This is a genomic window from Paenibacillus turicensis (genome assembly GCF_017873435.1).
In the GTDB taxonomy this organism is placed as follows: domain Bacteria; phylum Bacillota; class Bacilli; order Paenibacillales; family Paenibacillaceae; genus Fontibacillus; species Fontibacillus turicensis.
On sequence record NZ_JAGGKG010000018.1, the window covers coordinates 1 to 113781 of the forward strand.

129 protein-coding genes and 1 tRNA gene are annotated in these 113781 nt (G+C 38.3%); 27 read left to right on the forward strand and 103 right to left on the reverse strand.

Translation table 11 applies throughout. The annotated features are described in order from the left end of the window. Positions 1-143 precede the first annotated feature (143 nt). A complete protein-coding gene (gene nrdR, locus J2Z32_RS16565; RefSeq protein ID WP_210090299.1) occupies positions 144-614 on the reverse strand; it encodes a transcriptional regulator NrdR in 471 nt (156 codons plus the stop codon). A gap of 156 nt (positions 615-770) precedes the next feature. On the opposite strand from nrdR, the gene J2Z32_RS16570 reads away from it, so the two are divergent. Next, entirely contained in the window at positions 771-995 is a 225-nt protein-coding gene (locus J2Z32_RS16570; protein ID WP_210090300.1) for an alpha/beta-type small acid-soluble spore protein, read from the forward strand. 61 nt (positions 996-1056) lie between these two features. Here J2Z32_RS16570 and J2Z32_RS16575 read toward each other — a convergent pair whose 3' ends face one another. From J2Z32_RS16575 to J2Z32_RS16620, 10 genes are all read right to left on the reverse strand, one after another. Next, positions 1057-1620, reverse strand: a complete 564-nt coding sequence (locus J2Z32_RS16575) for a lytic transglycosylase domain-containing protein (RefSeq protein ID WP_210090301.1) — start codon at positions 1618-1620, stop codon at positions 1057-1059. Next, on the reverse strand, positions 1617-2225 hold the full coding sequence (coaE, locus tag J2Z32_RS16580; protein ID WP_210090302.1) for a dephospho-CoA kinase: 609 nt from the start codon (positions 2223-2225) through the stop codon (positions 1617-1619). The genes J2Z32_RS16575 and coaE overlap by 4 nt, the downstream gene beginning before the upstream one ends. After that, positions 2222-3076: a DNA-formamidopyrimidine glycosylase gene (mutM, locus tag J2Z32_RS16585; protein ID WP_210090303.1), complete on the reverse strand. Its 855-nt coding sequence runs from the start codon at positions 3074-3076 to the stop codon at positions 2222-2224. Before mutM ends, coaE begins: the two co-directional genes overlap by 4 nt. A 257-nt stretch (positions 3077-3333) precedes the next feature. Beyond that, positions 3334-5997, reverse strand: coding sequence for a DNA polymerase I (gene polA, locus J2Z32_RS16590; RefSeq protein ID WP_210090304.1), 2664 nt, complete (start codon positions 5995-5997; stop codon positions 3334-3336). A gap of 296 nt (positions 5998-6293) precedes the next feature. Beyond that, on the reverse strand, positions 6294-6953 hold the full coding sequence (gene phoU / locus J2Z32_RS16595) for a phosphate signaling complex protein PhoU (protein ID WP_210090305.1): 660 nt from the start codon (positions 6951-6953) through the stop codon (positions 6294-6296). Between the two features lie 20 nt (positions 6954-6973). Next, on the reverse strand, positions 6974-7735 hold the full coding sequence (gene pstB, locus J2Z32_RS16600; protein ID WP_210090306.1) for a phosphate ABC transporter ATP-binding protein PstB: 762 nt from the start codon (positions 7733-7735) through the stop codon (positions 6974-6976). A 388-nt stretch (positions 7736-8123) separates the two neighbouring features. Continuing rightward, positions 8124-8855 carry a response regulator transcription factor gene (locus tag J2Z32_RS16605; RefSeq protein WP_210090307.1) on the reverse strand — a complete coding sequence of 244 codons (732 nt, stop codon included), beginning with the start codon at positions 8853-8855 and terminating at the stop codon, positions 8124-8126. Between the two features lie 139 nt (positions 8856-8994). Then, positions 8995-10809, reverse strand: a complete 1815-nt coding sequence (gene pnpS, locus J2Z32_RS16610; RefSeq protein ID WP_210090308.1) for a two-component system histidine kinase PnpS — start codon at positions 10807-10809, stop codon at positions 8995-8997. A 380-nt stretch (positions 10810-11189) separates the two neighbouring features. Next, positions 11190-12071 (reverse strand): SDR family oxidoreductase, encoded by an 882-nt coding sequence (locus J2Z32_RS16615; RefSeq protein ID WP_210090309.1) that lies wholly within the window; start codon positions 12069-12071, stop codon positions 11190-11192. A 115-nt stretch (positions 12072-12186) separates the two neighbouring features. After that, positions 12187-13233, reverse strand: coding sequence for a glycosyltransferase family 2 protein (locus J2Z32_RS16620; RefSeq protein WP_210090310.1), 1047 nt, complete (start codon positions 13231-13233; stop codon positions 12187-12189). Between the two features lie 36 nt (positions 13234-13269). Here J2Z32_RS16620 and J2Z32_RS16625 point away from each other — a divergent pair, with 36 nt between their 5' ends. Continuing rightward, a complete protein-coding gene (locus J2Z32_RS16625) occupies positions 13270-13605 on the forward strand; it encodes a helix-turn-helix domain-containing protein (protein ID WP_210090311.1) in 336 nt (111 codons plus the stop codon). A gap of 122 nt (positions 13606-13727) precedes the next feature. Here J2Z32_RS16625 and J2Z32_RS16630 read toward each other — a convergent pair whose 3' ends face one another. From J2Z32_RS16630 to J2Z32_RS16655, 6 genes are all read right to left on the reverse strand, one after another. Beyond that, the gene (locus J2Z32_RS16630) at positions 13728-14153 is read right to left on the reverse strand and encodes a hypothetical protein (protein WP_210090312.1); all 426 of its coding nucleotides are present in this window, start codon (positions 14151-14153) and stop codon (positions 13728-13730) included. Positions 14154-14310: 157 nt separating this feature from the next. After that, the gene (gene icd, locus J2Z32_RS16635) at positions 14311-15606 is read right to left on the reverse strand and encodes an NADP-dependent isocitrate dehydrogenase (protein ID WP_210090313.1); all 1296 of its coding nucleotides are present in this window, start codon (positions 15604-15606) and stop codon (positions 14311-14313) included. A 144-nt stretch (positions 15607-15750) separates the two neighbouring features. Continuing rightward, positions 15751-16863 (reverse strand): citrate synthase, encoded by a 1113-nt coding sequence (locus J2Z32_RS16640; RefSeq protein WP_210090314.1) that lies wholly within the window; start codon positions 16861-16863, stop codon positions 15751-15753. Positions 16864-17151: 288 nt separating this feature from the next. Then, positions 17152-18900 carry a methyl-accepting chemotaxis protein gene (locus J2Z32_RS16645; protein ID WP_210090315.1) on the reverse strand — a complete coding sequence of 583 codons (1749 nt, stop codon included), beginning with the start codon at positions 18898-18900 and terminating at the stop codon, positions 17152-17154. Between the two features lie 199 nt (positions 18901-19099). Continuing rightward, entirely contained in the window at positions 19100-19510 is a 411-nt protein-coding gene (locus J2Z32_RS16650; RefSeq protein ID WP_210090316.1) for a hypothetical protein, read from the reverse strand. A gap of 214 nt (positions 19511-19724) precedes the next feature. Beyond that, positions 19725-21008: a helix-turn-helix domain-containing protein gene (locus J2Z32_RS16655; protein WP_210090317.1), complete on the reverse strand. Its 1284-nt coding sequence runs from the start codon at positions 21006-21008 to the stop codon at positions 19725-19727. A 169-nt stretch (positions 21009-21177) separates the two neighbouring features. On the opposite strand from J2Z32_RS16655, the gene ytvI reads away from it, so the two are divergent. After that, positions 21178-22296 carry a sporulation integral membrane protein YtvI gene (gene ytvI / locus J2Z32_RS16660; protein WP_210090318.1) on the forward strand — a complete coding sequence of 373 codons (1119 nt, stop codon included), beginning with the start codon at positions 21178-21180 and terminating at the stop codon, positions 22294-22296. Positions 22297-22320: 24 nt separating this feature from the next. Here ytvI and J2Z32_RS16665 read toward each other — a convergent pair whose 3' ends face one another. The 7 genes from J2Z32_RS16665 to J2Z32_RS16695 all read right to left on the reverse strand — a co-directional run bounded on the left by J2Z32_RS16665 (position 22321) and on the right by J2Z32_RS16695 (position 30910). After that, positions 22321-22713: an FxsA family protein gene (locus tag J2Z32_RS16665; protein WP_210090319.1), complete on the reverse strand. Its 393-nt coding sequence runs from the start codon at positions 22711-22713 to the stop codon at positions 22321-22323. A gap of 12 nt (positions 22714-22725) precedes the next feature. Beyond that, a complete protein-coding gene (locus tag J2Z32_RS16670) occupies positions 22726-23154 on the reverse strand; it encodes an acyl-CoA thioesterase (RefSeq protein WP_210090320.1) in 429 nt (142 codons plus the stop codon). Positions 23155-23305: 151 nt separating this feature from the next. Beyond that, positions 23306-24727: a pyruvate kinase gene (gene pyk, locus J2Z32_RS16675; RefSeq protein WP_210090321.1), complete on the reverse strand. Its 1422-nt coding sequence runs from the start codon at positions 24725-24727 to the stop codon at positions 23306-23308. 110 nt (positions 24728-24837) lie between these two features. Next, positions 24838-25875 (reverse strand): acetyl-CoA carboxylase carboxyltransferase subunit alpha, encoded by a 1038-nt coding sequence (locus tag J2Z32_RS16680; protein WP_210090322.1) that lies wholly within the window; start codon positions 25873-25875, stop codon positions 24838-24840. A gap of 5 nt (positions 25876-25880) precedes the next feature. Beyond that, positions 25881-26771, reverse strand: a complete 891-nt coding sequence (accD, locus tag J2Z32_RS16685) for an acetyl-CoA carboxylase, carboxyltransferase subunit beta (protein ID WP_210090323.1) — start codon at positions 26769-26771, stop codon at positions 25881-25883. A 44-nt stretch (positions 26772-26815) separates the two neighbouring features. Next, positions 26816-27013: a glutamate decarboxylase gene (locus J2Z32_RS16690; RefSeq protein WP_210090324.1), complete on the reverse strand. Its 198-nt coding sequence runs from the start codon at positions 27011-27013 to the stop codon at positions 26816-26818. 255 nt (positions 27014-27268) lie between these two features. Continuing rightward, positions 27269-30910, reverse strand: a complete 3642-nt coding sequence (locus tag J2Z32_RS16695) for a DNA polymerase III subunit alpha (RefSeq protein WP_210090325.1) — start codon at positions 30908-30910, stop codon at positions 27269-27271. Positions 30911-32097: 1187 nt separating this feature from the next. Between J2Z32_RS16695 and J2Z32_RS16700 the strand changes: the two genes are divergently transcribed. Next, positions 32098-32427 carry a YtrH family sporulation protein gene (locus tag J2Z32_RS16700; RefSeq protein WP_210090326.1) on the forward strand — a complete coding sequence of 110 codons (330 nt, stop codon included), beginning with the start codon at positions 32098-32100 and terminating at the stop codon, positions 32425-32427. Next, positions 32424-32921, forward strand: coding sequence for a sporulation membrane protein YtrI (locus J2Z32_RS16705; protein WP_210090327.1), 498 nt, complete (start codon positions 32424-32426; stop codon positions 32919-32921). The genes J2Z32_RS16700 and J2Z32_RS16705 overlap by 4 nt, the downstream gene beginning before the upstream one ends. Positions 32922-32972: 51 nt before the next feature. Here the strand turns inward: J2Z32_RS16705 and J2Z32_RS16710 are convergent, their stop codons facing one another. The 3 genes from J2Z32_RS16710 to J2Z32_RS16720 form a co-directional block, all read right to left on the reverse strand. Then, complete coding sequence (locus tag J2Z32_RS16710) at positions 32973-34307, reverse strand: DRTGG domain-containing protein (RefSeq protein ID WP_210090328.1); 1335 nt, start codon at positions 34305-34307, stop codon at positions 32973-32975. Positions 34308-34482: 175 nt separating this feature from the next. After that, the gene (locus J2Z32_RS16715) at positions 34483-34761 is read right to left on the reverse strand and encodes a hypothetical protein (RefSeq protein ID WP_210090329.1); all 279 of its coding nucleotides are present in this window, start codon (positions 34759-34761) and stop codon (positions 34483-34485) included. Between the two features lie 381 nt (positions 34762-35142). Further along, positions 35143-35490: a YlbF/YmcA family competence regulator gene (locus J2Z32_RS16720; protein ID WP_210090330.1), complete on the reverse strand. Its 348-nt coding sequence runs from the start codon at positions 35488-35490 to the stop codon at positions 35143-35145. A 150-nt stretch (positions 35491-35640) separates the two neighbouring features. Between J2Z32_RS16720 and J2Z32_RS16725 the strand changes: the two genes are divergently transcribed. The 6 genes from J2Z32_RS16725 (at position 35641) to J2Z32_RS16750 (ending at position 42319) form a co-directional block, all read left to right on the forward strand. Next, a complete protein-coding gene (locus J2Z32_RS16725) occupies positions 35641-37005 on the forward strand; it encodes a YheC/YheD family endospore coat-associated protein (protein WP_210090331.1) in 1365 nt (454 codons plus the stop codon). 15 nt (positions 37006-37020) lie between these two features. Then, a complete protein-coding gene (locus J2Z32_RS16730) occupies positions 37021-38145 on the forward strand; it encodes a YheC/YheD family endospore coat-associated protein (RefSeq protein WP_210090332.1) in 1125 nt (374 codons plus the stop codon). Beyond that, entirely contained in the window at positions 38142-39515 is a 1374-nt protein-coding gene (locus J2Z32_RS16735) for a YheC/YheD family endospore coat-associated protein (RefSeq protein WP_210090333.1), read from the forward strand. Before J2Z32_RS16730 ends, J2Z32_RS16735 begins: the two co-directional genes overlap by 4 nt. Then, complete coding sequence (locus tag J2Z32_RS16740; RefSeq protein ID WP_210090334.1) at positions 39515-40639, forward strand: YheC/YheD family endospore coat-associated protein; 1125 nt, start codon at positions 39515-39517, stop codon at positions 40637-40639. The genes J2Z32_RS16735 and J2Z32_RS16740 overlap by 1 nt, the downstream gene beginning before the upstream one ends. Before the next feature lie 73 nt (positions 40640-40712). Then, positions 40713-41174: a GNAT family N-acetyltransferase gene (locus J2Z32_RS16745; protein ID WP_210090335.1), complete on the forward strand. Its 462-nt coding sequence runs from the start codon at positions 40713-40715 to the stop codon at positions 41172-41174. Between the two features lie 38 nt (positions 41175-41212). Continuing rightward, complete coding sequence (locus J2Z32_RS16750) at positions 41213-42319, forward strand: YheC/YheD family endospore coat-associated protein (RefSeq protein WP_210090336.1); 1107 nt, start codon at positions 41213-41215, stop codon at positions 42317-42319. A 44-nt stretch (positions 42320-42363) separates the two neighbouring features. On the opposite strand, the gene thiD is transcribed toward J2Z32_RS16750, so the two are convergent. The 9 genes from thiD to J2Z32_RS16795 all read right to left on the reverse strand — a co-directional run bounded on the left by thiD (position 42364) and on the right by J2Z32_RS16795 (position 52638). Next, on the reverse strand, positions 42364-43191 hold the full coding sequence (gene thiD, locus J2Z32_RS16755; RefSeq protein ID WP_210090337.1) for a bifunctional hydroxymethylpyrimidine kinase/phosphomethylpyrimidine kinase: 828 nt from the start codon (positions 43189-43191) through the stop codon (positions 42364-42366). A gap of 107 nt (positions 43192-43298) precedes the next feature. Then, positions 43299-44321, reverse strand: a complete 1023-nt coding sequence (locus J2Z32_RS16760; RefSeq protein WP_210090338.1) for a FecCD family ABC transporter permease — start codon at positions 44319-44321, stop codon at positions 43299-43301. Further along, entirely contained in the window at positions 44318-45340 is a 1023-nt protein-coding gene (locus J2Z32_RS16765; RefSeq protein WP_210090339.1) for a FecCD family ABC transporter permease, read from the reverse strand. Before J2Z32_RS16765 ends, J2Z32_RS16760 begins: the two co-directional genes overlap by 4 nt. Next, positions 45337-46299: an ABC transporter substrate-binding protein gene (locus tag J2Z32_RS16770; protein ID WP_210090340.1), complete on the reverse strand. Its 963-nt coding sequence runs from the start codon at positions 46297-46299 to the stop codon at positions 45337-45339. The genes J2Z32_RS16765 and J2Z32_RS16770 overlap by 4 nt, the downstream gene beginning before the upstream one ends. Positions 46300-46483: 184 nt before the next feature. Beyond that, positions 46484-48136: an AraC family transcriptional regulator gene (locus J2Z32_RS16775; protein WP_210090341.1), complete on the reverse strand. Its 1653-nt coding sequence runs from the start codon at positions 48134-48136 to the stop codon at positions 46484-46486. 29 nt (positions 48137-48165) lie between these two features. Beyond that, entirely contained in the window at positions 48166-49584 is a 1419-nt protein-coding gene (locus J2Z32_RS16780) for an RtcB family protein (protein WP_210090342.1), read from the reverse strand. A gap of 434 nt (positions 49585-50018) precedes the next feature. After that, on the reverse strand, positions 50019-50783 hold the full coding sequence (gene murI / locus J2Z32_RS16785) for a glutamate racemase (RefSeq protein ID WP_210090422.1): 765 nt from the start codon (positions 50781-50783) through the stop codon (positions 50019-50021). Positions 50784-50890: 107 nt separating this feature from the next. Beyond that, positions 50891-51568, reverse strand: coding sequence for a succinylglutamate desuccinylase/aspartoacylase family protein (locus tag J2Z32_RS16790; protein WP_210090343.1), 678 nt, complete (start codon positions 51566-51568; stop codon positions 50891-50893). A gap of 134 nt (positions 51569-51702) precedes the next feature. Continuing rightward, positions 51703-52638 carry an aldo/keto reductase gene (locus J2Z32_RS16795; protein ID WP_210090344.1) on the reverse strand — a complete coding sequence of 312 codons (936 nt, stop codon included), beginning with the start codon at positions 52636-52638 and terminating at the stop codon, positions 51703-51705. A gap of 275 nt (positions 52639-52913) precedes the next feature. Between J2Z32_RS16795 and J2Z32_RS16800 the strand changes: the two genes are divergently transcribed. Next, on the forward strand, positions 52914-53651 hold the full coding sequence (locus tag J2Z32_RS16800) for an alpha/beta hydrolase (RefSeq protein WP_210090345.1): 738 nt from the start codon (positions 52914-52916) through the stop codon (positions 53649-53651). 164 nt (positions 53652-53815) lie between these two features. On the opposite strand, the gene J2Z32_RS16805 is transcribed toward J2Z32_RS16800, so the two are convergent. Beyond that, positions 53816-55591: an acid phosphatase gene (locus J2Z32_RS16805; RefSeq protein ID WP_210090423.1), complete on the reverse strand. Its 1776-nt coding sequence runs from the start codon at positions 55589-55591 to the stop codon at positions 53816-53818. 166 nt (positions 55592-55757) lie between these two features. Beyond that, entirely contained in the window at positions 55758-56222 is a 465-nt protein-coding gene (locus J2Z32_RS16810; protein WP_210090346.1) for a GAF domain-containing protein, read from the reverse strand. Positions 56223-56531: 309 nt separating this feature from the next. Between J2Z32_RS16810 and J2Z32_RS16815 the strand changes: the two genes are divergently transcribed. Then, on the forward strand, positions 56532-57032 hold the full coding sequence (locus J2Z32_RS16815) for a DUF2569 domain-containing protein (protein WP_210090347.1): 501 nt from the start codon (positions 56532-56534) through the stop codon (positions 57030-57032). 122 nt (positions 57033-57154) lie between these two features. Here J2Z32_RS16815 and J2Z32_RS16820 read toward each other — a convergent pair whose 3' ends face one another. Continuing rightward, positions 57155-58945 carry a S9 family peptidase gene (locus tag J2Z32_RS16820; protein ID WP_210090348.1) on the reverse strand — a complete coding sequence of 597 codons (1791 nt, stop codon included), beginning with the start codon at positions 58943-58945 and terminating at the stop codon, positions 57155-57157. Positions 58946-59300: 355 nt separating this feature from the next. Here J2Z32_RS16820 and J2Z32_RS16825 point away from each other — a divergent pair, with 355 nt between their 5' ends. The 4 genes from J2Z32_RS16825 to J2Z32_RS16840 all read left to right on the forward strand — a co-directional run bounded on the left by J2Z32_RS16825 (position 59301) and on the right by J2Z32_RS16840 (position 62198). Further along, on the forward strand, positions 59301-59786 hold the full coding sequence (locus J2Z32_RS16825; RefSeq protein ID WP_210090349.1) for a DUF2569 domain-containing protein: 486 nt from the start codon (positions 59301-59303) through the stop codon (positions 59784-59786). A gap of 210 nt (positions 59787-59996) precedes the next feature. Beyond that, positions 59997-60323, forward strand: coding sequence for a PadR family transcriptional regulator (locus J2Z32_RS16830; protein WP_210090350.1), 327 nt, complete (start codon positions 59997-59999; stop codon positions 60321-60323). A 14-nt stretch (positions 60324-60337) separates the two neighbouring features. Beyond that, positions 60338-60967, forward strand: a complete 630-nt coding sequence (locus tag J2Z32_RS16835) for a DUF2812 domain-containing protein (RefSeq protein WP_210090351.1) — start codon at positions 60338-60340, stop codon at positions 60965-60967. Between the two features lie 110 nt (positions 60968-61077). Beyond that, a protein-coding gene (locus J2Z32_RS16840; protein WP_210090352.1) for an IS3 family transposase occupies positions 61078-62198 on the forward strand; the annotation gives its coding sequence in 2 pieces (ribosomal slippage) (positions 61078-61327 and positions 61327-62198; 1122 coding nt in all). A gap of 33 nt (positions 62199-62231) precedes the next feature. Here the strand turns inward: J2Z32_RS16840 and J2Z32_RS22730 are convergent. The 9 genes from J2Z32_RS22730 to J2Z32_RS16885 form a co-directional block, all read right to left on the reverse strand. Next, complete coding sequence (locus tag J2Z32_RS22730; protein WP_425343016.1) at positions 62232-62648, reverse strand: prepilin peptidase; 417 nt, start codon at positions 62646-62648, stop codon at positions 62232-62234. Further along, positions 62645-62950, reverse strand: coding sequence for a hypothetical protein (locus tag J2Z32_RS16850; RefSeq protein WP_210090354.1), 306 nt, complete (start codon positions 62948-62950; stop codon positions 62645-62647). Before J2Z32_RS16850 ends, J2Z32_RS22730 begins: the two co-directional genes overlap by 4 nt. A gap of 47 nt (positions 62951-62997) precedes the next feature. Then, complete coding sequence (locus J2Z32_RS16855; RefSeq protein ID WP_210090355.1) at positions 62998-63333, reverse strand: hypothetical protein; 336 nt, start codon at positions 63331-63333, stop codon at positions 62998-63000. 200 nt (positions 63334-63533) lie between these two features. Continuing rightward, complete coding sequence (locus tag J2Z32_RS16860; RefSeq protein WP_210090356.1) at positions 63534-63824, reverse strand: hypothetical protein; 291 nt, start codon at positions 63822-63824, stop codon at positions 63534-63536. 122 nt (positions 63825-63946) lie between these two features. Then, positions 63947-65233, reverse strand: a complete 1287-nt coding sequence (locus J2Z32_RS16865) for a hypothetical protein (protein ID WP_210090357.1) — start codon at positions 65231-65233, stop codon at positions 63947-63949. A gap of 609 nt (positions 65234-65842) precedes the next feature. Next, positions 65843-66412 carry a manganese catalase family protein gene (locus J2Z32_RS16870; protein WP_210090358.1) on the reverse strand — a complete coding sequence of 190 codons (570 nt, stop codon included), beginning with the start codon at positions 66410-66412 and terminating at the stop codon, positions 65843-65845. Positions 66413-66513: 101 nt separating this feature from the next. Further along, positions 66514-66783 (reverse strand): spore coat protein CotJB, encoded by a 270-nt coding sequence (locus tag J2Z32_RS16875; RefSeq protein WP_280921157.1) that lies wholly within the window; start codon positions 66781-66783, stop codon positions 66514-66516. After that, positions 66773-67012: a spore coat associated protein CotJA gene (locus J2Z32_RS16880; RefSeq protein ID WP_210090360.1), complete on the reverse strand. Its 240-nt coding sequence runs from the start codon at positions 67010-67012 to the stop codon at positions 66773-66775. The genes J2Z32_RS16875 and J2Z32_RS16880 overlap by 11 nt, the downstream gene beginning before the upstream one ends. 210 nt (positions 67013-67222) lie before the next feature. Further along, complete coding sequence (locus J2Z32_RS16885) at positions 67223-67501, reverse strand: hypothetical protein (RefSeq protein ID WP_210090361.1); 279 nt, start codon at positions 67499-67501, stop codon at positions 67223-67225. A 296-nt stretch (positions 67502-67797) separates the two neighbouring features. Here J2Z32_RS16885 and J2Z32_RS16890 point away from each other — a divergent pair, with 296 nt between their 5' ends. After that, on the forward strand, positions 67798-68322 hold the full coding sequence (locus tag J2Z32_RS16890) for a GNAT family N-acetyltransferase (protein ID WP_210090362.1): 525 nt from the start codon (positions 67798-67800) through the stop codon (positions 68320-68322). Positions 68323-68456: 134 nt separating this feature from the next. Here the strand turns inward: J2Z32_RS16890 and J2Z32_RS16895 are convergent, their stop codons facing one another. The 3 genes from J2Z32_RS16895 to J2Z32_RS16905 are packed head-to-tail and all read right to left on the reverse strand — an operon-like array spanning position 68457 to position 71206. Then, positions 68457-69452, reverse strand: coding sequence for a DUF5643 domain-containing protein (locus J2Z32_RS16895; RefSeq protein ID WP_210090363.1), 996 nt, complete (start codon positions 69450-69452; stop codon positions 68457-68459). 19 nt (positions 69453-69471) lie between these two features. Continuing rightward, positions 69472-70668, reverse strand: a complete 1197-nt coding sequence (locus tag J2Z32_RS16900) for a DUF4179 domain-containing protein (RefSeq protein ID WP_210090364.1) — start codon at positions 70666-70668, stop codon at positions 69472-69474. After that, complete coding sequence (locus J2Z32_RS16905; RefSeq protein WP_210090365.1) at positions 70655-71206, reverse strand: RNA polymerase sigma factor; 552 nt, start codon at positions 71204-71206, stop codon at positions 70655-70657. Before J2Z32_RS16905 ends, J2Z32_RS16900 begins: the two co-directional genes overlap by 14 nt. Before the next feature lie 215 nt (positions 71207-71421). On the opposite strand from J2Z32_RS16905, the gene J2Z32_RS16910 reads away from it, so the two are divergent. Genes J2Z32_RS16910 through J2Z32_RS16920 form a run of 3 tightly spaced genes read left to right on the forward strand, consistent with a single transcriptional unit; the run spans position 71422 to position 73168 of the window. Beyond that, positions 71422-72012: a TetR/AcrR family transcriptional regulator gene (locus J2Z32_RS16910; protein ID WP_210090366.1), complete on the forward strand. Its 591-nt coding sequence runs from the start codon at positions 71422-71424 to the stop codon at positions 72010-72012. Then, positions 72009-72515, forward strand: coding sequence for a flavodoxin family protein (locus J2Z32_RS16915; RefSeq protein WP_210090367.1), 507 nt, complete (start codon positions 72009-72011; stop codon positions 72513-72515). The genes J2Z32_RS16910 and J2Z32_RS16915 overlap by 4 nt, the downstream gene beginning before the upstream one ends. Continuing rightward, positions 72512-73168, forward strand: a complete 657-nt coding sequence (locus J2Z32_RS16920; protein ID WP_210090368.1) for an NAD(P)H-dependent oxidoreductase — start codon at positions 72512-72514, stop codon at positions 73166-73168. The genes J2Z32_RS16915 and J2Z32_RS16920 overlap by 4 nt, the downstream gene beginning before the upstream one ends. A gap of 77 nt (positions 73169-73245) precedes the next feature. On the opposite strand, the gene J2Z32_RS16925 is transcribed toward J2Z32_RS16920, so the two are convergent. From J2Z32_RS16925 to J2Z32_RS16945, 5 genes are read right to left on the reverse strand one after another with little or no spacing between them, the layout of a single operon-like run. After that, positions 73246-74592, reverse strand: a complete 1347-nt coding sequence (locus J2Z32_RS16925; RefSeq protein WP_210090369.1) for a hemolysin family protein — start codon at positions 74590-74592, stop codon at positions 73246-73248. 21 nt (positions 74593-74613) lie between these two features. After that, entirely contained in the window at positions 74614-75750 is a 1137-nt protein-coding gene (gene yfkAB, locus J2Z32_RS16930; RefSeq protein ID WP_210090370.1) for a radical SAM/CxCxxxxC motif protein YfkAB, read from the reverse strand. Positions 75751-75794: 44 nt separating this feature from the next. Next, positions 75795-76910 carry an HD-GYP domain-containing protein gene (locus tag J2Z32_RS16935; protein ID WP_210090424.1) on the reverse strand — a complete coding sequence of 372 codons (1116 nt, stop codon included), beginning with the start codon at positions 76908-76910 and terminating at the stop codon, positions 75795-75797. 51 nt (positions 76911-76961) lie between these two features. Then, positions 76962-77789 carry an undecaprenyl-diphosphate phosphatase gene (locus J2Z32_RS16940; protein WP_210090371.1) on the reverse strand — a complete coding sequence of 276 codons (828 nt, stop codon included), beginning with the start codon at positions 77787-77789 and terminating at the stop codon, positions 76962-76964. A 23-nt stretch (positions 77790-77812) separates the two neighbouring features. Then, complete coding sequence (locus tag J2Z32_RS16945) at positions 77813-79261, reverse strand: bifunctional metallophosphatase/5'-nucleotidase (RefSeq protein ID WP_342453973.1); 1449 nt, start codon at positions 79259-79261, stop codon at positions 77813-77815. A 242-nt stretch (positions 79262-79503) separates the two neighbouring features. On the opposite strand from J2Z32_RS16945, the gene J2Z32_RS16950 reads away from it, so the two are divergent. The 3 genes from J2Z32_RS16950 (at position 79504) to J2Z32_RS16960 (ending at position 82960) form a co-directional block, all read left to right on the forward strand. Next, positions 79504-80559, forward strand: a complete 1056-nt coding sequence (locus J2Z32_RS16950) for an HD-GYP domain-containing protein (RefSeq protein WP_210090373.1) — start codon at positions 79504-79506, stop codon at positions 80557-80559. Between the two features lie 356 nt (positions 80560-80915). Beyond that, the gene (locus tag J2Z32_RS16955; RefSeq protein ID WP_245251561.1) at positions 80916-81071 is read left to right on the forward strand and encodes an aspartyl-phosphate phosphatase Spo0E family protein; all 156 of its coding nucleotides are present in this window, start codon (positions 80916-80918) and stop codon (positions 81069-81071) included. 299 nt (positions 81072-81370) lie between these two features. Then, complete coding sequence (locus J2Z32_RS16960) at positions 81371-82960, forward strand: oleate hydratase (protein ID WP_210090374.1); 1590 nt, start codon at positions 81371-81373, stop codon at positions 82958-82960. Positions 82961-83290: 330 nt separating this feature from the next. Here the strand turns inward: J2Z32_RS16960 and J2Z32_RS16965 are convergent, their stop codons facing one another. Further along, positions 83291-83848 carry a hypothetical protein gene (locus tag J2Z32_RS16965; protein ID WP_210090375.1) on the reverse strand — a complete coding sequence of 186 codons (558 nt, stop codon included), beginning with the start codon at positions 83846-83848 and terminating at the stop codon, positions 83291-83293. A gap of 49 nt (positions 83849-83897) precedes the next feature. Then, positions 83898-84572 (reverse strand): hypothetical protein, encoded by a 675-nt coding sequence (locus tag J2Z32_RS16970; RefSeq protein WP_210090376.1) that lies wholly within the window; start codon positions 84570-84572, stop codon positions 83898-83900. Between the two features lie 951 nt (positions 84573-85523). Between J2Z32_RS16970 and J2Z32_RS16975 the strand changes: the two genes are divergently transcribed. The 3 genes from J2Z32_RS16975 (at position 85524) to J2Z32_RS16985 (ending at position 86899) form a co-directional block, all read left to right on the forward strand. Beyond that, positions 85524-85745: a helix-turn-helix transcriptional regulator gene (locus J2Z32_RS16975; RefSeq protein WP_210090377.1), complete on the forward strand. Its 222-nt coding sequence runs from the start codon at positions 85524-85526 to the stop codon at positions 85743-85745. 260 nt (positions 85746-86005) lie between these two features. After that, on the forward strand, positions 86006-86368 hold the full coding sequence (locus tag J2Z32_RS16980) for an aspartyl-phosphate phosphatase Spo0E family protein (RefSeq protein ID WP_210090378.1): 363 nt from the start codon (positions 86006-86008) through the stop codon (positions 86366-86368). 129 nt (positions 86369-86497) lie between these two features. Next, a complete protein-coding gene (locus J2Z32_RS16985) occupies positions 86498-86899 on the forward strand; it encodes a YhjD family protein (protein ID WP_210090379.1) in 402 nt (133 codons plus the stop codon). 39 nt (positions 86900-86938) lie between these two features. On the opposite strand, the gene J2Z32_RS16990 is transcribed toward J2Z32_RS16985, so the two are convergent. From J2Z32_RS16990 to J2Z32_RS17210, 45 genes are all read right to left on the reverse strand, one after another. Next, a complete protein-coding gene (locus J2Z32_RS16990; RefSeq protein ID WP_210090380.1) occupies positions 86939-87133 on the reverse strand; it encodes a hypothetical protein in 195 nt (64 codons plus the stop codon). 3 nt (positions 87134-87136) lie between these two features. Then, positions 87137-87964 (reverse strand): Ntn hydrolase family protein, encoded by an 828-nt coding sequence (locus tag J2Z32_RS16995; protein WP_210090381.1) that lies wholly within the window; start codon positions 87962-87964, stop codon positions 87137-87139. A gap of 295 nt (positions 87965-88259) precedes the next feature. After that, complete coding sequence (locus tag J2Z32_RS17000) at positions 88260-88568, reverse strand: zinc ribbon domain-containing protein (protein WP_210090382.1); 309 nt, start codon at positions 88566-88568, stop codon at positions 88260-88262. A 117-nt stretch (positions 88569-88685) separates the two neighbouring features. Beyond that, positions 88686-89405, reverse strand: a complete 720-nt coding sequence (locus J2Z32_RS17005; protein ID WP_210090383.1) for an N-acetylmuramoyl-L-alanine amidase — start codon at positions 89403-89405, stop codon at positions 88686-88688. Position 89406: 1 nt separating this feature from the next. Continuing rightward, positions 89407-89691, reverse strand: coding sequence for a holin (locus J2Z32_RS17010; protein WP_210090384.1), 285 nt, complete (start codon positions 89689-89691; stop codon positions 89407-89409). 294 nt (positions 89692-89985) lie between these two features. Beyond that, on the reverse strand, positions 89986-90219 hold the full coding sequence (locus J2Z32_RS17015) for a BhlA/UviB family holin-like peptide (protein WP_210090385.1): 234 nt from the start codon (positions 90217-90219) through the stop codon (positions 89986-89988). Between the two features lie 68 nt (positions 90220-90287). Continuing rightward, entirely contained in the window at positions 90288-91223 is a 936-nt protein-coding gene (locus J2Z32_RS17020; protein ID WP_210090386.1) for a hypothetical protein, read from the reverse strand. Beyond that, positions 91223-91507, reverse strand: a complete 285-nt coding sequence (locus J2Z32_RS17025) for a ketopantoate hydroxymethyltransferase (RefSeq protein WP_210090387.1) — start codon at positions 91505-91507, stop codon at positions 91223-91225. Before J2Z32_RS17025 ends, J2Z32_RS17020 begins: the two co-directional genes overlap by 1 nt. Beyond that, positions 91504-92085, reverse strand: coding sequence for a putative phage tail protein (locus J2Z32_RS17030; RefSeq protein ID WP_210090388.1), 582 nt, complete (start codon positions 92083-92085; stop codon positions 91504-91506). Before J2Z32_RS17030 ends, J2Z32_RS17025 begins: the two co-directional genes overlap by 4 nt. After that, positions 92078-93157 (reverse strand): baseplate J/gp47 family protein, encoded by a 1080-nt coding sequence (locus J2Z32_RS17035; protein WP_210090389.1) that lies wholly within the window; start codon positions 93155-93157, stop codon positions 92078-92080. The genes J2Z32_RS17030 and J2Z32_RS17035 overlap by 8 nt, the downstream gene beginning before the upstream one ends. Beyond that, the gene (locus tag J2Z32_RS17040) at positions 93150-93545 is read right to left on the reverse strand and encodes a DUF2634 domain-containing protein (RefSeq protein WP_210090390.1); all 396 of its coding nucleotides are present in this window, start codon (positions 93543-93545) and stop codon (positions 93150-93152) included. Before J2Z32_RS17040 ends, J2Z32_RS17035 begins: the two co-directional genes overlap by 8 nt. Next, the gene (locus J2Z32_RS17045) at positions 93542-93889 is read right to left on the reverse strand and encodes a DUF2577 domain-containing protein (RefSeq protein WP_210090391.1); all 348 of its coding nucleotides are present in this window, start codon (positions 93887-93889) and stop codon (positions 93542-93544) included. The genes J2Z32_RS17040 and J2Z32_RS17045 overlap by 4 nt, the downstream gene beginning before the upstream one ends. Further along, positions 93889-94842: an XkdQ/YqbQ family protein gene (locus tag J2Z32_RS17050; RefSeq protein ID WP_210090392.1), complete on the reverse strand. Its 954-nt coding sequence runs from the start codon at positions 94840-94842 to the stop codon at positions 93889-93891. Before J2Z32_RS17050 ends, J2Z32_RS17045 begins: the two co-directional genes overlap by 1 nt. Before the next feature lie 12 nt (positions 94843-94854). Continuing rightward, positions 94855-95535 carry a LysM peptidoglycan-binding domain-containing protein gene (locus J2Z32_RS17055; RefSeq protein WP_210090393.1) on the reverse strand — a complete coding sequence of 227 codons (681 nt, stop codon included), beginning with the start codon at positions 95533-95535 and terminating at the stop codon, positions 94855-94857. A 14-nt stretch (positions 95536-95549) separates the two neighbouring features. Continuing rightward, positions 95550-97349, reverse strand: a complete 1800-nt coding sequence (locus J2Z32_RS17060; protein WP_210090394.1) for a tape measure protein — start codon at positions 97347-97349, stop codon at positions 95550-95552. A 316-nt stretch (positions 97350-97665) separates the two neighbouring features. After that, entirely contained in the window at positions 97666-98307 is a 642-nt protein-coding gene (locus J2Z32_RS17065) for a hypothetical protein (protein ID WP_210090395.1), read from the reverse strand. Between the two features lie 234 nt (positions 98308-98541). Continuing rightward, complete coding sequence (locus J2Z32_RS17070; protein WP_210090396.1) at positions 98542-98952, reverse strand: phage tail assembly chaperone; 411 nt, start codon at positions 98950-98952, stop codon at positions 98542-98544. A 14-nt stretch (positions 98953-98966) separates the two neighbouring features. Continuing rightward, entirely contained in the window at positions 98967-99431 is a 465-nt protein-coding gene (locus tag J2Z32_RS17075) for a phage tail tube protein (protein WP_210090397.1), read from the reverse strand. A gap of 1 nt (position 99432) precedes the next feature. Continuing rightward, positions 99433-100758, reverse strand: coding sequence for a phage tail sheath family protein (locus tag J2Z32_RS17080; protein WP_210090398.1), 1326 nt, complete (start codon positions 100756-100758; stop codon positions 99433-99435). Between the two features lies 1 nt (position 100759). Further along, positions 100760-100939, reverse strand: coding sequence for a hypothetical protein (locus J2Z32_RS17085; protein WP_210090399.1), 180 nt, complete (start codon positions 100937-100939; stop codon positions 100760-100762). Continuing rightward, entirely contained in the window at positions 100932-101366 is a 435-nt protein-coding gene (locus tag J2Z32_RS17090; RefSeq protein ID WP_210090400.1) for a phage tail terminator family protein, read from the reverse strand. Before J2Z32_RS17090 ends, J2Z32_RS17085 begins: the two co-directional genes overlap by 8 nt. A gap of 3 nt (positions 101367-101369) precedes the next feature. Next, positions 101370-101792, reverse strand: coding sequence for an HK97 gp10 family phage protein (locus tag J2Z32_RS17095; RefSeq protein WP_210090401.1), 423 nt, complete (start codon positions 101790-101792; stop codon positions 101370-101372). 2 nt (positions 101793-101794) lie between these two features. Further along, positions 101795-102154 (reverse strand): ABC transporter ATP-binding protein, encoded by a 360-nt coding sequence (locus tag J2Z32_RS17100; protein ID WP_245251554.1) that lies wholly within the window; start codon positions 102152-102154, stop codon positions 101795-101797. Between the two features lies 1 nt (position 102155). Continuing rightward, complete coding sequence (locus tag J2Z32_RS17105) at positions 102156-102548, reverse strand: phage head-tail connector protein (protein ID WP_210090402.1); 393 nt, start codon at positions 102546-102548, stop codon at positions 102156-102158. 4 nt (positions 102549-102552) lie between these two features. Beyond that, positions 102553-103620: a phage coat protein gene (locus J2Z32_RS17110; RefSeq protein WP_210090403.1), complete on the reverse strand. Its 1068-nt coding sequence runs from the start codon at positions 103618-103620 to the stop codon at positions 102553-102555. 25 nt (positions 103621-103645) lie between these two features. After that, a complete protein-coding gene (locus J2Z32_RS17115; protein WP_210090404.1) occupies positions 103646-104248 on the reverse strand; it encodes a phage scaffolding protein in 603 nt (200 codons plus the stop codon). A 125-nt stretch (positions 104249-104373) separates the two neighbouring features. Further along, a complete protein-coding gene (locus J2Z32_RS17120) occupies positions 104374-104646 on the reverse strand; it encodes a hypothetical protein (protein WP_210090405.1) in 273 nt (90 codons plus the stop codon). Positions 104647-104658: 12 nt separating this feature from the next. After that, on the reverse strand, positions 104659-105684 hold the full coding sequence (locus J2Z32_RS17125) for a minor capsid protein (RefSeq protein WP_245251555.1): 1026 nt from the start codon (positions 105682-105684) through the stop codon (positions 104659-104661). Then, positions 105668-107146 (reverse strand): phage portal protein, encoded by a 1479-nt coding sequence (locus J2Z32_RS17130; protein ID WP_210090406.1) that lies wholly within the window; start codon positions 107144-107146, stop codon positions 105668-105670. Before J2Z32_RS17130 ends, J2Z32_RS17125 begins: the two co-directional genes overlap by 17 nt. 14 nt (positions 107147-107160) lie before the next feature. Then, positions 107161-108414 carry a PBSX family phage terminase large subunit gene (locus J2Z32_RS17135; protein ID WP_210090407.1) on the reverse strand — a complete coding sequence of 418 codons (1254 nt, stop codon included), beginning with the start codon at positions 108412-108414 and terminating at the stop codon, positions 107161-107163. Continuing rightward, positions 108398-108805, reverse strand: coding sequence for a terminase small subunit (locus J2Z32_RS17140; RefSeq protein WP_210090408.1), 408 nt, complete (start codon positions 108803-108805; stop codon positions 108398-108400). The genes J2Z32_RS17135 and J2Z32_RS17140 overlap by 17 nt, the downstream gene beginning before the upstream one ends. Next, positions 108789-109049, reverse strand: a complete 261-nt coding sequence (locus J2Z32_RS17145; RefSeq protein WP_210090409.1) for a hypothetical protein — start codon at positions 109047-109049, stop codon at positions 108789-108791. The genes J2Z32_RS17140 and J2Z32_RS17145 overlap by 17 nt, the downstream gene beginning before the upstream one ends. A gap of 263 nt (positions 109050-109312) precedes the next feature. Further along, entirely contained in the window at positions 109313-109510 is a 198-nt protein-coding gene (locus tag J2Z32_RS17150) for a hypothetical protein (RefSeq protein WP_210090410.1), read from the reverse strand. A 279-nt stretch (positions 109511-109789) separates the two neighbouring features. Next, the gene (locus J2Z32_RS17155) at positions 109790-110002 is read right to left on the reverse strand and encodes a Thoeris anti-defense Tad2 family protein (protein WP_210090411.1); all 213 of its coding nucleotides are present in this window, start codon (positions 110000-110002) and stop codon (positions 109790-109792) included. A 327-nt stretch (positions 110003-110329) separates the two neighbouring features. Continuing rightward, a tRNA-OTHER gene (locus J2Z32_RS17160) sits at positions 110330-110447 on the reverse strand. 215 nt (positions 110448-110662) lie between these two features. Further along, on the reverse strand, positions 110663-111100 hold the full coding sequence (locus J2Z32_RS17165) for an ArpU family phage packaging/lysis transcriptional regulator (protein WP_210090412.1): 438 nt from the start codon (positions 111098-111100) through the stop codon (positions 110663-110665). A 63-nt stretch (positions 111101-111163) separates the two neighbouring features. Then, positions 111164-111307 carry a hypothetical protein gene (locus J2Z32_RS17170; protein WP_210090413.1) on the reverse strand — a complete coding sequence of 48 codons (144 nt, stop codon included), beginning with the start codon at positions 111305-111307 and terminating at the stop codon, positions 111164-111166. Between the two features lie 239 nt (positions 111308-111546). Next, a complete protein-coding gene (locus J2Z32_RS17175; RefSeq protein WP_210090414.1) occupies positions 111547-111750 on the reverse strand; it encodes a hypothetical protein in 204 nt (67 codons plus the stop codon). Then, positions 111743-111982: a hypothetical protein gene (locus tag J2Z32_RS17180; RefSeq protein ID WP_210090415.1), complete on the reverse strand. Its 240-nt coding sequence runs from the start codon at positions 111980-111982 to the stop codon at positions 111743-111745. The genes J2Z32_RS17175 and J2Z32_RS17180 overlap by 8 nt, the downstream gene beginning before the upstream one ends. 30 nt (positions 111983-112012) lie before the next feature. Further along, positions 112013-112183, reverse strand: coding sequence for a DUF7167 family protein (locus J2Z32_RS17185; RefSeq protein ID WP_210090416.1), 171 nt, complete (start codon positions 112181-112183; stop codon positions 112013-112015). A 4-nt stretch (positions 112184-112187) separates the two neighbouring features. Then, entirely contained in the window at positions 112188-112484 is a 297-nt protein-coding gene (locus tag J2Z32_RS17190; protein ID WP_210090417.1) for a hypothetical protein, read from the reverse strand. A gap of 16 nt (positions 112485-112500) precedes the next feature. Continuing rightward, positions 112501-112893: a beta-sandwich lipoprotein gene (locus tag J2Z32_RS17195; protein ID WP_210090418.1), complete on the reverse strand. Its 393-nt coding sequence runs from the start codon at positions 112891-112893 to the stop codon at positions 112501-112503. A gap of 41 nt (positions 112894-112934) precedes the next feature. After that, positions 112935-113114, reverse strand: coding sequence for a hypothetical protein (locus tag J2Z32_RS17200; protein ID WP_210090419.1), 180 nt, complete (start codon positions 113112-113114; stop codon positions 112935-112937). A 34-nt stretch (positions 113115-113148) separates the two neighbouring features. Further along, positions 113149-113499: a hypothetical protein gene (locus J2Z32_RS17205; RefSeq protein WP_210090420.1), complete on the reverse strand. Its 351-nt coding sequence runs from the start codon at positions 113497-113499 to the stop codon at positions 113149-113151. Beyond that, on the reverse strand, positions 113496-113781 hold a 286-nt coding region (locus tag J2Z32_RS17210), incomplete at its 5' end, for a hypothetical protein (protein WP_210090421.1). The genes J2Z32_RS17205 and J2Z32_RS17210, both read right to left, overlap by 4 nt.

Sequence of the window (113781 nt, forward strand, 5' to 3'; positions counted from 1 at the left end):
TAAAAAATTATCCCCTCAGAGTTTAGAAACAGAGGGGATACAATCATAACGTTTTTTTGTTTTTTAGACTGTCTACTTGACAGGGTGCAGTTCAGAATGTGTCTTAAATACTGCTTTTTTAGTTTTAAGCTTATGACTTAACCTTAGTTTTTGGCGTTTGAATTTTTGGAAGCTAACCGCTCAAGCTCCTGCATAAACATGTTGATATCCGTAAATCTACGATAAACAGAAGCAAATCGTACAAAAGCAATTTCATCAACAGGGTATAGTTGCTCCATTACTAACTCACCAATATCTTTACTTTCAACCTCAGTACTTCCGTTTTGCCTCAGTGAAAGCTCTGTCTGAGAAGAGATTTCCTCAAGCTGCTCCATTGATACAGGACGCTTCTCACAAGCTCGAATTAATCCACGCAACAACTTTTCACGACTAAATTCTTGTCGACTTCCATCCTTCTTTACAACGATCAGCGGAATTTCTTCTACCATCTCAAAGGTTGTGAATCTTCGACTACATTGCTCACACTCTCGTCTGCGACGAATCGATCGATTATCATTAGAGGGTCTAGAATCTAAAACCTTCGTACCGAAATAATCACAATAGGGACATTTCATATGCACACTCCTCTCTATATCGTCCACGAAATCACTGGCGAATTTCCCAAAAAATATTCATCCTTTTATTTACCAATAAATAACTCTAAAAAAACGTAATGAAGTTTGCATTCTTGGCACATAATACTTTTACCAACCGCAAGGAGGTGAACATACATGAGCCAAAATAATTCTTCTAACAACTTAGTAGTTAAACAAGCTTCTGGAGCATTGGAGCAAATGAAATACGAAGTTGCTCAAGAGCTAGGCATTAATTTCCCTAAAGACGGATATGCTGGTAACTTGACTTCTTACGAAAACGGTTCTATTGGTGGTTACATCACTAAAAGATTAGTAACCCTAGCTGAACAACACTTAGCAGGACAAGCTGGTCAATTCTAAAATGATTATCTAGAAAGCACTGGAGAATTTTCTCAAGTGCTTTCTTCTTATTATACACAGATTACAGCTCCTTATAAATATCACAATATTGCTTGTAATAATGAGATACACGTTGAACATAATGTCTTGTTTCTCCAAAGGGGATATTTTTACTTGATTCCAGCGTCCCATCCCATGTTCCTTTTTTAATCCAATTCATCACATTAGTAGGTCCTGCATTATATGCTGCAATGATTGCAATTTCATTACCATCAAATTTTTGAGATAAAAATTCAAGATACCAGGTTCCCATTTTTATGTTTTCATCAATTTCATTTTTAACTTTGTTGAGGGGGACGTTTTTAAACTCCGCTTTTTCCATAATCCATTTTGCTGTTTCCGGCATAATTTGCATGACCCCTAACGCACCTTTATGCGATTCAGAGCCTGGTTTAAAATCTGATTCGACTTTAATAATAGCGGCTACCAATAATGGATTAATTCCATGAGTTTGAGCATGTTGACGTATTTCGTCTTTATAATAAATTGGATAAAATAAAGTTAACCATTTTGAACTAAAAAAAAGAAGAACTAAAAAAGATAAAAAAAGCAGTAAGAAAGTTCTTTTCCTTTGAAACCATCTCATAATAAAACCTGTTCCTGCCAAAAACGGTCTATTTGAGTCTCTAAGTGTGCTACACCTAAGCTATTATCAATCAAAATATCCGCCCTCTCTTTTTTAATCTCAATATCCATCTGAGCTGCTAAACGCTTCTCAGCTTCATTTCGTGAAAGTCCATCTCGATCCATCAATCTTTGAGCTTGAATTTGTTTTGGTACATAAACAACCATCACGGCATCAAACATTTTCTCCATTTGAAGCTCATACAATAATGGAATGTCGCTTACAATAAGCCGATCTGGATGTTGTACTAGATATAAAGCTTGTCTATCCTTTATTTCATTGCGGATCGCAGGATGAGTAATTTGATTTAGCTTCTCCCTTGCCTCCGCTTTACCAAAAACAACACTTCCTAATTTCTTACGATCCAATTCGCCATTATTAAGTAGGATGTCTTGACCAAAAGCTTCGACAACCTGCTGTAGCACAGCATGTCCTGGTTGCATCAATTCTCTCGCAATGAGATCTGCATCAATAATAATCGCACCACGATCTGACAATATCTTAGATACCGTACTTTTCCCTGTAGCAATCCCGCCCGTTAATCCAATATTTCTGAGGTTCCTCATTGAGCTTCCCCTAATCCAACCATCGGGGCAGCTTGACACTGAGCACAATAATGTGTACCACGTCCCCCAACCACTGTTTTTTGTACTGGAGCTCCACAGTGGATACAAGGCTCGTCCTTTCGCCCATAAATCTTAAGAAGATGCTGGAACATGCCCATCTCTCCTTGTCCATTGACATAAGATTTTATCGAGGAACCGCCCGCATTCACTGCCTCATTTAGTGTACTCACAATTGCTTCAAACAATCGTTGTAACTGGTCATTTTCTAGCTTGCCTGTGATTTGCTCAGGATGTATGCCTGCGCGAAACAAGGCTTCATCCACATAAATATTGCCAAGCCCCACGATATATGACTGATTCAGCAAAAATGGCTTGATTTTGGTCTGCTTGCCTGTAGTTAATTGCTTGAAAACGTCTAAAGTAAATGTAGGGTCAAGTGGTTCAACACCAAGCTTTTTAAGAGGATTTATTGTAAATTCTTCACCTGGAGCAAATAAATGCATCGTACCAAACTGTCGTACATCCTTATATCTTAACTCTGTCCCATCATCGAAATGGAAAATGACATGAGTATGCTTCTCCACAGGCTCATCGCTGTGATACAAACCATATCTGCCTTCCATTCGTAAATGAGAAACTAACACTAAATCATTCATCACAATGCGCAAAAACTTTCCGCGACGGCCAATTTCCACAATATGCCGATCCATCAATTCAAGCTCAAATTGTTTATAATCTGTAGGTTTTTGTATTATACGTGGGAGCGATACAGTCACTGACTTGATGCGCTTTCCTACGATAAGCTCGCTTAACGTTCTGCGAACCGTTTCTACCTCTGGCAATTCCGGCATCTCTCTCACCTCATTTTTTAATTTAATTTTTTGCTTTAGGCTCGATTTTACAATCAATACTTGTCAAGATGCCAGCTTAGCGAAGAGACAGAGAGATTCTGGAGAAGCGATAGCGCTCGTATTTAAAACCATATTGTTACTATAATTCAATCAAAAGAATCTGGTTTTAACAACGATCGTAAGAACTCTCTGTATCGTAGCTACTATCCTACAGTCGTTGACAAGTATTGATTTTTTATAGATCCTAATAACTGGCATTACTTTGCCTCATACCAGTTGGAACCACTACTCACTTCTGCTTTTAAAGGTACCGATAACTCAATCGCCTTTTCCATCGTTTCAGGTACTAGGCTCTTCATTAGCTCTAACTCCTCTGGCGGAACTTCAAATACAAGCTCATCGTGTACCTGAAGTAACATAACACTTTGAAGTTTACGTTCCTTTAATTCTTTATCCATTAAAACCATCGCTAATTTAATAATATCAGCAGCGGTTCCTTGAATCGGCGTGTTCATCGCAGTTCGTTCTGCAAAAGAACGTAAATTAAAGTTAGAAGCATTAATATCCGGTAAATAACGACGACGCTCTAGCAACGTCTTAACGTAACCGTTTTGCTTCGCTTCACGTACGATATCATCCATATACTTACGTACCCCTTCAAAAGCATCAAAATACTGGTCTATAAACCTTGCCGCTTCCTTACGGGTAATATTTAAATTTTGAGACAATCCATAATCACTAATGCCATATACGATCCCAAAGTTAACCGCCTTAGCAGAACGGCGCATATTGCTATCGACTTGCTCAGCGGTAACGCCAAACACATCCATTGCTGTTTTTGTATGAATGTCCATATCGTGCAAAAAGGCTTCCTGTAAGCCAGCATCACCAGAAATATGTGCCAACACACGTAACTCAATCTGAGAATAGTCAGCAGCAACAATGCTCCACTCTTTTTTAGAAGGAACAAAAACTTTACGAATTTTCCGTCCTTCCTCCATCCGAATTGGAATGTTTTGCAAATTAGGGAATTGGCTACTCAAACGTCCCGTAGCAGCAATCGTCTGACGATAATAAGTGTGTACCTTACCTGTAATTGGAGATATTTCCTTCATTAAACCTTCAACATAAGTGGATTGTAGCTTTGCAAGCTGTCGATAATCCAAAATATATTTCATAATCTCATGATAAGGCGCCAGCTTCTCTAAAACCTCGGCATCTGTGGAATAACCTGTTTTTGTTTTTTTAATGACTGGTAACCCTAACTTATCAAACAATACCTCTCCTAATTGCTTTGGTGAGTTTAAATTAAACTCCATTCCAGCAATTTCATATATTTTAAAGATCACATGTTTAATTTGAGCTTCGAATTCTTGACCTAATGTCTGTAAATCCTGCTGATTAACCGCAATCCCTTGCTTCTCCATATTTGCTAAAATGATCGATAACGGCATTTCCATTTCCTCAAATAAAGCCGTCATTTCATTTTTTTCAAGCTCTTCACGCTGTAGAGGAACCATATTAAGCAAGGTGACTGCTTTACGCGCCAAATGCTGACTTAACACAGCTTCATCTGGCACTTTAAATTTTGCACCTTTTCCATATACATCGTCATCTGATGCAACATATGGCAAATTATATTTCACTGCGAGCGCACCTGGACTCTGATAATTAGATTCAGTTGGATCAAGCAGGTATGCAGCTAATTGCACATCATGTTTTTCTCCAGCGAGCTTAATTCCTTCCCAATGAAGGACTAAATTTGCCCGATGTAAATCAAATCCATATTTCGGAATATCCTCATCACCGAGCCATTCAAGTACTGGTTTGCTAACCTCATTTTTTAACATTGCCCGAGAAATATAATAGTTTACCTCATTTGTCGCAAGCACAAGTCCAATTAAATCGGCACGATGAGGGTTATCCCCATGTGATTCAACATACATCATCTTAATTTGGGATAAGCTTGTCAATAGCTGATCGATGGTGTCTTCATTTACGATAACTACCTCTACATCCATATCTACATTTTCAATTTCATGGGCTCCACCGTCGTCTTTAAACAACGGAGCCATTCTTTCCAAAATAGATTTAAATTCTAACTTCTGGAGCATCGGTACAGCTGTACTTTTATTGACACCCTCATAAACTAAGTTGTCCCATTTTTGCTCAACAGGTACTTCACGATAAATTGTTGCAAGCTGCTTGCTCATGACAGCATCATCCGCATGCGTTTCAATCTTCTCTTTCATTTTACCTTTTAATTCTTCTATGTTAGCTAACACACCTTCAACTGATCCAAATTGATGTAGTAGCTTTAATGCTGTTTTTTCTCCCACACCTGGAATTCCGGGGATATTATCTGAGGCGTCGCCCATCAGCCCTTTTAAATCAATGATTTGTAATGGCTTAAGTCCATATTTTTCATTTAACTGTTCAGGATCATATTTATCAACCTCACTAATCCCTTTACGCGTAAGCGCAACACTAACACGATCCGATACAACCTGCAATAAGTCCTTGTCCCCTGTAACTACAAGCACTTCAAAACCTTCCTCTTCACCTTGCTTACTTAATGTGCCGATAATATCATCTGCTTCATATCCTGCTAGCTCAAACCATGATACACCAAAGCTTTCAAGTAATTGTTTTAGCAAAGGGAATTGCTCTGACAGCTCACTCGGAGTTTTATCGCGTCCACCTTTATATTCTTGGTAAGTCTCGTGACGGAACGTTTGCTTCCCAGCATCAAATGCAACGAGGATATGACTAGGTTTTTCTTCCTGTATTAAGCGTAAAAACATATTTGTAAATCCATAAACCGCATTGGTGTGTAGTCCACTACTATTATTTAAAGGCGGCATGGCAAAAAAAGCGCGATAAATAATGCTATTTCCATCTATAAGAATTAATTTACTCATATTGCACCTACTCTCCATAAAACTACAAATTCACTTCTTCCATTCTAACACAAGCCTTCCCTATAACAAAAAGGTTAAACACCGTTAATTCAGGCTCAATTTAACAATCTATCCTGTTAAAGAAGTGTGAAGGTGATGAAATTACTGCTCAGAAGGTGTAAACTGAATATATAAAATAATAAGCGCAAATAAAAACACAGGGGATAATAAATTCCTCTGTGCTTTTTATCTCTTTATCACAAGCCAAGTAAGCCTAGCGTTTTAGCGTTAATTCCTTACTGTACCTGTTTATTTTGTTATTGATTCAAGTCCGGTCGATGTCCTGTCACTAAATAGACTGCGCTCTCACCAATATTAGTGGCATGATCCGCGATTCGCTCAATATATCTACCTACCAGTGTCAGTGACATCGATTGCTGCAATGTTGTTGGATTATCGATCATAAACGTATATAATTCACGAATCATCTGGCTATACAGACGATCTACCTCATCATCATCTTGCGCCATTTTATAAGCTAAATCTGTATTTTCATCTAAATAGGATTGAAGGGATTCACGAATCATTAAATTGACATATTGCTGCATTTTTGGAATATCGATCAAAGGTTTTATTAGCTTTTGTCCTTCCAGACGCATTGTTACCTTTGCAATGTCTACAGCTAAATCACCCATCCGCTCTAGATCACTAGAAATTTTAAAGGCAACGATGATTCTGCGCAAATCTTTGGCTACTGGCTGCTGTGTAACAATGAGCTTAGAGCCCATTTCCATAATTTGCTCTTCCATTTTATTTAGCATAATATCATTTACAACGACATTTTTAGCCTTTTCAATATCCATACTTTGCAAAGCAGAAACAGCATCCTCTACAGCACGCTCAACATGTTCTCCCATTTGCCGAAGCAGCTGTCGTAATTCCTCTAAGCTGTGGTCAAAATCTCTTCTTTGAATCATGAATCATAATCCTCCTGTCATTAACCGAAACGTCCGGAAATATAGTCTTCTGTACGAGAATCAAAAGGTGTTGCAAATAATACCTCAGTGTCGTTAGCTTCCACAATTTCACCATTTAAAAAGAAAACCGTTTTCCCAGATACACGTGCTGCTTGATGCATATTATGCGTCACCATCACGATCGTATAACTTGCTTTTAATTCTTGCACCAACTCTTCAATACGAAGGGTTGAGATAGGGTCAAGCGCAGAGGTGGCTTCATCCATTAATAAAATTTGAGGTTCAACTGCAATCGCTCTAGCGATACAAAGTCGCTGCTGTTGTCCTCCTGACAAGCCAAGTGCCGATTTTTTCAGGAAGTCCTTCACTTCATCCCACAATGCGGCTTGACGTAAGCTACGCTCTACAATTTGATCAAGCTCCTCCTTACGTTTAATGCCATGAAGTCTTGGTCCATAAGCGACATTATCATAAATCGTTTTCGGAAAAGGATTAGGCTGCTGAAATACCATCCCTACTTGCTTACGGAGCTGTTCTACATCTACATCCTCACTATATATTTCTTTGCCTTGGATCTGAACCGAGCCTACAATCCGAGTGCCTGCGATCATGTCATTCATTCGATTCAGAGAACGGAGTAAGGTTGATTTACCACATCCAGATGGACCAATGAACGCCGTGATCGTTTTCTCGGGGATTTCTAGGCTTATATTTTTTAGCGCATGAAATTGATCATAATATAAGTTTAAGTCTTTCACATGAATTAAGGGTTGAGTCTGCATATGATTCCCCTTCTATAATTTATCTGTTATTTAGTTTGCATTAGTAATTGACAATGAATGAAGTAAGAAGCTACGGTGCAGAGAGTGGCTTCAACCGCTGTTAAGGTCCCATTTTCTTTTATAATATGTGTTAAATTGTTGAAATTGTAACCTTAAAGTGATTACGCTTCCGAAGCATCTTTCTTGCAGAAAGATTGTAACGCTATCGCTTTTCCACCATCTCCCTGCCGCTTCGCTGAGTATGTTTATTGTCAAATACTATTGGTTAACCCATTTATATAAATTCTAGATTTATAAATTAGTCATCACTTCTTATCTAGTGTAGCTAACGTATGTTAATGCAAGTGATGATGAATGTAAAAACTATGTAAAAAAACATCCATCATTGCTAGACCTGAATGGTGGATGTTTTCTTTTTATTTATGACTAACTTATAACCTACGCCACGAATGGAATCGATATGCACAGACCCAGGATCAAGCTCTAGTTTTTTACGTAGGGAGCTGACATGGACATCCACTGTTCGTTGACCACCAATGTAATCAAACCCCCAAACAGCATTCATCAAATCATCTCGTGTCATCACTACCCCTGGCTTGCGGGCAAGATATAGCAATACCTCAAACTCTTTAGGGCGAAGCGTGATCTGTTCCCCACTTAGCGTTACCTCATATTTTTCAGGGTAAATTTTTAGCTCACCTAACGTAATGTTAGAAGCATTCTCTTCTTGCATTACGGGTTCTTCTATTGGAGCACCCGATACTCTACGTAAAACTGCACTTACTCTTGCTAACAGCTCAGCAACTCCAAATGGCTTCGTAATATAATCATCTGCACCAGACTTTAAGCCTTGAACAACTTCCTCTTCCGCCGTTTTGGCTGTCAGAATAATGATAGGTGTTTTTACACCTTCCTGCCGTATTTTAGACATCACCTCAAACCCATTCATACTGGGAAGCATCAAATCTAATAGAATGAGATCAAATTGCTCCTTAATCGCTGTATCACAACCCGCTTGTCCATCCTCTTCAACCGTAACATCATAACCTTCTGTCTTTAAGTTGTATGATAATAACCGAGATAATGTTGGTTCATCTTCAATCACTAACAGTCGTTGCATGAATGCGCCTCCTTCACAATAGTAGCTACTTATAGTAGCTAACAAAAAGCTTTCTTTGCACAGCATATCATGAAAATGTTAACGCCATGTAAAATGTGAATAACATTTTGAAATGAAATTACAGCTAGATTACATCTCTTTAATCCAAATTATGCATCACAGGTAAATCTAAAATAAAGGAGGAGCCTTCTCCAACCTTGCTCTCTACTGTAATTGTTCCATGATGTAATTCAACTAGATGCTTCACGATGGACAACCCTAGCCCCGTTCCACCTGAGCTTCTTGATCTTGCCTTATCCACACGATAAAACCGCTCAAATATGCGAGGGAGATCTTTTTTAGGAATACCAATACCTGTATCACTTACAGTAATAATAATCCGTTCATTTTCCTCATTTTCATGATTAATTTTAGCTTCAACACGTACCCGTCCACCTTCTGGCGTATAACTAATTGCATTGGAGAGCACGTTCATAAATATTTGCCTTAAACGATCTTCATCCCCCTCAATGAAAATATAATCCGCAATGCTATGCTGCATGCTAATCGATTTTTTAGAAGCAGAGGAATGTAAAACCTCAAAAATACGATCAAATAAATCCTTAACATGGACAGGCTCATATTCTAACATTACACGTCTAGATTCAATTTTGGATAAATCAAGAATATCTCCAATAAGACGGTTTAAGCGATCCCCTTCATCATAAATAATTTTAAGGAAGGAGCGTGCGGTCTCCTCGTCCTGAACACCACCTGTAAGTAATGTTTCTGCAAAACCTTTAACCGCAGCAATTGGCGTCTTAAGCTCATGAGATACATTTGCAACGAATTCACTACGCATGACTTCCAATCGACGTATATCAGTGACATCCTGCAGCAAAAATAACATGCCCTTAAACATACGGACATCCCCATTACTTTCATTTCCTTCATACATCGGTACACCATCAAAATGTAATATACGATCCTCTGGATCATATACATGGCGCTCCTCCTGTAATCGTTCCTTGCTTTCTAGCCCTGCCTCTATAAATTTCGTAAACTCATAATTTCGCTTAATCGCTTGATAAGGCTTACCTAACAATTGATGCTCCTTCATCTTTAAAATTTGTTGCGCCTCAGCATTAATTAAGACGACGCGATTTTGCGGGTCAATCATTAAAATGCCACCTGTCATGTTAGCAAGGACACTTTGTAATAAATGCTCATTTTCACGGATCCGCTTTAACTGCTGCTGCAAGCTATCTGCCATTCCGTTAATGGCAAGCCCAAGCTGTCCAATTTCATCAGTTCTTGTAAGCTTTACACGTGCGTCATAATCTAATTTAGAAATATCATTCGCTACTTTTGTAATGTGCTCTAACGGTTTCGTTAGGCTTGAGGCAATCCGATAGCTGACGATAGCTGCTGCAAGAAATAACACTATCAATCCACCTATCATAAGCATCCAGCCTTTATTTAGGCCTTCACTTACATTAGATAAGCTCATCGACAGCCGAATGTATCCCTCAAATCCATTGCTAGATTTCACGTAATCGGCGACATACAACATATCTTCACCAATCGTATCGCTAAAGCGAATCGCACTGCCGATTTTTCCATTTTTGGCTGAAATGATTTCCTTCCGGCTTAAATGATTATCCATACGTGCCGCATCCATTTCTGAATCACCAATGACTACACCATTTAATCCAATAAAGGTGACTCTAGAATCAATTAATTTTTCTAGCTCCTTTGCTTTAGACGTATAGTATTCAGTAACCTGAGGGGAGCCATCAGCAGGACGAAAATCAAAGGTAGTTTCGAGTAGCTTTATTTCACGACCCATGTTCAGTTCTAACGCTTCAATGTGAGAATTTTTAAAGATTTGTGCCAAAATGAGTCCAGAAGCCAGCATTGACAAGCCAATCAACGCCATAATAATTAACGTTAAATTCGTTCGGAACGTTCTCATGATTCACATTTACACCTTTCTATCGTGAATAGACATGCCAAAAACATGTGCATATAAACATCTACAATAATGTAAATAGTATCATAGCTATATTAACGTAGTGTCAAGTGTGTCAACTTAACTTTTTTAGGCTCAACATTAAATAATCAGTGCTTGACAATCTTTGGAGTGGGGGGCTACGTAGCAGAGAGTGGTTTCAACCGCTATTAAAGTTGAGCCACCATTCCTTAAACACTCTAATTATGTAAATATACTAAAACATGTTTATACAAAAAAGATGAGCTTGATCATTGTGAAGGTTATGGACTCTATGTTCAATTTTATAGTGCTTGATTGGAGAGAGCTAAAAATGTCTCTTGTGATCAAGCACTATTTTTTTATTACCCGTTTACAACTTCTCCACCATTCACATGCAGCACTTGTCCACTCATATAGGAGGAGTCGTCAGACGCTAAAAAGACATAAGCAGGTGCAACCTCCTCTGGTTGCCCTGGACGTTTCATTGGGGTATCCCCACCAAATGTACTGACTTGCTGTGCGTCAAAGGAAGCAGGAATTAGTGGCGTCCAAATCGGACCTGGGGCAACTGCATTCACACGAATACCTGTATTGCCAACAATATTCATCGACAACGCTCTAGTGAAGCTAACAATCGCTCCTTTGGTAGCGGAGTAATCAATCAGTAATGGATTACCACGATAAGCTGTAACCGAAGCTGTGTTAATAATAGAGCTACCCTTTTTCAAATGTGGGATAGCAGCTTTCACTAAATAAAACATTGAAAAAACGTTAGTTTTAAATGTTTTTTCTAGCTGCTGGGCTGTAATACCCGTTATATCCTGCTGTGGATGTTGTTCAGCCGCATTGTTTACCAATATATCAAGCCCGCCTAGCTCTTGTACCGTGCGAGAAACAGCTTGTCCTGCAAATGCTTCATCCCCAATATCACCTGCAATTAAGATACATTTGCGTCCTTCCTGCTCTACCTGTTCCTTTGTCTTGTTTGCGTCTTCATGTTCATTTAAATATACAATCGCCACATCTGCACCTTCCTTAGCATAAGCCACAGATACCGCACGACCAATACCGCTATCACCACCTGTAATTAGAGCTACTTTGCCTGCTAATCTCCCCTGTGGGTTAGGAAAACGCTCAAATTGAGGTGCAGGATTCATTTGTTCCTCACTACCAGGTTGTTTACTTTGTTGCTGTGGAGGCAAGGTTTGTTTATTTTGTGATGAAGATTGTCCTTGTGATGGCATGGATGATACTCCTTTCTTGAATGCGTACACACAATGCAATGGTGTACCGAATATAGGAATTTGTTGTAATACTTAGCTTTAACTTTTCCTATTTATTCAAGAATATGCCTATCACCTAATTTAGCCCAATTCGCTTGGCATGCAATAAAACCTTATCAATCTCAAATTTATGACAAAACCAATCGTCATCATAACATCGTCTAGCCTCATAATATTGTCGTCTTTTTATCACTTTTTCAGTGACTTCCTGCGGCTTACTGTACTGTATGAAATAAGATTGCACAATAGTTTGACAGTATTGATCACGCGCTTCATTAAAATGAAGCTTCGCCATCAGCAATAAATCTTCGCCCCATTTTTTCTCTAATGAATCTTCAGGAAAATTAACCCGAAATACAGAGGTGAGCACCGCACTAGGCTCATAATAGCAGCTTCCACCAAATAACCATATTCTGATCGAAAATTCGTAAATTTCAATTTGTTTATTATTAAAATGAAAATCAAACCCACCCACATCTAAATAGGCTTCTGCTGAAATCGCAAAGCATTCCTGCGATAACATAGGCACAACCTGTCCAGATGGGCCATTCAAAAACTGATCTATGTACTTCGTGAAGCCGTAGGGAAGCCAGCTTGTTATATCCCTTTCATTTCGTCCCATTGCTTTAAGTAAAGGGGAAACTGCCCATGCCTTCCCTTTAACTAACGGTTTAATTAGCTTCGTCATCCATCCATCATCAAAATACAGCCTTGGACTACAAAATATATAATAATCACCACGTGCTTGACTAGCACCTAAGTGACGTGCGTTGACTCCTTTTGCTGCCTTCACCTTTTTTATTGGATATGCAAAGTTATAATCTAACAAAAAATCGCAGCAACCATCTACTGAACCTTCATCCACGATAATAACTTCGTAGTCATAACCACTTTGACATACCTTCATTGTTTCCAAAGCCATGTACAAATCAATTCCTGCATTACGGACTGTAAAAATTACCGACACGATGAAATCTTGTTGAAAAAACATCACGTTATTTCGCTCCTTATCATTGGTCATAATATAATGATGGATTTCATGTTGTCTTGTCATAAATACAATATTAGACCAAACAAAGCTATTAGTAAACGTAAATAAAACTATTAGTTTATTAAATTTCATTCTTAATGTAACTAAGGTAAATATAGGAGGGGTATTATGGATTATGATGCATTAGGGAACAGGCTGCGTCAAGAACGACACAAGATGCACTGGACCCAAGAAAAGCTCGCTGAAAAGATTGACGTTTCAGATGCCTACATAGGTCAGATTGAACGTGGTGAACGTAGCTTATCTCTTGAAACATTGGTTAAATTAGCTAACCAGCTAGGCGTAACCGTAGACTACCTTCTACATGATTCAATCGAGATTAACGATGATCACTTCATGCAACAGATTCATCAGATTATGGCAGAACGAACACCAAAGGAAAAACAGCTTGTACTAGACCTCATTAAGTTAATGGTAACTCATTTAGATGATATGAAGGAATAACAATTTTATTAGTTGATCGTAAACATACAACACCCGAACTCTATTGTAGGGGCATATCAATGCTTTCCCTTACTAGAATTCGGGTGTTTATGTTGTGGAGCTTCTTAATTTAGTAATTTTAATTAAATAATTTTGCTATACACCATAAAAAATGAAATAACAATCACGGTGATGGATAGACCTGTGCTTAACATTTTTAGTTTCCCTAAGTGGGCTTGTACATTACTTTTTTGCTTAATATTTTGAAGAGCCAAACGAAGTGGTTTACCCATCATACCACTAAGTGCGCCAATAATGAGGAATAAGACAACAACTACAACCATCCATGCAATCGAAAACTTTCCTTTGCCAACCATATACCCACCAGTCAATAATTGAATAACAAGTCCAATCTGTGCATAGCGGTTTAAGGAGGATATTAGTGAAACTGTTCCTTCCTGAGCAGGAATGGAGAGCTTATTTACTTTAGCAAATATAAAAGGTAAAACTAAATAAAAACCTAAAGCCAACGCTCCAATAATGTGTACAAATAACATCGCTTTAAACATGAAAAAATACTCCCTTCATTAAAACAATTTTTTATTAATATTCATTATTACTTTATATAATATATTATAACGATGAAACCAAATAATGAAAAGAAGCCCTCTAATTTTCGTTAGAGAACTTCTTGTTGTTTGGTTGATTTTTAGTTCATCGATTAAATTACATATTTTCAATGACATGATCCGCAAACTGGGAGCATTTCACTTCTGTTGCACCTTCCATTAGACGTGCAAAATCATAGGTTACTGTCTTATTGTTAATGGATGTCTCTAGCCCTTTATAAATTAAGTTAGCCGCTTCATGCCAACCAAGATGCTCAAGCAGCATCACACCAGACAAAATAACTGAACCTGGATTTACAACGTCCAAATCTGCATATTTTGGTGCAGTTCCATGCGTTGCTTCAAAAATAGCGTGACCTGTTACATAGTTAATGTTAGCACCTGGTGCAATACCAATGCCACCAACCTGTGCAGCTAACGCATCGGATAAATAATCTCCGTTTAAGTTCAATGTTGCAATCACATCAAAATCAGTTGGGCGAGTCAAAACTTGCTGCAACGCAATATCTGCAATCGCATCTTTAATTAAAATTTTACCGCTGTCTAATGCTTCTTGCTGCGCTTTATTAGCAGCGTCTACACCTGATTGCTCTTTAATTTCATCATATTTGTTCCAAGTAAACACTTTATCACCAAACTCAGCTTCAGCCACTTCATAACCCCAGTTTTTGAATGCTCCTTCAGTGAATTTCATAATGTTGCCTTTATGAACTAAAGTTACACTCTTACGGCCATGATCGATTGCATATTGCACTGCGGCACGAACAAGACGTTTAGAGCCCTCTTCAGATACGGGTTTAATCCCAATACCAGAAGTTTCAGGAAAACGAATTTTGTTTACACCCATTTGCTCCTGTAAGAAGGACAATACCTTCTTCACTTCTTCAGTGCCTTCTTGATACTCAATCCCTGCATAAATATCTTCTGTATTTTCGCGGAAAATGACCATATCTACTAATTCAGGACGTTTTACAGGAGAAGGTACGCCGTCGAAGTAACGAACAGGTCGCAAACATACGTATAAGTCTAATTCTTGACGAAGAGCAACGTTTAAAGAACGAATTCCACCACCAATAGGTGTGGTTAAAGGACCTTTAATCGCTACGATATAATTACGGATGGCAGTTAATGTATCGGCAGGCAACCATTCTCCGTATGTATTAAATGCTTTTTCACCTGCAAACACTTCATACCAAGCTATTTTCTTTTCACCTGCATACGCTTTGTCTACTGCGGCATCCAATACTCGCTTGGAAGCCTTCCAGATGTCTCTGCCTGTACCATCGCCTTCAATAAATGGAATAATAGGATGATTAGGCACATCAAGCTTACCATTCACGATTTGAATTTGTTCACCTTCAGCAGGCAATGCAAACTTCTCTAACTTTAACATATATTCAGACATCCTCCCGGCAATATTTATTTGGATTTATGCATATCTCGTGTATATATCCTGATCTATATTCTAACACAATTCATGTCCTTATATCATAATTACATTGCGATTTGCATGATCTATGTTTATAAGCAATAGTAATTACCGTAACTCTAGCGGTACATATTTCTGCCCATCTACACCTATATATTCAGCACGCGGGCGAATAATTCGGTTATCATCCAATTGCTCAATAATGTGCGCAGTCCATCCTGAAAGACGACTAATTACAAATAAAGGTGTAAAAAGATCACGTGGAATGCCAAGCATAGAATATACTGAAGCTGAATAAAAATCCACATTTGGCTTAAGGCCTTTATGTTTAGTCACTAGCTCTTCAACACGAACTGAAATATCATACAAGGTTGTATCTCCTTGTAGCATTCCTAATTGATAGGACATTTTTTGCAAATGTTTTGCTCTAGGATCACCATTTTTGTATACGCGGTGACCAAAGCCCATAATTTTTTGACGATTTCTTAGCTTTTGTTCAATATAAGAATCTACATGATCAATTACTTCGATTTCATCTAACATTTTCATAACCGCTTCATTGGCACCACCATGTAAAGGACCTTTCAACGTACCGATTGCAGAAGTCACTGCAGAATAAATATCAGTTAAGGTCGCTACAGTCACTCGTGCAGAAAAGGTAGAAGCATTAAATTCATGATCCGCATGCAAAACAAATGCTTTATCTAATGCAGAAATCGCAATTTCTGAAGGCTGTTCTCCTGAAAGCATATACAAAAAGTTGTGTGCAATTGACACATTAGGTAGCGGTGCTACTGGTTCCTTCCCATCACGAATACGAGCATAGGCAGCTATAATCGTAGGAATTTGAGCCTGTAATTTGATTGCCTTAGCTTGATTGCTTTCTTTTGACGTGTGATCCGCATCCTCATCATAAAAGGCAAGAGCAGACACCGCAGTCCGCAACACAGCCATTGGATTAGCATCCTTTGGAACCATTTTTAATTGCTGTATGATTTGTTCTGGCAATGCCGAATGATGGCTTAAACGAGCCCGTAATTCAGTAAGCTCCTCTTCATTTGGCAAATGTCCATACCATAATAAATAAGCTGTCTCTTCATAACTTGCATGCTCTGCCAATTCATCAATATTAATACCTCGGTAAGTAAGTATACCGGCATGAATTGAGCTAATGGAGGAAGTTGCGGCTACAATACCTTCCAAACCCTTCATAGCTGTCATAATACATCGCTCCCTCATTGTTTATTATGAGCAAATAGTTAAAATATAAAAGTCTTAATGTATAATTAACCGAATTCCCTTTTAAAATATCATACTGGATTTTTTTTAGCATGTGAACAAAATTGCATATCAAATTATTTTTTCACTCTGAACTAAAAACATAATAACGTAAGTAAAATAAGGAAAAAAGCGCCCTCCTATCAGTAAATATGACGAGAGAGACGCTTAATAAACTTATTCAATATTCAAATTATACAAATTCTAAATAATAATGCAGAAGCTATACATTTATACTTTAAATTTGTTTACATGCTCTTGTAGCTGTTCTGCCATCTGGGACAAGGAGCTTGAAGATGCAGCAATTTCTTCCATAGAAGCAAGCTGCTCTTCGGTAGCCGCAGATACGTTATGTGCTCCTTCAGAAGCACCCATCGCGATGCTAGAAATTTGCTCCATATATTTAACAACCTCATCTGAACTCGCCGCCATCTGTTCTGCGCCAGCTGATACCTCTTGAATTTCTCCTGCTACCTTATTTACTGCATTTAAAATTTGTTCAAATGCATGACCTGCTTTAGTAACAACTTCCATTCCATTTTCAGTCTCAACACTGTTTTCCTTTACGGCAGCTACCGCTTGGGAAGTATCCTGCTGCATGAGGTGTACTAAATCTGTAATTTTCTGCGCGGATGTTGATGATTCTTCAGCTAATTTCCGTACTTCATCTGCAACAACGGCAAAACCTCGACCATGCTCTCCTGCACGAGCGGCTTCAATCGCAGCATTTAACGCCAGTAAATTAGTTTGACGCGCAATTCCGTTAATGACCTCTGTTATTGTCCCAATTTCAGCGGAACGCTCACCTAGACCCATCATAAGCTTAGACAACGAAGTAATTGATGCCTGTACTGATCCCATTTGCTCCACTGCTTCTTGAATAATAACATTACCTTCTGCAGATTGATTAGCGGCGTCAATTGCTGATTCAGACACACTTTGTGCCAATTCTGCGATTTGTCCTGATCCTGTTGCCATTTCATTCATCGCTTGAGAAGAACGAGATACGATATCAACTTGTCCAGAAGTGCCTGTAGCCAACTCCTCTACAATCTCAGAAATTTGCTCAGACGCCTTCGTATTTTGCTCCGCACTAGCCTGTAGCTCTTCTGAGGAAGCCGCCACCTGTTCTGAGGTTGTCCCCACCGCTTCGATCATGCTCCGGAGATTGGTTGTCATGATATTAAAGGAAATAGCCAGGTCATTGAGCTCATCCCGATTACGTAATGTAATAGCTTCACCTGTTAAATCTCCATTGGCAATCTGATTGGCAGCCTCACTAATTTTTTTAACGGGTTTTGAAATCATAATTGAAATTAAAAAGGCAATAACAAGTGCAATCACAACCGCCGCAATGGTTAAAGTGATAATCGCAATAAATGCTTGCTGCGCTAATTCAAGTGCACTATTGCTTGCAAGAGAGGCTTCCTCATTTACAAGCTCGATCAGCTTAGTTATATTATCATTTGCAGTATTCCATAATGGATAAGCTTCTCCATGTAATTGGCTAGCTGTATCATAATTGTTTTGAACACCTTGCTCCACAAATTCGGGCACTTTTATTATATATTCTTCAAAATTATTATTAAACTCAGTTAATACACTTCTAATTTCATTATTGTCTTTGTTAATTTGAGGTGCGAGTTCTTTTAACTGCTCTCTTTCCTTATTAAACTTTTCAAGTAGTTTTTCAAGAGACTCTTTTGCTTTCTCAATTTCTTGAGGATTCTTTTCTACAATTATATTTAGGGCATAACGTTCAACGTCTGAAATGTCTCCATTCATTATGCCAAGTAGCGTTACGGTGGGCATCAAAACATTGTTTATTTTTTCTGATTTTGAAGTCATCCCCTGAATTTGATTCACGGAATACGCGCTCACAGCCGCTAACAATACTACAATCGATAAAAAGCCTAATAGCATTTTAGTGCGAATTGTCATCTTAAAATTTCTCTGCTTGGTTTCTTTTTTATTTTCCATGTTGACCACTCCTACGCTGGATATAAAACTAATTTAAGTAAAGTAACTAATAATATATCGACATTTTTTTCATGAAATTTAGAGTGGTATTAAAATATTTAATAATCTTTATTAATGATATTGATAGACATGGTACAGCATCCTCTATATGTAAAAAAACAGCCCTCCCTTTACCTAATTTGGGAGAACCATCCTCATTTTATATTAACCCCATATAAATCCATTCACCTTGTTTTGTGGGATGTAATCCCAATCCTACCCGATCACCAATACGCGGAATTTGTAGCTTAGAAACAAGCGTTTCTAACGTTATTTCATGACTTCTATCATTTCCATCTGTAACCTTTAATTTTAATACAACAATCGGATCAAAATTTATTAATTTTCCGGTGTCCATAACTTCTTCAACGATCGCGGTAGCTTGAACCGGAATACCACTTGAGCCAAGCTGAGCATTCCTCGCTGAGTTTAATCCTTCATTAATACGATCTCGATGCTCCTTAGGCACAAAACCTTTCATCAATAAACCACTTAAGCCTTTATTCATTACTTTATCTGCATGATCAATCGGATTTTCATCTTTTTTCTTTTTACCAAATAAATTAAACATATACAACACCTCTTTACTCATATTGGGGAATCTTGAACCCTGTAACATAAGTATAAGGTGCCTACGAGGGAGCAAACAATGGGTTTGCCACGATCCAAAACTTTTCAAAAAAAATCAAAATGAGATCTATTTTAACCAAAAAAATGATGAAAAAGCAACGTTTTTCACAATAAAATTTAACTTTACGATAACTCATTTAAAAAATAAGGTCTTTTTATTTATTTTTAAGCAAGTAAACTAATTTACGATAATACAATGCAACTTCCTTGTAACGTCTTTTTTCCTCACAGGCAACGGCCAATTCCTCATAAAGCTGCTCTAATCTCATTTTGTGACTAATTTGCTCAAAGTAAGGTAAACACTCAAGTGCTAAAGTCATAAAAGCATCCATATCACTTTGTCCAAATGCAAATTGGCTCTCGTAAAATAATAACGCCATACTTTGATCTGTGGTTAAGGACGAATAGGTTTTTAATTGTTTAATTCCGTGAGCTAAAAGACCCCACTTTTTCTCCATACATGCAATTTCACAATAATATATGATGATGACCGGCATCAGCTTAAGCTGTGTTTCCGCTGGTTCCTGCTGTACAAGCTGCTCAAAGCGCTCAATTTCTAATTTGGCCTGATCCAATTTTTCTACTAATGTGAGCATTACAATTCGATTGTTCAAAATGGTCGTCATTAAGTCCCCTTGATTTGGTGAATACACAAGGTTCGCCTCTGCCATCGATAGCGTAAGTAATGCTTCCTCGTACAATCCAATAGCAAAGCAGCTGCCACTATAAGCAATATACAGCCCAGATAAGCGGTGGAACCAACGATTTTGATACAAGAGATTTAAGGTAAATTCAAAACGCTGCTTCGCCTTTTCAAATTGTCTTGTAGATACATAAGCTTCAATTAAAATATGCTGCAAGGTAACCCATGCCTCACTACCTTCTAGCATAAGTCCCTCAAGCTTCTCAGCATAAACTACAACCTCATAAAAACGGCTTTGTAAACGGCCCTGCTGTATGTAGTAGTACAGTAGTGCTCTACGTAATGAAGCCGGAAGTGTTAAATCATTGGGATCCTCATATTTACTTAAGTAAAATTGAAGATAAGACTGATGTATGTAGTTAAATGCATCTACCTCATTGATTTGCTGATAATATATAGCCTTCATTAAAGCAACTGTTAATTCAATCAATAGCGGATCATGCCGATCTGCGATACTTTCGATCATACTTTCATCCATCAGAGTTGCAGGCTGAAATAGAGACTCAAAAATGGCGTTTGCTTCAGCCTCTGTTTCATCATCCACCTTATCTGCCTGTAGTAAATATGTGGGTGTAACATCCAATCGCTTAGCGATTTGTTCTGCAATATCCTCAGCAAGAGGGTAGCGCTGAGCCAAAATATTAGCAAAATGAGCCTGAGTCACTAACCCCTCTACCAGGTCCTTTCGACTAATCCCCTTTTTTCGGCACAGATAATCAATTCGCTCCTTTAACACAATAGCTTCACTCCTTACAATCTATCATCTAATCAACAACAATATTAATTATTAGTTATCCAATGATCCCAGTCTTTTAACTGTATTATAAAGGATTGGAAGTATATCGAGCCAATTTCCTTAATATGATAACTAATAAGGAGCTTGTACGGGTAGGAGGTGACATAAGGTGCAACACCAAATAACGAAGCGTTTATTACGGTTTGCATGGATAAGTATTGTTGTGGTTGCAGGTGCTTGCACTTTTTTTTATTCGCTACCTTATATTTATCCATTTATCATTGCGTGGGTCATTGCTTATGCTATTCAACCGTTTGTTGGCTGGCTTAATCAATCTGTTAGGTTACCTAGGTGGTTAGCAATTATGGTTGCACTCCTTGTCTACTTTGGCGCGGCGATCATTATTTTGGCAGCAGCCATTACAAAGCTGATTAGAGAGCTAGTTCACCTTACAAGTACAATTGAGATTCAGCTATACCATTGGAAAAATGCGTTTATACATTGGAGTCAGCAAGAGTATATTCAAAATTTAATCGCAGAAATCAACTTATTTTCTACCAATAAATCAGGATATGGTTATACGGTAACCAAAAATATAGACAACACCACTGCAAAAATCAGTGAATTTATCACTTCTATGATTTCCACCTTACTTGGGAGCATTGTAAATATCATTACATCCTTACCTAATCTTCTCTTTATTGTCAGTATTGTTTTATTAGCCGCATTTTTTATAAGTCAACATTGGGAGCAATACCGGGATGGGATTAAAAGCTATATTCCACTTGATTATCGTGTAACTTCGGGGATGGTAAGAGGTGATTTACAAAAGGCATTTTTTGGCTACTTACGTGCACAGGTAATTTTTATTTTTATTACAGCCTCCTTAGTTTTTATTGGACTGTTGATACTTCAGGTAGATTCTCCTTTTATATATGCTTTATTTATTGGTTTAGTTGACTTTCTCCCCTATCTTGGGGCGGGAACCATTATGTTGCCTTGGAGTATTTATCTCATCATTACAGGGAGCTTGCAGCTCGGATTAGGGCTAGCGGTTTTGTACGCTGTCATTCTTGTCGTTAGACAAATTATCGAACCCAAAATACTAGCAACTAATGTTGGTCTGAAGCCCCTGCCTACACTTATTTCATTATTTGTTGGGCTTAAAATGTTTGGTATTTTAGGCTTTGTTGTTGGACCTGTGTTTCTTGTAGTGACGGGTGCAATTTATCGGGCTGGTATTTTTGAAAATATACGAAACTATATTTTACATGGCAAGTTACGCTGACTAATAACTAACCCTAACTAACCCCTAGCGACGATAATATGTAATAGAACCATCTTTCATTTTTTTGGCTAGCCATTTTAACAGGAAAAAACGATAAATCGGACGGGTTAATGGAAATACAAGTGTAAATCCAATCACATCCGTAACAAAACCAGGGATAAGCAATAAAATACCGCCACCAAATATACAAAGTCCATCTAGCATCGTGCGTCCGGGAATTTGTTTGTCGCGTATTTGATGCTGAGCATCTGCAACTACTTTACGTCCTTCAAATTGCATCATTACACCACCAATAATAGAAGTGGCTAAGGTTAAAAATAGTGTTTTACCGATCCCAATTCGTTCACTTACCTCCACATATCCCCAAAACTCTAAGATTGGTAATAATACAACTATTGCAATCATCCATTTACGCATATAAGAACTCCTTTATAATGTCTTTATTGTCTTTGCTTTCTCAAATGCAGCATACCAGTCAGGGAATACCTTTTTAAACTGAACGGGCTTAAAATCCTCTCGTCTCACAATATAATGAGAAGACATACCTTCTACCCGCAGCTGTCCTTCTCCATCCAGAACCTCATAGGCATATGTAGTTTTAACGCCACCATTTTCATGAATACGTGTACGAAGCACTACCTTATCGCCATATGTAATCCCACGCTTATAAATGACATTCATCTCATGGACTGGGGAAATATAACCTGCTTGCTCCATATCAAAATATAGAAAACCTAAATCAGCACATAATTTCGTGCGTCCCATTTCAAACCAATTTAAATAATTAGCATGATAAATTATACCCATCATATCAAATTCTGAATACTTAGGTTCAATACTTAATTCGCTGACAAACACTTGATCTTCACTCCTATCTAACGCTTCTTTCCTTCATATCATAACCTATTAGCCCCCATTTTGCCAAAAAAGCAAAAAACAACAGCACTCATTTAAGAGTACTGTTGCTTCTTAGAAACCGATCACTTTTTCAAAAAGGATAGGTTTATATTTATTTTCTAATTTGTCCAATTTTAATTAAGTTTGTTGAACCTGAACGACCTAACGGCACACCTGCTGTAATAACAACAAGGTCTCCTTCTTTAACTAGGCCAGACTCAAGTCCACCCTTCATTGCATAATCAAACATTTCGTCAGTTGAAGAAGCAAAGTTTCCTTTAACCGGAGTTACACCCCATGTTAAAGCAAGACGACGCAAAGTTTGATCTTCTGTAGTCACTGCGATAATTGGAGACTTAGGACGATATTTAGAAATCATACGGGCAGTATAACCAGTTTCTGTTGAAGTCACAATTGCTTTAGCATTAAGCTCCAATGCAGAATTCGCTACCGCTTGACTAATTGCTTCGGTTACTGTTGTTTGTTGCGCATTTGCTTGCTTCATAAAAATTTCATGATATTCTAATGCAGATTCAGCTTTTTCAGCAATACGAGACATAGTTAATACAGATTCAATTGGGTACTTCCCTGCTGCTGTTTCACCAGACAACATAATTGCATCTGTACCATCAAAAATAGCGTTTGCCACGTCACTTGCCTCTGCGCGTGTAGGTCTTGGGTTACGTTGCATAGAATCCAACATTTGAGTTGCTGTAATAACAGGTTTACCTGCAATATTACATTTCTCAATCATCATTTTTTGTGCTAAAGGAACATCTTCTGCTGGAATTTCTACACCAAGGTCACCACGAGCAACCATCAAACCATCTGAAACTTCAAGAATTTCATCCAAGTTGTCAACACCTTGTTGGTTTTCAATTTTGGAGATGATTTGAATGTGGGATGCATTATGTTTTTCAAGCAATTGGCGAATTTCCAAAACATCACTTGCTTTACGAACGAAGGATGCAGCAATAAAATCAATGCCTTGTTCAATCCCAAATTTGATATCGTTAGCATCTTTTTCTGTAATGCCCGGAAGTGAAATAGCAACGCCTGGAACGTTAACACCTTTTTTGCTTTTGATTGTTCCACCATTGACAATACGGCATTTAATTTCTGTGCCTTGGATATCAACAACAGTAAGACCAATTAATCCATCGTCGATTAAAATAGTAGAGCCTACTTCTACATCATTAGGAAGATTTTCATAAGTAATAGAGATACGATCCTTATCACCTTTAATTTCTTCTGTAGTTAGAGTGATAAATTCATCCTGCACAAGCTCTAATGAATCTTCTTTTAATACGCCGGTGCGGATTTCAGGGCCTTTTGTATCAAGCAGTATGGCTACAGATTTCCCTAATTCTTCACTCGCCTTGCGGATTGTATTAATCCGATTGCCATGCTCCTCAAAATCTCCATGGGAGAAGTTTAGACGAGAAACATTCATTCCGGCCATAATCAGCTTTTTGATGTTTTCTAACGATTCGCTGGAAGGACCGATCGTACATACGATTTTTGTTTTGCGCATTTGTGTTTCCTCCGTTTTTTTGTTCTCTCTATATGTTCTGTTCCAACAATTAAATTTACTATAGTTTTTAAGATTTGTATAGGAAATTCATCATAGTTCTATAATTATTCCTAAGTTTCTTCACTTTCTGCATTGAGAGCATCATCTTTACCATTATTTGTGTGAATTAATGGTGCTTCTTGACTAGGTTGATTTGCATGTGCAAATTTACCTATCTTACGGAATTTAAGATAACGATCCTCCAATAACTCATCACTATTCATAACAGATAACTCTTTCAAATGGGTCAACAGCGCTTTCTTTATTTCATCAGCGGTAAATTGGTAATCGTTATGTGCACCACCACGAGGTTCTGTAATAATTTCCTCAATGACTTCCATCTCGAGTAAATCGTCCGCCGTAATTTTCATCGCTGTAGCAGCCTCATCAGCTCTAGAAGCGTCCTTCCACAAGATAGAAGCGGCCCCGTTAGGTGAAATCGCGGAATAAATAGCATGCTCTAGCATCAGCACCCGATTGCCCACTGCCAACGCAAGCGCACCTCCGCTACCTCCCTCGCCAATAACTACACAGATAACAGGAACACGCAACAAAGACATCTCTCGCAAGTTACGAGCGATTGCCTCAGCTTGTCCTCTCTCCTCTGCTGCACTACCTGGATAAGCACCTTTAGTATCGATAAAAGTAATAATCGGTCGCTTAAACTTATCAGCCTGCTGCATCAATCTAAGCCCTTTACGGAACCCTTCAGGGTGTGCGCTACCAAAGAAACGAGCAATGTTATCTTTCGTATCCTTCCCTCTCTGCTGTCCAATCACTGTGACAGGGATGCCGTCTAGCTTCGCTAAACCACCAACAATAGCAAGGTCATCTCCATATAAACGATCACCATGCAACTCGATAAAGTCGTCAAAAATTAATGAAATTAAGTCAAGCGAGGTTGGACGTTGGTGTAAGCGAGATAAATACATTTTCTCTGATGGAGAAATATTACTATATATTTCTTCCTCTAGCTGCTTATAACGCTCTTCCAATCGTGCAATTTCATCGCTAAAATCAATTCCCTTTTCATTGCCAAACTGCTCCAACTCCTGAATTTTTTCCCGAAGCTTCACAAGGGGGCTTTCAAAAGGTAAATCTCCTGCCATATATACTATTCTCCCTTCCCGCCATGCAAATCAAGCAATTTAGACAACATGGATTTCAATTCTTTGCGATGAACAACTAAATCAATTTGTCCATGCTGTAGGTTAAACTCTGCCGTCTGGAAATCCTCAGGCAGCTTCTGACGAATCGTTTGCTCGATAACAATTCTTCCCGCAAAGCCTAACACAGCACCTGGCTCTGCAATAATAATATCACCAAGCATAGCAAAGCTGGCCGAAACGCCCCCTGTAGTTGGGTCGGTAATGACCGAAAGATACAAGCCTCCTGCCTCACTTAGTCGAGCTAAAGCACTGCTAGTTTTTGCCATTTGCATTAAACTTAAAATACTCTCTTGCATTCTTGCACCACCTGAGGTGGAGAAAATAATCATAGGTAATGATTTTTCGATAGCTGCCTCAATGGCACGCGTAATTTTCTCACCTACAACAGAACCCATGCTCCCTGTGAAAAAATCAAAGCTCATGACAGCAACAACGGTTTCAAAGCCACCTATTTTGCCTTGACCTGTCACTACGGCTTCTCGTAATCCAGATTTGAGTGTTTGCTGCTCAAGCTTGGTTGCATATCCCGGAAAATTAAGCGGGTCAACCGATATTAAATCGTCATCATATTCAATAAAGGTGCCTTCATCTATCGTATATTTAATCCGATCCATTGCATTTAGTCGCATGTGATAGCCGCAGGATGGACATACCTTTAGATTTTTTTCCAATTCTTTACTATATTGAATACTCCCACATTTATCGCATTTGCTCATTAAGCCTTCTGGTATTTCACGCTTTGGTCGATCAGATAACTGTGACTGATCGTCGCCACCCATACGCTCTGAAGGAATGGTCGCATACTTTCTTTTTTTCTGGAATAAGTCTTTAAACACAACTACACCTCTTCAGCCGTAAATTTATTGCCTACTTACTACAGTTAGAAATGATTAGGATGCAAAATTGAATTCAACACCTCTTGAATTTCATCCAATTCTCCTGAAGGGACTAAAATCTCAAACTGTTGCTTAGATAAACCTGCAGGACGTGTCTGGACGAGGAACCCTTCTTCCGATAATTTATGTTTAATAATTTCCGCAGCTTTTGCGGTTGGCGCGATATATATAACAGTCCACATGTCCTTGACAATGCCCCCTAACCTTTACTTCCTGTGCCCGTTTAATAGAGTAATGATAACATAATTTTCAAATTCACCGCAACAGAAGGAGACTAGCTAGAAGCTAACAACTAAGCAGTAAAGGCACTCTTTTCATTCTAAGGCTTGTCTTGACATCATACCATATTTCTAGAAACATAGGTGTTTAAGTCTATGCAAGTCCAATCCTAAATTTGCTTACTTTTTATATATTCCTTGATTACAATATCCTTTATTCTACTTCACTCTCACCGTTCCTTCTCCCAACATGCCTTCAATTTGACTAAATAATATGGGGGAAGGTTTAATACTGTACTCACTATTTAATGCTAACAATTTCCCCGTGCTTTCGTAAAATAGCACCGTTGCCATTGTACCTTGATGTTGTTGCAATAACCCTTTTAAGCTGGAGAGCATCTCAGGATTTTCAGCTTCAATCTTGATTTTGATAAATACACGCTGATTGGCTTGATCTTTTGTTGCCTGCTGTGTTCCTGTCCCTTGAGTTGTTGTATTTTGACTTGTTGTCTTTTGAGTTGGCGTATGAGCTGTAGTTTTCTGAAATGTTGGCTTCGAGACTTTAACGGGTTGCTTTTGCTTATAATTACGCCGCTCGATTAATTGCTGTAAATTGGAGGGCTCAAGTGGCAATACTTCATCCGCTAACAGCTTAAAGCCTTCATCCTGCTGTTGAACATTTGCTAACAATATAAGCAATTCACCTTTAGCCACGTATTTAGCCCCACGCTTCCACACCTCAGGAAATAAAACAACCTCTACCCGCTCAATCTGGTCTTCAATTTCGATAAATGCCATCGCTTTGCCTTGCTTTGTCGTAATTTCCTTCAAAGACACGACCATACCTGCCACAATCACTGAGCTATGATCACTTGCATCTCCTAACTCCATCAAACGATCAATTGAAGAAGCTTCTAGCCACTGTGCATGATCATCCAATGGATGCCCTGATAAATACAAACCTAGCAACTCACGCTCAAGCTCCAATTGCTGACCCATGGTATAAGGTGAGATTTCAGGATATTTAATTTCCCAATTGAGATTTTCCGCAACATCAAAATCAAATAATTGCAGTTGTAAATCATCACGATCCTTGCGCCATTTTAGTGCCGCCTCGACAGTTTCATCCACCATTGCAAGCAATTGTGCACGGTGACCACGTAAGGACTCAAATGCTCCCGCCTGAATAAGGGATTCAATAACCCGTTTATTACATACACGTAAATCAACACGACGACAGAAGTCAAGCAAGCTATCGAACGGTCGCTCCGCTCTTTCACGTAAAATGCTTTCCATCGCTTGTGTACCGACATTTTTTATGGCAGCTAAGCCAAAACGAATCGTACCATGACCGCCATCTTCCTCTTGCGACTGACCATAATCAGCAGCATGTGATGCATGACCTAGTTCAGGAGTAAAATACACACCACTGACATTCACGTCTGGTGGCATCACTTCTATTCCCATACGGCGACACTCTACAATATATTCTGCAACTTTACGGTGACTCCCCATAACAGCAGTCAACATTGCCGCCATAAAATAGACAGGATAATGCGCTTTTAAATAGGCGGTCTGGAACGCAAGAACACCATAGGCAGCCGCATGGGCACGCGGGAATCCATAATCCGCAAACCGAACGATCATATCATATACTAAATTTGCTTCCTGCTCACTATAACCTTGGGCTAAGCTACCCGACACAAAATGCCCACGTTGCTCATCAAGGACTTCCCTTTTCTTCTTTGACACTGCTCTTCTTAATAAGTCTGCTTCACCTAAAGAGAAGCCCGCCATCTTAGAAGCAATCTGCATGATTTGCTCCTGGTACACAATAATACCATACGTATCACTTAAAATGGGTTCTAGGTCATTATGAGGATATTTAACCTTTGTTTCCCCATGCTTTGCTGAAATGTAATTAGGGATAAATTCCATTGGTCCTGGGCGATATAATGCTAAAACTGAAATAATATCTTCAAATTCTGTTGGCTTTAAATCCCGCAGAACACGCCTCATCCCCGCAGATTCCAACTGAAAAACACCTGTCGTTTCTCCGCGCCCAAGCATCTCATAGGTTATTTGGTCATTGTCTGGAATGACCTTGAAATCAGGGATAAGCTGATGCTCTTCCTTTATCCATCTCATACAACGCTCAATGATAGAAAGCGTTCGTAGCCCTAAAAAGTCCATTTTAAGTAGCCCAATCGCTTCTAGATGCTCCATGGAATATTGCGTAAGTGCAGCTTCTTCACTACCCGCCTGTAGTGGCACCGCATTTGTAAGTGGATCACGTGAAATAACTACCCCTGCGGCATGCGTAGAAGCATGTCTAGGCATTCCTTCTACCTTCATTGCCATCGTTAGCAACGTTTTTATGCGATCATTTGAAGTATATAGGCTATTTAACTCTTGACTGCGCTCCAGCGCTTTGGTAATGGTCATTCCCGGATTTCCTGGAATTAGCTTTGCAGCCTTGTCCACTTCCCCAAAAGGAATCCCTAAGACCCGCCCTACATCTCGAACAGCCGCCCGTGCAGCCATCGTACCAAACGTAATAATCTGGGCAACATGCTCTGCACCATATTTTTGCGAGACATAAGTAATGACCTCATCCCGGCGTTCATCACTAAAGTCAATATCGATATCAGGCATTGTAATCCGTTCTGGGTTCAAAAATCGCTCAAACAATAGCTGATACTTAATTGGATCCACATCTGTAATATGAAGCACATAAGCGACTAAGCTCCCTGCTGAGGAGCCACGTCCTGGTCCTGTTGCGATTCCTTGACTATGTGCATAGCTAATAAAATCCCAAACAATTAAAAAGTAATCACTAAATCCCATATCTGTAATGACAGATAACTCATACTCTAGTCGTGCTACTAGCTCCTGACGCTGCCCATCATTTTGCCAAATCGTTAATTGCTCATACCTTTCCTGTAGCCCTTTAAAGCATAATTCCTTTAAATAACTTTCTGCGCTATGGTTGTCAGGAATAGGTCCGTATTGCGGCAAAATATGTTGGTCAAACTGTAATTCGAGCTGACATTTATTTGCAATCTCTATTGTATTTTGAATCGCCTGAGGTACATGCGGAAATATTTTCTGCATTTCCTCGCCAGTTTTCAAATAGAGCTGATTATTTTCAATTTTGAATCGATTTTCATCGTCAACAGACTTTCCTGTACCAATACAAATGAGTACATCCTGCACCTCAGCGTCGTCTGTCTCTAAATAATGCACATCATTAGTTACCACAAGAGGAATGGAGAGCTCCTCCGCCAGCTTCATAAGCAAAGGATTCACTTGCTTTTGCTCTCTGATCCCATGATCCTGAAGCTCTAAGTAATAATCATCTCCAAAAATTGTTTTATACCATAATGCTGATTTCTTCGCTTCCTCATATCTTCCTTGCAGCAAATGTTGGGGAACCTCTCCACCTAAGCACGCACTGAGGCAAATAATCCCCTCATGATACTTCTCTAGTACCTCCCGATCGATTCTAGGCTTGTAATGAAAACCCTCTAGATGACCTATCGAGCATAATTTCATTAAATTACGGTATCCTGTTTCATTTTTGGCAAGTAAAATCAAATGATAAATTGGCTGATCCTTTCGGCTCCCCCGTTCCTTACGAGAATTTGCAGTAAAATAAACCTCACAGCCAAGAATCGGCTTAATGCCGTGCGACCTACATAATTTATAAAAAGGGATTGCCCCATACATAACACCATGATCGGTTAATGCTAAAGAAGTCATCCCAGAAGCAGCAGCTTTAGCCACTAATTCTTCCAATCTGGCGGCGCCATCTAATAGGCTATATTCACTATGCACATGTAAATGAACAAAACTGCTCATGGTTTAACCTTCCTTCAAAATGAATTTACAAAAAAAATCAAGGTACTACATAAAGCTCAATATTTAATAATCATAGAGGTGGAAGCTACGGTACAGAGGGTTGTTTCGATCGTTGTTAAAATCAGATTCCTTTCCTTACACAATAATCATAGTTGAAATCCGATTTTAAATACGAACGCTCCGCTTCTCCACAATCCCTCTGTCCCTTCGCTAGGCGGGTGTTGATTATTAAGTATTGATTGAAAGTGAAGGCTTTATTTTTTAAAGTTAAGTCACTCTTTAAAGGGGAGTCCCCTAGATTTCTACTACCTTCTGTCCTAGTCTTAATCCGCTCGGACATAAGTATGGCTTTTCTAAATAGAAGCCAAAATTGAGAAAGTGCCCGATTGTCTATATTGTATCATTAAGTTTTAGAAACTAAATGAATGAAAATGGATCAGTACTTTTAGTCACATTGGAGTTAGAAGCTACGGTACAGAGGGTTGTTTCAATCGTTGTTAAAATCAGATTTCTTTCCTTACAACATACTCATAGTTGGAATCCGATTTTAAATACGAACGCTTTCGCTTCTCCACAATCCCTCTGTCCCTACGTTAGGTTAGTGTTGTTTATTAAGTATTGATTGAAAGTAGAGGCTTTATTTTTTAAAGTTAACACTCTTTATGGGGGAGTGACCTAGATTCCTACTACCTTCTGTCCTAGCCTTACTCCGCTCAGACTTAGCTATGGCTTATCTAATTGAAAGCCTAAAATGAGAAAGTGCTCGATTGTCTATATTGTATCATTAAGCGTTATAAAGCAAAGGAGTAAAATTTAAAATTAAAATATGTAACCTCTAGATTTAAGTTTAAGGCTTAAATCAATCTTAAATTTCATTTCCCCATGAAATTAATAAAACTTGGTTCATGATTTTAAATTAGAGGTTGACAAGCAGCCCAAACTAGCGAAGAAACAGGGGGATTCTGGAGAAGTGAAGCGTTCGTATTTAAAAGTAGATTTCAACAACTAGGTTGCAAGAATACAAAGAAATCTAGTTTTAACAACGATCGTAAGAACCCTCTGTTTTGTAGCCTACAATTCCCACCATTGTCAACCACTAATTTCATGCTATTGTTTTATAAAATTTTATCATATAACACCAACCTCCACCCATACAATAATAGTAAGGGAAAGGGGGACAAGCAACAATGAGTACATTTATTTCTAAAGCAATTATGGATTTTTTTGTTGCGTTTGGCATTGTGTTGGGTGGTGCTTTAATTGGAGGCATAGGGGCTATTGTATCGTTACAACCCCCTACACAATCGATGCTTGATATTGCGGATCGCATTAAGATTTGGGCACTTGCTACGGCGGTTGGCGGTACGATTGATCCGATGAGAGTAATTGAAAGTAACTTTTTTGATGGTAATCTATCTCCTGCTATTAAGCAGATTTTATATTTGTTGTTTGCTTTTGCGGGAGCTCACTTAGGTTCATTACTTGTAAGATGGGCATGTGGGGGAGGCCGGGGATGAACTATAATAAGTCGTCCTGGAAAATAAAAATCCAGCGGTTTATGCATCTCTCTGCGATATTTATATTAGGAATGATTGCTGGGACCCTAGTTTATAATCTTATCTATCAAGCTAGCTACAACACGTTGTGGATTCAAAATAAAGATCTACAAATTCAGCTTCATCAAGCAGAAGAGGATAATAAAACGCTTAAAAAATATAATAAAAGTGCTACCATTATTAAGGAAATTAAAGTACGGATTGAAGAAAGTGACCCACCTCTAGATGAACTAGCGATGAAAGAAGTGACGAAGCAACTTCAAGAGGAGCTTGAGGTTTTACGTGGACGAAGTATTTTTGAAATTGATGAGGATGCTAAAATGGCACGCACGTTGTTAAATCGCAAGATTTATGATGTACGGGATAAAGAATATGCGATTCAAATTAAAACGATGCTTGTGAGCGAAGGTGTCTTGCAGGTATGGGTGTCCATGCGCCCTTATATAAGAAACTAAGGCAAAAAGCACCTTAGTTCCTCGTTAGAATTAAATTTTATACTTACTTCATTAAGAATGATCTATAGATTGTAATGTAATCATCGCTTTGGAGACCACATGCTCCTGATAAGTCATTGCGATTTCTAGTTTACACGCTCTTCGACTCATTTCTAGTACGACAGGGGCAATGATCACTGGATTTTCAATTTGCAATGGTCTTACAAAAAAGGTAGTTAAGTTATCAACGACATAATCGCCACCCGTAACATCCTTTGCGGCACGAATCGCTGCTTGAGTTAACAAAGAGGTGATTACGCCATGAGAGATTGTGCCTAATTCACTGGACATTTGTGGTGTGATCATCCCATGGAAAATGAGCTTACCGCTATCGTCACGTTCCTCAGCAAAGCCATTCCACATTAAATGCTCAAACGTTTCACCAAGCTGCGGCTGATTACGCGCATCTCGCATAGCTTGTAATACCTCGCGTCTTGTAACAGAGGAAACGAGCTTACGATTACGATCAACTACAGGTAAAAAATCAATACCTTCCCATACCATAATTTGCGCGGCAGATGCTAAAGAAGTCTGCAATCCAACTGTAATGGGATGCCTTGTTACATATTTTTCTATACATTGATCCCCATGAAGCTGTTCAATATCTTTACGGCTAATAATACCAATTACACGATTCCATTCATCTACTACAGGAAAATGATATAGACCCGTTTCAATGGATAATTCATCAAAATCTGAAATATTACTCGTCATTTTAAGCAAATTCACGCGTGGCTTTAAAGAAACGATATCTTCAATTAACATAATTTTTTTCTTAATCAACCGGTCAAATAAAGCCCGATTAATCATGGATGCGACTGTAAACGTATCATGGCGAGAGGAAATAATCGGTAAAGCGAGTCGATCAGCTAATGCTTTTACCTCACGGCTTGTACCAAATCCCCCTGTAATCAACACGCCTGCCTGCTGCTGCAAAGCAAGTGAATGAGCATTTTCTCTATTCCCGATAATTAGCATACTTCCAGCATCAATATATCTTGCCATTGCATCAATTTTCATCGCACCAATTACGTATTTATGCAATGTTTTATCCAGACCTTCAGCACCGCCAAGAACATGTCCCTCTACAATTTCTACTACATCGGCAAAGGAAAGCTGATCGGAAATATTGCGAGGTTTCTTCTCGATTCTAATTGTACCAATTCTTTCTTTGGTGACAACAATACCAAGGTTTTCAGCTTCCTTAAGTGCACGATATGCAGTTCCTTCACTGACGGAAAGAGATTTTGCTAGCTTTCTCACAGAAATTTTTGTTCCAATTTGAAGACCTTCTATATATTGAAGCAACTGCTCATGCTTGGTGACAGTCTCTTCATACCCTTCCAACTGTTATACCTCCTAGTCGAATCTGTACTATTCTGTACCTATTATACACCAACCCTTACTCTATTTTATACCCATGATTTATAGTTAGAAATCCTATATAAGCACTTTGTAAAATAAAAAAAGGAATACACCCCATATATTAATGACGGCGTATTCCAAACCTGTAGCAATTCTATTATTCAGCATCATCTGCTAGCTTATGTTGCCATTGTCTTGCCTTTTCGCGTCGAATTGCATCCAAGGCACGCTCTTTTTCCTCGTTTACACCTAATAAATAATATAAGTGTGCACCAATAACAAGAAATGCAAAGGCAGCCCAGACAATACCAAATATAGAAACAAAGGTAGCTCCAGAATTAAATGTAATCATAGGAAGGGCATAAACTAACATAGCAAGCGCTAAAATTAAATATACAGCATGCTTAAATTTACTTGGTTTTTTGACCGTTTTCATTGCAATACAGCTCCTTCTTCTCTTAAACTATATTTCTATTCTATGAAGTAAATCCTGAAATATGAGCCAAGCTTCTCTATATTCAAGAAATTATTCACAGACTATGAGATAAGTTTTAAAAATGAAGGAGTGAATGATTTTAAATCACTACTCTTTTTAAGGCTCAATCTTGAAATCAGTGCTTGACCGTTAACCCAAACTAGCGAAGAGACAGAGCGATTCTGAAGATTGTCTCTTAAAATCTAATTCCATCCATCAATAAACTTTAATAAAAGGAATATGATTTTAACAACAATCGTAAGAACGCTCTGGAGCGTAGCTACCACCCTCTAGTCACTGTCAAGTACTGATTTATAAATAGAGCCCATCTTAAACCATAAATTATTGCATTTCCGCGCCGTAAAGGTGCGCTAAGCTATCTGTAATGATTTTGTTTACATCTTGAATAATAACGCTAAGTCTACGTTCTGCATCAAATAGTTTATGAATATGTGGATTCTGACTGATTAGCTCGAATTGCTTCTCCATCTTTTCCATTTCCTCTGGAGCTGGCATTTCGCCTGTCATCATTTTTTGCTGTACTTCATTTTGGCGCATTCGGAAATTATCTAGCATTTCTTTACTTTGAACGTCTGCCTCAATCAATTTCATCGCTTCACTAATTTGTGTAACCTCTTCGCTTTCCTTCAAAGCACGAGCAAGCTCATGTGCGTGATCATAAATTTTCATATTAAACTTCCTCCTCAAAATATTAAATATAACATCCCTAGGTTAATCACCAAGGTTTCTACGCCCTCATATGATGCATTACATGCAATTAAGCAGAGTAAACCATAGCCCAAGACGAAATGCCTTGATAATTGGAAGGAGTCCCTCTTCATGTCCTCCAAAAAAATGATATTACAGATCATGAATTCAGGATTACTGGAAGATGACTGCCTTGTGCTCGGAGATTCACACATCAAGCAATGGAGAATTCCGATCCATCGTCCATTGATGCTGAGCTTTGGCGCATCTCGCCACAGAGTTAAAGTTATTCCCTTAAGCAAGTCTCAAGAAGCCAAAATCAGTCCAAGACTTGCAAGCAAGCTAGGTATATTATCAAAAACCACGTTGAGACTTCACTATCAACCACAATCTTCGACGCTTAAACTCGGACCCGTTATCGGTGTACTCATCAGCAAAGATTATCCCGCGACACCTGAAAGACCATTTGGTCAAATCACGATGTTTTGTCAAGAGCTTGTTAACGCCTGTAAGCAACAAGGCCTATATGTTTACTTTTTTACCCCAGATCATATCGGCACAAACGCAAGTCAATTATCAGGCTGGGTGTATGACAATGGGTGGAGGAAAATGACAGTACCTGCAGCAGATGTTTTTTACAATCGATTAACCTCACGTAAATTAGAGAACAAACCTAGCGTACAGCATTTTTTAAAAGAAGTAAAATCTAGCTTCGGGAGTCAATTCTTTAATGAAAAGTTTCTAGATAAAACCGAGGTGTTTGATGCATTAGCACATGACCCTTCATTAAGCCGTTACTTGCCAGAATCACATCTATTTAAAAACTATGCCATGCTCAAAACGATGTGCGCGAGGCACCCTGTTGTATTCCTTAAACCTATCCGTGGCAGCTTAGGTAAGGGCATTATCCGCATTTCTAGAACTGAAGGTGGATATCAGTCCTTAACTGCTCAGGTTGGAGGAACACGTAAGCAAAGCTATACGAGCTTAGCCAAGTTATTTGCTTCCCTGTCTGGCAAAATGAAAACAACACGTTATCAAATTCAGCAAGGCTTAAATCTCATTGAAATTGAGCATCGTCCAGTTGATTTTAGAGCCCTTGTGCAAAAAAACTTGACGGGAAAATGGAATATTACTTCTATTGTAGGTCGGACAGCAGGCAGTCAGCATTTTGTATCTAATTTGGCGAGAGGCGGCACGTTAAGCACCGTTAAAGAAGCAGTTGCTCGCGCTACGCTTCCTACTCAAGTCAAGAGTAAAATTGCCGGACGCCTACAAAAAACTGCACTAGATATCGCTCAAGGGATTGATAAATATATTCCTGCTCATTTTGGGGAATTAGGGATTGATCTCGCAGTCGACAACACAGGTAAAATATGGCTCTTAGAGGTAAATTCTAAACCATCAAAAAATGATAATACACCGATTGGAGCAAGTAAAATTCGCCCCTCAGTGAAACAAGTCATTGAATATGCTCGATTCTTATCTGGCTTCTAGGGGGGACTTAGTACAATGAGCAAATTACAGCTAGGTACGTTAGGCATCTTAGTTACAGAAAGCAGCGGTTCTCTTCCCTTTAATGAAGGCCAGCTATGCCGAAGATTATGCTTGCTAGGGCACAAGCAGGAAATACAGGTATTTGTGTTTTGTCCAGAATGGTTTAAACCAGGAGAACAGTCCATCAAAGGTTACAGTTATGGTGAGCAAGGCTGGCGCAAAGGTATTTTCCCTTTGCCAGATGTTTTATATGATCGATATTTTTCCCGTAACACTAAACAACATCAGTCCAAAGTGATGTGCCTTACTCAGTTAAAGGAAGCTCACGAGTTTATGTATTTAACACGAGGATTAGCAGGGAAATGGATTGTACATCAAGCTTTGTTACAAAACAAAGAGTTAACCCCCTATTTACCTGAAACGCTATTATTCGAGGGAAAAAATCAGTTGGGAGACTGGTTAACGATTCATCAGGGGGAAGCTTTTTTAAAGCCACAATGTGGCACACATGGCAAACGAACACTATATATTAAAGCCATAGGGCATAAAGACCAATTATTTATAAGAGGACGCAGTGGGGCAAATACCGTTTTTACACGTTATTTAAATACGAGTGCAGGTTACAGCTGGATCGAACGATTTACACAACACAAAAATTACTTATTACAGCCTTATTTACATTTAACTAACATGCAAGAGGAGCCATTTGATATCCGCGTCTTGATGCAAAAGGAGCAGACTGGAACTTGGAATCTCACTGGTGCCGCTGCCCGAATCGGCAGAAAAAACTCACTCACCTCCAACCTACATGGCGGAGGGAAAGCCCATAAAGCACGCTCTTATCTTATTCATGAATTTGGTAAAGTCAAGGCGACAGAAATTATGGATACCATAACACAATTATCAACCATTATCCCTAGTACCTTAGAAGAAAATTTTGGACGCCTTGCAGAGCTTGGTATTGATTATGGTGTAGATAAGCAAGGCAAGGTATGGGTGCTTGAGGTCAACTCTAAGCCAGGGAGATCTGCCTTTTTCCAGATTGGAGAAGCCGATAGTGCTAGAAAATCAGTAGAAAATCTGATTGATTATACTCATTACCTGCTTACACACAGAATGTTTAGGAGGATAAATTCATGAGCTTGACTTTTGGCAACGTTCATTTCACACAGCAGCCCCAGAAGGTCGTATATGTGTCTGGTGCTTTAATGAAAAACTTGAATTTGTCAGGAAAAAAATCAGTTCAGCTTCGCCTAGGTGGCGAGCGGATGCCTGCAATGCTTAAGCCCATCAACAAATCAGGGAAACACTTATATTTACCAACTAGTGTTAGAAAAAAAATGAAGGTGCCTAGCTCTGGTAGTGTATTTTTACGAAGCCTACAAGAAGGAGAAGTGCAGATAGGACCTCTAATTGGAGTTTTATCAGATGGCCCAACTTCTTCTGCCCAAAATCCTTTTGGCTCTAGAACTGACTTTATTAAGCAACTCCTTCGAGCTGGAAATAAAAAATCTTATATTTTTGCCTTTACACCTAGAGATATTCATTTTGAAAATGATACCGTAAACGGATATTTCCTTAACGAAGCAGGTAGGTTTATACGTAAGACCGTCCCTCTTCCCGATGTCGTTTACAATCGTCTTCCTAGTCGTAGAGCGGAAACCTCTAACTCCATTAACCAATTACGTGAAAAGCTAGCTCGTCGGAGAATTCCTTTTTTCAACTGGAGCTTCTTTAATAAGTCAGATATTTATCGTTTGCTTGAACATGATAACACTGTAAATCGCTATGTTCCAGAATCGATTATGAATCCAGCCCCAGAGCAAATAAAGGAAATGCTAGAACGACATTCAATCGTTTATTACAAACCAAATAGCGGTAGTCTCGGTAAAGGGATTTATCGGCTCTCCTATATTCCAAAAAGCGGATATTACGCTCGTTATCGCAACAAAGATCGGAATGCACTGCTGAGATTTAAATCGTTTCAAAGTCTGATGCGTACATTGCAGACACGTCACGGTGGGCAATTGCGTGGATATGTAGCTCAGCAAGGAATTCGTCTAATTGAAATTGATAGTTGCCCTATTGATTTTAGATTTCACATGCATAAAAACGGTAAAAATCAATGGGTTGTTGTAGGCATTGGCGCTAAAAAGTCTGGTAAAGGTAGCGTGACAACACACCTTAAAAACGGTGGTTCCCTTTTGACTCCTGAACAGGCACTAAGCCGCACATTTGGCGCTCGAAGTGACGAGGTATTACGAAATGCAAAAGCAGTAGCCATCCGACTTGCGGAAGCCATTGAACTCCATCATCAACATTTAATTGGTGAAATTGGCTTCGACTTAGGGATTGATCAAGATGAAAAAGTGTGGATGTTTGAAGCTAATGCAAAGCCAGGGCGATCTATCTTCAAGCACCCTTCTCTTCGAGCCGAAGGAAAAGCATCTGTTGAGCATATCCTTGAACATTGCTTGTTCCTTAGCAAATTTCGGAGGAGGGAGGTATAATGAACTACCCTTTTGATGAGCAAAGACCTGTCATTGCAATTTTGACTGTGTCCGATAAAGTAAAGCTATTTAGGGGTAACCATGCTAATTTTCGGGATATCGTTAAAACAGGTCGTGAAATGAATACTTTGGTATATGTAGTCACCGTAAAGGATTTAAAGCTACATGCACCAAAGGTTCAAGGTTATGGTTATGATCCAAATGAAAAAACATGGATTAGAAACTGGTTTCCATTACCTGATGTTATCTATAATCGGATCCCATTACGCGAAGATGAAAATAAACCTAAAGTTAAGCAAAAAATTGAGGAGTGCTTAGAGCACCCTTCAATCCAACTGTATAACCCATACTTTTTTAATAAATGGCGACTATTTGACTGGCTTAAAAAAAGCCAAGGGACTAAGGCTCTTGTACCTGATACGAAACGTCTCCTTTCCTCCAAGTCACTTGCAGGTATGCTTAAGCAATATGGTTCGTTATATTTAAAGCCTGAAAGTGGTAAGGCAGGAAAAGGGATTATGCTTTTGCAGTGGGATGAAGCCAGTCCTCGTCCCCTATGCCTAATCATTCAAGGTCATCACCATAAAAATATCGTATATCGCACTGCTTCGCTACCAAAGCTATGGAAAAGAATACGTAAGGAAAGTGGAGCTTGTGCCTATATTATGCAGGAGGCGATTGAATTATCCTCCTATCGTAATCGTCATTTTGACCTTCGAGTACTTGTACAAAAAACAGGAAAAGGGAATTGGATGATTACAGGCATTGGCGCAAGACTGGCAGGACTAAAAAGAATTACGACACATGTCCCTCAAGGGGGAAGTATTGAAGAGCCTGAAAAGCTACTACTCTCCTCCTTTGGTCAGGAAATGACCAGTTTATTAATGAATAAGCTGAAATCTAGTGCCATTCTTATCGCAAAACATTTAGAGAAATCCTGTGGTTACATGCTAGGGGAAATGTCGATGGATCTAGGGATCGATCGAAATGGGAAGCTATGGTTTTTTGAGGCTAACGCCAAGCCGATGAAGTTTGATGAAACACATATTCGTAAAAAGTCACTTGAGAGAGTGATTCAGTACAGTCATTATTTATATCGGAATGCCAAGCAAATTCAAAATTAAAATAAGCTCATTTAAAGTTTAAGGTGCATTGACACAAAGACTTGATTTTAATGGAATGGGAGGGGAACTCTACATGAACATAAGAGCGATGAATATAAATCAAGATGGTCCTTGGGAGCAAATTCATCAGCATATTTTATCCTTATATAGTAAATACGCAAAATGTAATGAACTACATTCACACTCTATATTCCCTTCCCTTTACAAATTATCATCTGGCAAACTACTTGAAAAAGACTCTTCCTTCTTACTAGCGACGGTTAGAACCGAAGAGGGAGAACGAATTGCAGGCTTCGCCATTACAACAAATTACGGTCGAGATATCGGTCTAATTATTGTCCACCCCCTATATCGCAATATGGGCATAGGTACACAGTTATTATCTAGACAACTTATAGAACTAGGAACTGTATGTTACCAGGTACCCATGTGGAATAAAGCAGCTGTAAAAATGTGCTTTAATAGTGGGCTTATAGCTACGCAAATCATTACTTATTCTAAACATTATTCTTTTCTTATTATGGAAGTAGTCTGATTACTTAAGCTTGAATGAACTTGAAGAGGTGATCGTGTGTGCCACAGCCTTCATTAGGTATACTAACGTTATACCTGAACGATAAAAAGCAGCTTGAAGAGAGGCAAATTTATCAAAAAATGATCGTAGAGGGTCAAAAGCTGGGCTTAGATATTTTTGTATTTACCCCTATGGATGTTCATAAGAATAAAGATATGATTTGGGCACTTATTTACAATCCCAGCACAAAAAAGTGGTCTAGGAAGTGGCAAAAGTTTCCTCAACTTATTTTTGACCGCTGTCGTATACAAAAAAGTAAACGCTTTGAGCAACTGAAAGTATTTCGGGCTCGTTATCGCGATAAACTATTTCTAAACCGTCCCCTACGAGATAAATGGACCATACATCAAACGTTATCTCAAAAGAGTAAATTCCGCCCCTTTCTTCCTCAAACAAAACTATTTCTAAATATAAATAACGTTTTAGAAATGCTACAGGAGCATCAAGTTGTGTATGTTAAGCCCATAAATGGAACCGGGGGCAGAGGCATTTTAAGAATTGAAAAATTGTCTCCAAATCAATACCGTATTCAAGGTAGAAAACCATCAAGACAAATTATTCCTGAACGAAAAGTAAGCCTAGTGCAGCTTAAATCATATTTGCTTCATTGGCGAGGCGATAAACGTTTTCTAGTACAGCAAGGCATACAGATCAAGTTACCTAATGGAAGAGTACATGATTACCGCATGCTAGTTCAAAAAAACGGAAACGGAAAATGGCAGGTCACAGGTTGTGCAGGTCGTATGGGCCCTGAGCGAAGTGTAACCTCGAATCTTCATGGCGGGGGTAAAGCCATTCCGATGGACACCTTGTTAAAGGAATGGAAATTTAGTGAGCTGAAGCGCGAGCAAATTAGAACAACGGCAGAACAGCTTAGTCTTGAAATTGCTGCTTATTTAGAAGATACGTATGAGGCATTATGTGAGCTTGCTTTGGATTTAGGGATAGATCGCCAAGGTCGAATTTATCTAATTGAGGTCAATCCTAAACCAGCACGACAAGTGTTCCTGCAATCTGGGGATACGGAGGCTTATCAGCAGGCGATTCGCAGACCGCTGGAATATGCATTATGGGTGTATAAACAAAATAATACCGCCTCGTCTTAAATTAGATCGAGGCGGTATTTTAATGCTGTATTACAGCTTCTTTATTACAAAATATTCGCTTTATGCTTCAAACGATAACCTGCGTGGAAAACAGGTCCTACGTATTCGTTAAATTGATAACCACTAGCAATCGCTTCAGTAACGAAATCTTTTGCTTTGGCTACAGCTTCTTTGACGTTTAAGCCATTTGCTAAACCACCTGTAATTGCAGCTGCAAATGTACAACCTGCGCCATGATTATGTGCTGGTTCTATTTTTTGTGTCTCAAACACAGTAAACTCTTGCCCATCATAATATAAATCGATCGCATGGTCACCGTCTAATGCTTTACCGCCCTTAATGACTACATTTTGGGCACCAATTTCATGAATTTTAATCGCAGCTTGCTTCATATCGTCAAGCGTTGATAATTTGCCTAAACCTGATAAGACGCCTGCTTCAAACAAGTTTGGTGTTACAACCGTAGCTAGCGGCAGCAACAAATCACGAATGGCATCCGCACTGTCTGGATTTAATACCTCATCTTCCCCTTTACATACCATAACAGGGTCTATGACAACATTTTGTTGATCATTAGCCTTAATCATCGATTCTACAACCTGTATAATTTCTACACTACCTAACATTCCTGTTTTCATCGCTGCTACAGGACCACCAGCTAAAATTGTTTTTAGCTGCTCTGCCACTAATGCCGCGTCAATCGGATAAACACGATGGTGCCAATCTTGATCTGGATCCATCGTCACTATGGTCGTAAGTGCACTAAAGCCATACGTACCATATTCCTCAAAGGTTTTTAAATCGGCTTGGATTCCTGCTCCACCACTAGAATCACTACCGGCTACAGTTAAAGTTTTAAGTACACTTCCCAAAATAATTACTCCTTTTCAAAACGCAAATTAGCAACGTCAAGTCGCAATGTTTTTATATAGTATAATACATTTTGAGGGACAGACAAACAATTTTTGAATAGAAATTCTCATCCCTTGCGTGAACTTCTCCACATTAAATAAATAAAATATGGCGCACCAATGACTGCTGTAACGATACCTGCCGGAATTTCCAGAGGAGGGTGTGCCACCCGCCCTAAAAAATCTGCAGTAATAACAAGCAGTGCTCCACACACAGCAGCAACAGGTATAATCATGGAATAACGATTACCTACAAGTCCTCTTGCGATGTGCGGACAAATAAGTCCAACAAAACCAATCGTTCCTGCTGTAGATACCGCTGCACCCGCTAAAGCAACGACAATAGCCAGCAACAAGACGCGTAAAACTTGAATCCGTACCCCAAGGCCTTGAGCAGTCTCATCACCAAGCTGTAAAACCTCCATTTGCCTAGATAAACACCATGTTACAGGAATGAGTACCACGACCCAAGGAAGTAAGCTGTAAAACTGTATCCAATCTCTTCCCCACAAGCTACCTGCCAACCACACCAAAGCAGTAGATAAATTGGCGTCCCCACTTACTAATAATAAGTTTATCCCAGCACCACAAAGCGCACTTACAGCCACACCAACAAGCGCAAGCCTTATCGCATCAACTCCACCCCGATAAGCAACCAAATAAATAACTGTAGCAGCTAGCACACCACCTGTAAAGGCAGCAGCGGAGACTAGACCTGTTGCGGCTTGGGGAACAAGCATAACAATCATCACTGCACCTACCCCTGAGCCAGCAGTAATCCCTAACGTTCCTGGTGAGGCAAGCGGATTATATAAAATTGCTTGTGCAACCACCCCTGCTACACCTAAGGCAGCACCAACCATCATTCCTAGTAAAGTACGTACCAAGCGATAATCCATTACAATGACCTGATGATCAGGGTTTGCATGGGCACCAAAGGCAGCAATCACCTCAGAAACAGACAAAGGTACACTTCCAACACCAATATTTAGAAGCGCCATTAGCACAAGTAATATCAATAAAACAAGTAGCCCAAGCATATTTTTTATCAAACTATAACGTTTTCCTTGATGCTGTGTATTGACATTCATAAAGTTACCACCTTCTTGCGCGCCAAATAAATAAAGAATGGCGCTCCAAGCAGCGCTGTCACTATACCAACAGGTGTTTCGGCAGGAAAATGAATGAACCTGGAAGCTACATCAGCCACAGTGAGCAAGACTGCCCCCAGAAGTGCACTTACTGGAATAATGACACGATAGTCTACACCAACCAGAGCTCGTACCATGTGTGGCACAATTAAGCCTATAAAGCTAATAGGTCCCGCTACAGACACAGATATTCCTGCAAGCACCACCACTAGCAGCATTAACACAACACGTAGTCTCTTAACCCGTTGCCCTAAGCCTTTGGCAATATCAGAGCCTAAGCTTAAAATAGAAGCCGCACGACTCATATATACTGCTAGGATTAATCCAGCGAGGCTAAATGGAATAAGCCACTGCATGTCATTCCAGCGATTACCAACCACCGAACCTGTTAGCCAAAACATGACTAGCTCTGTTTTACTTTCATTTAACAGCAGCAATAGTTGAATAACAACAGAAAAAAAGGCCTGCATTGTAACTCCAATCAGTGCCATCTTGACTTCTGTTTTGCCCCATCGAATTAAAAGACTTAATCCATATACAGTCATTACAGTAACAAACGCACCTATTAGAGCACTTGCAACACGAAGCATGGATGGAAATGAAGGAAATAGGAGTAACGTAACTACAACTACAAATGAAGCGCCAGCATTGATACTGAAAACAGAAGGTGAGGCAAGTGGATTCCTAGTTATTGCTTGCATTATAGCCCCAGCTACTGCTAAATTTGCACCGATAAGTATTGTTGTAATTAAGCGTGGTAAACGAACTGTAGCAATGATGAGCTGTTCACGATTAGGAGTATAGTTTATGACCATACTCCATAACACCTGCCATGAAAAACGAGTAGAACCTAGCATTATGGAGGCGATGCTTGCCACAAGCAACAAGACACCGCCAATCACAATAATCCAAATAAGAGACCTTCTATTTCCATGTACTACATCTTCAGCCTGCTTCATTTCATTTTTGGAAGTAATGCTTCAAACTCATCTAACACTACGTTTGCTCCATACAAGCTACGGTTAAACGACCACTTGCTATGAGAAACAACAAATACATGATTGTTTTGCACTGCCTTAAGTTGCTTGTACAAAGGATCACTTTCCCATTTCTCTAGAAACTGCTCATTAGTAACAAATAAAATATCAGGATCAATTTCTAGCATCTGCTCCAAGTCTACTTTTCTTGCGGTTTCCTTCTTATCCGCTGCGGTCAAAGCATAATTTAGACCAGCACTTTGAAGCATGTTAGGTTGAAAAAATAAATTAGTTCGTGGATTAATTACCTTTTCACCTAAAGCTGCGATCAAATATGACTTATCCTTTGGTGCTTTCGACACTACCTCTTGCAATTTTGCCTGATGCGCCTCCACATAAGCTCTTGCTTCTGTATCCTTATGTAGTGCTTGCCCAATAATGAGTTCATTTTGGATTGCATCCTCATAAGTTGCCTTAGTATCTGGCAATAGCAATGTTGGAGCAATATTAGACAATTCATTATAAATGTCTTTATGTCTAGCATAATCACCGATAATTAAGTCTGGTTTAGCTGTACGTAGCAATTCCAAATTAGGCTGCTGGCGAGTACCAATTGAGGTATACCCTTTTATTTTGTCCAAAAAGCCTAGCTCCTGCAAAGTATCCTGTTTCCCATCATCTGTATAAGCGATCGGTGTTTCACCTAATGATAAGACTGTGGCTAACAAACCATATTCCATAACAGCAATCCGTTTAGGCACACCTGTAATTTTTGTAGTCCCTGCTTTATGGTCAATTGCCGTCACATTCGCTGAAGCACTTCCTTTATTGGAATTATCGGCTTGACTTGATTGTGATTGGGTTGTTGTCCCACACGCTGTCAATAAGCCTGATAATAATAAAACGAAAGCTAGTGTTATGATTTTACTGCGAAATGCCATGTTGTAACATCCTCACCTTCAATAAAATTGATAATCATTCTCAATTACAAAGTATAGCTACAGAAGTATTTCACGTCCATGTGTACATTGTTAAAATTTATCATGGATTATTTTTAGTAACTGACTCTATTTTGGAAATAGTTCAAGACAACGATAAGAGAAATTATATTGTTAGAATTTGATTTTAAGTTAAATTTCTTCTTTTTATAATACGTTCGACAAATAGCGTCGCTGCCTCTAATTGTTTTTCTAAAGACAAGGGCGCATAGATCATCCACCAATCCCAATCCAGAAAAGCATATTGTTCTCTTGAGATCGCTTCGTGATCTCGCCAGGCAGGGATATTTTTCTTGAAATCGACAATCTCTTCAATGTCCTTTTCATTCCGAACAACAAAAAATATATAATCTGCCTCAAATAATAATAGTTCGTCTGGTTCAAATGATAACCAAGTGAACTCAGTGCCTATCGGATGTTCAGCCATGGCATCCCTAACAAGCTTGGGCGGCTTTAATAACAAGGAGCGATAAAAGACATGTCCAATATTTCTAGCTCCATACATACGCCAGCCACGCTCATGTCGGACACATAACGCAACAGTGAGGTCACCGATGGAATTAATCCTTCTCCTTGCTGCCTTTTCTTGATTAGTAAAGTCTTCCCGCCACGATTTTGCCTCTTCTTCCCTTCCTAACAGTGTTGCCAATCGCCATTGCAAACCATACACATCCATCTCACGCCATGGATAAGTCACTATTGGAACGACATCCCCGATATAGCTACGAGCCTTTTCTGCCACATTGTTTTTACAAACAACAAGATCAGGTGTATGCTCCACAAAGACATTTTGACTGATCTCCCAAGCCTCCTTACCATGATAAGGCAAAGGCAAGGCTTTAATCGTTGCCTGCATCGAAGCAGTCACTTGACCCGCAATGGGTACAATCTTTAATGCAAGGAGATGCTCTGTGTAAGGGAAGGATAAACTAATTATAGTCGGATGCTTAAGACGTACATGATACTGAGAAGGTGCAACTCCATTTAACTCTTTAAATCGTCGACTGAAATAAAACTCATCCCGATAACCAACAAGACGAGCTACTTCTCTAATAGTGCTATATTCTGAGCCAAGTAAAATCTCCTTGGCCCGATTCATACGAATACTACTTAAATATTGTAACGGTGTTTTGCCTGTATATTGCTTGAAGCGTTGCGAAAAATATGAGGCCTGCATCCCTGCCCGTGCCGCTAATTCCTCCATTGTAATATCTTCTTTATAATGACTTTTCATGTATATAAGTAATTCCGTCATAAACTGATTAACATTTTGTCTTTCCTGACTGTCTTGTCCAGCTAATAATAGTTCTAAAATATATAGCATCTGACTTCTTATTTTAAGTTTGTTAGCCTGCTCTTGATTAGCTATTGTATAAAGCCGTAATACAGCACGCTGTAAAGCACCCGCATGACCTGCCAACCTTCCTTGATAGGGAAAATCAGTCTTCCGTTCAAATATTTTGCGTGTATGACTGTACTCTACCAGACTGTATAATTGAAATTGCAGCTCAAATAGCTCTACAGGAAAAGAAGTTGGAGGCAGGATGAACTCCAACTTCGTATTAGGCAACAGTAAATAAGCACAAGGAGCGCTTATTGAAACTGATTTACCATTGACAATAATTTCAGTCCTACCTTGAACAAGTAATAATAAGGTAAACTGCTCCAAGCTGTGAGGTGCTTTAACGATATCTTCAGGTGGGTAAGTATCATACATTTTAATATGGACAAGCTCTGGTAGCCACTGGCACTCCGTTTCCTCAGCTCTTTTATTGCTCATGATGTCTCCCCCATATTTTAAAAATCATTTTATTTTGCTCCTTTAATTGCTGCAAGTGGCGAACATTTAGCCACAACACTGGCAAGCGATGCTCCAGTCACACTATTAATAATATCATCTACATTTTTATACGCTTGTGGGGACTCGTCCAGAATCGACTCCAAGGAGTTCTGATTGACAACAATTTCGTCCTCCTGCCCTACTCTTAGCGCACTTGCAAACTCGTCTACCGTAACTAATCGCTTCGTAGCTGAACGCGAGCGTACACGGCCTGCGCCATGGCAAATGGAATAATAATTGTCCACACCACTTGGCTGACCCACCATAATATATGAGGCTGTGCCCATTGATCCTGGGATAAGTGCAGGATGCCCCGTGCCTACATAAGGCTTAGGATTGCCTTCATGTCCAGCAGGTAAGGCACGCGTAGCCCCTTTGCGGTGAACAAATACCTCTCCGTATTGCTCATGATGTTCCTCTAGAGCATAATTATGCATTAAGTCATAAAGGGTAGCAAACTTTGTTTTGGGGCCAAATATATCTAAAAAGGCTTCACGGATGGCATAAGCGATTAAATGTCTGTTTACGATGGCATAGTTTAAGGCCGAATACATTTGGTTGACATACTTTTGTGCTTCGGGCTCCTCCATCGGGGCAAACACTAAACGTGGATCACTTGTCCCTAAGCCAAGACGCTGCATGGCCTTCTGAACCTGAGTAAGTCCTACCTGACTTACATATCCTCCCCAAGCTCTGGAGCCTGAATGGATCATGACCACGACTTGACCGTCAAATAACCCCCATTTTTCGGCGATCTCACGTTGCTCTGGTGCGATTTCTATCGCTTGGATTTCAGCAAAGTGGTTTCCTCCTCCAAGTGTGCCAAGCTGACGATGTGCACGATGCCATGTCATATCCTCAATATCACCCAGCACATCCTCGTCAAAAGCATATTTACTGCTCTCAACATGACTTAATGAGGTTGCTTTTTTAGGCGTATAGCCATCAGGAACATATTTAGACGGAAGACCATGCAAACCTTTTTTAACAATATGCTCTAAGCGAATATCACTAAAATGTCCACGCTGATGTGCCTCCATCGGTAAAAACTGTTCAATTCTACGAACAAGCTTGCGGCGAAGTCTAATGTCCTGTACATCCTCTTTATGGAGATTGGTCAAATGAACTCTCATGCCACAACCAATGTCACTCCCAACAATTGACGGAGATACAACCCCATTATCCATGCTCCAAGCGGCTGTAGTCCCAATACAGGTGCCAACTCCTACATGCACATCAGGGGTGTAGCTCATATGTTGGATATTAGGGATCTGCAAATTGTTATTTGCCATCTCTAACACTTTGTAATCCAGTGTATTAAACATTTCTTCATTCATATATACTTTTAATTTTCCGGCAGGTAATTGTACCTCGTGAATGTAACTCATAAATTTTTTATTTCCCTTCTAGTGCTCAAACCAAAATTAGGGGTCTTACTTTGCTTACTTAGCAACACCTAATTTTTAGATTGAGCCACCATTTATATTTTTATTTTCTTATAGGTAAGATCTGTCATGTAGGGTCTGATAAGACATGTCGTATATGGACGCAAAAAAGCCATGGAAAAGGCTCCATGGCGATATATTCTGATATTAAATTACACCCATTAAAAAGATATAACAAATAATGGAACTACATTTAGTATTATGTCGTACGTATCAGACCCATGAGAACGGTGCTTACATATTCAGTTAGATTGTATAATTTCGTATTGTTTGTCATGATTCTCATGGCCTCCTCTGTTATAATTTAGAAATATAATACCTAATTTTTCTACATGCTGTCAATCCTTTTAAAGGGAGTAAACAACTATAATCAATTTTTATAATAACCTTTTCCACGCGGAATGCATCTTTTGGATATATTCAGGATCGTTGTTCGTACACATTAAAGAAACGGTTCCCTTATGCTCTGATACGTGCGACTCAGGGTGTCCTAATACTTCACTTAAACGGTGAACAGTTCCCGCGTTTCCATCAATAATTTTTATATGTGCAGGGATAACTTGACTTAAAATATCACGGTAATAAGAGTAATGCGTACACCCTAATACAATCGTTCCATATTGATTTAAATCATATCCTGCAAGTTTATTGTTAAAGTATTGCTTCATTTCGTCTTCATCAAACACTAAGCTTTCACAATAATGAACTAGCTCTGGTAATGGCATTGAATCGACTAAGGACTCATCATCAATCCTTGATACAAGCATATGATATTTCGGTTGTTTAAGTGTAAGTGGTGTTCCAAATACAAGTACTCTTAACCCTGCACGCCGACTCATTTCAAGCGCTGGCTTTACTGCAGGCTCCATTCCAATCACAGGAAAATGATATTGTTCCCTTAGTTCCTTAATTGCAATGCTAGTCGCCGTGTTACAAGCCACCACAAGGGCTTCAATCCCCTGCTCTGCTAAAATGGAGGTTGCATCAAGAACATATTTTTTAACATCCTCCGCTTGTTTTGTACCATAAGGAACATGTAACGTGTCCGCAATATATATATAGTCCTGATGAGGCATCGCCTTGTAAGTCTCCGCTAATACCGTTAAACCTCCCAGCCCTGAATCAAAAAAACCGATCGACATAATACGTTTACTCCCAACATCATAAATTAATACTAACCAATCCATTAAACATTATAATTACAGCATAACGCGACATATTGCCATGTGGCAAGTATCCCTAGCACTGATTAGCGCATTTTAGCGGCTTTCAAGAATTGCAATAAAATCTCCTCCTGATATTGCACCCGCTGATGGAAAGATAAGCTCCAGCAGGTCTCTACGGTCACCGATGCAGCATTAAAGCTATGAACCATTGCCATGCGCGAGGAACCTCCTAGTGGCTTAACCTTTAAATTAAAGTGATGGGCTTTAGTAGGTATCGTATGATTTAGACGCGAAATTATTTTTTTTGCACTCCCCGTCGCCTTGTTCCCTTTATTCACGATTAACGTTTGCCCTAAATATTTTGCATTTAATTGTGATAACCCATTTGCTTCATGGAGATCAAGATACCACGAGGGCTTATATTTTCGAGCTAATGCCATCCAATCCTTAGCGATCGGGTGAGTAGCAAAACCACTAGCATAACGCGGAAAGGTACGATTTAGATCTGGAACACCTCTAATTCGTTTTGAATAGGCCTTATTATTCATAATTGGGGTAATAATCAAAGTACCCTGACGAAGACCCCATTTTCCTGTTTTTAATTTTGCGATCAAGTTTTGGGCTGCCCGTATGCTAGCCGTTTCATTCCCATGTATGCCTGACGCAATCATCATTACAGGCCCTGGTTGTGTGCTACGAAATATAGTATAAGGTGTGCGATACGAGGTTTCAGGTGCTAATATTCCTTTTGTTATTTCCATACCTACGGTCGCCTCCTTTTTCCTATTATTGTATGCAAGTGGAGGTAGTGTGCATAACGTTATCAGTCCCGAAATTATAAAAAGAGCCTTCTCCCTATGGCAGAATAGGAAAGAAAGCTCTTGTGGTATCAAGGTTATGCAGGAAAAAACTGATCTATTTTTGAAATTTCATCCGCAGTTAATTGGACATCGATTGTTTTTAAATTCGAGAGAACCTGATTAGAATTTTTAGCACCAGGGATAATCGCAGGAATTGCTTCTCTTGTTAAATACCATGCTAATACGATATGACTAATTTCCACGCCTTTCGCTTCTGCGATTGGTCTGAGTAGCTCAATTTTTTCTAATGTAGAACTATATTCTTCTTCCTTAATAAATCGAAGCACTCTACGTAAATCCTTCTTGTCAGCATCCCGTGTATATTTCCCCGTCAACAGGCCCGATGCCAGAGGGAAATAAGGAATAAATGAAATGTGTTGCTCCATTAGATAAGGGAATAATTGTTGCTCCGCGGAGCGATTTAGTAGGTTGTATTCGCCTTGGAATACATCTACATCACCATGGAGATTAGCTTGCTTTAGCTGCTCCAGTGAGAAATTTGAAACGCCAATTGCACGAATTTTACCTTCATCCTTTAACCGTTTTAAAGCCCCGATCGCTTCATCTTTAGGTGTAGCTTCATCAGGAAAATGAATATAAAACAAATCGATATAGTCTGTCTGTAGGCGCTCTAAGCTCCCATGAACAGATTCAGTTAAATACTCAGGGGAGTTATCCATGACGATATCTTGTCCAACAATTTTATGTGCCCCTTTGGTAGCAATGATGACATCCTCACGTTTTCCCCGTTCAGAAATTACCTCACCAATCAATCTCTCAGAATGACCTGGACCATATATAAAGGCAGTATCGATAAAGTTAATTCCTGAATCTAAAGCGGTATGGATCAACTGCTTCCCTGCTGCTTCATCCAAATTACCGTATAAATTATGTCCACCTACCGCATTTGCCCCTACACCAATCGGGTGCACCAACAAATCAGATTTACCTAATCGTTTGAATTCAGTCATCCTTAACAACTCCTATTCATCCGTAAATTTTTTGGAAAAGATTCATACAAAATAATGACCCAAAATAGCTTTGTTATACTTTACACAAAGAAGAGTAAACCTATCGAAATTATATCATAAAACTGGAATAAAAAAACTTAGCATATAATAGACAAAAGAATAACTCTATGGCAAGATATGAATGCGCACAAACAAAATCAAATTAAACACAATCATGAAAGTTAAAACACAAGACGAAATAAACACAAGATAAACTAAATTAACGAGGTAGAAAAATGATTAAAAAAGTATTTACATTCAAATGGTGGAAGGTATTCCTTCTACTCCTATTACTGCTCGTCATCGGTGGAGCAATCTATTTACAGCCTTATCAGCCTGAACCCATTGCACTGCAAGCGATGCAAATGAAGCAAGAAGAGGGTATTGCCATTGAGGAGCAAAGTCATTGGATTTCATTTACACCCATCCATCCCGTAGAGCCTGCGATAATTTTTTATCCGGGAGGTCTTGTAGACGAAAAAGCTTATGCTCCTTTTGCAAATGCCTTGGCACAGTCGGGACATCCAACTTATATTGTAAAAATGCCGTTAGATTTAGCTGTACTTGCTGGCGATCGAGCTGAAGAAATTGTTAAAAAAGAGTCTTATCAGCAATATGTGATTGGGGGTCACTCCTTAGGAGGGGTTATGGCAGCTAGATATACGGTTTCCAATCCAGACAAAATTTCCGGCTTATTTTTTCTTGGCTCCTATGCAGATGAAAAGGGTAGTTTAGCAAATATGAAATTACCCGTCCTCTCGATTGTAGCTTCTAACGATAAGGTGCTAAACTGGACACGTTATGAAGAAAGTAAAGTTAATTTACCTACGAATACTAAGTTTGAGCAGATCGAAGGTGGTAACCATAGTCAATTTGGTAGCTATGGCTTCCAAAAAGGGGATGGAGCTGCAACCATAAGTGGGGAACAGCAAATGAAGCAAATTGTAGATAACATTTTGCAATGGTTGCCTTAAAACAGATGACTATAAGCTAGAAGCGACTCCCTCTACAGAGATAAGTTCTTACTTAAAGTCGATTTAAATTGTTTAGTATATCTATACTAAATAACATAATAAAAAGCTTGTCACAGTTCACTTGGAGCAGTGGCAAGCTTCTTTACTGTAAAATGATTTGTTTGCTACTTGTTTGTTACTTTTAATTGAATACTATTAGTCGTATAAATGATGTCTACCTTTTTGCCACTAGGAACACCAGTTACTTCAACAGATGAAAAGCTTCCTTGGCGTTTTTCAAAGGAAATCACGTTCTGTCCATTTACAGGCACCACTTTATTTGTAAAATTCAATGTAAGTTTACCTGAGAGGGCAGCATGTTGTTTAATAACAAACCGATCAGATGTGCTAGCAATATTTAATTCTAATCCTGCTTTAGCAGATTGACTGTAATTCCCTCCAATATACCATTGTCCGCTAACCACTTCTTTTAAATTTCCAGCCGTATTGGTTACATCCCCACTTCCAAGTGCAGATTTATGATTAACAATCAATCCACCTTGTTCAAGGACAGTTCCACCTGTATACGTATTGTTTCCATTTAGACCTAATACCCCTGTACCTTGCTTTGTAAATTTGCCTGAGCCCGAAATGTCGTTACGCCATTGATCCTTGGCATTAAAGTTGCCTTTAGAAGCATCCATATTTACAGTTACATCATGGACAAATGCAGCAAATCCGTCCGCAGCAGCAAACAAATTAAGTCTTCCCCAGCCTTCTGGATCATCTAGTACTGGATATCCTGCGGGTAATGCTGTTGTCGCTAATACCCAGCGGCGATCTGTAGCACTTAAATAAGGTAAACGTGTCTCTAACAGCACTTCTGCACCTTTTGGAACAACAGTCGTATTGGTTACTGCGGTTTTATTTTGCTTAAAGCCGTAGGTTAAACGCTCATTAAACCATTTTTTATTTTGCTCATAATTTGTATACGCATCTGCGGAGGTTCCTTTTTGCGTCAATAGTTTACTATGCGCTTCCTCATATGCCGCGTGCTTTAATTGGGCATTTTCAGGATCTGACAAGATCGCAGCACTTAGAGCTGTTGCCATCACTCGCCCACCAATCACATCTAACGGTGAATGCATCCCTGCTACAATACGGTTGTTTCCAAGCTCAGAAGCACGTGTTAGCAATTCCTGATAGCGTTCAGGCACCGCATAAGCTAAAGCATATGCACTTAGATAAGCTGCATTTGTATGCCCACTTGGAAAACCACCATCTTTAGTTGGATCTGCATTTTGTACAGGCAACAATGTTGGAACTACGACAGAATTATTTACCCATCTAAAAGGACGTGGATAGCTGTAAAACGTTTTTGCTGGGTTGGTTGAGGAATATTTCCCTCTTAATGTGTTCACTAAGCTCACCATATTGCCAAGCTTGGAATCCACTTCGCCTGCATTGTTACCTTCATCACTATATTTCTTCGTTGTCGCATCAGCTGCTACGTCCTGAATGGTTGTCGTTGCTTTGGCATCATTTCGATATACATCTGTATAGGCGCCTAACCCTTCAATTACACTATAGCTTTGATTACGACGATCATCTAAATAAGCTTGCTTTTCTTCACTTGCTGTACGACGCTTCGCTTGATTATAGACCTTTAAAATGTTTAAGCCTAACACATCTTTATTTAAAATCGTCCCTGTATTCCAGCTTGTGCCTGCTTTCCATAGAGCATTAAAGCCTGATAATATCCCAATTGAAGGGTTACTCTCTATTGTTTTGTTATCGCCAGTGTTATTTTTGTATTGATCTACAAAATATCCCCATGCTGGTGCTGGTGCAATGTCCACATTTGTGGGTAGGGATTGGGCGGATACGAAGCTACTAGGGGCGGAGCCTAGCAATAAAGAGATCGATAATGTCGCTACAACAGGGATTTTTGTAAGTTTCATTTCTTTAATCATGTCCTTTCATCCGTTACAAGTGTAATGTGTAATATGCAACAATGCTCTGCAATAAAAGCATAACTATCTTTTGTTAAGCCAAACCCTATTTTATGTAAAATAAAAAATCCTAACCATCAAATGAAGGCAAGGATTTAATGAAAATCTAAGCAAGCTACTCAATGGAAGTAAACTGATTCACTTCAAAATCACCAAATTTCCCTCCTAACAGCTGCTGTAGCTTCACAAACTCTGATTTTTTAATTTTATTTTCTCGATAACCTACTAATAACACACCTGTCACTCGATCCAGTTCAAATAAGGGAATGGCAGCCAAACTGCATAACTGCTCCGATAAGATGATCGGATACTGAAATCGTTCACTTTGTGCTATTTCTTCTTCAGCATCAAGCACAAGCATCGGTTTACCAGTTTTAAACACCATACCTGCGATTCCTTTTCCCGAATGGAGTTGAATGCGTTTATAACGATCATTCAAGTTACCCGAAACATATTGCCATGTAATGACAAACTCATCTTTAGCAGATTGGGCAAAAGCAAGTGAGGCAAAATCATACCCGATAACTTCCCTAATATGATCAAGTGTAGCTTGGTAAATAGTTGACAATGGATTAGTCATGACGTTTCTCCTAATTGATGCTTTTTGTATTTACATTGGCTTCTTTTTACAATATATCTTCTCCAAGTATAACTCAAGGAAACACATCATACATGTAATTACATAGTGTTGTTGCCAAAATAGATGTATTTACTGCATCTTATTCACTTAAATAAATGAAATTAAATAGTTTGGGATAATTTATAAAAAGAGAAGGAAAATTTTAGGATGACGTGTTACTATATAACTATTGCTGATTTGGGAAAGGTGATGATATCGAAGTAGATTAGGGCTTTATGTTTTGATTAATTCAAAAAATACTAAAACACAATGGAGGCTTTAAAAGAAATGAATTTGGAAGTACATAACGAAAAAAAAGAAAGTACTAGTTTTAATAAGTCTGGATTAGGTGGATGGTTGATTGTAACGCAGATAGGACTGTTTCTAAGCCTAATACTAAATGGAATTCGACTTACTGACTTGATTGTACAACTATCAGAGGGGGATACTTGGAGTTTTTTTACAGATGGATTCAAATCTTACCTAATATTTATTATCGGGTATAGTATTCTACTTCTTTTATTTATTATTTTTATTCTTACTCAATTTTACAAGAAAAAAGTACTTGTTCCTAAAATGATGATGATTATGTATGGTGTTAACTTAGCTGTTGCGATTATAAACTTTATCGTGTTCCAACAAGTGACCTATGCAGTTGAAGATGAGATTGCAAGTTTACTAAAAGAAGTAATACAAGCTGGAATAGCCGCTGCAATTTGGATTCCTTATTTTATAAAATCAAAACGAGTTAAAAATACATTTGTAAATTAATTTTTCACAAGAACTTCAAACGACCTTGTGTAAGGAATTGTTAGAAAGAAGACAAAACTAAACCGATGAATTTTACTTATCGTAAATGTTCATCGGTTTTTTCTTTAGTTAGTAATTTTATTTCAGCATTCACGGTGCTTATTTAAAAAGTCTAGCATACTACGATATACATTAATTTCATTTTTTCGCTTAGAAAAACCGTGTCCTTCATCTTCCATCACAATATATTGTACTTCTACACCTTTTTCCTCAAGCAAGGCAACAAGTTGATCAGACTCTGCCTTCACAACACGAGGATCGTTAGCCCCTTGGATAATCATCATTGGTTTTATCATTTGCTCCGCATAAGTGATAGGTGAATCCTTAAGCAACCGCTCACGGTCACGTTCAGGATGCCCTAGCCATTGATCCATCATCGGTTTCCAATCTTCAGGGACTGACTCTAAAAAAGTGAACAGGTTACTTGGCCCACAAATATCTACCGTAGCACGGAAATAATCAGCATGACGTCCTGCCAGCAATAACGTCATATAGCCGCCAAAGCTACCACCTACAACAAAAAGACGCTCAGGGCTTGAAATCCCTTGATCAAACAGCCAATCCATTCCAGCTAAACAATCAAGTCTTGGACCTTCACCCCAATCTCCTTCTACCATTTTCTCAAATTCTGAACCATACCCTGTGCTACCACGGAAATTAGGTGCAAAAATATTGTACCCATGAGCAAGCATAAATTGGAACATTGATCTAAAAAACTTTCCTTCTGACGCTTGAGGACCCCCATGCGGCCAAAAAATAGTATATCCATTTGCCACATCCTCTTTTGCTTTAAATAATAAAGCTTCAATCTCCAACCCATCAAAGGAATTATAGTGAACCACATCAGGGTAAACAAGTTGGTCTGGACCTAACCCAATCACAATATTTTTAGTGAGCATCTCCCATTTTTGTTCTGAATAACGGTATATATTAAACGGATCAACTGCTCCTCTTGCTAAAATGTATACATTTCCACTTTCCGCAACAACCGCTTGCTCCACAATGTCCGTGGGTAGCTTAATTTCGGTCAACTCTGCACGTTCCACATTAAAAGCATACATTTTATGTTCAATCCCTTTATCCGTAAAAATGTAGAGTGTACCTGATTCTTCATGCCATTTTATATTTTCAATCTCTTCCCCACTAATTTGACAAACCGGCTTGAATGTTCCTTCTTTCAAATCATATTCCATCACATACTTGTATTTACTCTCGTAGTTTGTAATGAACAGTAAAGTATCTCGCTTCGTAAAAATAAAATCTCGGGTAGTATGAATCTTATTACTATCAGGGGCAAGTGGAATAACCTTATCATCATAATGTAAATAACTTATCTGATGTGTATTGGAAAAAGATTTTTTGTAAACAAACTGCTCTTCAGAAGAGTTTACTGCCACCAGAAAGGTAGTTGAAGTATCTCCTTCTAGCAGTAATTCATTTTCACCTGTCAAAAGGTTATATCTATGTGCATTTAAAAAATTTGGATTGCCGATAGAGGTCATATAATAGAGACGTTCGCCGTCTTTGGACAAATGCGAGAAATAAAATTTATCCCCCTCTTCACCCTGTACAAGCTTGAGTGGCGCCCCACCCTCTGGCGGAAGTGCATACAGATGATAACTCTCATTGCCATGATGATCAAAATCCGTAATGATAAACCGTCCCTCACGATCAGGCTTGATGAAAGTGGAACGATCATCCATGAATGTTAATGGATAAGGATATCCGTTTGGCAGTTCCATCGCCCATAGGTTAGGCTGCCCATTCAGATTGCTACTAAAAATAAGTCTCCCCTCATCCTTCGTGACAGCAAATGAAAAAATACTATAACTTTGAAAAAATTGCTCTACATCTGGTTTTGGAAATTGTAGCATCGCTAACTTACCTCCTGTATTTTGAACAATTTTAATACTTTTATTTCTTTTTATATCTTTATATATGAGTATAAATAACAAATTGGTTCAATGAAATATATCATAAGAAGGAGATAGATAAATTGCTAGATGTAAATTTAATAATGATATTTACTTCAGGTCAAGCAATGTACGGGAATAATTAAAAGAGTATATAAAAGATAAGGAAAATATTAGGATAACATGTTACTATATAACTATTGTTTATTTGAGGAGGGGACTTTTGAACGATACAGCGGGAATTTAGAAGCAGAAACTGAATTTTTGAGAAATAAGGAAAAACTATACATACTACTATATGGAGGTTTTAAAAGTAATGAATGCAGAAATACATACTGAAAATAAGGGTCATGCTAAACTTGGTTTGATTTCCGGATTAGGTGGATGGTTAATCGTGACGCAAATCGCGTTATTCCTAAGTCTTTTTTCGATTGGAAGTAGCCTTATTGAATTTTGGAAAGAAATATCCGGTACAGATGCTTGGGAGTTCTTAACGAGTGGCGATAAAGGATACATTACATTGATAATCACCTATAGTATTCTTCTTTGCTTATTTCTTATTTTTATTATTATTCAATTTTATAGAAAAAAAGCTATGGTGCCTCGGATGATGGTGATCATGTACTCTATTAACATAGCTATGGGAATTATAAATTATATTGTGTTTCAACAAGTCTCTTATGCACCAGATGCCGAGTCCACAAGTTTAATGAGACGCATAATAGGAGCTATTATCTCAGGTGCAATTTGGATTCCTTATTTTCTAAAATCAGAGCGAGTTGAGAATACGTTTGTGGCTTAGATTAAAAACTGATCCCCAAGAATGTTGATATTTCGGCATTTAAGGGGGTTTCTTGTCTTAGAATGAACTCATAGATACGCTATATACGCGACAAGAGTAACTGAATAATAATTTTCAGCAAGTTTTTAATAGAATCTAGACTGGAACGTATTGATTATTTATTACGTTTAGTGATATATTTTTATTACAGTAAACGTAGTAATTTGGAGTGTGACGGACTTGCGAGATAACATTAAAGGTGGTGCTTTAACAGAAACAACTCTACTTGTTCTTTTAGCTTTACATAGGTCTAACCATGGTTATGGCATCATGAAATTTATTGAAAGTTCAACAAAGGGACGTGTTGTCTTAGGTGCTGGAACGTTATATGGTGCTATTCAAGCATTAGAAAAGAAAAAGTGGATTGTTTTAAATAGTAAAGATGAAGCCCAAAACAAAAAAAAGGAATATATCATTACAGAGCTAGGACAGCAAAAGGTAAAAGAGGAACTACAGCGTATGGAGGAAATTCAGCAGCTCGCCTTATCTATTATATAAGGGAGGAACAAACAATGAGTAAAACAGTAATTCGTTACTTTTTTGACTTCTTAGACGGACAAGAGAAATGGTTAAATCAAATGGCTAAACGTGGTTATCGACTCAAAAAATGTGGGGTGATGACCTACACCTTCGATCAATGTGAGCCTGGGGAATATGAATACGCTGTTGAGTTTGTAGGGGACAAAGCTTATTCCAAAATAAAAGATTATCATGTTCATTTAGAAAATATGGGGTTTCGTACGTTTTCCAAAAATATAAACCTTAATTTTTCTTATGGGAAGGTAAGATGGCGTCCCTATGCAAAAGGAATGGGACAAATTGCAACTTCACCTGGTGGTTATAACAAGGAGCTTTTAATTTTAGAGAAAAAAAGAGATGGAACCCCCTTTAATTTGCATTCAAATATTCAAGATAAACTTGCAACTTGTAAGCAAATTATGTATTCATATATGTGGGTAGTTTTTATGATGTTATTACTAATTACAATGACCTTTATTCCTGAAATGTTCTCAATGCCTTTCGCGATGACTTGGGCGTTTAGAGCACTCTTACTCATTTTTAGTATTTTGTTTACGATCCCAACCATTAAGTATTGGAAGAGAGCTAAGAAGTTAAAAGAAGAGAGTAATATTTATAATTAATAACTACTTAAGATAGAAAAATAGGAAATTGGATCGGATACACTTAGTTGGACAGAAAAAATAAGGGCTTGTAGAATAAAACTATCATACTGAAGGAGCGGATCTCTACAATGCCAAAACAACAACGACGAACATTTACTTCAGAATTTAAAAGGCAAATGGTCCAACTCTATGAAAATGGGAAATCTAGATCCTCCCTTGTGGAGGAATATGACCTCACAGCTTCAGCACTAGACCGCTGGATTAAGCAATCACTAGCCACAGGTTCTTTCAAAGAGAAGGATAACCGTTCACCTGAAGAAAACGAATTAATCGCAATGCGTAAAGAACTCCAACGTCTACGAATGGAGAACGACATTTTAAAGCAAGCCGCACTGATCATGGGACGAAAGTAGCTATCATCCAGAATAACCGTGATAAATACTCGGTATCAGCAATGTGTAACGTGCTCGAAATTGCCAAAAGCACGTTCTATTATGAAGCGAAGGAAAAGCCGAATCAAGATGAGCTTACGGAAGTCATCGTGGACATCTTTCACAAGAGTCGAAAAGCTTACGGTACACGCAAGATCAAAGCCAAGCTTCAGGAGCGAGGACTCCTCATCTCCAGACGTCGCATTGGACGAATTATGCAAGAGCAGGGCCTCGTCTCCACGTATACCCTTGCTCAGTTTAAGCCTCACAAAACAGCTTGTAATGACGCGACAACGGCGAATGAGTTAGATCGTGAGTTTGATCAGACTGAATCGAAACGCTTTGTCGTCAGCGATCTCACCTATGTGAAGATCGGTCACCGGTGGCAGTATATTTGTATCCTCATTGACCTGTTCAACCGAGAAATCATTGGCCACAGTGCAGGTCCGCATAAGGATGCTGCTCTGGTTTCACGTGCTTTTGCAACGGTAGAAGGCGACTTGAGCCAAATCCAATGGTTTCATACCGATCGTGGCAGAGAGTTTAAAAATCACACGATGGATCAGCTTTTAGTTACGTTTGGGATTGGCCGATCACTCAGCAAGAAAGGATGTCCCTACGATAATGCCGTAGCTGAAGCTACCTACAAGATCATGAAAACGGAGTTTATTTACCAAATGGAATTTAGAAACCTTCGTCATTTAGAACTGGAATTATACGACTATGTCAACTGGTTTAACAGGCACCGAATTCATGGATCTCTGGGCTATCTGACACCTGTTCAGTATCGCCAAGAAGCCCTTAAAAAAGTTGTCTGATTTAGTGTTGACAATCCATTGCTACACCTAACGTTATAAACGGAGCAAATGGAAAGCATACACCTCTTTCACAAAATATCTTCTCAAAACACTATAAACTAACAATGTCGTGCACATAATAATCGCTATTGATACAACTCTCTGCAGTCCAAAAACCAAACCAATAACAGCTAATAGCTTAATATCCCCTGCTCCAATTCCATCTGGTTTAATTAAGAACAGAATGAACAAAATCAAGGCTGGAAAGATCCCTAATACATAGACTGGATTTAGCAACCTCCACACTAGGCAGATTAATATTAATGGATGAGTAATCTTGTTAGATATTGTCCTATATCGAATATCTGTATAGGAAACCATGTACAGACTAGAAACACAGCTATTTGAATCATATTTACACCTACTTAAAAAGGGGAACCCTATCTGGGCACCCCTTGTATTTTGGGTCAATCTTTTCTTAAATTCTGCATATCCTCGTACATGCTACCCCAAATTTCTACTTTTTTAGTAATACAAGCTTCCAGTCCATTCATTCCAGTAGGTGAGCCGCTAATCTTAATCGTATAATATCCATCTGGTGCATTAATAGAAGTATAATATTTGCGGTCTGTATATGTTTTTTCCGATTCAGATTTCATTGTTTGCTTTGGAAGCTCCCATGTCGCTTGATTGCGATCTCCGCTTGTCTTTTCAAGCTTAATAACCTTCTCTAATTTGCTACTTTTACCACTACTATAAATGTGAGCATACACCTCATCTGGACCATAATATTTGTTACCAAATGGCTTAGCTGTTCCCTCTAATCCTTTAGGAACTTTTGTTTCTCAATCAGTTGTATAGGACGTTTCACTTTAATTTCAAATCCATACCCTGCTCTGGTTATCTCCTTGGCATTTTTATTATTTTTCTTTGCATACGGATTGACCTTGCAAATCCTCCAACTCTCATTGTTAAAAGGTATAGAAACTAATACACATCGCTTCGAATATAATTCATAAATAAAAATAGAACCCATAACTATTTTTGGCCATGAGTTCTTTTCCGCTTTACGAATATAATATTCAATTTCTAATTTATTTAAGTCATCGCAGTTTGCTTGCGTAACTTCTAGCTGCCAATCAATGTTTCCACTCAATCTCCTTCAGCTTTTGTTGTTCTACTTCCATTTTAGCCTCTTAAAGAGTTACGCTATATAGTTGGTTAAATATGCAGTGCAATTTTACGTTTAGTTAAACATAATTACTACTTATCAAAAAAGTATGTCTCGTTAGACAAATATAAACAATGCTGTGACAAAGCCCTATTAATAAATCGATACTTTAAGTATTAGTTTATTTAGTTTTTATTTTTTGCAAATATAAACACAGCAAAGCTGATCAATGCTGTTGCTAAAGAAAACATTAAAAAAGAGTATATTTCATCAAGTTTTAATGTAAAAATATATAAATATTCAATTGAACTTTCACTGTTAATAAGCCTACTATGATAACAAGCTAACAATACTGCATTCAATGAAAATATAAAACTAAGACTAAGAGAAACATCTTTCAATTTATTCTTACTTTTTGTTAATATGTTTAAGAAAATTAAAAAAATACAGACTACAACAATTAATAAGCTTAACATTCATAACCCCTCCACCATTTGAATTGAATTTCATCATTATAATACAACAATAATTCAGTGAACATAATAGCTCACTGAATTATTTTTTGAAGTCTTATTTAAATCTCATGTAACAAACAAAATTATGACTTATATTGGAAATACATATTGCTTGTATGCTCATTAACTGCTGGGCTATAAATAGATTGATTATTCCAGATATAATATGTCCATTTTAAATTTAATCTTTTAGTCTTAGTAGTTTCATAATGACCTACTTTTATCTCTGCATCGAAAGTATGCCCAGTATTAACTAAACTCGCATTTTTAGGGAATATTATTCTTGCACTTCTAACTTTGGATTTTCCACTGTTATCAAAATTTTTATAAGTTTTACTATAATATATACTAGAATTAGTATACGAAGGAGAAAAAGATAACCCCGTATTCAAAAGACTAAGACTCCATCCAATGTCAAAATTTAAAGAACCGCTTTCTTTCCAAGTCCCATCCCACTGCACTGATCTTATTGCATCCCCTACATCAGTATATACTTGCAATGAAGTAGGAGTCATCACACCAACTTCAAAGTTAGATGTGTTTGAGTTAACAGAAGGATTCGTAGTTGAATATGTTCTTTGAGATAGTATATATAATTTTGCAGTAAAATCACCGCTACTCCCAAGAACTAATGGTCCCTCTATATAACTTCTAACTACTATTTCTTCGTTAATTGATGCAATACCTGCTTGATAATTTATAGTGTACTTTTTATCAGAAACACCACTTGTAACACTCGCTTGTAGTTGCAAAGGTTGTTGCTCCACTTCATCCACTTTTACTGGCTCAAGCACTTTACCAAACCAAAAGACATCTGAATAAGCACCGATTTGTAGATTATTTGAATTGTTTATAATTTCAAAAAGATTCACAAATTTTTCAAGTGTTAATGTCTCTGAAACAATAAAATTCCTTGTTCCTTTCTCCATTAAATATATTTTTAAGACAGTGTCATTATCTGAAAACTTGTCTGGATTTAAAGAAATATTTTGATTAGGAGCTTTATCTATCCCAAAAAATATTACATCATAGTTATCTAATTGGTCAACAACATTACCAACGATAAGAGTGTCTGTATAGTCTGCTTTTTTTAATTCACCTGCTAATTTAAAGGGCTTCTTCTCATTAACAAGTTCTTGTGATACATAACCATCAATACTAATAGAGTTCCCTACAAAATCATAATTTTGAACTACTAATTTTACAGAATTTGAATCTTTAATTTCATTTAATTTCTCACCTTGTTTATCTAAATTATTAATAATGTTCCCATCCAACACTACTTGACTTGACCCTTCATCAGCATGAACATTCAAAGGAATAACAAGTAAAATTAATGTTAGTAATACAGATAGTGTTCTTTTAAACATAACCAAAATTCCCCTCTCTAGTTAATATTTTATGAATATGAATTATTATATATCATATAATTTTACAGTTAATCAATAATTAAGAGGGAAATAATCCCAAATACCTAAATATTTTGAGTATAATTTTACTTAACATATACTTTTTTACTAATTTTTTTAAAAATTATATATGGCTGATGTATTAGGATTAAAGGTAATAAATTATAGTTTTTTACGTACTATATCTTTTTTCATAATATAAATCCATTTAAAAGATAGGTCGATCTTGATATAGTGTTAAGGTAAGATGTGTATTTATTCCTTAAAAGTCAAGTCCAAAATCATCATTCTTGGACTTATAAGTTTGGAGTTCATTAGGAAGTAAACAATTATTCTCTCAATCTAAACTAAAAATACTTTGATCACGACACAAGTTTATGTAAAAGTAATAACAGTTCTGAATTCCCCAAGAGAAGTGAGTAATAGGAGACCATGAAAATAATCCTAAATTTACCATTTTAGTAATTTAATTAAAAATAGCTAGAATAATCCTATAGATTACTCTAGCTCAAACAGATACAAAATAAATTTCAGAACATTTTAATAATGAAAATCAAGGTTTGCGATATGTTAAAACACCTTCTTCGTCTCCCGATCCTCCTTCACTATCTCCACCGCTTCTCTAAATCTCAGAGAATGGATAATTTCACGCTCACGTAAAAATTTCAAGCCATCTTGCAGATCCACGTCATCCGTCATGTCGATTAGCCATTGATATGTAGCACGTGCTTTTTCTTCTGCGGCTATATCCTCATACAGATCAGCGATGGGATCACCCTTAGCTTGAATGTAGGAGGCGGTAAAAGGAACACCCGCTGCATTTTGATAAAATAACGCATGGTCATGACTAACATAATAATCACCTAAGCCTGCTTCCTTCATTTGCTCAGGACTAGCATCTTTTGTAAGCTTATAGATCATTGTGGCAATCATCTCTAAATGGGCAAATTCCTCAGTCCCAATATCATTTAATAACCCAATCACTTTGTCAGGAATCGTATACCTCTGATTTAAATACCGAAGCGCCGCCGCTAATTCCCCATCTGCTCCCCCATATTGCTCCAATAAAAGCTTTGCCATTCGTACATCACATTTCCCAACTCGTACAGGGTATTGTAGCTTCTTTTCATAGATCCACATAAGCTCTATAAAACCTCCTTATTAAATGTTGGTTTGTATTAAACTGAGCAGACTCATTAAGCAAATTCATTGATTAAGCATGGCTAGTTACACTTAAGTAGCTATACCTGCCAAGGCCAAGGGCTTTTAGACCATTCCCAAGGAAATTTAGAATAAGCTCGGCCAAAGTTTTGAAGTGGGCCATAACACTGCTGAAATTCATTAGCCAAAATCGTACGATCTCGCGTCAATTGGTTGAATTGTTCAATTGCTTTTAAGTCATTTGGGTGAGTGTCTAAGTATAAATTGAGTTCAACCAAAGCGAAGTCCAAAGCCTGTAGGTTTTCCAGCATTTCATAATATTGCTTATCGTAGTTTGGGTTAGAGGTCATTGTCGTCATTCTCCTCTCTATAGCTATGTCGTGGGTTGTAGGGACTGTAAAGTGCTGGCCATAACGTTCCTAAGCGAAGGGCTTCCTGTGGAGTAAATTGTGGGAGATTCATCGGTTGAAAAGTGATAAACAAATGTGGTGGAGTGCTGTACGTTTTACATTTTACAGGTGGACATGGATCAAATGGGCCGATAAAGGGCGCATATTGCCGTTCCTGAGGTTGATTCATTAGACTGCCTCCTATCGAAATAATTTCCTTATATTAAACATATGATGTTCGCCCAAATTATGAACCTGAAAATGGAAAAATAAAAACAGGTCAACTACAGCTTTAATTAGTCGTAATTAGCCTGTTTATTAATAAAAAAACCAGTTTCACCTTTTGACCGCACTCACGAACTAAGCCTAAAATAGACGCTTCAGTTGGAACTCTAGAATTCTAACGCGTCGAACAAAATATCAAAAACAGTGGTTTGGTAAAGTCATACCCACCAATCTCTATGTTTCCCTCAAAGCTGTGTTGCTTGAAAATCGGTCTATACAAGGTACCTTTTATTTTGACTTTAATCGTTTCAACAGAATTGGGTTCTCCCCCAACAAACTTAAGCGCTTGATGCTCTGCATGAATTTCTTTTGGGAATGAGTAGAGATACATAAATATAATTCCAGCCAATAAAACTAAACCTATAATTACAGTGTATTTTTTAATTGTACTCACATGATACCTCCCAAAAAAATTTTGAATGATAAAAATATAGTCTTATGGGAATTCTCTATCAAGAGTTTTCCACTTTGGGATAACTTGTTCCTGCACTGTACTTAACTTATGTATAATTTATATAATATACTATAATAATCCAACCAAAATAATATATAGTATATATAACCTCCAATGATAGCTTACAGTTATTTGATTTTAAAGTGCCTAATCTCCTAATTCACAAAGGCTCAAAAACATTGTAATTGGTGTTTTATAGTAAAACCCTAGAATATATTAAAACAAAAGGAGTTTATATGACTAATCCAATCTCGATCCAACAACTTTCTACGATTCAAGAAGCTTCTTTATTAAGAATTGAATTTTCTAGTAGATACCCTTGGTATAAATCAGATTATTTTTTTAAGTGCTTAGAAGAAAATACTCAGAAAAAAAGAATTACTTTATTTGCTTACTACGAAGGGATTTTGGCAGGATGCTGTCATCTTTTATTTACTTCCACTTATCCAAATTTCATAAAAGATAATATCCCTGAAATTAATGATTTAAATGTTTTCCCCGAATTTAGAAGAAAAGGCATCGCAAGTATACTGTTAGATGAGCTAGAACATTTAGCCTCCAAGAAATCAAAACAAGTTGGATTAGCAGTAGGGCTATATAAAGACTATGGAAATGCTCAGAAGATGTATAACATTCGTGGTTATGTGATGGATGGTCACGGAATTTTTTATAAAAATGAAGAAGTTAAACCTGGAGAAACTCTGACTGTCGATGATGACTTATTAATTTATTTGACTAAGAAATTGGATCACAATGAATGACCGATGAAATTTAAAAGTACCCCTTAAAAATGGTGTCAATGAGTTATTTATGCCGTTTATACATAGGGGTACTGTACAAGCTCACACAAAAATTGCCTACCCTGACAATCAGGATAGGCAATTTCTATTTCTTCTTACTTCAATTTTACTGTCATTTCTAATTCCTTAATATAATGTTTTATTACATTGCCATTTTCATCTACCTTAAATTGACCAGAATTTTGATCAGGGTTTACATATTCACCTTTAAATGGCTTGATCGTAATCGATTTAACGTCTTTGTTTACTCCATCAATTAAATAGTCATGATACCAGTCGCCCGCTTTGTTGTGATTATTTGTTCCAAACCCACTAATCCGATCAAGTACAACACCATTATCGTCCACAAATTCATACATGAGGTTAGATGACTTACCTTTCTCGACACCTTTTTCAATCAGTTGAAGGCGTGTAGAGCTTGTATTTGCATTCACTTTATTAATGGTAACACTTAGTCCATCATAACTTTTTGTAATTTTAGGCTGAAGCGTGTTTGCTTTATTAGTTAGCTGCATTGGAAGCTCCAATGTAAATGGTTGCTGGGTGCCCTCTAATGTTATTTTAGCGGTAAGCTTAAATTTATTTGGAAAAGCATACAACTGATCACCAAGCCAAGATGGGTCAACTAGAGTAATTTGAGCTGTATCAAGGTCAGCTCCCTTGTTCAAGCTCAAACTTGGTCTTTCGCCAAGGCCGCCAAAATCATTAATCGATTTACCGTCTATGAAAATTTGAATGTTTTTAATTGCACCTTTAGAATAAATATTTTCTTCTTGCTCTTTGTCCCATGTACGTTCAGTGATTCCAGATGACAGTCCACCACCACTACGCTTTACTTCAAACTGCACATGGTTTCCATCAAAAATACTTTTTGTTACCGTTAATGTAATCCCATTTTGTGTCATACTCACTTTTTGAGCCTGATTTTGTACGCTTGCTTTATTTACAGTTGTTGCTGGTTTCTTACTTGCGGCATACATCGTTGTTGGTTCAAATACCGCTCCCCCTAATAACATTCCCGCAATCGCTGTTGTTGCCATCACCTTAATCATTTTAGAACCCTTAGTACCATTATTTATACTTTTATTCATGTTAATATCCTCCAATAATTTAGTTAATTGAGTTATACAATTTTTCTAATTCATCTGACTCAATTGGAATCCTGATTTCCAATTCCTTCACATAATGTTTTACAATTTCACCGTTAGCATCTACTTTGAATTGTCCTGATTCTTTACTTGGATCAACTAATTCAGGGAGGAATGGTCTTAATATAATTTCCTGTGGTATTTCCTCAAACCGATCAAACAATAGTTCTTGAGTAATAACACCTTGATCTCCCATCCTTACGATTCCAGCACTAAAGTGCTGTAACGGTCCTTTGTCATCCCATAACTCATATAGCAATTTATAATCTTTTAACCGATTTTTAATTGCGTTCTCCAACACTATATTTAACTTCACCTTGGTTGTAATTGGCGTGAACTGAATCGTTGCTAATTCTAATTTGTAGTCTGCAGATTGTTTTGTCACAGACAACGGATACGTTAATTGCTCCGTCTGCTTCTGTACAGGAATTTCAAAGGTAAACGGCGTTTTAGCGCCCTCAACCCCAAGTATAAGTGTAAGAGTAAATTGATCAGGTAGTTGTCTTTTTTGAAATTTAGTATCTTCAGTTACTTGAAAAATAGCCAGATCAGGATCGTTCGTTCGCATACCAAATTTAGACAATATTGCAGGCTCGAATGTCGATTTACCGTTAATTAATATGTTAAACTTATTAATAGCTCCTTTTGGGTAAATATGCTTAGTATCGAAGCCTTTCCCTACGACTTCACGATCAAATATCCCACCTGAATAGTTGTTTGCTTCACGCTGTACTGCAACAGATAAACGTATACCATCGTAAATTGCATGTGGAACTTTCAAAGTAATACCATCATGAGTTTGACTTAGGTTTACTTCATTGGTTAAGCCATTTTCTTCGGCAAACTTAAGACCCATATCCTCGGCAAACCTGAATACACCACCGATAATTGGCATTTCCTTAAGCGTAGCCGCCATCACTGGAGAGATCATCGCACTGCTAATCCCTACAATAAGTGTGATTGTAGCTGCAATCGCTGTTACAATAGAAAATTTCCGTAAATAACCTCTTTCATTTCTTACCTTAGATCGACTTGATGTGGGCATTTCCAGTAGTGAAGCGTAGACGGCATCTTGGCGCGCTCGAAGCTCATCAGGGAGCTCCATCCTTTTAGATGCACCAATTTCCCTAAGCTCCTTTTCTAGATTAAATTTTTCCATACTCTAGCTCCCTTTCTCTACTTTGCTTCACTTGTTGCGCCAATAATCCTCTAGCCCTATGCAGGCGAGTTTTGACTGCACCTTGAGAAATATCCAACACATCCGCAATTTGCTTAATCGATAGATCTTGAAAATAAAACAGAGAAATTACAATACGTAGATTTTCATCTAAATTTTCTACTGCTTCCTGCAAATCAACATCAGTGTGATTGTTATACGGCTTGGACATCGGCGCTTCTTCAGGAACATCTGCCATCACGACCGTTCTTTTACGCATGCGTAATAATTGATTACATTCATTAATTAGAATTCGAAAAACCCAGGTTTTAAAATAATTTGGTTTTCTTAATGTAGACAAAGATTTATACACCTTAAGCGTCGTTTCTTGAAATACATCTGCACAATCTTCATCTGTTTTGACAATCGATTTTGCTAAGCTATATAGTTCCTTCTCCAGTTTGCGAAAAATCTGAATGAAGGCTTCGCGATCTCCATTCTGTGCACGTTTTACTTCTTCTACATCGATTTGTTGCTGCAACAATTCCAACTCCTTTTGAGGACCCTCTGCCAATTAGATGGATGACTATGTCGAAAGGTTACATCACATATATTTTGCATTCTAAATTCATGAATTAAAAAGAAAAGTTATATCTCATTATCAATGACTTTGCTTCCTCAAACAAACTATATCTTGACAGTGTCAAGATTATGTTTTATCTTTACAATGTAAAGTTCAAGAAAGGAGAGAAGATTTTGAAATCTAAATCCTATCATCACGGTGATTTAAGAAATACATTAATTGAAGCAGGTATTGAGTTAATAGGCAAAGAAGGCATCGGAGGATTCTCCTTACGTAAGGTCGCAGCCAGTTGTGGAGTCAGTCACGCAGCTCCTTATAGTCATTTCAAAGATATACAAGAACTATTAACGGCAATGGCAGATCATGTCACTGAACAGTTCACAGTTTCCCTGCAACTGTCCATTGACGATCAAGATGATCCGATGAAGTCGATGGAAAAGCTTGGAACAGCTTATATTACTTTTTTCGAAGAGCATCCTACTTATTTACCATTTTTGTTTTTCCAATCAGGTATTATTATTCAGGTTGACGACGATCCAGCCGACATTCCAACTTATCCCCCATTTGCAGTATTTAAAGAAACAGGTTATCGGTTGTTCCGCAGTTTAAATCTTCCAATTGAAATGGATGGCAACATGTTAATGGCATATTGGTCGCTTGTGCATGGTGTGGCATCCTTGTTATCTAGCAGTGGCATCCGCTATTCAGGCAATTGGCAACATGTATGGCAAACGATTATTCAATCGGGAGGGAAAAATGAATGAGACTAATTGTCCATGATCTAGCCGATCAGGAGTATGACACTTGGCTAAACGGCTTCAGTAAAGATACAGATGAGGTGATTGGGGGGAGTGCTCCGATTCGTCACTGTGTAGGTTGCTTTGGCTGCTGGGTTCGCACCCCAGGAACTTGTGTGCTCAAAGACGCCTATAAACACATGGGCGAACGTCTTGCCGCCTGTGATGAGTTTGTACTCATTAGCCAGAACACTTATGGAGGGTATAGTCCGTTTGTCAGTAATGTACTCAACCGGGCATTATCTTATATTCTACCCTATTTTGTTATAAAAAATGGGGAAACGCATCACAAACAGCGATATAAGCAACAATTTAAGTTCACTGTCCATTTTTATGGAGAAGATATAACAGAAGCCGAACGCCAAACTGCACATACATTGATTAAGGCAAATGCATTAAATCTGGATGCATCTAACTATCGTGTATTTTTTCATAACTCTCTTCATAGCTTGATGGAGGTGCAACAATGAAAATTGCCCTGATTAACGGCAGTCCCAAGGGTAGATCAAGCAACTCCGGATTATTTCTCAATATACTTAAACCCCTCATTGAGGAAGGAAATGAATTAACCTCGTACCGTGTTAATTCAAAACAGTTAAACGTTGAGCAATTTCAGGAAATTAACGAAGCCGATGCCATCGTAGTGGCATTTCCAGTCTATTTTGATGCGATTCCTTCACATCTACTACGAATGATGGTTGAATTAGAAAATTACCGAAAGACAGAGAAATCAAACAAGGAAATTGTACTTTATGCTTTAATAAATAATGGATTTTTTGAAGGACAACAGTGCAAAACTGCAGCAAATATTGTTGAAAACTGGTGTAAACGTTGTTCCTTCCGTTTTGGGATGGCAATTGGTCATGGGGCAGGAGAAATGTTTAGCTATTTTAATCAAGTCCCACTAGGTAAAGGCCCATTAAAAAATCTGGGTAGAGCAATGGATCAGCTCTCTAATGCGATTCTCACCCGTAATAGTGCAGAATCGTTGTTTATTCAGCCAAACTTCCCACGTATTCTCTGGCGTTTATCCGCTACTTATTTTTTCTGGCACCGCCAAGCAAAACAAAATGGACTAAAACCAAAGGATCTTAGGAAGCAACCTTTTCAGGAGAATCAATAATACACACTTTATTTCCTCAATATAAGAAAAAGCTTCCACAGTCCCACGTTGAGTGGGCAGGAAGCCTTAAATACAATCTAATCTTCATCCTCTACTTGTTCCTCAGAAATTTGAGGAACAAGCTTCGTCATTTTTACACGTGTAATTCTTAGACGACTTCCCTCTGCTACCTCGAACATTACACCTGCAAAGGGAACCTTCTTACCTTTAATTGGTGCGCCTTCTAGCTCTTTAAACAGCCAACCCCCAATGGAATCTACCTCTTCATCCTCAAGTAAAATGCCCATCAGCTCATTAACCTCTTCAATTAATAAACGTCCATCTACGGAATAAACACCTTCTGCTATTTTTTCGATTTCGGGGCGTTCATCCTCAAACTCATCATGAAGATCACCTACGATTTCTTCGATGATCTCTTCAGCGGTTAATAGTCCTGCTGTACCTCCATATTCATCAACAACAAGCGTCATTTGGACATGCTTTTTCTGCATCATACGTAACACATGACTAACTTCCATTGATTCAGGTACATTTAAGATTGGACGCACAATTTCAGCCAAATCAGGCTCCTGCTCTGATTCAGGTAATAAAATATCAGTAATATGTACAAAGCCAATAATTTGATCCTTATCCTCTACCGCAACGGGATAACGTGAATGTCTCGTCTCGGTAATTATTTTCATATTTTCTTCCCAAGATAAGTGCGTATATAAGCAATCCATGTCAGTACGCGGAAGCATAACCTCTCTCGCTAACATATCTGCAAAATCAAATAAATTGTCCATAAGCTGCATTTCATTTTTATCAATTACACCACTTTTAGCACTTTGATTCATAAGAATACGAATTTCTTCCTCAGAGTGAGCTGAATCCCCTTCAGAGGCGGGTTCAATGCCAAACAAACGCAACATCCCATTTGCCGCGGTGTTAAGCAACCAAATAACAGGTAAAAATATTTTATAAAAATAAAGCAATGGGGCAGATAACCACAAGGAAGTTTCCTCGGATTTTTGAATGGCTAGTGATTTAGGTGCTAGCTCACCAACAACAATGTGCAAAAACGTTATAATCGCAAAACCGATAACAACAGATACAGTGGAAATTAAGGTAGTGTCTGTAACGCCTAGCTTATACATTAATGGTTGAACTAACAGCTCAGAGATAGCAGGCTCCCCTACCCAACCTAATCCTAGCGATGCAAGGGTAATCCCTAGCTGTGTTGCAGAGAGATACGTATCAAGCTTATGATTTACTTTTAGTGCATAATTCGCTCTTCGATTCCCTTCACTGACCAACTGCGTCAGCCTAGATTGACGCACCTTCACTAACGCAAACTCTGCCGCAACAAAAAAACCATTTAATAATACAAGCACTAAAACAATGACCAAGTTAAAAATTAACTTTCCTATCTCAAATTCCTCCATAATACGAAGCCTTCCTCTTTCCTATAATTTAGTCACTTTTCGTGATTTAAAATCTACATCTTTATAATACATATCTTTTACTAATAAATTAGGACCACAACAGCTAACGGCATCACAATGACAATTTACAGTTTTATTTAAAGGATGGTTATTTAACCATTCAGCAAAAACATCGTCTAGCTTCCCTTTATATACATTACCAAATGCAGGAATTGCAGCGAAATCCGTCACAAAGACATCACCAGTAAATAGGTTTACATTAACACGGTTACGTCCATCTGGATCGTTACGAACAGTTACCATAGGTTCATTGTATAAACGACGAATTAAAGCTTTATCAGCTTCATTGTCATTACACGCAAAAAATGGCAACGTCCCAAACAGCATCCACAAGCTTTTATCACGATGATCTAATAAAGAATGAATAGCAGTTCGCATGTTATCCAAAGACAAAACAGGCAAATTCTCTGCAAAATTTGAGGCATACATCGGATGTACCTCGTGTCTTTGACAGCCCATCTCAATAATCTTTTGGTGAATTTCTGGCAATTTATCGTAGGTGCGATAATTAATCATCGTTTCAGCAGAAATAAACATCCCTGCTTCACTTAAACGTTTTGAATTTTCAATCATTTTATCATACATCTTATAAGCGACTTCCGCTTTGACTGGGTGTCCACTTCTAGCAAAACCAACCTCATGAAAATGCTTCTCATCTTCATAGTTAAAGGAAATATGCATGACATCCAAATAAGGAAGCAGCTTTTCATAACGTTCATAATCCAAGGTTAGATTAGAATTAATTTGAGAGCGTATGCCTCTTTCTCGCGCATACTTTAAAATGGGAACTATTTTCTCATCCACGGTCTGACGTCTAAAGGTTGGCTCGCCACCTGTAATACTAATCGTACGCAAATTTTCAACCTCATCCAATGCCTTTAGCATCACGGACAATGGAATCTGATCAGGCTCACGCATGACAAGGCTATCTCCAACTGCACAATGCTCACAGCGCATATTACATAAATTAGTCACCGTCATCTCTACGCTTGTTAACACATGCTTGCCAAACTCTCGAAGCGAAACAATAGGGTCCCATGGATCATAGCTTGGACTTATTGGTGTTAAGGAACCTGTATTGTTTTCTAATATTCTCATCTTTCACTCACCTTATTTTACTTTTTTTAAACTTAAATTATTTATTACGCACTTGGACTCACTTGAGAGCCCATCACTCCTAATCCGTCCACCTCAACAATCGTAATCGAGAGCTGTCTAGATAAATCAACATCAATCGGTGCCTTTAACGGCTCGCCATACTCATCGCTAATGATGCGGATGACTGGACGTTGAGGAATGTCACTATTAATTTTCGCAACAACTCCTCGTTGTCCTGTACTTAGCTTCACCGTCAAGCCAAGCGGATATATCACGACACGATCACGAAATACTTCTAGCTTAGATTTCTCATACCAAGTACCTGAGCCAGTATATAGCACCTCTAACGCTTGATGTGGCAACATAGCTGAACGATAAACTCGATGTGTTGTCATCGCATCAAAGGAGTCTACAATGCCTAACCAACGTGCAAACTCATGAATGTCGTTCCCACTAATGCCACGCGGATACCCTGATCCATCTATACGTTCATGATGCTGATACGCACAATGCGCCGAAAGTAAAGGAATACCTGCTTCATCCTTTAACATATTAAAACCCGCTTCGGTATGTGTTTTCATTAATGTATATTCGTCATCGGTTAGCTTACCTGGCTTGTTAAGAAGGGAAAGTGGTAATTGTGTTTTCCCAATATCATGTAGTAATGCCCCTAATCCTAACACAAGAAGCTCATCCTTGGAATAGCCATGAATTTGTCCTAACAACACAGTATAAATACAAACGTTTAAGGAATGACGATACAAATAATGATCCATACTATTAATATTCATCATCATAATCATAACATCTTCTCTTGCACTAAGATCATCCATGATGGATTCAACAAGGCTCGAAAATGTTTTTCCCAAATAAGGATACGTCATACTTTTCACAGCAGGACCCGTAAACTTACGAAAATTGTCACGTATTTCACTCAATGCTCTCCGTCTTGTCTCATCCTCAATCATATCATGAATAATGATATCTTCTGTACGCTCATCTGCAATATAAACTAAATCCAACCCATACATTTTTAAGCGGCGAATAATTGAATCAGTTAACTCTGCATTTTCAGATAATAATATCATGCCATCTTCATTATAAATCTTTTTGCCTAAACGCATGCCAGGCAGTAAAGAATTTATAGATATTAAACGCAAATCAGTCCACATCTCTCTCTAAATAAAATCATATCAATCAAAATATTTTTATTATTGCATAATAAACAACCAAAATAGTGCAGCAAGTATAAATCTATAAATCGCAAAATGACGAAGCTTAATTCGTTGAATAAATTTCAAAAAGATTAAAACAACGAAATAAGCCACGATAAAGGCAACAATAAATCCAATTAGAAAAATACCCGCAGTTTGTCCTGTGATATAACGATAAGAATCCAGTAATTCATAGCCTGTTACTGCGCACATAATCGGAATTGCCATAATAAATGAAAAGTCAGTAGAAGCTTTATAGCTTGCGCCACTTAACATCCCACCCGCTATCGTTGAACCCGATCTTGAAAAACCAGGCCAAAGTACAGATATACATTGATACAATCCAATCAATAGCGCTTGTTTATACGTTAGTCCATCCACTTGACTAGATACAGGTTTTTTTACATTGTTAGCATACCATTCTGCGAAGATCATAAATAGACCCCCAACGACAAGTGCCCACAGCACCGTAGACGCACTAAATAAGCTTTTAATAAAATCTCGACAGAAAAACCCAACTAGCAATGCAGGTGCAATCCCTAAAAAAATATGAATCACGTTTAATTCATTTGCAGGTTTACTATTTTTAAAAAGCATTGGCTTTTTGCCAAAACTTAATATTTGTTTTATTTTATCACGATATAACCAAGCAATGGCGAGAATTGCCCCTAGCTGTATAACAATTTCAAAAGTTTTCATCTCCGCCGTTTGGTCATCAAACCCAAGGAGCTTGGTCGTCAAAATCATGTGTCCTGTTGAGGAGACAGGAATAAATTCGGTTAAGCCTTCTACAATACCTAAAATAATCGCTACAATAAAGCTCATCTGAATCCTCCTAAATGGATATATTAAATATCGGTTTTTATACGCCAACGCTTTAAAGTGCTGTTTTCAACAGCATGAGGGGTTTGAAGCTCCTGCTTTAATAGATCGCGTAAAAATTGTGGTAAATAATAAACTTTATCCTCCCCCACCTGCAACCCCTCATAACCGATGCCAAATGTAAACATATCCAATGTGCCTACACTATATTGCTGCTCTAGCTTAAGCGGGACACCTTGTACAATAATTTGTGAAATTTTATGATAATCCGGAAGCACAGGATTGTACATAATTTCTATTCCATCCGCACAAATTCCACCTAATACCTTCCCCCGGAATCCATATCCATAAATTTCCTTATCGTAATATTCAACAAGCAAAGACTGCTCAAGTGCTAATTTAATTTCCTTACCCAATAGTGTCATTTTACAAGCATTGATCGGTGAAGGACAACGAGCATGTAACATCATTTCACTAATTTCGCCTGCTGGTAACTCTTCTAATAATTGCCCACTATTTATAATAGAAATTTCACTGCCTGTACAACGGCGCACAGCTTGGGCTAGTAAATTACCAAAATCGGATTCCTCTTTATAATCAATCGGTAGTCTATTAGGAATAACAGCAATTGATTTCCCCATCGAAATTTCAGCCTGCTTGTGATGAAAATCAATACAATTTTCCACCTTTTCATCGATTGATCCTTCCTCAACGGGAATACATCTAGCCTCCGTTATTTTTAAAGCGTCCCCTCGCATAGGTTGGTCAAATACGATCCGCCCCATATACCGTCCAAACTTTCCAGCTGCTGAGATCGCAGTGTTGTTAATATAAAGCGGCTCTTCTAGTAAATGGTGGGTATGACCTCCAAGGATAACGTCAATGCCCTCAACCGTCTCCGCTAACGTTTGATCAAAAGGTAAACCCATATGTGACATCACAATAATTAAGTCTACCTGAGAACGCAGGCGCTGAACTGAGCTAGCAATTGTATTTATAGGATCACTAGCTTCGATCCCCAACAAATCATAAAATAAAGTATAAGGTACTGTTGCCCCAATTAACCCGATCCGGAGATTACCTTTATGAATAATAACCTCAGGCTTCATATAATCTGGAGTGTGATTATTTTCTTTCTCCTTGATGTTTCCACAAACAACAGGGCAATTCAAACGACGATACACCGTTTCTAACTGATGTGGCGTAAAAGTCAGCCCTTCATTATTACCAATGGTAATCGCATCATAACGCATTAAATTTAACACGTCCACGTTTACCTTACCCATTGTACCTTCTGTCTCCAAAAAGGCGCGATCCATATGATCACCGATGTCCAGAAGCAAGACGTCAGTATTTGGCTGCTGTCGTTGTTCTTCAACCATAGCTGAAATCCGAGGCATCACGTCAAAATGACTATGAAGGTCATTCGTATACAATATTGTTAATGATTGATGAATGTTATTTTCATCCGACACCTGTGCCCCTCCTTGCCTATCCATGTACGATCCTATCTCTTTTTATTTTTTGTTTACACCATATTATATACCTCCTATGAATACTTTGTCTTCTTATTAAAAGATATGTTGTTACGGAACACGACATTCATTTTCTGTACCTGACTTACCCTAAAAAAAGTACGAGCTGAAATGTTCATTGTCAATCTATTTCTTTCTTGATATTATGGAAGAAAATTCTTAATTCAAAGGTGGCTGTATTATTGAGAGTACATATTATGGACCTTGTTCCAGGCGATCAATTGCTAGATGATACGTTTAATCATGCTGGTGTATTAGTTCTTCGGAAAGATGCAATATTAAGCCATGAATCTATTGCTAGATTACTGCAGCACAGTATCGATTATATCGATATTATTGAAAGAAAAATTAATTTAGAGCACACTACTGATAAACATCTCTCACATACAGCCTACACAAGAGTTAATCAGCAATTTCATCATGCAATTGACCAATTTGAGCATCTTTTCCTTACTGTTTTAGCAGAAGGCACCTATGAAGACAACAAGATGGAGCAATTGCTGCAGCCTGTCGTTTCAACACTTGAAGAGCAAAAGGATGTTGTCTCCTTATTACTACTCCTGCACAAGCAGCAAACTGATGATTATACATACAATCATTCACTACAGGTCGGTATGCTGGCTTATTATATTGCAAAGTGGCTTCATTATAATGACGAGGAAGCTTATCTCGTGAGCAAAGCGGGATTTTTAATTGATATTGGTAAAAGTAAGCTCCCCTCTTCCATCGTGAACAAGCCTGGGCGCTTAACGGAACAAGAATTTGCTGAAATTAAAAAACACCCTGAGTATAGCCATAAGATTATTATGGAATCAACAAAAGATGAAATCTCTGCGCTTGTTGCCTTGCAGCATCATGAACGCGAGGATGGAAGCGGTTACCCAAAAGGACTTCGTGGGCAAGAGATTCACCCCTATGCTAAAATTGTTGCCGTAGCCGATGTATATACAGCCATGATTTCTAATCGTGTCTATCAGACAAAGCAAGAACTACTTACTGTTTTGAAAGAATTAAATACACTTAGCTTTGGCAAATTAAGCCCAGAACCTACACAGGCTCTTATTAAGCATTTGCTCCCTAATTTTATTGGTAAAAAGGTCTTATTAAGCACAGGTGAATCTGGTATTATTGTTATGACTAATCAAACTGACTTTTTTCGTCCACTCGTACAAACTGACTCTACCTTTATTGATTTGGCTCGAAAGCCCGAAATTACGATACAAGAAGTATATTTATAATACGTTATGAGTTTTTATTAATTTATAACCGTTTTGCTTTAAAAGCAGGACCACAAGGATAATCCTTGTGGTCTTCAATTTAAAATTAAAATAATTTTTTGTCTAAATTGCTGATTCATGACTAATTTAGGAGGATTTTTACACAATTTATCGAAAAAATATATACTTGACACCCGCCTGATGAGACCTGCGACGGAACGGGTCGAAAGCCTAACCTATGGCTCGCGGATATCCGTCATACGGACGCAGTGCACTGTGGACGTTTTACGTTTTTTGTATAAAGTACCGCAACCATTAAGCTCTATACAAAAGCAATAGATACGATAAAGGACTAGGGGCTGTTCAATTTGGAAAAAATGATGATCCGAAAAATTGAAGAACTCCGGTTGGAATTAAATAAACTAAGTGCTAGTAAACATTTGGCCGACCGGGAAGTGATACAAATGAGTCAGCAGCTAGATGAAGCATTAAATGAATACAACCAACTCAGATCACAAGGACAGTTCAAATAGTTATCGGGACACCACAGGATACCTCCTGCTTGGTGTCCCCCTATCGTAGTTTCCACTCCTCGTTTTACATTTTTTATATTATATACATATAATTTTCATATTAAATAATGCCAAAGTAAGCCAATTGATACCGCTCTCATGACCATCCACGCCTATCCGCTTTTATTCCCTTTTTATAATTCTCCTTCACAAAACTGATAAACTGTTATATTTTTACACATTCTATTTGTTTTGTTCATATGTAAATGTTTCCAATTACGTTACTGTAATAATAAGGAAAACACCTTAATTATAGGAGGATGATTCATATGAAGCATACAGACAGACAAGTGTATTTTGTTGGTGGTGGACTTGCATCTTTAGCAGGGGCAGCCTATTTGGTTCGTGATTGTAAAATGGAAGGTAAAAACATTCATATTTTAGAAAGTATGCACCTTTTAGGTGGCTCCAATGATGGGATTGGTACACCTGAAGGTGGGTTTGTCGCACGTGGTGGGCGTATGCTAAATGAAGAAACGTATGAAAATTTCTGGGAGCTATTTTACACTATCCCTTCGATTCATCAAGAAGGCATGAGTGTGAGTGAAGAAATTATTGCTTTTGATAAAAAACATCCTACTCATTCCAACGCCCGTTTAGTTGATAAGGACGGCCAAGTCGTTGACGTAATGAGCATGGGTTTTGATAAACATGACCGGATCGCGATGGCAAAATTGATCGTAACACCTGAAGAAAAACTTGACTATGTTAAAATCTCCGACTGGTTTAGCCCTCATTTCTTTACAACCAACTTCTGGTATATGTGGCAAACTACATTTGCTTTCCAAGAATGGTCTAGCCTTTTTGAATTTAAGCGTTATATGCTTCGTATGATGTTTGAATACTCCCGCATCCAAACGCTTGAGGGTGTGACACGAACACCTTACAACCAATACGATTCCGTCATTTTGCCACTTCAAACTTACTTAGAAAAAGCAGGCGTTGACTTTTCAATCAGATGTACTGTAACTGACCTTGACTTTGCAGATGGAGATGGCATTACAGTAACAGCCATTCATTGTGAAGAAGAAAATGGACATAAAATAATTAAACTCCAGCCTGACGATCTTTGTATTGTGACAAATGGCTGTATGACTGATGCAGCCACTTTAGGAAACTATAAAACACCAGCACCTTATTCCCCTGAAAATCCAATCTCTGGTATGCTATGGACAAAAATTGCTAATAAGAAGCAAGGACTTGGTAATCCGCAGCCATTTTTCGGTAATCCTGAAGAAACTAATTGGGAATCATTCACAGTTACTCTAAACGGAAATAAACTACTTAAAAAAATAGAGAAGTTCTCCAGAAATGTCCCTGGTAGTGGCGCACTAATGACCTTTAAAGATTCATCTTGGCGTTTATCCATTGTTGTTGCGGCTCAGCCCCACTTTATAAACCAACCTGAGGATCAAACGATTTTCTGGGGATATGGATTATATACAGATCGGATTGGCGACTACGTGAAGAAACCAATGCGGGATTGCACTGGTGAAGAAATATTTACCGAGCTTATGCACCACCTTCATTTCGATGATGAGCTTGAAGAAATTAAGAAGGATATTGTTAACGTTATTCCTTGTATGTTGCCATATACAGATGCTCAGTTCCAACCAAGAGCAATGAGTGATCGACCAAAAGTGGTTCCTGAAGGTTCTACTAACTTAGCATTAATAAGTCAATTCGTAGAAATCCCTGAGGATATGGTCTTTACAGAAGAGTATTCGATCCGCGCTGCTCGTATAGCCGTATACACATTAATGGGGGTTAATCGTCCTGTTTGTCCTGTGACCCCTCATGCTAGCAATGTTAATACATTACTCAAAGCACTTGTAACTAGCTACCGCTAGATATAGTAGGAAATAATATAGCAAATTCTTTCAGATTTCTTTCATTTTTAGGACTTTAAACTGTTACTCAAAACATTAAAATTCACAATTTTAATATTGGTTCTTTATTTAAATTAGTGGTTGACAACCACCCCAAGCTAACGAATGGACAGAGGGATTCTGGAGAAGTGGAACGTTCGTCTCTTAAAACCAGATTTTCACAACCAAATGATCAATGACTATGAAATCTGGTTTTAACAACGATCGGAAGAACCCTCTGTCTCGAGCCTTCCATCTCCATTGTTGTTGACCACTATTTTTTATTTAGAGCCTTAATATTTAAATACAAATTTAAACCGACAATAAGCCTTGATAATATAAACCATCATTGGGATACACGGCTACAGTCTGAAAATACATATACCGCTTTTCTTCCTCTTGATTTTCTTCACACATCTCCTGAAACCAAGCTTCCTGCATATCTGCTTCGTCAAATGCATGGGGACGCCATAAGCTTAAACCTATATTTTCAAGCGTACACTCCGTCTCGTCCTCCATTTCTGGCTCACAATGCACAACCTCACTTAGCTTAAGTACTACTTCCTCCGCTTTCGTACGGAACACATCTATGTCATAACATATACAATCAAAAAAGGTCATCAGTTCTCTAACAATTTCAATAAAAATAACAGTACCCTGTTTGCCATACTCTATTTTAATACCACTCTCAAAAATTTGACCATAATACAGCTCATTCCCATGTTCGTCACGATAGGACCTATTTTCATACTTGTTTATATAATAATTAATATGAGTCTCTACCTCTTCCTTACTCATCCCTAATTTAATAGCTCCAATACCTACCCCTGGTTCAATAATTAGTTTATCGTCACTCATCGTGTAATTCATAGGTTGCACTCCTTGTTGGTGTATTAAAATTAGAAAAAAGATACTTAGATTATACCACCTGTTGATTATGCAGCATAAATTGTGGAAATTCTTTCTCCATTGATTTGTAAATTGCATATTTTTGTATTCCTTTAGATTGTTCTAGGGCTTGAAGTGATAATTGGTATGCCTCTAAATCATCTCCCAACCTCAATTTTAGCGTAGAAAGTAAAACTAGTTTCATCCAAGGCTTATCTATCATGTCTATATATTTTTCGGCACTTGTAATATTAAATTCTTCTATACATAAAAGTGCTTCATAATAATATTGATAGGTTTGAGGCTTAATTAGCTTTATTTCTTCTTTTACAGTCAAAATCTCTTCCTTATACATAGCATGAATCGTTTTAAAAAGAGCCTGTCTAGAAGGCAATTTATATTTATTTAATAGTGCTTCAACACAAATATCAACCTTCTCATCATCCCTACTTCCTAACGCAAGATACAAATTAAATATAGGAACTGAACGATTTGAAGTAAGTGCCTTCTCAATCTTTTTTAGATCACTACTAAAACCCATAACATAAAAGTTGGGTATAAAAACTAACATACCTCCAGCAAGGGCAATAAAAAAAGAACCAATCGTAGGTATTTCTAGGTACTTATTAAAAACATAAAAACTGCCAACAAGCACCATACTGATAATAAATCTTGTCCAATAAGTCATAGTTTCCTCTTTCCTCATGGTATATGTAGTTAATCAATTTAAATAAAATTACTGTATATTATCTTTTTTCTTAGTAAACACAACAAGCAAAAACCCCATTAAAAATACGGAATACCAGTTATTTAGATTTAAATAATTCTTATTAAACATAGTATAAATTCCAATAAAAGCACCTAAACATAAGCATACTATAAAAACAAGATCTACTTTAGTCATTTTAAGTTGTTTAAAACTAAGAATCACATAAATTAAAGAAGCAATAACAAAAACATTTGATTTAATGCCTAAACATAAATTCAATAGGATAATGCAAAAAACACGATCATTACAGCAAATAAACTTTTAACTTTCATTTACACGATGCCACCTTTATTACCATCTACTAGTATACTAATTCATTATTCAAATTTGTTTTCATTAATATACAAGTCTTTTAGAAAAACTAATCTCACTATATAATGTTCTTACTCAATGGTCAATTTTATGATAAATTCCAAATAATCAAGGCTTTAAATATGGTGAAGATTAGCAAGGTAACTAAAAAAGAACCCGTACATTACTGTACGGATTCCGTTTTTAAAAAATCTAAATTCCCTTAACCAATAGAGCCTTCCATCTCGAACTTAATTATATCATCTATTTACACAGTATCACAGAGGACGCAATTGCTATGTTTTTGGGCATTTGCGTTCTTTCTTTGTCACACATTATCGCATAATTTCATGAATACATGGGCAAAACGTGGGCAGTGAAAATTAAATAATAAATTCATAAAGCTTTTTGTAAGAAGGCGTTTCTACTTCTACTTTACATGGGTATTCAATAGTCATTTCTATGACCAATGATCTCACAAAAAGTTTTAATAAATCATCGTTTGGCACATCCCAACTTAGTTTAATATAATACAATTATTCCACTCTCCCTGATTAACATATATAATAGAAGAAAAAATATTAAAAGGAGTCTCCCATGTACTTTACACGTGGGAGAAGCTTGCTTAAAGTGCGCCTAAAAGAAAGAGGAATCAAACAGGCTGAGTTAGCAAGACGCACAGGTATATCTCGGCAAATGATCTCTCAATACGCTAACAATAAATCCTCTATGTCGCCAGAAGTAATGAAGACGATTTCCTATGTATTAGGATGTCACATGGAGGACTTGTTTTTATGGGAAAGGCACAATAAGCAATGAGCTTCTCCCACGTTTTTTGTAAGGTGACACCTTACACCCCACATTCTACTCTAAGTTTCAAACTCCCCTAATCCTTTGGTGGCTCACTCCCTTTTTTGTATCTCTTTTTGTGTGAACTAGTTCGTAAGTCCATCATATCAAAAATTGCAAAGTCCGTTTTTATGCAACCCCTTTCTTTGTCGAATTATTTCTATTACTTGTATAAAAAAGAATACAAATACAGAAAATAAAGGGCAAAAAATGAGAAGAAGGTTATTGACATGGTGGAAAAGTTTAGGGAACGCATTGAGAAAAATAGACAGCGTTTACATGAGCTAGTGAATGAGAAGGGTTTGACCCATCCAGACGTAATACAATTAAGTAAATTAATAGATCAGATGCTTAATGAGTTTGACGAAATATTGAACAATTTAGAAGAAGAGCTAGACGGAGTACCACAAGTGCATATTAGAATCACCCCTACTGGATTTGAGTTTGAAATTAGTCTGCAAGAAGGGCTTAAATCCACGCATATAGCTAATGCAAAAACTTTTGAAGTAGCTAAGAAAGTTGCTAGAGATTACGTCAAAAACAATGGATCACATCTTAAAATTTATTACCTAGAGCAACAAGTAACTGATTAAATAATATACCGATCTACAACCATTGAAGCGGACGATTAGAGGACAAGCAGAGGACAAATAAAACCTCTTGCATATTATACCTTGTATTGCGTAAAATAGGAACATACATTCGCATATGAGGTGATAAAAATGTACACGTCAATGGAAGATAAACATAATGTAAAACTATATTTATTATTGCCTTTGGTATTGTCTGCTTTTGATCGTGATATAAGGCTGGCTGAGAAGGCTTTTAAGACGCCTGAGCCATATGTAAAGCTAATAGAGCAAGCAATGGATAAAGTACATCAGGAGCTTAAAGAGGTGCGCCAGTACATGCGTACCAACGGAATAAAAGTATACGAGGAATTAAAGACAGATAAAGCCATACAAGCAAAGTATTTATGTAAAGGTTATCACAGTGAAATGCACTTGCTTTGGAGTACAGCAACGGCAAGCTGCAGGATATTGATGGAGAAATACTTGGGCTTGGATGTAACTAAATACAAGAATCCTGCCGTACCTATGGAGCTACAGCAGTTTGATATATAAAAAGACCACCCTGTGTAAGAGTGGTCTTGATTTTATAGTTTATTTTTCTTTTTTGGATTTGTTTAATTCATTCATTAATATCTCATAATTTAGAGCTTTCTGAGCAGAATACTGATTCTGTTGTCCCTTAGATGTGTATTCTGCTATTTTCTTTTTTAATTCGTTTTCCTTCTCAGAAGATTTATCCTGATTAGATAATATTGTGGGAGTCGAATTGTAAGCTGTAGAAATCATTGTCTACTCCTCCTTGGATTGTATTTTTTCATTAAAATAAAGTTTTCTGTTAATCCATTTAAATCCTTCATGTTTTGTGATAGCTGCTATTTCAATCGGACCACCAACTGTCTGGAATTCTCCAGGCATAAACTTAATATAGTTTATTGTAGTCTCGATAAGAAATTTTGCTATGTCTATAGCGTCTTGTATTGGCATCGCTGGACTTATAATCGGTGCAGATAAATTATTTGCTGTCAGTTGCATTACAGTATTTATTTGTTCTTGTGGGATATTAGCTTGATGTAAAATTAATTCTAATGCTCCAGAATGTCCTCTTAGCAATCTTGTAATCGCCTCTGGTTGACCATACCATCTGCATCCAGTGTAATTGTGACCTCCAACCAACAAAGGTCCAGAGCATTCTCCATCCTGTTCTATTTGTATTAACCATTCTTCAGGATGATCACTATTTTTAGAATACCCAACAATAAGAAATCCCATTACATTTTTTAAACCCCATTTATAATATCTGTCAGTATAAATGAAATTGTAAAAAGATTCTGCGAATTGTTGTACTGTATACTCATTAACATCAATAGTATTTTCTTTACAAATTTTCTGTCTAAAATCTTTTATTAAGGTTGAAATTGATGAGCTACCTATATTACCCAAACCCCAAGTAATTAATCCTACAGGCAATTTTTTGTGTAAATTAAAAACTTTATTCGCATTGTTATATATATTCATGATGTTATTAGATCCACTAGAGGTCAGTTGGGACATTGTAGTTGCGCTGTCAGCCGCAATAACAACACCGTCATTCACTTTAATTGATAGTGCTAATGTCAAATTAATTACCCCTTATTAATATTGTTTTCGGATTAATTCGACATAAAGTTATACTTTCCTTTTTATTTGAAACATTTTATTTGTTAAAACAAAAATGATTATTTGTTTTTATATATTATGCATTTATAAGGTTATAATTGCAATAAATTTTAACTAATAATTAAATACCCCAAAAATATATTTTTAAAATACCATAATAATAATCTAAATGAGAGGACAGTTTTAGGATAATGTCATAAAAATAATATAGACCACATTAGCTGTTATGCTTCTGTGATCTTATTATATAGATACATTATACAAACATTGCCCCAATAATGAAAAAACCACTAACAATTGAATTAAAAACTATATTATGAATGATTGCTCTAGATGAATATTGTTCCCAATGAATTTCACTATAAGTATGCCCACACTCAGGGCAAAATCTAGCCCTTTTAGAGATAACTGCATCACAACTATAGCAATACATCATCGGGTCATTTCGTTCTTCTTCATCTTGCTTATAGTAACTAATTAAATCTTTTATATCCCAAAATAAAAAATATAAGAAAAGCAGACCCAATCCTAATGACGCAACTCCATAAGCTGAAATATCCTCCATGACCACACCTCTTATGTACTATTAAATGAAATAAACCCCACTGGCATTAGCCAATGAGGTCATTTACCGATGCTTTCGGATTTGTTCCAGTATATAACATTATTGTTAGGTTGTAAACTACTTAATAGATGCCGTCTTTGTCTTAGCATCCCAATCTAGTTTAACCCCCAGCGCATCAGTAATGGCACGTAATGGCACATAAGTTGTACTATCAATTAGCTTTGCACCATCTATGGACTTGCCACGCACAACCACGCTTACCTCATTTGTTGGCTTTGTAGCAGTCTTTGGCTGTAGTCCAAGGTGTTTGGCTAACCCTGATACATGACCGTCAATGATAGCGTTAATTACTTCTGTGCGTTTAAGTCTGTTTGCATCTGCTAGGACATCAATAAATAGATTTTCGGTTAATACAGCAGGCATCTTACTTTCACGTACCATATGGAGATTTTTGGACTTGGTTCCCCGATCAATAACCCCGAACGGGTTTAAGCGGCTTATGATCTCGGCATGTAGCACATTTTGCAATGCAACAGACGCCTGCGAAGATGTTGTATATCTAAAGGACTCAAAGCCCCCGGCACCACCGCCTGCGTTACAATGGATAGATACCAAGACATCAGCACCTAGCTTATTAGCTTGATTGGTGCGCTCCCTTAATTCCAAGAAAGTATCGGTTGATCGGGACAGTGTTACGTTAATCCCTTCATAATCAGCTTCTAATCGTTGCTTAATCCCTAAGGACACCGCTAGAGCAATGTCCTTTTCTTTAACTCCGTTTCCTACTGCTCCCGGGTCTTTACCGCCATGCCCTGCATCTATAAACACCTTTTTCATGTTATTTATCCTCCTTCGTATTGCCCTCACGCTTATTAAATGCAAGCTCAAACAAACCTGTTGCACTCAGTCCTGCAAGCCCACCAGACCACAAACGTAAGACTAACTCTAAGTTAGTAAATGGATAAGCAACCGCACCTACGATCAACCCAATAACTAAACCAACCAACGGCAATACGTTTTTAGGCACGTTTACAGATGCCTTGACCAGTTGTACCAACGCCAACACAAATACAGCCAATACAGATGCAAAGGCTAATACCTCAGTTAAGTTTTGATTTTCCATGTTTATCAATCCTCTCTAATTTTCGATATAAACAAAAAGACGCAAGCACTAGTCCAAAAACAATGCCCACGCCTTTAATGTTGTTGATCTGTCTTGTTGCGGTTCCTTGTAAGTATGATACCGTTCTCTTATATGTCTCGATGTCCGATACACCGCTCTTTATAAGGCTGTATAGAGCATCCCTTTGTGATAGGTATAAATAGTATTTAGTTGCCCAATCAAGCGTTAAAGCAAGCGTGATAGCACCAAAGCAAACACAAACGACTATAAAGGATATGTTAATGATTCGTTGTCTCATTTTAATCTCCCTTCGATGTGTTCAAGCTTAATGACAATCAAATCGTATTTTTCTGAAAATGTTTGCATAACATCCGTCTGTTGTTTGATGATTGCATTAAGCTCTTTTTCCCTTGCCTTGCTGTCTTCCGCTGACTCTCTTTCTCTCTTTTGGCTAGATAACCAAGCCCATATAAAAAGAACCGCAAACGGCCCTTGTGTAATGAAATATTTCCAGATTTCTGTTTCCATATGATTCCCCCGGATTGTGACTCGTGACTGACTAAGAGGGTAAAATAAAAGCACGCCACCAAATTAATTTATATTTCCCTACCAATCATGGCATAACCTATTGATAGTCCAGAACTCGAACTATTTGTTACATTACAACGCCCAGATTGATTAATTACGACTGACAAAGTATTGTTTCCGCTAATATTACTAGATGATTTACCAACGCTATCTTGAAAATATATTCCGCATGCATGACCGCTTATTCCAGAACCTGAACCTTGAATATAACAACCATATATAAAATCCATATTTGGAGGTAGTGGCAATTGCACACTTGTTCCCTGAGGAAGGAAAACAGAACTAGACGGAACAGAATAGACAACTATGCCTTTGCCTAAGTAATTACCCACAATCCCAAAAAGATTAATACCACTCTTAATATTTCCTGCTATTAAATCAGCATCTCCCTGCACTACAATATCAGTGTCGTAAATCCCTGCTTGCTTAGTCTGATTAACAGTACTAGGCGTAACTGTACCGCCAGTCCTTACTGGCAATGTACCAATTACATCTCCATTATCTGTTGTCGCTGTCTTTCCTGCTCTGATGTCTCCCGCTACTGCATTTCCTGATCCACCAGAGCTATCTGCCAAAAAATCCGCACCAACCTTGCGGAATGTATACGGTTTACCAGCAAGTAATTTTCCAGCTGTTAGCGTATTGCCACGCTGATCATACATATCAATTGCACCTAGTCCGTTTATGTTGATTGTTGGATTAATCGTATTGTTTATATGAGGTACAATCGTGATCCCAAATCCCTCAGGTATACTTGTAGGTGGAGGATCTAGTGTAACCACGTATGATCCTGCTGTACCTGTCGTATTAGCAAATGCAGGTTGTCGCACGTAATCAACCGCACTCTCATTGTTAGCATCCTGTAAATCGTTTATATCTTGTCCGATACTATTTAAATCTGACGGTAATACGGTATCATTTAACTGCCAATTTGTTTTAGCCATTAAGAAACCTCCCTTACATAAATCGTTTGTAAAAGTAATGTGTCTGATGCGATAGGCACGTACACATCATTAGTGCTTATTAATTGGTTAGTTGCTGTTTTAAGATCAATCTTTGTAATGAGAGATAACGCTGACGATGGCACTATATATTGCATACCAACCGTAGATGCGCTAACCTCTTTGACAACAAAACTCGTAATCTCATACGTATCATTTAATACTACTTTAGCTATTTTACTGTCTGTATACTCTGCGATTTCGTTTAAAAATGTAGATACTATCATTTAACCACCACCTCTGCGCCTAAATTGGCAAATGGTTTTTCTCCAAGTTTCCACGTTCCCAATTTATAGTTCCAGGATATATCACGCTTTGAAATACGTTCTTGAAACTCGATTACATCCTCTAGTGATGTTTGTTGTTGATATACAATGTTAGCTGGCTTAACGACTTTTACGGTATGCTCTACCTCTTTAAATACTGATGCATCGTTAATATTAGCCGTTACCGTTAAAGTAAAGTTTTGCACGTCCACACTGACAATAGTTAGCCCCTCACCGACTAAGTTATCTAGTTGACGTTGTAAGTATCTAATCGTAAATGGTGGTTTGGTTGAGTAACGGTTTATAAGGCGCTTACGTCTAAAATCAAGCGTTTCGGTGGTTGGGTCTGCTTGTATGCCTAATATGCGCTCTCTACGCCTTATAGATGACTCATTAGCCGTATTTACAAACTGGTCATTTAGTAAACGCTCTATGGCGGTTTCAACACTAATGATTTCCTGTGTCTCTGTTTCTGTTGATTCCACAAAATCAATGACATCGTGATAAATATCTGGTAGATACTCCAATAATCTATTCACTTAGCGTCACCGTCCCAAGCGCAGGGATTTGATCACTTGTTAAAGATACATTTGAGGCTGTGCCATTTAATTCAGTCTCTGACACGTCTAACACTCCGTTTACAGCCAATATGCGTGACTCTATTTGAGATATACGCACCGTAGTTGATGTCTCATCCTTCCACGTTTGGCGCAAAAATAAGAGATATGCACTTATAGCATCCTCGACATCTTGTTGGACTTGTCCAAGCGTAGTGCCAGATTGCAGTACTAACTTAGCCGACGCATTAATAGTTAATGAACTTACCCCGAATATTGTTACTTGATGTCCAATAGGAGCCTGCCCAAGACCTTGACCACTATTAACGGTAGGGTCAATAATCGTCTGCACCTCACTAACTAACTCTGTAGATGGTGGATTGTAATTGCTACTGATGATTGTTGCTTTGACTGTACCACCACCTTGCCAAGTAGGGTAAATCTTAACACCGCCAACGCCGTCAATCTCTTGTATCTTTTGTTTATAGTCTGCGATATTACCGCCAAATGGCTGTTCATTAACTGCTTCATAGTATCTGTTACGCAAAGATTCGTCCGTCTCTGTATCTGCGCCAGCAACTAATATATCTGTAAGTTCTGCTCGTGCTAGATTATCAATGTATTCAATCGGGATTAAACTTCCAAAAGGCTCATTTCCTGCTGTTCCAACGGTTTCAGACGTTAATATAAACTGTCCTACGCTGATTTTTTCGGTAACAGTATAATTCAAATCTCCGATACTGTAACGGCTGTTAATTGGCACATCCATTAGTACATCACCAGACGCATAAAACAAGCCTTTACGCTTGGCAAAGGTTGCTTGTTTACGATTTATGCCAAACTCATTTGTGCGCCTGTCTAGGTACTCCCCTGTGGCTGTATCGGCGTATGATAGCTCAATGTTAGTATCAAGTTCAATGTACATTTGAGCCAACTCTAACGCTGCAGGTGCTAAAGCGTCATAAATGATACTCCCCTGTCGCTTGTCTACGTCATTGTGTACTCTATCAAGCATTCGCTGTAAGATTGTTTCATATGTTTGTGACTCATACACTCGCTGTCACCTCACTTCTAAAATCTCCGAACGTTGAAACTACTCTAAAACTACATAGAGCTTCATCGCCTGTGATGTTTATTGTAAAATCCTCAATAGATGATATTCTCTCATCTTGCAGTAATGCTTCTGTGATTCTGCGTTGTATTTCTGATCTTACATATCCTTCACTACGTCCTTGCAATCCTTGTAGCTCGCTGCCGTAGTCGTCATCATAGATGAGATGATCAAAGCGCACCGTTTGCAGTATTTTATAAACAACCTGACGTATCGCTTGTAATCCGTCTGTTATCCCTTGTGATCGTCCGTTTGCCCAATCTATATTGTAAGTCCTGCTAGTCTCAATAACCTCTTGTGCGTCCTCTATATCTCCGCCTATAGGTATCATGTTGACACCGCCTTTTTATCAACAATTAAATAGCTTGATCCGCCTTGCGCTCTGATTAAGATAACAGCATCACCGACTTTAAGCCCTTCACGTATTACAATTTTATCTAGTAGCGCATCCTGAGTATCTTCTCCGCTAGTACGATGCTTGTGTTTTAGGTCTATCTCATAGCGTGTCAATGACTCAGGCAACCACAATGCATCCTCTGATATGTCAAAACGTTGGTCGATTGTAACAATAAGTGGGCTAACAGATTTAACCTCTCCTGAGATAATGTCTGACAACTGCTGTGACCTGTTATACTCTTTTACGACCTCTTTTATCGCATCTCCTAAACTACTCATTAAATCACCTTCAATTCGAGGCTTAGTGTGTATTCGTCACCGCTAAACTTGTGTGAGCATTCATCCACTAAATAAAATTGATTTATTGCTAATTCCTCGATTGTGACCGTTACAAAACATCCAGCCCTAACCATTGGATTGCCTAACGCATCAATTTTAAGCGTCTTAGTCTCTCTGTTTTTGACCTTTGCCAATGTATCAAGTAACTGTTTAATCTGAGCAGGATTCATATTTTCGTCAACCTTTTGAAAATACTGTAGTCTACCCCACTTAGATATATTTGCGCTATCTTGCGCTATATACACATCACGCTTTTTAGTCTCTTTGTTATCTCTCACTAGCTTGATACGGTTAAAGGTATCGCTATCAATGGACTTTTCAAAGCTAAATCCAGTCATCAAACTATCGTCACCAATGACTAGATCAAGCTTCATATCCTCTGAGTTTTTAATAATTAGGTTGCCAAAGTCGTCATACATCGTATAAATAACGCCAGTGTTAATGACCGTTAAGTCCAATGCTTTACAAATGATATCCATGAGCTTCTGGTTATCCTCAACCATGGATGGTATTTTGTACTTTGTATCTGCTACAGCACCCACTTTAATTCCAAAATCAGCCGCTATCTGCTTCATGATTGCCGCCGCTGTTTTATTTGCAAAGACGTATGTGTCATTACTGGTTAAGTATCGCATTTGGTCATAGGCTTTGATCCTTAATGTCTCTTCCATCTGTCGCCCTACACTAAATACATAGCCATAAAAAATAGGGACATCATCATATTTAGCTCTGATAATATCCCCATTGTTTAAGATGTAGTTAGAGTCTTGTAAGATCGTCATGTCAAAGCTACTAGGTTTACCGATACGAGAGGTCTTCCATGTTGCGTCTGTGACTAACTCCGATATGTTATATACTCCACCTTGTTTGTTATCTGTTATCACCTCTAACATGTAATCCCTCCCTTATGGCAACTTAATTACTCGCCCGATCTGCAACCGTTTTAACTCACTATCCTTAATTCCGTTTAGTTTTTGTATTTGTTTGTACTTACTACCATCACCCAAAAACTTTTTGGCCACCTTCCAGAGGTTATCTCCCTTGACCAATGTATATGTTTTTGGTTTAACCTTAGTATTTGGCCGTTTAGCTGCTGTCTTTTTCTTTACTGTTGGTGTTGCGGTAGTGGCGGTTGGCTTAACTACCTCTACTTTCTTTGCAGAGTAAAATTTATACTCCTTAAAACTGATGGAGTATTTAATGTCACCAACGGCGCCGCCCTCTTCTGCCCATGTAAATTTCTCGATGCTCACAGGTAGATTTATGTTCATTGGCCCACCAGTAAACACCAATCGCATTGGCTGCTTGCTCTCTCTCCATTTTGTGATCTTGTCAACAATATAATGGGATGGCTTAAATAATGCGCCTTGATCTACGTTACAAGCAGGAAACCAGTTGGCGGGGAACATACTATTAAAGCTTATCTCAGCTAGTTTTTTTGTTTTAATTACATTGACTTCGCCAAGCTTTGATATTTCATATGACTTACTATTACCCGACTCATTAACTTCGATTTTCTCAGGTAGTAAAGGGAATTCGATTGCTTCAGCTTCATTGTTGAAGCTTAGTGTTAAGGAGTATGACATGTTTAAACTCCTTTCTATACATTGAACGTTCCTGCTGCACTAGATGCAATTTCTTCTTGTAGTACTGTTTTAATACCAGCAACAATCTTGTTTATATCAGCTTCTTCTCTTACGTCACCTGTTGTAACTTGGACGGTAGGTGTTAAGCTCACAAAGTTTTGGATTGTCTTCATTTCGGCAAGCTCACGCATTAACTTTAAATCTTCAGACGATATGTCTACCTTGTCTTCAATCTTTCCTACTTTCCCAACCTTATCAACATCACCGACTTGCAAAGGCTTGTTTGGATCAAATAGAGAGTTTTTATTGCCAAGTCCTGCACCACTAACCTTTGCGCCTTTCATGGCATCTGCTTGCGCTCTTGCTGATGCTCTATCATTAAGCATCTTTTGTACATTGGCTTCACGCTCAGCTGCCTTTGCATCTGCTGCTTTGTTCATGGCTGCTAAATCAGCTTCCCTTGCTTGTTTTCTTGCTTCTGCTCGTACAGCTTCTTCGCCAGCAAAGCTAACTCTATTTATTGTTTCAAGTTCGACTCCTGGTATATTTTTCAGCACACTAATTAAACCGTTTATCATGTCGATTGCGCCATTTATTAAGTCCTGCAATATTTGCAAAGACTGAACTCTGGCCCAATCAAATGCATTAGCTATGCCGTGACCAACCCAAGTAAAGAAAATAGGTATGCGACTAAAGAAATTAAGAATACTATTCCACGCTCTCATGAATCCTGCTGCAAACTGATCATTTGTTTTCCATAATCTAACTAGGTATACAATCAAAGCGGCAATCGCACTTATTATTAATATAATCACATTGGCTTTCATGGCAGTATTTAAAGCTTGCCATGATGCAGTTAAACCGATATTTGCGGCAGTTAGTATATATGTCGCTACAGCGTTTACTCCTTGTGCTACGGCTACACCAATAGTTGCTAATTTCCACGCTGCAAAAGCTGTAACCAGTCCCCATATAATAGGCTCAATGTATGACCAATTGTCACTAATATAGGAGTAAACTTGTACTAACGCTTCTATCATTGAGATCAGCCAACTTATAGCGGTAGCAATACCGTTTGATAATCCATTAAAAAACGCCTGTCCTGCATCAGTTTGCAAGTATGCGGTTAATTGTACTATCTTCTCGGTTATCGATGATAACGGCCCACCAATCTGAGATAACGAAGAATACCACCTCATTACTTGGTTTTGTAGCACCGTCATAGCTCCACCAAACGTAACTGGCAGACCAGCGAACATGGAATCTATATTTTTTGTTTGCTTCTCAAATGCCTTAACGATTTTGTCGGCTGTTAATTCGCCATCTGCACCCATTTGCTTTAATTGACCTCTAGCAACTCCTAAACCATCAGATAAGATACGCATCATTACAGGCGCCGTCTCGCTCAATGATCTTAGCTCGTCACCTTGTAAGACTCCACTACCTAAAGCCTGTGACATCTGCAATATGGCACTACTAGTTTCGACTGCTGTAGCTCCGCTGATTGCCAGTGTCTTGTTAAAACTCTCAGCAAACTTTAATACGTCATCATCCGTTTTAAATACTCCTTGTGTACCAGCGCCGATTTTTATAATTAAATCAGCGGTATCAAGGTAACTCGCTCTCGTTCTGTCAGCTACGTCAAACACTTGCTTTTGTAACTGTGCAGTAGTTCGCAATCCATCATTTATCAAACCTAAACGTGCGCTAGTTGATGCTAGTTTATCAGCCCAATTCATAGCAGAGTTTATAGCATCAAACCCTCTTTTTAATAATTCAATCCCTTGATTAAGAGAAATAACACTGATTGCCAAGTTTTTCATTGACGAATTAGTGTTATTAACAGAGTTTTTAAAGTTGTCTTGTGATTGTTTGGCTGAATTTATTTGTCTGTTTATCTCAACTTCCGCTGACGCAATTTGCTGTTTTGCTGCCATCAATGTTTTATCTATATTTACATTTCTATTCGCTGTATCTTGCATTTTCATCATGCTTGATACCATCAAATTCATACCATTAGTTATACTTTTTAATGGTCCTGTCATTGCGTCAAATATTTTTAGCGAAGATTGTACTGTTGCTATAATTCTCACCCCTTTTAGGGACAAAATAAAAAGCGCCGTTAGGCGCTTATAGTTGGACTGTTCTTTTTGGCTGTTCAAACAAAACAGGATTTAATTTTGATTTTATTTTTTGTGCTGGTAGTGGATTCATTCCACTATCAAACATCATTGCGGCTAATTCTCCGTTTGATTTCTCATAGTTAATAATAAAGTAGTAATTTCTAGTTTTCTTCTCTTTATTCATTGCCCTAGAACCAACGACTAATCCAATTGGGCCAAACATCAAACCACCCGCTATGCCTTTGACAGCACTACTGTGGACTATATTAGCTATTTCTATTTCTGTTTTAACCTCTGCAGCCCTTAATTGAGAGTTTAATACTTTAAATTCCGTACCGCCACCGTCAATAGAAAGCCCATCTTTTTTCACATAAAGAGTACACGCCGTTTTTTCTGAGATTGGCAAACCCTCTACATGCGTTAGATTTGCATGAGCTAATATACCATCATCTTGTAATTGTTGTTTTCTGCTTTTCGAGTTAGCCTTTGGCTTTGCCGCTATCCCCAACCCAATACATATTGCCATTAGTAAAAGTGCCAAACCTCCACCTTCTACCGCTGGATCATTGAGACTAATTATAAAAACCATTAAAAATGAAATTGACGTTAGAAACATTACTATTGATGCGATAATACGCAACGCCCTCATGATATACCCCCTAATAAGATACTGTTGTACTAATATTAGCAGATATATCCAAGGATTTGTATTACTTTGTTGCATTTTTCTCTGCTTGTATCCTTATATCAATAGCCGCCATTATAAAAGCCTTCTCTTTTCTGGGCAATGAGAGAAACTCACTCGGCCATTTATTAAACTTATGGAGAGCGTAGTAAGCGTAATTCGACTCGGCGTCTGGTTCGCTCCCTACGCTCCCATTTATTAGTTTTTTGCTTCTTCCACCAAACTATCCATGTCAACGTTAAAACCGCTTAATTTCTGGATTTCTTCAGCTAAAGTTGTGATTTCACCAGATAGTAGCACTTTGTTCAAGTAATCTTCTGGATTGATGGCGCCTACTTTAGCTAAAGATGCAGCATCCTTAAAATTAGGCTCGATTGTATGCTCAATAACTAACGAGCTATTAAATTGTTGCGTATTAAAATCAACCTTACCTTTTTTGCCAATAGTCATACATCTTTTTCTAATAGATTCAAACTCTGTATTAGACAAGGCTTTAATTTTAAATTTAAGAAGGTTTCCTGCACTGTCTTTGAATCTTGGAGAAATTGCAACCTCATCTGTTAATCCATTAACTAAATTGTCGTTTAAAAAATCCTGTAATGTACTCATATATTATCCTCCTATTATTGAATTACCGGTCTACCAAACTCGTCCAAAATGTCAGCATCATCAAATGTAAACTCTACATCTTCATCCAACATTTCAGAATCCACATCGAACTTTGCCATAACTGCACTATCTAAATTCACATTTTTTAACACAACTGTCTGTTTACCTACGCTACTGGTAGGGTCGTCATTGATAATTTGCAAATCAAAGTATGTGTCAACGCCCGTTTTCATATATTTATACATCATTCTCCTGAATGTCGGAGAACCGTAATATAGATTCATTTTGCCTGTGCCTTCGTAACCATTTGATTTCGACTGAGTACCAATCTTGCCAAGTGTCTTGCCTTGCGTTTTATTTTTTTTTGAAATCGCTTCAATGTTCTTAGCGTGGAACATTTCTTCTACTTGCTCATCAATGGTGGCGTAGGCTTTCCCAGCTTGCCCTGATATAGTATCTTTTAAATTTAAAAATGACATGTTACATCACTCTCACTTTCTGGTAAATCTTCTCGATTGCGTCCACTGGTTGGGCAACCATTTCCACATACACACTATCTGCGTCATTTCCCGCAACAACCTCAATATCATTTTGGCTATCAAAGTTTTGAATAGCGTTTAAATCCTGCAAAGTAGTCATGTAAGAAATAACTTGCGCTTTAAGCAAATTTCGTCCGTCGGCATTATTATCAACTTTACCAATAAAAAACCGTTCGAAGTTTGAGCTTAGATCATTAGCAATCGCATCAAGCACACGCATAACCCTGTTTTTGCTGAAATGTTTTGCTTTGTCTGCTGTAAAGCTAGTAAATGTATTAATGTCCTGCTCAATAACAGCCTGACCGTTACTCATTGTCATGACCATTTCGCCGTTTTTAAGCGCTTGTATGATCTCTGTGTTTGTATATTTAGGTGATACGTCCACAGCATTTGCAATAGGCGTGTAGGTTAATGATTGGTTAACATTTGCACCAGCTTCTAACGCTGCAATCTCCCATAATAGGTGGATAGTAGGCACGATACTACCATCACCTAACACGATGCTGTTTTTAAGGCTGATAATACCCTCGTGATCGGCTTGTGGGTAGTTTTCTAATACAGCTACCACTTTCTTACCTTCGTCCCTTACACGCTTAATCCAAGCCGTTACAAGTGATTTAATAGTAGAGTCTGTACTTGGGATACCCAAGACATTAAAGTCCTCGACCTCTAATCTAGCTAATCCAGCGCTCCATGTTGTACCCGATACCGTACCATCAGTACCACCAACTAATGATGTGCCTGCCGTTGCCGATAATGCACCAGTACCAGTAAATACTACAAAGTCATTTGATGCTAAGTTTTGTACTGTGTCTACTGCAATTTGGCTCGCTACAACCTCATTATCCAGTAGCGTGTAAACATCAAATGTGTTAGCTACGTCAATATTTTCTTGCACAATGATTTTTAAGTCATTACCACGCACACCAGCATATTTAGCCGTAGCAGTTAATGCGTCGTCTGTAACCGTCGCTTTAGCCGCTCCTGTCAATCCAAGTCGGTAGATAATAACTTTACTAGCATGTTGTGTAGCCGCTGTTATATGGCGGATACGTTCGTCTGTAGCGGCGTATCCAAGTAGAGGTAATGCTTGTGTGAGATATTCAGCTGAATCAATTGTGATTAACTGCTCGCCCCATGGTAAGGGAGCTATAAAAGCGGCTGTGCCACGCTCGCCAATTGTGGTTGTTGTACGTGGTTCACTTACAAAGTTCGTGTATACTCCGGGTCTAACTTTGTCCTGTTGAATCCAAGTTCCTCCTGCCATGCTACTTCACTTCCTTTTGTAAAAAGTCATTAATAACAGTTTCAACCTGTTGCAACGTGTATTTTTTTTCATCCTCCAAAAAGGCACTAACAATGTCTCTATGCTGTGCAAACCTAGAGGACTGTACAATCTGATCTTTTGTGTACCCTACGGCTTGTGTTGCTTCTTTTTCTTTAGCCATTCTTTAACCTTCCTTCCTGTTCCAGACTGTTCATTTTGATCTCGTCTGGCTTGTCCTTTAAAACATGGAAATTAAGATCAAACATAAAATGCAATGTCCTGTCTACAATCTCATGTGTCGCTCCTGTAACTCTGTATACTGCTCCGTCTATATCAATCGTTAATAGGTTGCTATAAAGGTTCTCAGCCATCTCATGACCGTATTTGTTGTACTCGTCTAGCGGTGGGAAATAGTGAATATCAAAGGCATGAGAACGTAAAAAGCGCCTGTCTAACTCTTTGCCTTGTCCCATTGTTAGGAGCTTGACAAAAAATGACGGACGCTCAAAGTCTTGAGGTACTTCCTCATCGTACAGCGCTATATCTGGATACAAATTAGACAGTGCCAAGGTGACACCATCCCTTATGCTGTTTACGGTTACTGGCATGTGTCACCCCTTCCTGCCATTCATCAACTGGTCTAGTATCTCAATTTGCTTTCGTTCAAGAAACTTAGGCAATTCTCGTTCAATTTCCTTCATAGATATGGTCATCATGAAGCGACCTTCCACCCATCCAGTGAGGTCTTTACCTGTTCTGTGACCATATTCTACGTATGCTGAGTATTCAAGGTTATTAAATATTTCAACCTCATACCCATTGCCTTTACGTACAACATTACTTACTTCCCAATGTCGCCTTAAATCGCCTGTATCAACTGGTGTGCGCCTTTTAATCTTTGCTACGGACCTATAAGCCATTTCTAGCAAAAATTCACGTATCCACCGTTCAATGATTCTTTGATCCAACGCCTTTTTAAATCTACCAGCCATATCCTCAAACTGACTAAAATCAAACTCTCCCCATTTAGCCATGGCTATGACTCCGTATCACGTTGGATGCTTATTTCTTGGTGTGTGGGATACATAAACGCTTCTCCAGCATTGTATTTACGCACAACGTCGTTACGAGTCACGTTTATAATATCACCTTGCTTAATCTCAACGTCTGGAGATATAAAAAGCTTAGTCTCATAGGCGATATTGTTTTTGGTATCCGTTTGTCCGTTAGTGCCTAATGCCTTTTGAGATATACGGCAAGGCTGATCAGATAAAATAACCTGCAACTCCTTACCGTTTGCTCCATTGGGCTTCTTAATAGTCACCCAACGACTTATGCTACATCTGTCCTCGTACATTTTTTCGATGTTATGGCGGTATTTATTGTAGTTAACCAAATTACCACCTCATTTTACGGTAGTGTACAAGATCGATGCGATAGTTAAGTACTACCTCATCAATGACCTTTTTAGCAGTGTTGGACAATCCAGATGCAGACGATGCACCACTTATAGATGTATCACCTATCTTGATATTGCCCTCACCGCCTACAGTCTCATTTATTGCGTCAACGTTGATAATCTCCACCCTGACAGCATCCATCACCATAGATGCCCATATATCCGTTAAATCTGTTGGTATATCGCTTATGTTGCAATAATGGATAATGCGCCGCCCAATCTCTCGTATATAAGAGATGAGCAACGCATCATGTGTTGTGTCATTTATTTGCAATCTAAGCTTTACTATCTCCAATACCGTTGCTTGATCGGCTGGATTAGTCGGCAACATGATACTAACCTCTGGATACGATACGTGCGATTGGGATAGCTTTGTGTGCAATGTATTTACGTGCTGCACCTGCGCCGCCATCATGTACTAGAGTCCAGTTAGCGCCGTTTTCAAGCTCCGCACTTGTTGGCGATAGAGTTGCTTGACTTGCTTTAGTGTAGCTAATGCCGTAAGGAGCAAAACATTTACGTTGACGGCTATACAATGTATCTTGACCACCATTTGTTTTAGGATCACGATACATTTCAAACGGAACTTTTGCGCCAATGTCTTCATAATCAAACGCACCCTCACCCAATACATAGGTGGTGTATTTGTTGTATGCAGGAGTTTCACCAGATGCTGCAACGGTTTCTACTGGCATGGAATCATCAATTAATACAATTCGTCCATTCCACGTTGCTAATGTAAGCTCACGTTCAATGCCATTTGCATCCGTTTGTTTAAGGTATGCAAGTAATTTGAGGTTTTCTAGGTTAGTTGCTACTACTGAGTGCATGATTGCAAGTCTAAACTTAGATTTGTTGTCACCGCTTGCTTGTTGGATAGCACTATTTAGTGTAGCCGCACCGACTAATGCCGCATCATCTGCATTTGCTGTAATGTCGTATGTGTGATTATTAACAAACTCTAAGTTTTTAGCACCAGTCATGCTATAAATACCTTTTAAGATACTAAGCAAGGTGTTTTGATCGTTAATATCCCAGTACTCAGCCACTTGTGATGCAACGTTATCCATAAAGTTTACGCCGCCTGTGATATCCTCGGAAAAGTCACTTTCCATCCACGCTTTAGCACGACCGATTACAACCACACTGCGCTCAAATGTTGTTGTGCTAGTTGCTGTAATGTCTGTCACGCCGTCATAGTTTAGTGCTTCGCCATCTAATAAGCCATACATAGGCAATGTGGCGTATGCTGTGCCTGTGCTTGCACTAAATGCATTACGAATTTCTGAGTTACCAGTTAATGCACGAGATTTTAAAAGCTCGTTTTTGCGTGTTTGTGGGATACGTGATACATAAGCGCCGAACGCTTCAGGGTTAAATGTTTTTGAATCAAATTTTGCCATGTGTTAAATACCTTCTTTCTTATTTTTAAATTTGTGCATTAGGATTAGCTGCAAGGTACTCCGCAAGCTCTGTGTAAGTCATTTCACTTGTCTTTTTAGGCGTTGACGCTGGTGGTGCGCCATCTGTTGGAGTCATCCCCTTAAATGTAGGCGCTGTAGGTTCTTGGACAAACAAAAAGGACTTGCTATCACGCAAAGCCTTTACTTGATCTTCATATCCTTTTTTAATTGACCCATCATCACCAAGCTCAATGACCGACTTATCTAGTAAACTAGCCACTAAATCAACATCATGTACACTATTTCCTAATGCTTGCTTTAATGCAGAGCTAAGTCTTAATTCTTGCTTTTCTGCTTCGTGTTGCTCTTTTGCTGCTTTGTTTTCAGTCTGTAGCGATTCAATTTGTTTTCTCAATTCTTCATTATCACCACTAGACTTCTTTAATTCTTCAAGTTGCTTATCACGTTCTTTTAAGCTTTCCTCGGCTTTCTTTTTAGCCGTATTCGCTTCGTCAAACTTCTCTTTCGGGAACCAATTCCCATCAGTTACGATAGCAATCTTGTTTTCCCCTACCTTTTCAGCCACTTGATTATATAATTCCTCACCTAACAATTCTTTTAAATCCATATATCTCTACTCCCTTAATGTTTTATTTACGTGTTACACCTCACGCAATGGGCTTGCGTTCGTTCAACCCACGAACCTTTAAAGAGGGCAGCGCCTAGTTTAATGTCATGCGACAGGACAACGTATTAAGCTACTACTTTTTCAAATTTTTCTTGTAACCACTGCTCTGTACACACTTTGAGCGTCCCATCAGCTGTCTTGTATACACATTCACCTTGTTTGATAACAATTACATCAAAATTACCTCTGATCACACGCATTCTAAAACTACCGTCTGGATTAAACTCTACAGCTGTAGGCAATCCAACAAAATTATTTACTGCTGGTATAGACGGAAAATCCTCTAGTTTAATCGCAAAAACCGTGTCTCTTGATCTGTATTCTGCTACTTCTGCCATTTTACATATCCCCTATGCTATATATTTTTGATACCATTCTTCATAATTCATATCGCTAGGCACGTTGTACGTTTTACCGTCTTTACCCCTAGCAATTCGCTCGCTTGGCTCCTCGTCTCCAAAATATGCGACTGTAGTCGATCTGCAATTAGCATGTAAAGGTGGGTAGTTAACTCCTATCTGCTTATCTGATAGATTAAACACCCTATTATCCATGCTTTGGCAAACTTGGCTTGTGCGGCTGTCTAACGTGGCTAAAAATTGATACTGTTTGACTACTCCGCTTTCTCGGTATCCTTTGTAGGTAGCTTCACCCATGATGTGGGCGCTCTCTGTGCGTACCAAGCGTTGAGCGTTTGATTTAGATACATTCATGCGATCCTGTACAGTCTTAGTGACCTTATCCAAGCTATCACCACGTATAAACGATTGAGTTAGGTTTGTTTCTAACTCCCTCAACAACTTTGTTCTGTCATCCCAAATACGTGAACTATAATCACTACCAGCCCATTTCTTTGTTATGACCGTCTCTACTGCTCTTGTGTCAACCCTAGCAAACGACGCGCCAAAACCCACACCTTTTTGTATCTCAAATAGTGTGCGGTAATAGGTATCTGTATAGGTGTCTGATATCAAGGTTGTTAGCTCTTGATGTTCTTGCGCTTTAAGCATCTCAATCTGTTGTTGTATCTGTACTTGTAATGCTTCGTATCTCGTTATCCTGGTGCGGTAGTATACGTTATTAAGTTCCTTCGTCCATGCTCCTGACTCATTGCCTTTTGCAAGCTTTGTAAATTCCTCGACAGTCAGCTTAAACTCTTTTAATTCGCCTTTGTTGAGTATCTTCTTAGCCTCTAACATCGTTACTTCGTTGTTACTGGCGAACCGTCCATAAAAAGCGTCTATGTCCTTCTGGATGCTCTTGTATGCTTTGCGGTATTCTTTCTCTAAACGCTCATTTAATGAGTCCGCTTTTTTAAATTGTCTGTTGGCTATCTGCTCACTGCGTTTATTCCAATAATCAGCGGACTTCATCATTTGTTACCTGCGGATCAGGACTATTTAAATCTGGATAGTCGGTGTAACTGTCTGTTTGCTCCTGCTGTATCCTGTCTAACTCTTCCTGCACGTTTGTAGTCCAAGGATGATTAGCGACTATCGTTTCGTCAGATATGACACCTTTACTCTTGGCAGCATTTTCAATAGCTTCAGTCTCATTAATGATAATGTCTCTATTAAAAATAAATGTAACCTCTTCATTCGAATAATCTTTTCTGTATCTGTTTAGAATGTCCGTATTGATGAAGAATAGCAGTTGCTCCAACGACCATTGGTACTCCGTCTCAATCATATTGCAATCTAAGTCTAGATCGGCATATACAAACTTGAGCGCCTTGCCTGACTTATCATTGCCTAAAATGTCTGACTGAGAGTCTACACCTCTACCAAACTCGTATATGTCTCTACGGTTTTGATCTTGATGTGCCTTGTAAGCATCTGTATTAAGGTTGATGTCCTTTGTATCGACTCCACCATCGTCTGTAACCTTTACGGCACGATATACGGATAGATTGCGTCTAAACTCACCCAAATCCTGTCCATCCAAGTTTTTGAGTACAAATATGCTATTTGGCGCATCCTCCAAAGCGTTAGAGTTATCAGACTTTTGTTTATCGTAGTCATCAATGAGTGACTTTATTTGATGGATTAGCGGCAATTCCTCGTCATTGTACTTAAAGCACACGAACGGTACTTTGTTCCAGTTATGAGGTATTTCCTTTTTATCTGGATTAACTAACTTAGCGTGAGGGCTACACCAATTAGCGCCGTATGATGCATCTGGTACAACTCTGTCTTTTTCGTACACTAACCTCATTACACCGTCTTTTGTCCAATGCTCTACTCTAGTGATCTCTTTACGTTCTTCCGCTTCATAGGTGATATATTGGTATACCCTAATTACAGACTCTAACTCAGTGTGATCAGAGTCTCTCCATAAAGGTATAATCTCATTTGCTGGCATGCGTTTAAGCTTAAATTGTCCTTGCTCATCGTAGTAAGGATGTAGCCATGCTATCCCTTTCTGGATGCTCTCTTTACCAATACGCTGTATTAATCGCATAAAGTTTTTATCAAAGTAATCTTTTGATAAGATTTCTTCATACGTCTCGTCATCTGCCTGTGCTGTTATCGGCTTAGACAGCAAATAACCCACCTTTTGATCAATTAGCTTTTTAGTAAAGTTATGATGCAGTTTGTTATTGGCTACGTTTGTAACCTCAATCATGTTCCCATCTGGTCCGATTGCCATTTTGCGGCGCTTTTTTATGTCTGGATGGTCTTTGTAATATTGCTCCCCTATAATCATCCAAGCAAGCTGGTGCGACTTCAGCCAGTCTTTTACCGCATTATAGACAATCTTATCAATGCCCATTGGTGCGTTAATATTAAGGTTATTTATGATTACGTCTGTCTCTGTTGGCCCGTTAAAAAATGTCATATGATCCTCCTTCCCTAGAATGATATAGACGGTTGTTTCATGTCTCGCTCTAAAGCATATCTACATTGGTCAATCGTATGATTGTCCTTGTCTTCTAACTTGGCCTTTGGGTTACCGTCTGTATCTGTTTGATAGTCTATATTTTCAAACTCTCTAGCTGTATTAGGTGTACGTTTGGGGTCTATCACAATAGCTTCTAAGTCATCTAGCCACTTTTCGCCATATTCAACACTACCTGCACCTTTCTTGGCTCCACGCATATTAATGCCATAACCACGCATTTCATCAATAGATTTAGGCTCTGCACTATCGGCTGTTGTTAAATCCCTGTCATATCCTTTTTTCTTCATCCAGTCGGCTAGTTCTCTGTTGCTTATCTTAACTCCGTATTTTTCATCCATTGCATACAGGATGCGGCGTGTTTTATCGTAATGCCAACGACCAAAAGACAACGGATCGACCCCATAGCCCCAGTCAGTCCCTTGTCGGATATTATCAAACGAGTTTATTTCATCATGTGTGATTGTTCTAAATACTAGGTTATCAAACGGCACTACACCGCTCCCTATCGCTTCACCAAGGTATTCCCACCTATATTTGTGTGGTTTATTCTCTTCAACTTGTTTTGCTTCCTCAATAAACGCTTTAGAAATATGAGGGTTATTTAAGTATGTTGAGTGATTTACATATGTGTTATCTGGTATAAACTGCGTGTCATACTTTTTATTAACCCACGATTGTTTGCGTTTAGGTGGATTGTATGAGTAATAGAAAGCATAAAAAAGACCATCCTCTAATTCAGCACGTAACACCGAATTTTCGATAGTCGATACTTCTTCTTCCGTTTTAAACTCAGCTAATTCCTCAATCCACAATATCGCAATAGGGAACTTCGACACTTTAATGGACTTTATTTTCATTGGATCGTCAGCGCCACGGAAGATAATCTTATTACCCCTTGGTATATACACAAGCTGTAAAGGCGATTTCATAACCTTCCAGTAATGCGACACTCCTAATAGCTCAATAGCTTCTTTAAGTTGCTCAAACACCGACTCTTCAAGCGTTCTGGCGACCTTGCGCACAACTAATGCCGTTACAGGGTACTTCATCACATCTTTTACTATCTTAGGTGCTATAACTGATGATTTACCCGATCCACGACCGCCCTTTAAAACGTGTCTTAGGTATCTGTGTGAGTTGGATGCACCCCAGAACTCATAAAAGTGAGGAACGATGATTTCAGACAACTTAATCACCTTTGTCATAAGTATCACCTATGTCATCAATGATCTGTACTACTGCGTTAGTGTCAATCTCTTGTTTATCAGTCCACATTGCATAGCGCTTGCCAAGTAATTCAGCCGCCTTGTTACGGTCTTTAACAGGAGTCTCTAAACCTAGTTGATCTTTTACTTCGCCACGCATGACACTAGTCAAAAATGCTAACACTTCATCTTGACTTGCTATTCTTTCTTCTTCCTTTGATTCCATTCTTTCTTTTATATAATCCTGTATGTTGGCATTTGTTAGTAGTTTACTAGCATTCGTCCTAGCTGTAGAATCCTTTTTACAACTTGGATAAGCCTTTTTGTAGCTTTCTGTAGCATTCATTGTCTCTATATAATAATCAGCAAACGCCTTATGCCTTTCGTTCATTTGATCTCACCACCATGTACCGCAATAACTCTATAGCGTTAGTAAACTCATGTGTTTCTGGCACCGCTATTTTCTTGCCTGTCTTCTTGCTTACCTTATCCCCTTCGTGCCAGAATGTTAACTTGTAACGAGAATAGATGTTACCAAACTCTTTAGAATATCTTTGCTCTTTGGTTAGTGATACATCATGGCCGTTCATTCCTAGCTTTAGCAACAATAGTTTTAGGTTTTTACTAACATTCATGTCATATCACCCACCTTCTTCCTTTACGTTGATTTTTAATTAAACACCATCACCCAAAGTAATATTGACCACAGCATATACCAGCACGATTCTTTAAAATAGCCCTTCATTTTGTAGTTAATACTCATTCCTAGGTTAACGAAAAACAAAATAATCATGATAATTTTAAATACTTTATCTAAGGCATCACTTAACATTACATCACCCCTTTTATATAGTCTCTTATGTACAAAAAAAGCCGCCTTATTGGCGACTTGTGTTATTTATAGATTCATCTTCATGATTTCAAGTACCTGTTTCAATGTTTCTTCTGCTTTCTTTCGTGCGTTTTCATCCGTTGAACCAACTCTAATGTTTTCCAAGCAATCATTCATCAAGCGGTAAATTTCATGGCTCGCTGCAACTTTTTTCTTAATAGCATCTAGTTCCTTCTTCATTTCTATAACATCTTCGCTAAACAATTTAACCACCTCCCCAAGATAATATCATACTAATTATGTACACCGCATTACTTAGGCTGCGGTAACCTCCACGATCCATCCTTTATGTATCCCCTTGTCAAAAAGATACACCCCTGTGCTTGTGGTCAACACATCCCCATTACAGGGATAAGGAGGTGGTACCAGATTAACTCGTGATGATCTTGGTGTTTATACGTTAATCTGGCAGGCTTGGCGTCTCTATATAATTAAGTAAGTTATACGCATAATAAAAAGCACCCTGTTAAGAGTGTCTAATCCTTATTCAACTACTTCCCAATTTTCTGCGAACAGTTCTATCATAGTTTCTTTCCAGGGCACTCTCCCAAATCTACTTTCTACGTATAAGTATGGCGCTGTCATTTTACTATGTTTATCTGGACGTTGAACCCTAATAACCACATCTTTTTGCCACTGTGTGAGTCTCATTCCTTTTCCTTGCTTGGCTCCCTCAAGCGCTTGACCAAAATTCATTTCTCTTCATCCTCTCTGAAATTAAAAATGCCACCCCTAAGGATGGCTATATAAAAGGTTAATAATTACCGTATTGAGCAGTAATTTATCAGCGGTTACTGCTAATCCGCGTCGGTTCAGGCTTTTTGAGGAGGGAAAACAGTACCGACTAACGCGAAACCCTCATAGTATTAAGATGTGGGCAAGGATTTGCACCTTGCAGGCTTTCATGTTCTTTTGGCAATTTTAGTTGCCATCGTAGTTGTTTATCCGCAGTTACACAACCCGTTTTAGCAACCCATAAAAGCTATCCCATGCGTCTACCTATTCCGCCACCACATCATTTTTAAAGTGTGAAGGGAATCGAACCCTCAACCAGCCAGTGTAACCAACTTTGAAACTCCGCAGAGTTGTGTAATCGAACCACAGATATTACCAGCCGCTCTCCCTATTGAGCTACACACTTTGTATTGGATAAGGTGACGAGCGATAAGCCGTTTAAGTTATTGTCCGTCACCTTGGATATATATAGGAAATCGCACCGCTTTATATGGACTCTTTAGGTCAAGTGATGAAGTATTATTACTTCTGTGGTGCGTCCTATATATTTATCACAATACTATTGTATCACGTTTAATCGAGTACGAGCGGTCATAGATCGGACATAGAGCGGACATGATTTTAATCCTTAAATACGATTAGTCCTAACGATGTTGCCAACCGATAAATGGCATATGATTTAATACGTCTGTAATGTCTGTCGCTGTATCCGATCTTACGTGCCACCTCACTGTCCCATACATCATCGTCATTCATGTAGCGCTCTCTTATGAGCAATTGCTGTTTGGCTCCTAGCTTCCTAATAGCCTTTTCTGCACGCTCCACATGCCTTTTGCGCCTTTGTTGTTCATCAACCATATTAATTACCAAGTTCCCCGTTTGATCGCTTGTAACGCCTGTATTGCTTCGTGGCATATCGCTGTATGATGCTGTCATGCTAGGTTCCTCGGGGATGTATTCAGTGACTTGGTACTCCCTAGCACGACTCAGGTACTTTTCTACTGCTTCCCTCGTCTTATCTTCGTCCACGTCATATATATCAAAAGTCATTTGTTCCATTCACCTCACCTCATTTGCACTTATTTTCATTATTTTGAATATAAAGTCGTTTATTTTGATCATTCATTTGTGTTTATCTACACTTTCCTTCACTGTAAGCTTCATCACTTTGTAACGAACTATATTAGTCGCTGTGGTTCCTGCTGCTGAAATAATCAAGATGCCAAGTACAAAAGTTAACCATGGATGTTCTAATGCCCATTGCATAGTTTAATCCTCCAATCTCTTGAACTCTCTTTCAAATCTTCCTACTCTCACCTTATACTTATCCGTATCAAAGTTGATGTATCTGTAATGGATATCTCCGTCTATGTCCTCATATAAGGCGTATACTGTGTCGCCTTCTCCATCCTCATAGAATTGGTTTATACGTCTCTTTAGATGGGTTCTGGTTACCTTTATACCGTCCTTATCTACAAACGTTTCTATGGCTTGTTTTGGCGTGCTCATAGGTAATCAAATATGTCTGTCTGACCTTCTTTTATAAACTCACTCTTATCAACGATTAGCCCTTTTTCAATCATCCACTTAGGGGCATTTTCCTTACAGTGGTTCCATATGGTTTCCCCTGCTCTAGACCTTGCTGGGTTTTCCTTCTCCGCTTTATATGTCCATACCCAATAGCTTTGGGCTTTTACTGTTTCATTCATGGCTATACCCTTGCTTTCGGTATATAATCCACTCTCCATTGTCTATAGCCCTTTGAGCTTCTTCCACGCTCTTTGCTCGTCCAGAACCGTCAGAATAAACGATTCTTACTTTACCTGTTGGATATCCGTCAAAGTCACGATGCCACGATATAATCATTTTCCCAATTCCTTTTTCGTAAGCGAACTCACAACCATCAATATCTGTAATATCAAAGTTTTCAATTTCAATCATCTGTTTATCCCCTCCTATGGGAAAGAGGTTTTATACCTCTGTCCATCCTCCATCAATGTAGTTCCAAGCCCACTCATTCCACGCTTCTTCAATTGCTTGTTCACGTTCCTGCCCTTCCAGACCTTCCAAATCTAACTCAAATTCTTCTTCTCTTTTCGCTCCTACATATCCAATCGATAAAGTGAATAATAGTTTTGTCATAGTTTTATACCTCTGTTCCCTCATCTCTCTTCATGTGATCTTGAACTCTATCTTTTGGTAAACGCATTACGGTGAATGCTCCGAAATCATCAAGCGCATCTTCACCTTTGATGCAATCTTTAGGTATCAGTAAAGTAGTTTGAATACGAAAATAATCTTTATATTTACCAGTTTTCGTAGGAGCCGCAGTAGTAATGTCTCCTGCAAGTGGTACTATCAACAACAAACTATCATCTTTTTGCATACCTTCCGCTATATTAGATATTGAGTTGACGCTTGCATCAAATAATACTGTTTTCATTGTTATCTATCTCCTTTTATTTAATTTTAAGATCAATATCAGGCAGTATCGTCTGCGGTTTAAATATAACCCTGTAATGATATGTGCTCACGTTAGCTCCTTCTAGTTGCTCTGCGAAGTACGTAACGTTGTCTGAAAGACCAAGAAAGTGTTTTTTATATGCGTTATCTCCTGTCTTACATGTTACAGTTACTTGCTTGGAACGGTCGTCACTATTACCCAGTGAACAACGTCCCTCAATGGATAGTAAGTAGGTATCTGTTATTCCGTTGTAAAATACTACTCGTCTATTAATCTCGAAATTGTCTGCGGCTTTTGATAAGTTGCTAGACGCAATGTCAGCATCAGAACAAGCAGTTAACCCAATAACCAACCCAATCATCACAACTAAAAATGAAAATTTTCTCATATTTTATATCTCTCCTTTTATTTGTTATCCCTTAACCTCTATCAATCTTCTACGCCTACAACTTCTTCTTTGCACGATGGACATACATGGATGGCGCAATCTCTATATTCAGGATCAGAAATACTTCCGATCTCACCCTTAAAAACTTTGTTTGTTTCTTTATCCCAATCACGATTCCAATTCTTCACTAGACACTTTGGGCAAGTTGCCTTTCGTTTCATTTGTTTTATCTCTCCTTGTTATCCCTTATAGGGGTTACCCTTCTTCCATCAATTCAATAGCATAATCATATTGTTCTCTTGTAATTTCTATATTCAAAGGTTCATAGTTTTCACAAACCCCTTCAAAATCAAGAGATATACAGGCGTTCTCCCCATATTTTTCAATCATGTATCTTTTATGTCTAGCATGTTCCTCTTTAACCATTTCGAACTCTAATAGTGTTGGAGGTTTCAACGACTTACTTATAATCATGTAGGCATTTTGAATATTATCTAAGGTAACGTCTAAGTTTTCATCCTCCCAATCTCCAACATCCATATTTGCTGCTAAATATCTTTCAGGATTTGTCTTATTTCTCAGAACCATAACTGGAATTTTATTCATTGCCCTTGTACCTCCATCAGCGTTATATAAACAGCCATAGCGATTTGACGGGGAGAAGCTTGAAGCATATAAGCAACCCCATGCCCTCTATAAGTGACCTCCTGAAAATTGTCTGTTGGGTCTGGAGGTACGCCCTCATCAAAATACATAACATCGTATAGAGCACCCACATACTTATTAGCATTTACCGCTATAGCCTTTGCTTGGGCTTCTCTGGAATTAGCTAAGTTGGCTGTGTAAGAGTAAAAAATATCATTCTTATACTTTTCAACATCCCGACCA

Coding starts and splice junctions, on each gene's coding strand:
- murI (WP_210090422.1), bottom strand. CDS start 50,783: ATGTCGATCGGTTTTTTTGATTCAGGGCTGGGAGGTTTAACGGTATTA.
- pnpS (WP_210090308.1), bottom strand. CDS start 10,809: ATGAGAACGTTCCGAACGAATTTAACGTTAATTATTATGGCGTTGATT.
- J2Z32_RS16965 (WP_210090375.1), bottom strand. CDS start 83,848: ATGAATTACACGATGAGTGACGATAAACTAATTATTGAACCAGGGGTA.
- nrdR (WP_210090299.1), bottom strand. CDS start 614: ATGAAATGTCCCTATTGTGATTATTTCGGTACGAAGGTTTTAGATTCT.
- J2Z32_RS16975 (WP_210090377.1), top strand. CDS start 85,524: ATGTACTTTACACGTGGGAGAAGCTTGCTTAAAGTGCGCCTAAAAGAA.
- J2Z32_RS16780 (WP_210090342.1), bottom strand. CDS start 49,584: ATGAGTTACATTCACGAGGTACAATTACCTGCCGGAAAATTAAAAGTA.
- J2Z32_RS16650 (WP_210090316.1), bottom strand. CDS start 19,510: ATGTTTAATTTATTTGGTAAAAAGAAAAAAGATGAAAATCCGATTGAT.
- J2Z32_RS17125 (WP_245251555.1), bottom strand. CDS start 105,684: ATGATGAAGTCCGCTGATTATTGGAATAAACGCAGTGAGCAGATAGCC.
- J2Z32_RS17090 (WP_210090400.1), bottom strand. CDS start 101,366: ATGCCAGTAACCGTAAACAGCATAAGGGATGGTGTCACCTTGGCACTG.
- J2Z32_RS16940 (WP_210090371.1), bottom strand. CDS start 77,789: ATGAGCTTTATTGTAGCGATTATTTTAGGTATTGTAGAAGGCTTAACC.
- J2Z32_RS16835 (WP_210090351.1), top strand. CDS start 60,338: ATGAGTAAAACAGTAATTCGTTACTTTTTTGACTTCTTAGACGGACAA.
- J2Z32_RS16725 (WP_210090331.1), top strand. CDS start 35,641: ATGTCCTCCAAAAAAATGATATTACAGATCATGAATTCAGGATTACTG.
- J2Z32_RS17110 (WP_210090403.1), bottom strand. CDS start 103,620: ATGGCAAAATTTGATTCAAAAACATTTAACCCTGAAGCGTTCGGCGCT.
- J2Z32_RS17155 (WP_210090411.1), bottom strand. CDS start 110,002: ATGAATTTTGGTCAAGCGCTTGAGGGAGCCAAGCAAGGAAAAGGAATG.
- J2Z32_RS16805 (WP_210090423.1), bottom strand. CDS start 55,591: ATGAAACTTACAAAAATCCCTGTTGTAGCGACATTATCGATCTCTTTA.
- J2Z32_RS16630 (WP_210090312.1), bottom strand. CDS start 14,153: ATGTTTAAAGCGATGTTATTTGTACACATTATTGGAGCGTTGGCTTTA.
- J2Z32_RS16810 (WP_210090346.1), bottom strand. CDS start 56,222: ATGACTAATCCATTGTCAACTATTTACCAAGCTACACTTGATCATATT.
- J2Z32_RS16875 (WP_280921157.1), bottom strand. CDS start 66,783: ATGACCTCTAACCCAAACTACGATAAGCAATATTATGAAATGCTGGAA.
- J2Z32_RS16735 (WP_210090333.1), top strand. CDS start 38,142: ATGAGCTTGACTTTTGGCAACGTTCATTTCACACAGCAGCCCCAGAAG.
- J2Z32_RS16680 (WP_210090322.1), bottom strand. CDS start 25,875: ATGGCAGGAGATTTACCTTTTGAAAGCCCCCTTGTGAAGCTTCGGGAA.
- J2Z32_RS17200 (WP_210090419.1), bottom strand. CDS start 113,114: ATGAAACGAAAGGCAACTTGCCCAAAGTGTCTAGTGAAGAATTGGAAT.
- yfkAB (WP_210090370.1), bottom strand. CDS start 75,750: ATGAGAATATTAGAAAACAATACAGGTTCCTTAACACCAATAAGTCCA.
- J2Z32_RS16890 (WP_210090362.1), top strand. CDS start 67,798: ATGACTAATCCAATCTCGATCCAACAACTTTCTACGATTCAAGAAGCT.
- J2Z32_RS17070 (WP_210090396.1), bottom strand. CDS start 98,952: ATGAGTACATTACAGGATTTTTTAAACGACAATTTAGTTAATGGATTA.
- J2Z32_RS17140 (WP_210090408.1), bottom strand. CDS start 108,805: ATGAACGAAAGGCATAAGGCGTTTGCTGATTATTATATAGAGACAATG.
- phoU (WP_210090305.1), bottom strand. CDS start 6,953: ATGATTCAAAGAAGAGATTTTGACCACAGCTTAGAGGAATTACGACAG.
- J2Z32_RS17095 (WP_210090401.1), bottom strand. CDS start 101,792: ATGGCTAAATGGGGAGAGTTTGATTTTAGTCAGTTTGAGGATATGGCT.
- J2Z32_RS16730 (WP_210090332.1), top strand. CDS start 37,021: ATGAGCAAATTACAGCTAGGTACGTTAGGCATCTTAGTTACAGAAAGC.
- J2Z32_RS16570 (WP_210090300.1), top strand. CDS start 771: ATGAGCCAAAATAATTCTTCTAACAACTTAGTAGTTAAACAAGCTTCT.
- J2Z32_RS17010 (WP_210090384.1), bottom strand. CDS start 89,691: ATGGAAAATCAAAACTTAACTGAGGTATTAGCCTTTGCATCTGTATTG.
- J2Z32_RS16715 (WP_210090329.1), bottom strand. CDS start 34,761: ATGAAAACGGTCAAAAAACCAAGTAAATTTAAGCATGCTGTATATTTA.
- J2Z32_RS17080 (WP_210090398.1), bottom strand. CDS start 100,758: ATGGCAGGAGGAACTTGGATTCAACAGGACAAAGTTAGACCCGGAGTA.
- J2Z32_RS16665 (WP_210090319.1), bottom strand. CDS start 22,713: ATGCGTAAATGGATGATTGCAATAGTTGTATTATTACCAATCTTAGAG.
- J2Z32_RS17135 (WP_210090407.1), bottom strand. CDS start 108,414: ATGACAAAGGTGATTAAGTTGTCTGAAATCATCGTTCCTCACTTTTAT.
- J2Z32_RS17190 (WP_210090417.1), bottom strand. CDS start 112,484: ATGAAAACAGTATTATTTGATGCAAGCGTCAACTCAATATCTAATATA.
- J2Z32_RS16925 (WP_210090369.1), bottom strand. CDS start 74,592: ATGGAGGAATTTGAGATAGGAAAGTTAATTTTTAACTTGGTCATTGTT.
- J2Z32_RS16765 (WP_210090339.1), bottom strand. CDS start 45,340: ATGAAGCAGGCTGAAGATGTAGTACATGGAAATAGAAGGTCTCTTATT.
- J2Z32_RS17205 (WP_210090420.1), bottom strand. CDS start 113,499: ATGAATAAAATTCCAGTTATGGTTCTGAGAAATAAGACAAATCCTGAA.
- J2Z32_RS16705 (WP_210090327.1), top strand. CDS start 32,424: ATGAACTATAATAAGTCGTCCTGGAAAATAAAAATCCAGCGGTTTATG.
- J2Z32_RS16605 (WP_210090307.1), bottom strand. CDS start 8,855: ATGCAACGACTGTTAGTGATTGAAGATGAACCAACATTATCTCGGTTA.
- J2Z32_RS17165 (WP_210090412.1), bottom strand. CDS start 111,100: ATGGAACAAATGACTTTTGATATATATGACGTGGACGAAGATAAGACG.
- J2Z32_RS17020 (WP_210090386.1), bottom strand. CDS start 91,223: ATGGCTAAAACAAATTGGCAGTTAAATGATACCGTATTACCGTCAGAT.
- J2Z32_RS16640 (WP_210090314.1), bottom strand. CDS start 16,863: ATGACAGCTATGAAGGGTTTGGAAGGTATTGTAGCCGCAACTTCCTCC.
- J2Z32_RS17185 (WP_210090416.1), bottom strand. CDS start 112,183: ATGACAAAACTATTATTCACTTTATCGATTGGATATGTAGGAGCGAAA.
- J2Z32_RS16880 (WP_210090360.1), bottom strand. CDS start 67,012: ATGAATCAACCTCAGGAACGGCAATATGCGCCCTTTATCGGCCCATTT.
- J2Z32_RS17195 (WP_210090418.1), bottom strand. CDS start 112,893: ATGAGAAAATTTTCATTTTTAGTTGTGATGATTGGGTTGGTTATTGGG.
- J2Z32_RS16720 (WP_210090330.1), bottom strand. CDS start 35,490: ATGAAAATTTATGATCACGCACATGAGCTTGCTCGTGCTTTGAAGGAA.
- J2Z32_RS16620 (WP_210090310.1), bottom strand. CDS start 13,233: ATGAAATTTAATAAACTAATAGTTTTATTTACGTTTACTAATAGCTTT.
- J2Z32_RS16695 (WP_210090325.1), bottom strand. CDS start 30,910: ATGAGCAGTTTTGTTCATTTACATGTGCATAGTGAATATAGCCTATTA.
- J2Z32_RS16615 (WP_210090309.1), bottom strand. CDS start 12,071: ATGCCATCACAAGGACAATCTTCATCACAAAATAAACAAACCTTGCCT.
- J2Z32_RS16860 (WP_210090356.1), bottom strand. CDS start 63,824: ATGTTAAGCTTATTAATTGTTGTAGTCTGTATTTTTTTAATTTTCTTA.
- J2Z32_RS16990 (WP_210090380.1), bottom strand. CDS start 87,133: ATGATTTCTACAGCTTACAATTCGACTCCCACAATATTATCTAATCAG.
- J2Z32_RS17130 (WP_210090406.1), bottom strand. CDS start 107,146: ATGACATTTTTTAACGGGCCAACAGAGACAGACGTAATCATAAATAAC.
- J2Z32_RS17170 (WP_210090413.1), bottom strand. CDS start 111,307: ATGCAATGGGCATTAGAACATCCATGGTTAACTTTTGTACTTGGCATC.
- J2Z32_RS16895 (WP_210090363.1), bottom strand. CDS start 69,452: ATGAATAAAAGTATAAATAATGGTACTAAGGGTTCTAAAATGATTAAG.
- J2Z32_RS16790 (WP_210090343.1), bottom strand. CDS start 51,568: ATGGAAATAACAAAAGGAATATTAGCACCTGAAACCTCGTATCGCACA.
- J2Z32_RS16700 (WP_210090326.1), top strand. CDS start 32,098: ATGAGTACATTTATTTCTAAAGCAATTATGGATTTTTTTGTTGCGTTT.
- J2Z32_RS16900 (WP_210090364.1), bottom strand. CDS start 70,668: ATGGAAAAATTTAATCTAGAAAAGGAGCTTAGGGAAATTGGTGCATCT.
- J2Z32_RS17180 (WP_210090415.1), bottom strand. CDS start 111,982: ATGATTGAAATTGAAAACTTTGATATTACAGATATTGATGGTTGTGAG.
- J2Z32_RS16760 (WP_210090338.1), bottom strand. CDS start 44,321: ATGAATGTCAATACACAGCATCAAGGAAAACGTTATAGTTTGATAAAA.
- J2Z32_RS16575 (WP_210090301.1), bottom strand. CDS start 1,620: ATGAGATGGTTTCAAAGGAAAAGAACTTTCTTACTGCTTTTTTTATCT.
- J2Z32_RS16690 (WP_210090324.1), bottom strand. CDS start 27,013: ATGTGGACTGTTATATATATCGCGCCAACCGCAAAAGCTGCGGAAATT.
- J2Z32_RS16865 (WP_210090357.1), bottom strand. CDS start 65,233: ATGTTTAAAAGAACACTATCTGTATTACTAACATTAATTTTACTTGTT.
- J2Z32_RS16795 (WP_210090344.1), bottom strand. CDS start 52,638: ATGACTGAATTCAAACGATTAGGTAAATCTGATTTGTTGGTGCACCCG.
- J2Z32_RS16740 (WP_210090334.1), top strand. CDS start 39,515: ATGAACTACCCTTTTGATGAGCAAAGACCTGTCATTGCAATTTTGACT.
- J2Z32_RS17065 (WP_210090395.1), bottom strand. CDS start 98,307: ATGAGGGCGTTGCGTATTATCGCATCAATAGTAATGTTTCTAACGTCA.
- J2Z32_RS16980 (WP_210090378.1), top strand. CDS start 86,006: ATGGTGGAAAAGTTTAGGGAACGCATTGAGAAAAATAGACAGCGTTTA.
- J2Z32_RS17105 (WP_210090402.1), bottom strand. CDS start 102,548: ATGTTGCCGACTAATCCAGCCGATCAAGCAACGGTATTGGAGATAGTA.
- icd (WP_210090313.1), bottom strand. CDS start 15,606: ATGTTAAAGTTAGAGAAGTTTGCATTGCCTGCTGAAGGTGAACAAATT.
- J2Z32_RS16960 (WP_210090374.1), top strand. CDS start 81,371: ATGATTCATATGAAGCATACAGACAGACAAGTGTATTTTGTTGGTGGT.
- J2Z32_RS17050 (WP_210090392.1), bottom strand. CDS start 94,842: ATGTTAGAGGTGATAACAGATAACAAACAAGGTGGAGTATATAACATA.
- J2Z32_RS17005 (WP_210090383.1), bottom strand. CDS start 89,405: ATGAAAAAGGTGTTTATAGATGCAGGGCATGGCGGTAAAGACCCGGGA.
- J2Z32_RS17015 (WP_210090385.1), bottom strand. CDS start 90,219: ATGGAAACAGAAATCTGGAAATATTTCATTACACAAGGGCCGTTTGCG.
- J2Z32_RS16985 (WP_210090379.1), top strand. CDS start 86,498: ATGTACACGTCAATGGAAGATAAACATAATGTAAAACTATATTTATTA.
- J2Z32_RS16870 (WP_210090358.1), bottom strand. CDS start 66,412: ATGTGGATCTATGAAAAGAAGCTACAATACCCTGTACGAGTTGGGAAA.
- J2Z32_RS17120 (WP_210090405.1), bottom strand. CDS start 104,646: ATGGCAGAAGTAGCAGAATACAGATCAAGAGACACGGTTTTTGCGATT.
- J2Z32_RS17025 (WP_210090387.1), bottom strand. CDS start 91,507: ATGATAGTATCTACATTTTTAAACGAAATCGCAGAGTATACAGACAGT.
- J2Z32_RS16770 (WP_210090340.1), bottom strand. CDS start 46,299: ATGGCATTTCGCAGTAAAATCATAACACTAGCTTTCGTTTTATTATTA.
- J2Z32_RS16825 (WP_210090349.1), top strand. CDS start 59,301: ATGAATGCAGAAATACATACTGAAAATAAGGGTCATGCTAAACTTGGT.
- J2Z32_RS17085 (WP_210090399.1), bottom strand. CDS start 100,939: ATGGCTAAAGAAAAAGAAGCAACACAAGCCGTAGGGTACACAAAAGAT.
- J2Z32_RS17040 (WP_210090390.1), bottom strand. CDS start 93,545: ATGATACCTATAGGCGGAGATATAGAGGACGCACAAGAGGTTATTGAG.
- mutM (WP_210090303.1), bottom strand. CDS start 3,076: ATGCCGGAATTGCCAGAGGTAGAAACGGTTCGCAGAACGTTAAGCGAG.
- J2Z32_RS17075 (WP_210090397.1), bottom strand. CDS start 99,431: ATGTCATTTTTAAATTTAAAAGATACTATATCAGGGCAAGCTGGGAAA.
- J2Z32_RS16625 (WP_210090311.1), top strand. CDS start 13,270: ATGGATTATGATGCATTAGGGAACAGGCTGCGTCAAGAACGACACAAG.
- J2Z32_RS16955 (WP_245251561.1), top strand. CDS start 80,916: ATGATGATCCGAAAAATTGAAGAACTCCGGTTGGAATTAAATAAACTA.
- J2Z32_RS16775 (WP_210090341.1), bottom strand. CDS start 48,136: ATGAGCAATAAAAGAGCTGAGGAAACGGAGTGCCAGTGGCTACCAGAG.
- polA (WP_210090304.1), bottom strand. CDS start 5,997: ATGAGTAAATTAATTCTTATAGATGGAAATAGCATTATTTATCGCGCT.
- J2Z32_RS17045 (WP_210090391.1), bottom strand. CDS start 93,889: ATGAGTAGTTTAGGAGATGCGATAAAAGAGGTCGTAAAAGAGTATAAC.
- J2Z32_RS16745 (WP_210090335.1), top strand. CDS start 40,713: ATGAACATAAGAGCGATGAATATAAATCAAGATGGTCCTTGGGAGCAA.
- J2Z32_RS17000 (WP_210090382.1), bottom strand. CDS start 88,568: ATGGAGGATATTTCAGCTTATGGAGTTGCGTCATTAGGATTGGGTCTG.
- pyk (WP_210090321.1), bottom strand. CDS start 24,727: ATGCGCAAAACAAAAATCGTATGTACGATCGGTCCTTCCAGCGAATCG.
- J2Z32_RS17115 (WP_210090404.1), bottom strand. CDS start 104,248: ATGGATTTAAAAGAATTGTTAGGTGAGGAATTATATAATCAAGTGGCT.
- J2Z32_RS16970 (WP_210090376.1), bottom strand. CDS start 84,572: ATGAGGAAAGAGGAAACTATGACTTATTGGACAAGATTTATTATCAGT.
- coaE (WP_210090302.1), bottom strand. CDS start 2,225: ATGAGGAACCTCAGAAATATTGGATTAACGGGCGGGATTGCTACAGGG.
- J2Z32_RS16800 (WP_210090345.1), top strand. CDS start 52,914: ATGATTAAAAAAGTATTTACATTCAAATGGTGGAAGGTATTCCTTCTA.
- J2Z32_RS16645 (WP_210090315.1), bottom strand. CDS start 18,900: ATGGAAAATAAAAAAGAAACCAAGCAGAGAAATTTTAAGATGACAATT.
- J2Z32_RS16920 (WP_210090368.1), top strand. CDS start 72,512: ATGAAAATTGCCCTGATTAACGGCAGTCCCAAGGGTAGATCAAGCAAC.
- J2Z32_RS16915 (WP_210090367.1), top strand. CDS start 72,009: ATGAGACTAATTGTCCATGATCTAGCCGATCAGGAGTATGACACTTGG.
- J2Z32_RS17145 (WP_210090409.1), bottom strand. CDS start 109,049: ATGAATGTTAGTAAAAACCTAAAACTATTGTTGCTAAAGCTAGGAATG.
- J2Z32_RS16820 (WP_210090348.1), bottom strand. CDS start 58,945: ATGCTACAATTTCCAAAACCAGATGTAGAGCAATTTTTTCAAAGTTAT.
- pstB (WP_210090306.1), bottom strand. CDS start 7,735: ATGCAGACTCAACCCTTAATTCATGTGAAAGACTTAAACTTATATTAT.
- J2Z32_RS16815 (WP_210090347.1), top strand. CDS start 56,532: ATGGAGGCTTTAAAAGAAATGAATTTGGAAGTACATAACGAAAAAAAA.
- J2Z32_RS17055 (WP_210090393.1), bottom strand. CDS start 95,535: ATGTCATACTCCTTAACACTAAGCTTCAACAATGAAGCTGAAGCAATC.
- J2Z32_RS17175 (WP_210090414.1), bottom strand. CDS start 111,750: ATGAATGAAACAGTAAAAGCCCAAAGCTATTGGGTATGGACATATAAA.